95 protein-coding genes, 1 tRNA gene, 1 other RNA gene and 1 pseudogene are annotated in these 106,170 nt (G+C 55.0%); 54 read left to right on the forward strand and 44 right to left on the reverse strand.

The annotated features are described in order from the left end of the window. Positions 1 to 132 precede the first annotated feature (132 nt). Positions 133 to 1,062 (forward strand): hypothetical protein, encoded by a 930-nt coding sequence (locus LJE94_11060; GenBank protein MCG6910648.1) that lies wholly within the window; start codon positions 133 to 135, stop codon positions 1,060 to 1,062. Positions 1,063 to 1,191: 129 nt separating this feature from the next. Here the strand turns inward: LJE94_11060 and LJE94_11065 are convergent, their stop codons facing one another. Then, a complete protein-coding gene (locus LJE94_11065) occupies positions 1,192 to 1,581 on the reverse strand; it encodes a hypothetical protein (GenBank protein ID MCG6910649.1) in 390 nt (129 codons plus the stop codon). Between the two features lie 654 nt (positions 1,582 to 2,235). Between LJE94_11065 and hisB the strand changes: the two genes are divergently transcribed. The 10 genes from hisB (at position 2,236) to ispD (ending at position 13,260) form a co-directional block, all read left to right on the forward strand. Continuing rightward, positions 2,236 to 2,823 (forward strand): imidazoleglycerol-phosphate dehydratase HisB, encoded by a 588-nt coding sequence (gene hisB, locus LJE94_11070; protein ID MCG6910650.1) that lies wholly within the window; start codon positions 2,236 to 2,238, stop codon positions 2,821 to 2,823. Between the two features lie 560 nt (positions 2,824 to 3,383). After that, entirely contained in the window at positions 3,384 to 4,115 is a 732-nt protein-coding gene (gene hisA / locus LJE94_11075; protein MCG6910651.1) for a 1-(5-phosphoribosyl)-5-[(5-phosphoribosylamino)methylideneamino]imidazole-4-carboxamide isomerase, read from the forward strand. A 196-nt stretch (positions 4,116 to 4,311) separates the two neighbouring features. Continuing rightward, on the forward strand, positions 4,312 to 6,153 hold the full coding sequence (gene dnaG / locus LJE94_11080) for a DNA primase (protein MCG6910652.1): 1,842 nt from the start codon (positions 4,312 to 4,314) through the stop codon (positions 6,151 to 6,153). Between the two features lie 24 nt (positions 6,154 to 6,177). Then, positions 6,178 to 8,355, forward strand: a complete 2,178-nt coding sequence (rpoD, locus tag LJE94_11085) for an RNA polymerase sigma factor RpoD (protein ID MCG6910653.1) — start codon at positions 6,178 to 6,180, stop codon at positions 8,353 to 8,355. An 81-nt stretch (positions 8,356 to 8,436) separates the two neighbouring features. Then, a tRNA-Ile gene (locus tag LJE94_11090) sits at positions 8,437 to 8,512 on the forward strand. 326 nt (positions 8,513 to 8,838) lie between these two features. Beyond that, entirely contained in the window at positions 8,839 to 9,684 is an 846-nt protein-coding gene (locus LJE94_11095; protein ID MCG6910654.1) for a Nif3-like dinuclear metal center hexameric protein, read from the forward strand. Positions 9,685 to 9,740: 56 nt separating this feature from the next. Beyond that, positions 9,741 to 10,469 (forward strand): C4-type zinc ribbon domain-containing protein, encoded by a 729-nt coding sequence (locus LJE94_11100; GenBank protein ID MCG6910655.1) that lies wholly within the window; start codon positions 9,741 to 9,743, stop codon positions 10,467 to 10,469. A gap of 62 nt (positions 10,470 to 10,531) precedes the next feature. Then, positions 10,532 to 10,920, forward strand: an RNA gene (rnpB, locus tag LJE94_11105) — RNase P RNA component class A. 222 nt (positions 10,921 to 11,142) lie between these two features. Further along, positions 11,143 to 12,447, forward strand: coding sequence for an HPr family phosphocarrier protein (locus LJE94_11110; protein MCG6910656.1), 1,305 nt, complete (start codon positions 11,143 to 11,145; stop codon positions 12,445 to 12,447). A gap of 105 nt (positions 12,448 to 12,552) precedes the next feature. Beyond that, positions 12,553 to 13,260 (forward strand): 2-C-methyl-D-erythritol 4-phosphate cytidylyltransferase, encoded by a 708-nt coding sequence (gene ispD, locus LJE94_11115; GenBank protein MCG6910657.1) that lies wholly within the window; start codon positions 12,553 to 12,555, stop codon positions 13,258 to 13,260. A 105-nt stretch (positions 13,261 to 13,365) separates the two neighbouring features. Here ispD and LJE94_11120 read toward each other — a convergent pair whose 3' ends face one another. The 9 genes from LJE94_11120 to LJE94_11160 form a co-directional block, all read right to left on the reverse strand. Continuing rightward, positions 13,366 to 14,133: a tetratricopeptide repeat protein gene (locus LJE94_11120; protein MCG6910658.1), complete on the reverse strand. Its 768-nt coding sequence runs from the start codon at positions 14,131 to 14,133 to the stop codon at positions 13,366 to 13,368. 361 nt (positions 14,134 to 14,494) lie between these two features. Continuing rightward, on the reverse strand, positions 14,495 to 15,466 hold the full coding sequence (gene yvcK, locus LJE94_11125; protein MCG6910659.1) for a uridine diphosphate-N-acetylglucosamine-binding protein YvcK: 972 nt from the start codon (positions 15,464 to 15,466) through the stop codon (positions 14,495 to 14,497). Between the two features lie 30 nt (positions 15,467 to 15,496). Beyond that, the gene (locus LJE94_11130; protein ID MCG6910660.1) at positions 15,497 to 16,648 is read right to left on the reverse strand and encodes a SprT-like domain-containing protein; all 1,152 of its coding nucleotides are present in this window, start codon (positions 16,646 to 16,648) and stop codon (positions 15,497 to 15,499) included. Positions 16,649 to 16,660: 12 nt separating this feature from the next. Beyond that, positions 16,661 to 17,455 carry an amidohydrolase gene (locus LJE94_11135; GenBank protein ID MCG6910661.1) on the reverse strand — a complete coding sequence of 265 codons (795 nt, stop codon included), beginning with the start codon at positions 17,453 to 17,455 and terminating at the stop codon, positions 16,661 to 16,663. After that, complete coding sequence (locus tag LJE94_11140; GenBank protein MCG6910662.1) at positions 17,443 to 18,588, reverse strand: methionine aminotransferase; 1,146 nt, start codon at positions 18,586 to 18,588, stop codon at positions 17,443 to 17,445. The genes LJE94_11135 and LJE94_11140 overlap by 13 nt, the downstream gene beginning before the upstream one ends. 1 nt (position 18,589) lies before the next feature. Next, on the reverse strand, positions 18,590 to 19,603 hold the full coding sequence (locus LJE94_11145) for a WYL domain-containing protein (GenBank protein MCG6910663.1): 1,014 nt from the start codon (positions 19,601 to 19,603) through the stop codon (positions 18,590 to 18,592). 114 nt (positions 19,604 to 19,717) lie between these two features. Beyond that, on the reverse strand, positions 19,718 to 20,542 hold the full coding sequence (locus LJE94_11150) for a M15 family metallopeptidase (GenBank protein MCG6910664.1): 825 nt from the start codon (positions 20,540 to 20,542) through the stop codon (positions 19,718 to 19,720). Between the two features lie 142 nt (positions 20,543 to 20,684). Continuing rightward, positions 20,685 to 21,062 carry a PilZ domain-containing protein gene (locus LJE94_11155; GenBank protein MCG6910665.1) on the reverse strand — a complete coding sequence of 126 codons (378 nt, stop codon included), beginning with the start codon at positions 21,060 to 21,062 and terminating at the stop codon, positions 20,685 to 20,687. 122 nt (positions 21,063 to 21,184) lie between these two features. Beyond that, complete coding sequence (locus tag LJE94_11160) at positions 21,185 to 22,027, reverse strand: rhomboid family intramembrane serine protease (protein ID MCG6910666.1); 843 nt, start codon at positions 22,025 to 22,027, stop codon at positions 21,185 to 21,187. A 132-nt stretch (positions 22,028 to 22,159) separates the two neighbouring features. On the opposite strand from LJE94_11160, the gene LJE94_11165 reads away from it, so the two are divergent. Both LJE94_11165 and LJE94_11170 read left to right on the forward strand, forming a co-directional pair. After that, positions 22,160 to 22,498, forward strand: coding sequence for a divalent-cation tolerance protein CutA (locus LJE94_11165; protein ID MCG6910667.1), 339 nt, complete (start codon positions 22,160 to 22,162; stop codon positions 22,496 to 22,498). Between the two features lie 21 nt (positions 22,499 to 22,519). Beyond that, entirely contained in the window at positions 22,520 to 22,774 is a 255-nt protein-coding gene (locus LJE94_11170) for a hypothetical protein (protein MCG6910668.1), read from the forward strand. A gap of 18 nt (positions 22,775 to 22,792) precedes the next feature. Here the strand turns inward: LJE94_11170 and LJE94_11175 are convergent, their stop codons facing one another. Continuing rightward, positions 22,793 to 23,191 (reverse strand): GatB/YqeY domain-containing protein, encoded by a 399-nt coding sequence (locus LJE94_11175; protein MCG6910669.1) that lies wholly within the window; start codon positions 23,189 to 23,191, stop codon positions 22,793 to 22,795. A 228-nt stretch (positions 23,192 to 23,419) separates the two neighbouring features. On the opposite strand from LJE94_11175, the gene LJE94_11180 reads away from it, so the two are divergent. The 6 genes from LJE94_11180 to LJE94_11205 all read left to right on the forward strand — a co-directional run bounded on the left by LJE94_11180 (position 23,420) and on the right by LJE94_11205 (position 30,694). Next, the gene (locus LJE94_11180; GenBank protein MCG6910670.1) at positions 23,420 to 24,097 is read left to right on the forward strand and encodes a response regulator transcription factor; all 678 of its coding nucleotides are present in this window, start codon (positions 23,420 to 23,422) and stop codon (positions 24,095 to 24,097) included. Continuing rightward, positions 24,075 to 25,487: a HAMP domain-containing protein gene (locus LJE94_11185; GenBank protein MCG6910671.1), complete on the forward strand. Its 1,413-nt coding sequence runs from the start codon at positions 24,075 to 24,077 to the stop codon at positions 25,485 to 25,487. Before LJE94_11180 ends, LJE94_11185 begins: the two co-directional genes overlap by 23 nt. Positions 25,488 to 25,684: 197 nt before the next feature. Then, complete coding sequence (locus tag LJE94_11190) at positions 25,685 to 26,410, forward strand: FadR family transcriptional regulator (protein ID MCG6910672.1); 726 nt, start codon at positions 25,685 to 25,687, stop codon at positions 26,408 to 26,410. A 218-nt stretch (positions 26,411 to 26,628) separates the two neighbouring features. Next, positions 26,629 to 27,270: a corrinoid protein gene (locus LJE94_11195; protein MCG6910673.1), complete on the forward strand. Its 642-nt coding sequence runs from the start codon at positions 26,629 to 26,631 to the stop codon at positions 27,268 to 27,270. A 99-nt stretch (positions 27,271 to 27,369) separates the two neighbouring features. Then, the gene (locus tag LJE94_11200) at positions 27,370 to 28,806 is read left to right on the forward strand and encodes a trimethylamine methyltransferase family protein (protein MCG6910674.1); all 1,437 of its coding nucleotides are present in this window, start codon (positions 27,370 to 27,372) and stop codon (positions 28,804 to 28,806) included. Between the two features lie 457 nt (positions 28,807 to 29,263). Continuing rightward, positions 29,264 to 30,694 (forward strand): Do family serine endopeptidase, encoded by a 1,431-nt coding sequence (locus LJE94_11205; protein ID MCG6910675.1) that lies wholly within the window; start codon positions 29,264 to 29,266, stop codon positions 30,692 to 30,694. Positions 30,695 to 30,882: 188 nt separating this feature from the next. On the opposite strand, the gene LJE94_11210 is transcribed toward LJE94_11205, so the two are convergent. Further along, positions 30,883 to 31,305 carry a PaaI family thioesterase gene (locus LJE94_11210; protein ID MCG6910676.1) on the reverse strand — a complete coding sequence of 141 codons (423 nt, stop codon included), beginning with the start codon at positions 31,303 to 31,305 and terminating at the stop codon, positions 30,883 to 30,885. A 50-nt stretch (positions 31,306 to 31,355) separates the two neighbouring features. Further along, positions 31,356 to 31,523, reverse strand: a complete 168-nt coding sequence (locus tag LJE94_11215; GenBank protein ID MCG6910677.1) for a hypothetical protein — start codon at positions 31,521 to 31,523, stop codon at positions 31,356 to 31,358. Between the two features lie 157 nt (positions 31,524 to 31,680). Here LJE94_11215 and LJE94_11220 point away from each other — a divergent pair, with 157 nt between their 5' ends. The 4 genes from LJE94_11220 to LJE94_11235 all read left to right on the forward strand — a co-directional run bounded on the left by LJE94_11220 (position 31,681) and on the right by LJE94_11235 (position 38,370). Continuing rightward, complete coding sequence (locus LJE94_11220; protein MCG6910678.1) at positions 31,681 to 36,015, forward strand: acyl-CoA dehydratase activase; 4,335 nt, start codon at positions 31,681 to 31,683, stop codon at positions 36,013 to 36,015. Between the two features lie 176 nt (positions 36,016 to 36,191). Then, entirely contained in the window at positions 36,192 to 36,455 is a 264-nt protein-coding gene (locus tag LJE94_11225; GenBank protein ID MCG6910679.1) for an HU family DNA-binding protein, read from the forward strand. A gap of 364 nt (positions 36,456 to 36,819) precedes the next feature. Next, positions 36,820 to 37,746, forward strand: a complete 927-nt coding sequence (locus tag LJE94_11230; protein MCG6910680.1) for a dihydroorotate dehydrogenase — start codon at positions 36,820 to 36,822, stop codon at positions 37,744 to 37,746. 183 nt (positions 37,747 to 37,929) lie between these two features. After that, entirely contained in the window at positions 37,930 to 38,370 is a 441-nt protein-coding gene (locus tag LJE94_11235; GenBank protein ID MCG6910681.1) for a DUF2147 domain-containing protein, read from the forward strand. Positions 38,371 to 38,544: 174 nt separating this feature from the next. Here LJE94_11235 and LJE94_11240 read toward each other — a convergent pair whose 3' ends face one another. The 15 genes from LJE94_11240 to LJE94_11310 all read right to left on the reverse strand — a co-directional run bounded on the left by LJE94_11240 (position 38,545) and on the right by LJE94_11310 (position 57,310). Then, positions 38,545 to 39,021: a hypothetical protein gene (locus LJE94_11240; protein ID MCG6910682.1), complete on the reverse strand. Its 477-nt coding sequence runs from the start codon at positions 39,019 to 39,021 to the stop codon at positions 38,545 to 38,547. A gap of 44 nt (positions 39,022 to 39,065) precedes the next feature. Further along, positions 39,066 to 39,539 carry a flavin reductase family protein gene (locus LJE94_11245; protein MCG6910683.1) on the reverse strand — a complete coding sequence of 158 codons (474 nt, stop codon included), beginning with the start codon at positions 39,537 to 39,539 and terminating at the stop codon, positions 39,066 to 39,068. Beyond that, complete coding sequence (locus LJE94_11250) at positions 39,536 to 40,690, reverse strand: phosphatase PAP2 family protein (GenBank protein ID MCG6910684.1); 1,155 nt, start codon at positions 40,688 to 40,690, stop codon at positions 39,536 to 39,538. Before LJE94_11250 ends, LJE94_11245 begins: the two co-directional genes overlap by 4 nt. A 335-nt stretch (positions 40,691 to 41,025) precedes the next feature. Beyond that, positions 41,026 to 42,564 (reverse strand): 2-isopropylmalate synthase, encoded by a 1,539-nt coding sequence (locus tag LJE94_11255; protein MCG6910685.1) that lies wholly within the window; start codon positions 42,562 to 42,564, stop codon positions 41,026 to 41,028. Positions 42,565 to 42,721: 157 nt separating this feature from the next. Next, positions 42,722 to 44,335 (reverse strand): citramalate synthase, encoded by a 1,614-nt coding sequence (gene cimA, locus LJE94_11260; protein MCG6910686.1) that lies wholly within the window; start codon positions 44,333 to 44,335, stop codon positions 42,722 to 42,724. Between the two features lie 29 nt (positions 44,336 to 44,364). Next, positions 44,365 to 45,414 (reverse strand): ketol-acid reductoisomerase, encoded by a 1,050-nt coding sequence (ilvC, locus tag LJE94_11265; GenBank protein ID MCG6910687.1) that lies wholly within the window; start codon positions 45,412 to 45,414, stop codon positions 44,365 to 44,367. Positions 45,415 to 45,511: 97 nt separating this feature from the next. Continuing rightward, on the reverse strand, positions 45,512 to 46,000 hold the full coding sequence (ilvN, locus tag LJE94_11270) for an acetolactate synthase small subunit (GenBank protein ID MCG6910688.1): 489 nt from the start codon (positions 45,998 to 46,000) through the stop codon (positions 45,512 to 45,514). Positions 46,001 to 46,148: 148 nt separating this feature from the next. After that, positions 46,149 to 47,834, reverse strand: a complete 1,686-nt coding sequence (gene ilvB / locus LJE94_11275; GenBank protein MCG6910689.1) for a biosynthetic-type acetolactate synthase large subunit — start codon at positions 47,832 to 47,834, stop codon at positions 46,149 to 46,151. A 347-nt stretch (positions 47,835 to 48,181) separates the two neighbouring features. Next, positions 48,182 to 50,461, reverse strand: a complete 2,280-nt coding sequence (gene topA, locus LJE94_11280; protein ID MCG6910690.1) for a type I DNA topoisomerase — start codon at positions 50,459 to 50,461, stop codon at positions 48,182 to 48,184. A 140-nt stretch (positions 50,462 to 50,601) separates the two neighbouring features. Further along, positions 50,602 to 51,708 (reverse strand): DNA-processing protein DprA, encoded by a 1,107-nt coding sequence (gene dprA / locus LJE94_11285; GenBank protein MCG6910691.1) that lies wholly within the window; start codon positions 51,706 to 51,708, stop codon positions 50,602 to 50,604. A gap of 17 nt (positions 51,709 to 51,725) precedes the next feature. Further along, positions 51,726 to 52,760, reverse strand: a complete 1,035-nt coding sequence (secF, locus tag LJE94_11290; GenBank protein ID MCG6910692.1) for a protein translocase subunit SecF — start codon at positions 52,758 to 52,760, stop codon at positions 51,726 to 51,728. A gap of 43 nt (positions 52,761 to 52,803) precedes the next feature. Then, the gene (gene secD / locus LJE94_11295; GenBank protein MCG6910693.1) at positions 52,804 to 54,381 is read right to left on the reverse strand and encodes a protein translocase subunit SecD; all 1,578 of its coding nucleotides are present in this window, start codon (positions 54,379 to 54,381) and stop codon (positions 52,804 to 52,806) included. 209 nt (positions 54,382 to 54,590) lie between these two features. Continuing rightward, positions 54,591 to 54,953 (reverse strand): preprotein translocase subunit YajC, encoded by a 363-nt coding sequence (yajC, locus tag LJE94_11300; protein MCG6910694.1) that lies wholly within the window; start codon positions 54,951 to 54,953, stop codon positions 54,591 to 54,593. Between the two features lie 54 nt (positions 54,954 to 55,007). Beyond that, positions 55,008 to 55,703 (reverse strand): hypothetical protein, encoded by a 696-nt coding sequence (locus LJE94_11305; GenBank protein MCG6910695.1) that lies wholly within the window; start codon positions 55,701 to 55,703, stop codon positions 55,008 to 55,010. Between the two features lie 137 nt (positions 55,704 to 55,840). After that, positions 55,841 to 57,310, reverse strand: coding sequence for an Rne/Rng family ribonuclease (locus LJE94_11310; protein MCG6910696.1), 1,470 nt, complete (start codon positions 57,308 to 57,310; stop codon positions 55,841 to 55,843). A 218-nt stretch (positions 57,311 to 57,528) separates the two neighbouring features. Between LJE94_11310 and leuS the strand changes: the two genes are divergently transcribed. Both leuS and lptE read left to right on the forward strand, forming a co-directional pair. Beyond that, positions 57,529 to 60,132: a leucine--tRNA ligase gene (gene leuS / locus LJE94_11315; protein ID MCG6910697.1), complete on the forward strand. Its 2,604-nt coding sequence runs from the start codon at positions 57,529 to 57,531 to the stop codon at positions 60,130 to 60,132. A 40-nt stretch (positions 60,133 to 60,172) separates the two neighbouring features. Beyond that, entirely contained in the window at positions 60,173 to 60,811 is a 639-nt protein-coding gene (gene lptE, locus LJE94_11320; GenBank protein MCG6910698.1) for an LPS assembly lipoprotein LptE, read from the forward strand. Positions 60,812 to 60,922: 111 nt separating this feature from the next. On the opposite strand, the gene rpsT is transcribed toward lptE, so the two are convergent. Beyond that, positions 60,923 to 61,186: a 30S ribosomal protein S20 gene (gene rpsT / locus LJE94_11325; GenBank protein MCG6910699.1), complete on the reverse strand. Its 264-nt coding sequence runs from the start codon at positions 61,184 to 61,186 to the stop codon at positions 60,923 to 60,925. 181 nt (positions 61,187 to 61,367) lie between these two features. Between rpsT and murJ the strand changes: the two genes are divergently transcribed. The 4 genes from murJ (at position 61,368) to LJE94_11345 (ending at position 65,994) form a co-directional block, all read left to right on the forward strand. Continuing rightward, a complete protein-coding gene (murJ, locus tag LJE94_11330; GenBank protein MCG6910700.1) occupies positions 61,368 to 62,924 on the forward strand; it encodes a murein biosynthesis integral membrane protein MurJ in 1,557 nt (518 codons plus the stop codon). Positions 62,925 to 62,955: 31 nt separating this feature from the next. Then, positions 62,956 to 63,264 (forward strand): septum formation initiator family protein, encoded by a 309-nt coding sequence (locus LJE94_11335; protein MCG6910701.1) that lies wholly within the window; start codon positions 62,956 to 62,958, stop codon positions 63,262 to 63,264. Beyond that, positions 63,261 to 64,157: a dTDP-4-dehydrorhamnose reductase gene (gene rfbD, locus LJE94_11340; GenBank protein ID MCG6910702.1), complete on the forward strand. Its 897-nt coding sequence runs from the start codon at positions 63,261 to 63,263 to the stop codon at positions 64,155 to 64,157. Before LJE94_11335 ends, rfbD begins: the two co-directional genes overlap by 4 nt. Positions 64,158 to 64,317: 160 nt before the next feature. Next, a complete protein-coding gene (locus LJE94_11345) occupies positions 64,318 to 65,994 on the forward strand; it encodes a nucleotide sugar dehydrogenase (GenBank protein ID MCG6910703.1) in 1,677 nt (558 codons plus the stop codon). Between the two features lie 270 nt (positions 65,995 to 66,264). Here LJE94_11345 and LJE94_11350 read toward each other — a convergent pair whose 3' ends face one another. Then, positions 66,265 to 67,227 carry an alpha/beta fold hydrolase gene (locus LJE94_11350; GenBank protein MCG6910704.1) on the reverse strand — a complete coding sequence of 321 codons (963 nt, stop codon included), beginning with the start codon at positions 67,225 to 67,227 and terminating at the stop codon, positions 66,265 to 66,267. Positions 67,228 to 67,599: 372 nt separating this feature from the next. Here LJE94_11350 and LJE94_11355 point away from each other — a divergent pair, with 372 nt between their 5' ends. Beyond that, on the forward strand, positions 67,600 to 68,085 hold the full coding sequence (locus tag LJE94_11355; protein ID MCG6910705.1) for an NUDIX hydrolase: 486 nt from the start codon (positions 67,600 to 67,602) through the stop codon (positions 68,083 to 68,085). Here LJE94_11355 and LJE94_11360 read toward each other — a convergent pair. Both LJE94_11360 and LJE94_11365 read right to left on the reverse strand, forming a co-directional pair. Beyond that, on the reverse strand, positions 68,065 to 69,792 hold the full coding sequence (locus tag LJE94_11360) for a radical SAM protein (protein ID MCG6910706.1): 1,728 nt from the start codon (positions 69,790 to 69,792) through the stop codon (positions 68,065 to 68,067). The genes LJE94_11355 and LJE94_11360 overlap by 21 nt on opposite strands. Positions 69,793 to 69,817: 25 nt before the next feature. Next, positions 69,818 to 71,047: a zinc ribbon domain-containing protein gene (locus LJE94_11365; protein ID MCG6910707.1), complete on the reverse strand. Its 1,230-nt coding sequence runs from the start codon at positions 71,045 to 71,047 to the stop codon at positions 69,818 to 69,820. A gap of 320 nt (positions 71,048 to 71,367) precedes the next feature. Here LJE94_11365 and LJE94_11370 point away from each other — a divergent pair, with 320 nt between their 5' ends. Both LJE94_11370 and LJE94_11375 read left to right on the forward strand, forming a co-directional pair. Continuing rightward, positions 71,368 to 72,831: a dynamin family protein gene (locus LJE94_11370; protein ID MCG6910708.1), complete on the forward strand. Its 1,464-nt coding sequence runs from the start codon at positions 71,368 to 71,370 to the stop codon at positions 72,829 to 72,831. A gap of 188 nt (positions 72,832 to 73,019) precedes the next feature. Next, complete coding sequence (locus LJE94_11375) at positions 73,020 to 74,225, forward strand: MFS transporter (GenBank protein MCG6910709.1); 1,206 nt, start codon at positions 73,020 to 73,022, stop codon at positions 74,223 to 74,225. Positions 74,226 to 74,247: 22 nt separating this feature from the next. Here LJE94_11375 and LJE94_11380 read toward each other — a convergent pair whose 3' ends face one another. Beyond that, positions 74,248 to 74,604, reverse strand: a complete 357-nt coding sequence (locus LJE94_11380) for a hypothetical protein (GenBank protein MCG6910710.1) — start codon at positions 74,602 to 74,604, stop codon at positions 74,248 to 74,250. 206 nt (positions 74,605 to 74,810) lie between these two features. On the opposite strand from LJE94_11380, the gene LJE94_11385 reads away from it, so the two are divergent. The 21 genes and pseudogenes from LJE94_11385 (at position 74,811) to LJE94_11485 (ending at position 93,297) form a co-directional block, all read left to right on the forward strand. After that, entirely contained in the window at positions 74,811 to 75,881 is a 1,071-nt protein-coding gene (locus tag LJE94_11385) for a transglycosylase SLT domain-containing protein (protein MCG6910711.1), read from the forward strand. A 152-nt stretch (positions 75,882 to 76,033) separates the two neighbouring features. Then, on the forward strand, positions 76,034 to 76,507 hold the full coding sequence (locus LJE94_11390; protein ID MCG6910712.1) for a hypothetical protein: 474 nt from the start codon (positions 76,034 to 76,036) through the stop codon (positions 76,505 to 76,507). 12 nt (positions 76,508 to 76,519) lie between these two features. Further along, complete coding sequence (locus tag LJE94_11395; protein ID MCG6910713.1) at positions 76,520 to 77,242, forward strand: uracil-DNA glycosylase; 723 nt, start codon at positions 76,520 to 76,522, stop codon at positions 77,240 to 77,242. Positions 77,243 to 77,289: 47 nt separating this feature from the next. Then, positions 77,290 to 78,567, forward strand: coding sequence for a nodulation protein NfeD (locus tag LJE94_11400; protein MCG6910714.1), 1,278 nt, complete (start codon positions 77,290 to 77,292; stop codon positions 78,565 to 78,567). A 190-nt stretch (positions 78,568 to 78,757) separates the two neighbouring features. Continuing rightward, entirely contained in the window at positions 78,758 to 79,501 is a 744-nt protein-coding gene (locus LJE94_11405) for a slipin family protein (protein ID MCG6910715.1), read from the forward strand. Positions 79,502 to 79,650: 149 nt separating this feature from the next. Beyond that, on the forward strand, positions 79,651 to 79,971 hold the full coding sequence (locus LJE94_11410; protein MCG6910716.1) for a transcription termination factor Rho: 321 nt from the start codon (positions 79,651 to 79,653) through the stop codon (positions 79,969 to 79,971). Between the two features lie 138 nt (positions 79,972 to 80,109). Beyond that, positions 80,110 to 81,051 (forward strand): tyrosine recombinase XerC, encoded by a 942-nt coding sequence (locus LJE94_11415; protein MCG6910717.1) that lies wholly within the window; start codon positions 80,110 to 80,112, stop codon positions 81,049 to 81,051. A gap of 59 nt (positions 81,052 to 81,110) precedes the next feature. After that, positions 81,111 to 81,644 carry an ATP-dependent protease subunit HslV gene (gene hslV, locus LJE94_11420; GenBank protein MCG6910718.1) on the forward strand — a complete coding sequence of 178 codons (534 nt, stop codon included), beginning with the start codon at positions 81,111 to 81,113 and terminating at the stop codon, positions 81,642 to 81,644. Between the two features lie 17 nt (positions 81,645 to 81,661). Beyond that, on the forward strand, positions 81,662 to 83,062 hold the full coding sequence (gene hslU, locus LJE94_11425) for an ATP-dependent protease ATPase subunit HslU (protein ID MCG6910719.1): 1,401 nt from the start codon (positions 81,662 to 81,664) through the stop codon (positions 83,060 to 83,062). 149 nt (positions 83,063 to 83,211) lie between these two features. After that, entirely contained in the window at positions 83,212 to 84,090 is an 879-nt protein-coding gene (gene argB / locus LJE94_11430; protein MCG6910720.1) for an acetylglutamate kinase, read from the forward strand. Then, a complete protein-coding gene (locus LJE94_11435; protein ID MCG6910721.1) occupies positions 84,087 to 85,277 on the forward strand; it encodes an acetylornithine transaminase in 1,191 nt (396 codons plus the stop codon). The genes argB and LJE94_11435 overlap by 4 nt, the downstream gene beginning before the upstream one ends. Next, positions 85,274 to 86,503 carry an argininosuccinate synthase gene (locus tag LJE94_11440; protein ID MCG6910722.1) on the forward strand — a complete coding sequence of 410 codons (1,230 nt, stop codon included), beginning with the start codon at positions 85,274 to 85,276 and terminating at the stop codon, positions 86,501 to 86,503. Before LJE94_11435 ends, LJE94_11440 begins: the two co-directional genes overlap by 4 nt. 7 nt (positions 86,504 to 86,510) lie before the next feature. After that, positions 86,511 to 87,899: an argininosuccinate lyase gene (argH, locus tag LJE94_11445; protein MCG6910723.1), complete on the forward strand. Its 1,389-nt coding sequence runs from the start codon at positions 86,511 to 86,513 to the stop codon at positions 87,897 to 87,899. 79 nt (positions 87,900 to 87,978) lie between these two features. After that, positions 87,979 to 88,425 carry a hypothetical protein gene (locus LJE94_11450; GenBank protein MCG6910724.1) on the forward strand — a complete coding sequence of 149 codons (447 nt, stop codon included), beginning with the start codon at positions 87,979 to 87,981 and terminating at the stop codon, positions 88,423 to 88,425. Positions 88,426 to 88,582: 157 nt separating this feature from the next. Next, positions 88,583 to 89,845 carry a diaminopimelate decarboxylase gene (lysA, locus tag LJE94_11455; GenBank protein ID MCG6910725.1) on the forward strand — a complete coding sequence of 421 codons (1,263 nt, stop codon included), beginning with the start codon at positions 88,583 to 88,585 and terminating at the stop codon, positions 89,843 to 89,845. A gap of 197 nt (positions 89,846 to 90,042) precedes the next feature. Beyond that, entirely contained in the window at positions 90,043 to 90,870 is an 828-nt protein-coding gene (gene dapF / locus LJE94_11460; protein ID MCG6910726.1) for a diaminopimelate epimerase, read from the forward strand. Between the two features lie 182 nt (positions 90,871 to 91,052). Next, the gene (folK, locus tag LJE94_11465) at positions 91,053 to 91,547 is read left to right on the forward strand and encodes a 2-amino-4-hydroxy-6-hydroxymethyldihydropteridine diphosphokinase (GenBank protein MCG6910727.1); all 495 of its coding nucleotides are present in this window, start codon (positions 91,053 to 91,055) and stop codon (positions 91,545 to 91,547) included. Further along, on the forward strand, positions 91,548 to 91,811 hold the full coding sequence (locus tag LJE94_11470; GenBank protein ID MCG6910728.1) for a transcriptional regulator: 264 nt from the start codon (positions 91,548 to 91,550) through the stop codon (positions 91,809 to 91,811). Between the two features lie 94 nt (positions 91,812 to 91,905). After that, the gene (gene fsa, locus LJE94_11475; GenBank protein ID MCG6910729.1) at positions 91,906 to 92,550 is read left to right on the forward strand and encodes a fructose-6-phosphate aldolase; all 645 of its coding nucleotides are present in this window, start codon (positions 91,906 to 91,908) and stop codon (positions 92,548 to 92,550) included. Between the two features lie 71 nt (positions 92,551 to 92,621). Then, positions 92,622 to 93,191: a CDP-diacylglycerol--glycerol-3-phosphate 3-phosphatidyltransferase gene (gene pgsA, locus LJE94_11480; GenBank protein MCG6910730.1), complete on the forward strand. Its 570-nt coding sequence runs from the start codon at positions 92,622 to 92,624 to the stop codon at positions 93,189 to 93,191. Next, a pseudogene (locus LJE94_11485) lies at positions 93,190 to 93,297 on the forward strand (putative beta-lysine N-acetyltransferase). Before pgsA ends, LJE94_11485 begins: the two are co-directional and overlap by 2 nt. A gap of 171 nt (positions 93,298 to 93,468) precedes the next feature. On the opposite strand, the gene LJE94_11490 reads toward LJE94_11485, so the two are convergent. The 10 genes from LJE94_11490 to LJE94_11535 all read right to left on the reverse strand — a co-directional run bounded on the left by LJE94_11490 (position 93,469) and on the right by LJE94_11535 (position 104,009). Next, on the reverse strand, positions 93,469 to 94,560 hold the full coding sequence (locus LJE94_11490) for an ABC transporter ATP-binding protein (protein MCG6910731.1): 1,092 nt from the start codon (positions 94,558 to 94,560) through the stop codon (positions 93,469 to 93,471). 237 nt (positions 94,561 to 94,797) lie between these two features. Next, positions 94,798 to 95,958, reverse strand: a complete 1,161-nt coding sequence (locus LJE94_11495) for a substrate-binding domain-containing protein (GenBank protein MCG6910732.1) — start codon at positions 95,956 to 95,958, stop codon at positions 94,798 to 94,800. A gap of 142 nt (positions 95,959 to 96,100) precedes the next feature. Next, positions 96,101 to 96,907, reverse strand: coding sequence for an ABC transporter permease (locus tag LJE94_11500; GenBank protein ID MCG6910733.1), 807 nt, complete (start codon positions 96,905 to 96,907; stop codon positions 96,101 to 96,103). Between the two features lie 11 nt (positions 96,908 to 96,918). Beyond that, on the reverse strand, positions 96,919 to 97,779 hold the full coding sequence (locus tag LJE94_11505) for an ABC transporter permease (protein ID MCG6910734.1): 861 nt from the start codon (positions 97,777 to 97,779) through the stop codon (positions 96,919 to 96,921). A 93-nt stretch (positions 97,780 to 97,872) separates the two neighbouring features. After that, positions 97,873 to 99,144, reverse strand: a complete 1,272-nt coding sequence (locus tag LJE94_11510; GenBank protein ID MCG6910735.1) for an ArgE/DapE family deacylase — start codon at positions 99,142 to 99,144, stop codon at positions 97,873 to 97,875. 27 nt (positions 99,145 to 99,171) lie between these two features. Further along, positions 99,172 to 99,822, reverse strand: a complete 651-nt coding sequence (locus LJE94_11515) for a CoA-transferase subunit beta (protein ID MCG6910736.1) — start codon at positions 99,820 to 99,822, stop codon at positions 99,172 to 99,174. Further along, positions 99,815 to 100,525: a CoA transferase subunit A gene (locus LJE94_11520; protein MCG6910737.1), complete on the reverse strand. Its 711-nt coding sequence runs from the start codon at positions 100,523 to 100,525 to the stop codon at positions 99,815 to 99,817. Before LJE94_11520 ends, LJE94_11515 begins: the two co-directional genes overlap by 8 nt. A 16-nt stretch (positions 100,526 to 100,541) precedes the next feature. Continuing rightward, positions 100,542 to 101,882, reverse strand: coding sequence for an aminotransferase class III-fold pyridoxal phosphate-dependent enzyme (locus tag LJE94_11525; GenBank protein MCG6910738.1), 1,341 nt, complete (start codon positions 101,880 to 101,882; stop codon positions 100,542 to 100,544). 173 nt (positions 101,883 to 102,055) lie between these two features. Beyond that, positions 102,056 to 102,829 carry an IclR family transcriptional regulator gene (locus LJE94_11530; GenBank protein MCG6910739.1) on the reverse strand — a complete coding sequence of 258 codons (774 nt, stop codon included), beginning with the start codon at positions 102,827 to 102,829 and terminating at the stop codon, positions 102,056 to 102,058. Positions 102,830 to 103,049: 220 nt separating this feature from the next. Continuing rightward, a complete protein-coding gene (locus LJE94_11535) occupies positions 103,050 to 104,009 on the reverse strand; it encodes a hypothetical protein (protein MCG6910740.1) in 960 nt (319 codons plus the stop codon). Positions 104,010 to 104,312: 303 nt separating this feature from the next. Between LJE94_11535 and LJE94_11540 the strand changes: the two genes are divergently transcribed. After that, positions 104,313 to 105,494, forward strand: a complete 1,182-nt coding sequence (locus tag LJE94_11540; GenBank protein MCG6910741.1) for an MFS transporter — start codon at positions 104,313 to 104,315, stop codon at positions 105,492 to 105,494. A gap of 216 nt (positions 105,495 to 105,710) precedes the next feature. On the opposite strand, the gene LJE94_11545 is transcribed toward LJE94_11540, so the two are convergent. Then, on the reverse strand, positions 105,711 to 106,170 hold a 460-nt coding region (locus tag LJE94_11545), incomplete at its 5' end, for a MarR family transcriptional regulator (GenBank protein ID MCG6910742.1).

The following is a 106,170-nucleotide window of genomic DNA, read 5'->3' on the forward strand; positions in this document are numbered from 1 at the left end:
AGAAGGAAATCGATTGCAACCCTATGTAATAAGACACAATATGTTGATTTTCAGTATAATGGCCCGGTTGTTGCTATATTTCATGACGAACGTTTTGTATCTTGAAATGTACCACAACAAGGGGGGGATCACATGCGAAAATTCGTCATATTTATGCTGATTATGGGTTTGGTTGGTTCCGCCGGTGCGGCGGAGGTCACGTATCACTTTACCGCCAATATTGACAAATACACAGACAGCACCGGCCTGTTCGAGGAACTGGGCTACAGCGGCGACATGATCATAGAGGGTACGATCAGCTACGACCCGGAAGCCGTGGCGACATACTCTTATGTGTCTCAGGCAGGGGACAAGGGCATGGCTTTATATTATGATCAAGGCTATGTCACGTTCAGTCATCAGGTGTATGAGTGGCTGGGAGACAGCGAAAAATTATGGTACATCGAAACCTACGCATCCGGAAACCCGGATGAATCTCCCCCTCCTTATTCCTATCCCTATCACACGATAAAGATAAAGACATCCCAGGCCAGCCTGAATGAAATCGTAGGTGTTTCCGAAGTCGCACAGGTGGTCTACCTTGTATACAATGGATGGAATATGACCATGCCGGCCGAGCTGACTTTGGGTATCGATGGGAAATATTTTCTCAGCATTAAAAGGCAGATCATGTCCGAATCAGGTGTGATTGATGAGATTTCATCAGACCTGACTGCCACGATTACGTCCATCATGGATGCGGAGGAATATGCTGCTAGCAAGGAAGAGGTGGTCAACAGCGATGAAACAGATAACCCGGCGCAAAAAGCCCTGGAAAACCAGGAGAGGTGCCACAAATATACGGTGTTGAAAAAGCGGATCGAAAAAGCGATCGAGAAACTTGACGACGGCAATATTAGCAACTACAAGGCCGCCCGACGGGAGCTTGAGGTCTACCGCCGCCAGGCGGAAAAGTGGGAAAGCCAGGATAAGATCAGTGCGGAAGAATGTGAAAATCCTATAGCTTTTATTCCTAATAATATAACCGTCAGCAGTGCAGCCAAGGGGAAAAAGAAAAAATAACCAATTCCTAAAATTTAAAACGCTCAGTGCGTTACAATGCAAAGAGGGCTGGAGTAGCATCCAGCCCCTTTTGCATTGGTTCCAAGGAGGTTAAAAGATGAAAATATGGGATGTCTTACGGCCGGCCGGTCAGGCCACCGATAAAACCGGTATCGATTCCGCCTGGTTTTCCAGGTGCAGGGCATCCGCTATGTAATCGATGTTGTTTTTCAGGGCCATTTTTCTGTGAGGCCCCATGGAATCGCCTGCCGCAAACGATTCGGCCATAGTGAGGAGCAGCTTGATCCGCTGGAAAAGGATGTGATCCAGGCGCAACCGCAAGCCGTCTCCGCCTGCCCCGGCAAGGTGCGTTTTGTAGCCCTCCCACCCGGTCATGGCCTCTGAAAGCCGGGCGGCGTTGTTGATCACGGCGGCCGCCCGGTATTCGCCGAGCTGGTAATCCTTCAAGAAAGCTTTGGACATGACAACCAACAGCTGAAGGCGGGAAAAGAATATGTCCGATGCCTGCAATTTTCTCATTTTCGCTGGATGCGACCCAAGACGTTTCACGGAACGGGTTTCTCCTTTGGTTGAGGTCATACTGTTTTTTGCTGTGTCCCCTAATCTAAAGCAATAACCGGGCCAAAATGACTTATATATATTTATAAAATAATTACAAATAGTTATAAAGTTTTAAGGTTGTTTACAAAGAAAAAAGTGGAAATAGTATCATCGAGATTTGTGTAATTAATTACATAATTCCAGTGTGTGTGTATTTTATTCCAGTATTTAAGGCCTGGTCCTCCGGGTCAGGTCAGAGCCATTAGGCTTGGCCATAAACAAATACTCTGTAATACTGTAATGCTGGCGTGTTGGCGTATTGGAATATTGGTTTCGACGGCAGCCGGGCTATGGCCTTAAAAAAAGCCATTCGCTACCCATCAGCCATTAAGCCACCACGCCATTGGTTGCTCTATTGAACACGTCAACCACCCTCGGATGCGAAAAGCATGCTAGCGATACAGCCGCGCTGTATAAAACCGTGGCGCACGATTTTATAATTGTGTTGATTTCCAAGGGCGTTTGTTATATGAACAAAGGTTAAAATCAATATTTAAAACTTTTAATTTCAATGGGTTGTGCGGAAACCACGCTGGTAGAAAGTGGCCGGGTTTCCGGAAGGTGGAAGGGGCCATGGACCGTACAGCAGAAGTAGCGCGGAAAACAAATGAGACCGTCATCGACGTGAAGCTGGATGTCGACGGCCGGGGAAAGACGGAGATTTCCACCGGGATTCCCTTTTTCGACCATATGCTTACCCTTTTCGGCGTACACGGATTTTTCGATCTGTACGTTTATGCCAAGGGAGACATCGAGGTGGATTACCATCACACCGTCGAGGACGTGGGCCTCGTGCTCGGGGATGCGTTTAACCAGGCACTGGCCGACAGAAGGGGAATCAAACGCTACGGGTATGCGGTAACCCCCATGGACGAAACCCTCGCAACGGTGGCCGTCGACCTTTCCAAGCGGCCCTTTCTGGTTTACAACCTGCCCGGATCGGTGAGCCTTTCCGGCGACCCCTTCGTCGCCCTGGCCAAGGAGTTCTTCCGCGCTTTTTCGACAAGGGGGGGGATGAATCTGCACATCAATGTCGCCTACGGTGAAAACGAGCACCACATCGTCGAGGCCATTTACAAGGCGGCTGGCAGGTCCCTGGATGCCGCCTGTCAGCTCGATCCGCGGGTTGCCGGTGTGTTGTCATCCAAGGGGTCGCTTTAACAAGTAAAAAAATACGGGTCTATAACCTAAAATAAGGCACAACGATTGCCGAGGAATAATACCGCCCCGGCCGTGAAAAACTCGGTTCAAAGCGGCCGTAATCCCGAACAGGGCGATACGTTCGAAATGATATCGTCGGTATTCAGCCCGGCACAGGTATGGTGGGATATGTTCAGGTTGTTCGGCATAACGGACGCTAAAAACCTCAAACCGTTTCACGGCCGGGGCGGCATCACCCCTCGGCCGGCAGGCTTTTACCTTGTTATTGGTTATCGATCCGAAAAAATAGGGTTCAAGGATTGCAGGCGTCAAGTGACATAGAGATGAGCAGTGCGCTTTTTCCCACTTGGACCCCTATCCCTTGGCTTTATTCGAAGGTGTTTGATTTTTTTCGTGCGTTTAAATTTTCATGTTTTCGTGATGAACCGAGATAGCGAGCGCATTCCCTGCAGCTTGCTGCAGGGTAAGTGAGCGAATCATAATTGATAGCATTCCTTACGGTGAAGACTCCCCTTAAGCTTGCTGCGGGGAGTGTTCAATAGCTTGATGGGGAAAATGAAATGGACGTCATTCCTGCCGTCGATATCAAGGGCGGAAAATGCGTACGGCTGGAGCAGGGCCGCATGGATGCCGAAACCGTCTTTTCCGAGGACCCCGTGGCCATGGCGCGGCAATGGGCGGCGGCCGGTGCGAGGATCATCCATATCATCGATCTGGACGGCGCCGTCATGAAGCGTCCTAAAAATCTGGCCCTCGTCAAAGAGATTGTCGCCTCGGTGGAGACGAAGATTCAGATCGGCGGCGGTATCCGCACAAGGGACACCATAGCGATGTACCTGGAGGCCGGGGCCGAACGGGTCATAATCGGTACGGAAGCCATCCGGAACCCGTCTCTGGTGGATGAGGCCTGCCGCGAATTTCCCGGACGCATCGTCGTGGGCATCGATTCCCGCAAAGGGATGGTGGCCATCGAGGGCTGGACCGAAGACACCCGGACAAAAGCCGTGGACCTGGCCCGGCGCTTTGAAAACAGCGGCGTGGCCGCCATCAATTTTACGGATATTCACCGGGACGGCATGCAGGCGGGCCCCAATATCGACGAAACCCGCAAAATGGCCGAAGCGGTGTCTATTCCGATCATTGCTTCGGGCGGTGTCGCCACCATCGAAGACATTAAGAACCTCATGCCCCTCGAACCCCTGGGCGTAACCGGGGTGATTACCGGCAAGGCCCTTTACAGCGGGAGCCTCGATCTGAAGGAGGCCATCGCCCTGGCAACCAAGGGGGGGTGATCTTTTTTCCGAATGCGGCGGGCGAGACTTGCCGGCACCGGCAAAGGTGAGCCGGCCGGCACTGTCGCCGGTCGCCGCTCAGGCACCTTGACAATCAGGAAGCCATTGTTAATTTAACAGGTTAGACGCACGTATGCAGTGAAACCTTCCATAGCGGTTCCGACGTTCGGTCACATCACAGGCGAGGGTGCTTTTATTGGCGAATTTCATTTCCGAAGACAAGATAGAAGCGGTCAAAAATGCGGCGGACATTGTGGAAGTGGTATCGGAATATGTATCGCTGAAAAAAACCGGCCGGAATTACAGCGGCCTCTGCCCTTTCCACTCCGAGAAAACCCCCTCTTTCACCGTCAGCCCCGAAAAGCAGATCTTCCACTGTTTTGGGTGCAACACGGGCGGAAACGTTTTCAGCTTTCTGATGAAACAGGATGGGCTTTCTTTCCCCGAGGCCGTGCGATTTCTGGCAAAGCGCTACGGCATCGATCTGCCGGCGGCGAAGATGTCCGGAAGGATGCGGCAGCAGATCAGTGAGCGGGAGCAGTTGATCAGGATCAACCGCATGGCCCTTGATTTCTTCCATCGCAAACTCTGCGGGGACCGGCAAGGCCAAAAGGCGCTGGATTATCTTAAGGGGCGCGGCATTACGAAAAAGGTGGTGGATGAGTTCAAACTGGGGTACGCGCCCCGATCATGGGATGCGCTGCTCAACTTCCTCCGTGGCAGGCGGGTGCCCGTCGACATGATAGAAAAATCCGGTTTGATCATAGCGCGTAAAGACAAAACGGGTTTCTATGACCGCTTCAGGGACCGCATTATTTTTCCCATCGTCAACATGAGCATGCAGACGGTGGGGTTCGGGGGCAGGGTGATGGACGATAGCCTGCCCAAATACCTGAATTCGCCGGAAACACCGGTTTACAACAAGAGACGGCTGCTCTACGGTCTTCAGGCCGCCAGGAAAAAGTGCAGGGAAAACAATATCCTGTATATTGTGGAAGGCTATTTCGATCAGCTTGCCCTATACCAGAAAGGGATCCAGAACGTCGCGGCAACCCTGGGTACGGCGCTTACGCCTGAGCACATTCACATGATGAAGGGCTTCGTTAAACAGGCGGTGCTGATATTCGACTCGGACGAAGCCGGTGTCAAAGCCTCCGAGCGCAGCGTGGGCATGTTCATTCGTGAGGGGGTGCAGGCACGCATCGCCATGCTGCCCGAAGGACATGATCCGGATTCCTTCGTTTCCGAAAAGGGGCCCGGGGCTTTCTACAAGCTGGCGGAAAACGCCATGGAAGTGATGTCGTTTCTGATGCGGGTTGCCGAAACCAAACACGGGTTGTCGGTTAACGGAAAGTTGAGGATACTTGACGATCTGTGCCCGGCGATGGCTTCCATCACGGATGCCAACGCGCGGCAGCTCTATGCCAGGGAGCTGTCCGAGTGGCTGGGTATCGACGAGAAGGCCGTGCTCGAAAAAATCAGGAACAGCCTCGCCGCAGCCGAAAGGGAGGGGCGGCTCGCCGGGCGTCGTGCCGCGAAACTGAGAGACGACGGCGGCACCCGTTCCAGCCGCGGGGGCGAACCATCCACAAAGGTGTTTGCGAACCGGTTGGAAAGGCAGGTGGTGGCCATGATGCTTCAATATCCCGCCATGCTGTCCGAAATCGAAGCATCGGGCGTCTTGGACTATTTTATGGACGACACGCTTGCGGGTCTTGGCCGTTTTATTTTGGAACATCGACCGGAAGAAGCGAAAGGGGTGTCCAATTTAATATCAATGGTTGACGATGCTGAAAAAAGAAATATATTAGCTTCGTTATCCTTGAAGGAAGAGATGTGGAACCGGCGGGATTGCCGCAAGATTATTTCCAAATTGATCGCCAACAGCCCCAAGCGCCGTGAAATTTCCTTGAAGGAACAGATCAGCATGGCGGAAAAGGAAAACAATCCGGATCTGGTGCTCAAACTGCTCGAGGAATTGCAGAAAAAAACCATTTCAAGCAGGAATCAAATGAACGCCGTATTGCGCGAACAATGAATCCATCTCAGGAGGCCGGACTAAATGACCAAAAAAACCGAAGCGACAGCAGCTAAAACCGCTCCAGCCAAAAAGAAAACGACGGCCAAAAAGGCATCCGCCAAAAAGACAGCGGCAAAGAAAAAGACCGCCAAGGCAGCTGCCGGAAAAAAGGCGCCCAAGAAGAAGACCGTTGACAAAAAAGCTGCGCCGAAAACGGTTTCGAGCAAAAAAGAGAAAGCGACGGGAAAAGAAGCCGTCAAACCGCAAGTCCGTAAAAAGGCTACAAAGAAAAAAACCAATAAAAAGGCAGAGAAACGGTTGAAGAAGAAAAAGGAAACCACGGCAAAGGCGCCGTCGAAAAAGAAGGAAGCCGCGAAAAAAACGACCCCGGCGACAAAAAAGTCCCAAAAATCGGACAAGAAAGCAAAAGTGGAGAAAAAGACAACCAAAGCGAAAAAGGCAAAGACGCCCAAAAAAGCGTCGTCGAAGCAGTTTCCAGACAAGAAAGCGTTCAAAAAGCTGATCGGCGAAGGCAAGAAACAGGGCTTCCTGACCTATGATCAGATTTATGCTTTTCTGCCCGAGGACCAGCAAACGGCAGAACGCTTCGATGATACGATCATGCTCCTGGATGACCTGGGCATCAAGGTTGTAGACAGCGACAAGCCGGTCAAGGCGCCTCAAAAAGCCGAAGGCAAGGGAAAAAAGTCACTCACATCCGACAAGGCGCTTCCCGATTTTGGAACGGTTACCGACCCCGTTAAAATGTATCTGCGGGAAATGGGACTGGTCACCCTTCTGAGCCGTGAGGGTGAAGTGGTGATCGCTAAAAAAATCGAGGCCGGCGAGCAGGATGTCCTGAAATCCCTCCTGGAAACCAAATTAGGGGTGGCGTTTATCCTCAAACTCGGTGACCACATAAAGATGGGAGAATTGAGGCCCAAGCATGTGCTGCGGGATGTGGACGAAGGGGACAACTACATCGACGAAGTTGTGCAGATGGAAAGTTTCACCGGCACGACGGAAGAAATTGCCCGAATCCATGAGGAAAACCGCCAACTGCGGGAGAAACTGCTTCTCAACGGGCCCGCATCCAATGATCAGCGCAAGATCAGGCGGTCCATAGCCCGCAGGAACAACAAGATTTTTCAGATGCTGAAAAACTGGCGTTTCGAAGCCATCGTCGTCGACAAAATAGAAGGGGATGTCAGGAAGCTAAACGATTATTACGAGACCATGAACAAGCTGCTGGTGGCAACCTGTGACGCAGCCGGTATTTCCCTGAAAGACCTTCGCGAGCATCTGACCAACAAGACCAGCTTCGCAAAATGGGCCAAAAAGCGGATCAACCTGACCAGGGATGAGTTGGGCGTACTTTATGGCGAGTTGTCGCGCATCCTGGAGGATGTGGCCAAGACAGAGGAAGACACAAAAACCAACAGCCGCATTCTCAAACGCATTATCGCCAATGTGGATGAAGGCCGGAAAAGGGCAAAACTGGCTAAGAGCGAGCTCATCAAGGCAAATTTGCGCCTGGTGGTCAGCATTGCCAAGAAATACACCAACAGGGGGCTTCAGTTTCTCGACCTGATCCAGGAGGGCAACATCGGCCTGATGAAGGCGGTCGACAAGTTCGAGTACCGCAGGGGGTATAAATTCAGCACCTATGCCACCTGGTGGATTCGACAGGCCATCACGCGGGCCATCGCCGATCAGGCCAGGACCATTCGTATTCCCGTGCACATGATCGAGACCATCAACAAGCTCATACGGACATCGCGCTACCTGGTCCAGGAACTGGGTCGGGAACCGAAGCCGGAAGAGATTGCCGAAAAAATGGAAATTCCACTGGAGAAGGTTCGCAAGGTGCTCAAAATCGCCAGGGAACCCATCTCCCTGGAAACGCCCATAGGGGAGGAGGAGGACAGCCATCTGGGCGATTTTATCGAGGACAAGAAATTCGTTCTGCCATCGGATGCGGCCGTGAACCTGAATCTCGCGGAGCAGACGCGTAAAGTACTGGCGACACTGACGCCGCGCGAAGAGAAGGTGCTGCGGATGCGGTTCGGCATCGGTGAACGGGCGGATCACACCCTTGAGGAGGTGGGCCAGGACTTCACGGTCACCAGGGAACGCATACGCCAGATCGAAGCCAAGGCCCTGCGCAAGCTCAGGCATCCCACGCGAAGCCGCAAGCTCAAAAGTTTTATAGAAAATTGACAGCTTCTACTTGACAAGTATCGGTTCAGCAGGTAGATATGCAAATTTTACAGGTATTTGGCATGATTCTATCTGTTTTGGGGGCCCATAGCTCAGTTGGCAGAGCCACCGGCTCATAACCGGTAGGTCCCTGGTTCGAAACCAGGTGGGCCCACCAACTAAAACCCGGGTTGGGCTCGGGGTAAGCCCGGCTCAATGGGGAAAGCATAAAACGGAAGTGAGCTGAGATCAGGATGGAGATAAAGCGTTGACGAAAGCTCCGACAGTGACCGGGAAACGGCGCCGGGGAATTCCGTCCCGAGGGAGGGGGGGATGGCGCCCACGTTTTATGGAGGGGGACTTGAAAAGGACATGGGTCTCATTGGAGGCTGCGTGAGGATGGAGATTTTTCTAAACGCAGGTGGGAAGCGATTCTAGCGCGGTCGGGCAACATGACCGCGTTTTTTTATCCGCAAGGAGGACACAAACGGGGGGCGAACGAAAATGACATGGCGGGTTGGAGACATTATCGGGATTGTCGAGGAAATCGCCCCGCCTGAACTGGCGGAAGCCTGGGACAATGTCGGCCTGCAGGTCGGCAGCAGGGACTGGCCGGTGAGACGCTTGTGGGTTGCCCTGGATCCGCTGCCGCAGGTTGTCGATGCGGCCTGTGGTGCAAGCGTCGATCTTTTGATCACCCACCATCCGCTGATATTCAAACCGCTGACCTCTGTCGACTGCACCACACCCACGGGGGGGATTATTTGGACCTCTCTCGAGCATCGCATGAGCGTGTTTTCCGCGCACACCAATCTGGATGCGGTGACCCATGGCGTAAACGACACCCTGGCGAGGCGGATCGGGCTTCGCAACCTCCAGGCTCTTGTGCCGGAAGACAGAGGGGATAGCGGCGCGGCATCCGGTGCCGGTCTTGACGAACAGGCGGCTGCCCAGGGGTTGGGCAGGATCGGCGACCTGCCCCGAAAATCGACGCTTGTGTCGCTGGCTGCGGAGGTAAAGGCCGGTCTCGGCAAGGCTGGCGTTGCCATGGCCGGTGACCCCGACCTCCCCGTCGAAAAGGTGGCGCTTTGTTCGGGGAGCGGAGCCTCCCTGCTGGACCGTTTTCTGGCCTCGGATGCCCAGGTATATATTTCAGGGGACCTGCGCTATCATGATGCCCGCGAGGTCGAAAACGCGGGCAAGGGGCTGTTGGACATCGGGCACTTTGCATCGGAGCACCTGATTGTGGCGGTTCTTGCAGATCGATTGCGTAAGGCCCTTACGAATGTTGGCGCCCCCGTCACGGTAGAGGCGTGTCGGCTCGAAACGGACCCGTTCGTAATCATTTAGAGCGCCCGGCGGGGTAGCGATTTTAAAAATGACAGACAAGGAAAACGGGGAGCGCAGTGGAAGAAAACATTGATTTAAGACGACAGACAAAAATTCTTGTGAGACTTCAGGCCATCGATTCGGATAAAAAGCGGATCAAGACCATGCTGTCGGCGGTGGATGAAAAGATAGGGCACCTCGATGCCGAGCTGGAACAATCCCGGGAACTGTTGGAAAAGAGCGAGAACGAACTGGGGGCGCTGCGAAAAGAGTACCGTGACCTCGAGGCGGAACTCAGCTTGTACAATCCCAGGATCGAAAAAAGCAAAGAAAAACTCCGGGCGGTAAAAACCAACAAAGAGTATCAGTCGCTGCTAAAGGAGATAGAGGAGTTGAAAAAAAGCAGCTCTTCCATGGAAGACGGCATGCTCGATTGCCTCGAGAGGATCGAGGCTTCCGAGGCTTCGTCCAAGCGATTGGAAGCAGATTACCGGGTCCTGGAGGATCGGATAGAAGGTGAAAAAAAAAAGGTGAGCAAAGAATCAGAGACCGGCATCCGTCAACTGGGGGAACTTGAAGCGGAATGGAGCAAAGTGGCTGCCGAGTTGGAACCGGAGATACTGAAAACATTTGAAAAAGTAAAGGGCAAATCCCGCGGGGTTACCATTGCCCCCGTAATCGGCGCCGTATGCCAGGCATGCAATATGAACATTCCTCCCCAGTTGTTCAATGAACTGCAGCGCTTTGACACCCTTAAATTCTGCCCGAGCTGTCAGCGGATCATATACTGGGAAGACCTTTCGTGAACAGGCCTTCCCCGAACCCGATTTTAGAACGCTGTGCCTTGGGCCATATGCTGTTTTCGGTCGGAGCAGTCCAAACGATCGCTGGGCGGCGCCTGCCGCCTGGAGGAAAGTCCGAACACCACAGGGCAGGATGCTCCATAACGTGGAGTCGCGGCAACGTGAAGGAAAGTGCAACAGAAAGGATACCGCCCCGGCGTGCGGCGACGCATGCCGGGGTAAGGGTGAAACGGTGCGGTAAGAGCGCACCAGTTCCCCGGGTGACCGGGGAAGCTAGGTAAACCCCATCCGGTGCAAGACCAAATAGGGGAGTGCTCGAGGATGGCCCGTCCGAGCTCCCGGGTAGGTCGCAAGAGATTCCGGGCAACCGGAATCCATTAGATGAATGATCGTTGCCCTGAAAAGGGGTAACCCTTTGCGGGGAACAGAATTCGGCTTACGGACTGCTTCGACCGATTCCAACGTTTAAATTAGCCTGATGCTGTGAACTCGGCTGGCAACCGAGCGTCGCGTGCAACGTGGGAGAAACATATTTTTTCGGGTCTGTAATCCAAAATAAGGCACAACGATTGTCGGGGAATAATACCGCCCCGGCCGGCAGGCTTTTACCTTGTTATTGGTTATAGGTCCGTATTTTTTTCTGAGTTCTAATGGAATAACAAAAGGATCTGGTACTGTGGAACCCTTCACGCAAGTACTTTCATTTCTGGAAAAGGCGTGCATATTTTCTTCCGACTACCTCAGGTGCTGCACATATATATCCAACCGTGATGTGGAAAGCGATTACTTCACTAAAAAGTTGTACTCCAAACTGATCGGCACCTCTCAGGTATTGGAAGATTTTCTGGATTTTCATGGCGCGAAAAACAGCCACGAGTGGTATTTTTACAGGGAGTTGACAGCCGCGGTCCGTCACCTCAGCCTGGGCGCCTACTCCCAGAAACACATATCCAATCGCTTGGTGTTTTACGACCTTCCCGATTCCGAAGAGTTTCGCTATGACGGCTATGCGACCGTCAAGTTTTTAACGGAATCGCTCATGAAACTGGCGCCCGTCATTCTCGACGAAGCCAGGCGTCTGAATATTGTCATCCCGGAGGCCACCTTCACTCATATGGATTTTCCCGGGACCAGCACGGCGGATATACTGCCATACGATATTGACGATGAGGCCAAGGACCTTCAGGCAAAGAATATCGTTAAAATCGCCAGTGAATTTTTAAGGATTGCAAAAACATTCGGCGAACTGGAATTTTACGAACCCCTGGACCTTGAGGGCATCCTGGCAATTGTGCCGCAAAGGGTCAATGAGGTGGAAATTCGGCGTTTCGAGATGCTGGTTCACAACCTGCAGTCGTCCTTCGACACGTACGTTATTCACGGGGGGTACCGGTTCGGTAATCGCAAGCTGAAACAGCTGCGCAGCTATTTTTCGGTCGTGTTTCACCTTTTGCAGATGATCGGAAGGCTGCTGCACTTCTATGAGCGCCATCTTCACGAGGCCGGCTACAAGAACATTTATAAAAAGGGTCGTGAAAGGCTGGCAGCCCTGGTAGACCCCGAAGTTCTTCTGGACAGGACCATCAATTACGGCCTTTACTACGTGTGCCGTTTCATTGCCAAGGGAAAGGATCTTGCCAGAGAAATCTTGAACGAGAATATCGAGAGGCAGTCTATAACGGTAGGTATCCCTATCACGCTGGGATTTCACAGCCGACCGAGCCTGCTCGTGGCGAAAATCGTCCAGCATTATGGCGGAGAGGTCGAACTGTGCGTGGGCGAAGATCGTTTCGACGCCAGCAGCGTGCTGGACATTCAGTGGGCCGGGGGCAAAATCCAAAAAGAGCAGATCAACGAGGTGGTGTTCGAGGGCGACAGCCGGGCGCTGGCCGACATTCAGATCCTTGCGGGGGTGAACTACGGAGAGGATTCCATGGGCAAGGGGGTGCCCCTTCCCACGGAACTCAAATATTTGCGATAGACCTTCCGGCGAAGATATTACTCTCAAGTATAGGTTTTGCCAACCATGATAAATTGATGCGCATGCGGTCCATAAGGGGCATGGGTTCGGGGAGGCCGTCCGCCGATGGCAGTTGGTGCAGTAAAAAATTTGACCGTGTGGGCCATCATCGTGGGAGCGGGGAAGGGGACCAGGATGAAAAGTTCCACCCCCAAGCAGTTCCTAAGCCTGAAGAACCGGCCGATTGTGGGCCATACCCTGAAGGCGCTCGACGCCTGTGACGGGATCGACGCCATTTGTCTGGTGACGGCGGCCGGTGAGGTGGATTTCTGCAAAAAAGAGCTGCTACCCACCCTCGATTTATCCAAACCCGTGCAGGTGCTGACCGGGGGAAGGAGCAGGCAGGACTCTGTTTACAGGGGACTGGCGGCGGTGGCGCATACGGCCGACATCGTGGTAATCCATGACGGGGTGCGGCCATTTGTAGAGCCTGCCCAGATAGAAGCCTGTATCGTACAGGCCCGTGAAAGCGGTGCCTGCATGCTGGCCCTGCCTGTGGGCGACACCTTGAAACGAGTCAATGCCGACGGCGTGGTCGAAACAACCGTATCGCGGGAAAACGTGTGGCAGGCCCAAACGCCCCAGGTTTTCAAATACCACCTCATCAAAAAGGCCCATGACGCCGCCGCCGGTGATGGTTTTGAGGGCACCGACGACGCCTCACTGGTGGAACGTATCGGGGGAAGGGTCGCGGTTGTCAGGGGCAGTGTCAGGAATATCAAGATTACCTATCCGGAAGACCTGGCTTTGGCAGAGGCCCTGCTGGGGAGGTGATTCCCGGCTGCAAACAAGGACCCGACGCCGTTGTCGAGTTGACAAAACCGATTCTTTTGGCAGTCCTACCGCTTCGTAATTCCCTTCAGATCAAACGTTAGGAACTTAAACCGAAGGTTTCAGATTCTCGATACCCTCGATTTTTATTATCCTCTTTGCTTTTTCATGCCCCAGATCCGCGGCGGAAATAAAATCGATTCCCGACTTCGCATAATTTTGAATTTTATAATAAACCACGGCGCGATTGTAATGGGCCAGTGCATAGGTGGGGTATAGAGAAATGATGGCGGTGTATAATTCGAGCGCATCCTGATAGTGTCGCTTATGATACAACGTACAGCCCAGTTTCATCAGGCCGGTGAGATAGGTTTCATTTTTTCGCATAACGCGCACTATCTTTCTGTTGATCGCATTTGCCGTGCTATATGCATCAATTAGGCTGTTGATGTATACAAATACTAAAAAACCGCTGATAAGCGTGTTGATAAAAAAATAAACGATTCGTCTGTTTTCGTCTGTTGGAGCCAGATCCCCTGTCAGTGAAAGTGAAAAAAATAGAGCGGCGCACACCGATGCTGTCAGGAGTATATAGATGATTCCTCTTTCGATTTCTCTAAGATATACTTGACCGAAACCGGGAAATAAAATCGATAAGCCTGCAGCGAGAAGTGGTTTCTTTATCAGATGCTTATTGTCTATATTTATGTTTCTTTTAATTTTAAAGAATTTTCTGGAAAAGATGATGAGAAAAAATATAAATAGAAGCGACAGAGAAATAATAACAAAAGCCAGCATTAAAAAATAAATGCTGTCGTCCGGGCTGCCGCCATTCAACGGTTTGGGGTAGTCATATATTTTTCCGACATTCGCCATTTTTCCCACCGCACGTCTTGGATGTCAAATCCGGCGTTTCCTTAAAAAATGAATTTACGCCAGCGCTGCAAAGGCCTGAGAGCCTTAGAATTATAGTGTTTCTCAGAATAACGTTCCGTGTGCCCTAAGCGGGCGGAGGGTTTCTTTTTCAAAGCACCATATCAAACCAAGGCATACCCCGTGCCCGCCGGATTGTTGATGAAAAAATTTAGATTTTTTATAAAATCAGCTAGTGGAAACATCATCAATCCGGCAGGCCCCTACGACAGCCGTGCAGAATATTGATGATATGGTGCTTTGAAAAAGAACCTTCCCACCTCCCAATCCGATGTTGAAACGGAACATATATATGGCAAATGCTCTATCGCACAACCCTTTCCAACAGGGTGGCGAGCTTGTCGGAGTCGTGACGGACGATTCCGCCACCCGTTTCCAGCAGGTCGCCGGCATATACGCGTCGCTCTTTCCAGAAATCGAGACGCTTGTCGATTTCCACGAAGCGTGCATTCTGCTGGCTATAGCGTTGAAGGATGTCGTCGCCGGGCTTGCGCGTGTTGTAAATAAAGCCATCCAGTCTGCGCCCTATGGCGTCTTCCATGCGGGCGGCAAAATCCTGGGCGGTAAAATGGTGGGTTTCCCCGAATTTGGTCATGATGTTGACCACGAATAAGATTTTGGCCCGGGTGACCCGCAAGGCCTTTTTAACGCCGGGGACGATGAGGTTAGGGAGGATGCTGGTGAAGAGATCTCCGGGGCCGACAATGATAAAGTCGCCATCCCGAATAGCTTCCAGCACCGGAGGAAAGACCGATACCCTGTCGCTGTGATGCGGTACCAGATACACATTTCTGATGCTTTCGCGCTGGTTGTCACTGGGTATGTCGATGGCTTTCTCCCCGAAAATCCGGGAACCGTCGGTCAACTCCGCCACCAGGGTCGCCCGGTCGATGGTGACCGGCAGTATGGTTCCGCGGGCATCGAGTATCTCGGCCAGGGCATCGATGCCTGCCGGGAAACTGCCGGTATACCGGGACAGCATGGTCAACAGCATATTGCCGGCATTGTGCCCCAGGAGACGCCGGTCCCTGGTAAACCGTTTCAACAGAATACGCCGGGCCATCTCATCGTAGGGGGAAAGCGCCAGGATGCATTTGAGTACATCGCCCGGCGGCAGGGTCCCCAACTCGTCCCGCAATCTGCCCGTGCTGCCGCCGGAATCGACCATGGCCACGATGGCGGTAATATCGATGCCAGGAAGGTGACGGAGGCCCGACAGCAGGGCAAACTGCCCGCTGCCGCCACCGATGGTGACGATTTTTTTTGTGTCCGTCATAATCTGCCTGTCCTTGCAAATTATAGGTAGTCAGGCGTTGTTTTGAGCCAGCAGTTTCGTACGGGCAGGGTCCCGGGGTGCCTGCCGCCGTTCGATTCCTTTGGAGATGATCATTCTTTTACCGATCTCGAACCCGTCCTCCACGATACCGGCATCGTGATTCAGGGAGCTTCTCGAGAAACTCCTGGTGTGCGGGTATCTGTGGGCCATGTAGCCTTTAAGCAGCAGGTCGTCGTGGGTTACCAGGGCGCGGGTGTCGGCGGCTCGAGATTCCCTATAGAACTGCCTGCCACCGGACAGCTTGTTGGTAAAACCCTCGATAAGGCCCACAGCAAAATCAGACTTGCGGTATCGCCCCAGTTTTTTCCCCTGATTGTACTCACGCCACCGGGTTTCGATGTAGCGATTGACGAAAACGTGAACATAGGAAGCTATTTTAATGTTCTGAGCGGTTCCGCTGATTTCAAGAACCCTTCCCATCCGTCCCTTATCGAGCACATAGGCCGAGACCCACAACCCCTGCACGAAATAGTAATCTTGAAGCAGATTGGCCAGGTAGTAAGCTTCGCGGAAATGACGCAGCGCCGGATCGCCCACAAAAACACTCATAAAATTGCGGGATTTGCCCTGCTGCAGGCATTCGATATTGTATTTTTCCATGAGTTCGTGGGCTTTGGCCATCGCCGCTTCGGCCTCGTGGATATTTTTGCTTTCCGCCAGGGACATGAGCTTTCTAATGCGGATCACGTGGCGGTCGTGTGGGTTGCGGGGGTGTTCATGCAGCCTTGCGTGAAGCGGCCGGCAAGTTCCCGAGGCCGCCGGATTCGCCCTTAAAAGGTGGCAGGCCTTCTTGAAAAGAGGCCCGTGGGGGCTTTCTTCATGGGCACCGAGAACCTGATCCGCATACTGGTGAGCCATTTCGTGAAGAAGGATTTCCCTGGTGTCATCCCAGGGGCAGTTCAGTACATGTCGCCTGCTGAGACTTATCTCGTTTTTTAAGCGCGACCAGGACCCCAGTTGGCGGCCCATGTCCCTGAGGCTGAACAACGGTTTTTTAAAACCGTGTCGCTGCGTTTCGTCGAGCACCCACAGCGCATGTTCCCACTCCAGGGACAATCCTTGCAGGAGGCCGCGTTCCAGCGTTTCCTGCAGTTCTGCCTTGCGTGTTTTTCCGTCGTACATCGTCAAACCGGCTTACCTTTCGACTTCCCGACCAGCGGCCACCGGATCGTCCGCATCCATCCATGCCGGAAAGGATTCACGGTAGACCTCGAGAGAGGCGTGCGAAAGGCGTGCCGTGTGGATGGCGGGCTCCTGCTTTTTTTGGCAGATGATTTCACCCGCAGGACCGATAATGGAAGAACAGCCGTCATACATCCGTCCGTTGCCGTCTTTTCCTATCCGGTTTACCCCGATGACATAACTCAGGTTCTCTATGGCCCTGGCTCGCAGCAGGGTGCGCCAGTGCATGGAACGCGGCGCCGGCCAGTTGGCCACAAACACGGCGGCATCATATGCGTTGTCCACATTCCGTGTCCAGGACGGAAAACGAAGGTCGTAGCAGATGAAAGGCCGGATGCGCCAGCCCTTGAGGACAAGGGTAATGTTTTTATCACCGGCGCTGTAAATTTCATGTTCTCCGGACATGCGGAACAGGTGCTTTTTGTCGTAGACGTGCAGGGTACCGTCGGATTGAACCCAGATCAGCCGGTTGTAGAATCTACCCGCATCCCGGGCAATAAAACTTCCGGTGACGGCTGTCTTGCCTGCCAGGGCGGTTTCTCGCATCCAGGCGACGGTTTCTCCGGTCATTTCCTCCGCCAATTTTTCGGCGTTCATGCTGAACCCGGTGGTAAACATCTCCGGGAGCACGACCAGATCTGTCCGGCCAACCGATTCCTTGAAACGCCGTTCGAATAAAGCGAGGTTGGCTGCGGCATCTTCCCAGACAAGCTCGCATTGAACGATGGTAACGTCTAAATCCTGCATAGTTTTTCAGCCGCCTTTTCTAGGGTTTCATCTTTTTTGGCAAAACAAAACCGGATTACGTGATGGTCCTGCCGGTCGTTGTAGAACACGGATACCGGAATGGATGCCACCCCGTGTTCGATGGTTATCCGCCGGGAAAAATCGATGTCCGCTTCGGTTGAGATGGGTGCATAGCTCATCAATTGGAAATAAGTTCCGCTGCACGCTATCGGCGTGAAGCGCGATCCCTGCATCAACCGGAGAAACAGATCGCGCTTTTCCTGGTAGAACGCTCCCAGTTCCAAGTAGAGGCCCTGTTTGTCCAGGAAATCCGCGTAGGCGTGCTGTATCGGTGTGTTGGATGAAAACGTCAGAAACTGGTGCACGCGCTGCAGTTCCCGCGACAGGGCCTCTGGCGCCAGACAATAGCCGATTTTCCAGCCGGTGGTGTGGTAGGTTTTGCCGAAGGAGCTGACCACGAAGCTGCGCGCAGCCAGTTCGGGATACCTGGCGATGCTTTCATGGCGGGAGCCGTCGAAAATGATGTGCTCATACACCTCGTCGCTCAGGATCATGGTGTCGGTGTTTTCGAGGATCTGCTTCAGTGCGTCGATGTCCTGAGTGGTAAGGATGCTGCCGGTGGGGTTGTGGGGTGTATTCAATATCAACAGCCGTGTTTTCGGTCCGAGTGCGTCCCGGACCTCATCCCAGTCGATCCGGTAGTCCGGTGTTTTCAGTTGAATATAGCGGGGAATCCCGCCATTCAGCGTCACTATCGGTGCGTAGGCGTCGTATGCCGGCTCAAATATCAGGACTTCGTCATCCCTGTGCACGGTGGCGGCAACGGCCGCGAAAATGGCTTCGGTGGCTCCCGAGGTTACGGTAATTTCTGTCACCGGATCATAGTCGAACCCGTAGCAACCCGATACTTTACGGGCAATTTTTTCACGCAGGACGGGCAGGCCCGGCATGGGAGCATATTGATTTGCGCCTGCGTTCATGTAAGCGGTCACCCGTTCGATCAACTCCGGGGCGACGTCGAAGTCCGGAAATCCCTGAGACAGGTTGATGGCCCTGTGCTCGTTGGCCAGGGCGGTCATGACTGAAAAAATTGTAACGCCGACATCGGGGAGTTTTGAGCTGATTTTCAACATATCAATCTTGCCTATAAGCCTGACCTTGATTTGTTTCCGCCTTATACAATGTGAGCATGTTAGCTATCTCTTGCCTCATTTCGTCCTGCAGCGCCCGGGGCCTGACCACCCGTGCTTTGGCTCCCCACGTCAGCAGCCAGAATTTGATCTCTTCCGTGCCGGCCACCTCTATCTTGAAGAGGATGGAGCCGTCAGCCTGTTCTTCGATTTCCTGGCTCGCATGCCATACCTTTTCTTCGATGTATCCGGCGATGTCGGCTGAAAACCAGATGACCACCTCGACAGGCTCTCCCAGGAAAGTGCCGAAACTGGTCTGCATCAATTCATCGGCATCGAAATCGGGAGGCATCTCAAAGATGTCATCCGTATTTTCGATCGATTTGATGCGGTCGATCGCAAACAGCCGGATGCCTTTTCGCAGAAGGCAATAAGCCAGCATATAAAATGTTCCATCGAAATACCAGATCTTATAAGGAGCAACCTTACGCCGGCTCATTTTTTTGCGGTGCATGGCGTAATATTGGATAATGACGTGTGTCCGCCCGACCACAGCACGATTTACGCTGTCGATGATCTTCCCGTGCGGTCCGTAATTTTTATGTGCCTTGAAGCCGACTTTCAGGCTGTCTTCAAATTGGGCCAGATATTGAAGATACTCTGCGGGAAGGGTGGTTTTCACTTTCAGGAGCAACGACTCCAGGGCATCGTAAAAGACGGTGTCCTTGAGTGCTTTCAGCATGTCCCGGCTGAAGTAGAGGGCCATCAGTTCGGTGACGTTGAAGGGAACGGGAATGAGATGCTTGGCGGACTCCAGGAGTGACCACGTGCTTTTGTTGGCCACACGTTCGTTATAAACCGGGAAGCCCGCCACCTGCAGGGCTTCGAGGTCCCGGTACACGGTTCTGGGGTGGCATTCCAATTCGGCGGCCAGTTCACGTACGGACTTTCCCTGATTCGAGGCGATGAGCCTGCGAATGATTTTCCACTGCCTTCCCAATTGGTCTCCTCTGGCCATGATTCTTCTCCAACATCGTCAAGTTCCGGTATAACCGGCGCTGTGAGGAAGGCACTTCAAAGGGGCCTGATATGCCGTCACCGCTGATTTGCGCTGACTTTTTCTGCCACAGGGTCAGATCACCTTGATGTGCCATGGCTCGAAACGCACGCCGAGACGATTGCTTTCGGTATAGCGGAGCCGTACATAATCGAGTTTGCGGATCTTTTTGAAAACATCCGTCTGGGTGAAATGGCGGGTAAAGTTATCGCTTCCCAATCCGATACTGCCCACGTCGAAGTCACCGACACCATGAAAAGAATACCCGGGAGGGGCCAGCGACCGTGAAGCGATTGACAGGTTGCCTTTTGTTTTGACCGCTTTCCTGAAGAAAAGGTAGAACTGTTTGGCGATTCCCCTTATGCCGGAGGTCAGGATCAGCTTTTTACCGACGTCGCTGGACATTTTGTGATATGTCTTAATGGAGGTGCCCGTGAAGAGGTAGTTGCCGGTCCCGGGAACCCGGACGAAATCAGCGCCTCCGATGTCGTCGGTTATGGCCGTAAGCGGTTTTTCCCCCTTGAATCCATACAGGCGGGCGTTCTGGTGGAAGATCTTATGCATGAAGCGGATTTCGTCACGGGTGAAAGCGCCGATACTCGGATCATAGCGTGCATGGGCAAAGGCGTCTTCGATGTTCATCAGCGCAAAGTTGCCGTGCCCGGCGACAAGTTGCACACGGGCGAGGCGTTCGCTCGTCGATCGGAGCAGTGCATAATCCGCGGGGAAAAGAACGATTTGGCCCAGGCCGTTCACCCTGAAGTTGCGGCGCCCGAACGCTTCCTGCGGGCTGCCGTCGCCCCCGGGGATTACGCCCGGCGGCCGATGAGGTGTGTGCGTGCCCGCCAAAGCGGCATCGGGAAAACAATTGCAGGCGCAGGTTGCCAGCAATATCTTCAAGAAGGTTCGCCTTTTTATCATTGAACCTGGGTCCCTGGTTGCGTGACGCCGTTAAAAGAAGAGCCCTTGGACGACTGCCAGATCAATTTGGCAGCTGCCTGTCGCCGCTCAAATTAGGGAGCGGCCACAGGCCCGAATCCGATCAGGACTCTCCAATGGTATGGTGCTGTATCATGTGTTTCAGCCGGGACAGTTGATCGGCATTTAGCCGTCCGAATTTGACACCCAGCTGACGCACAGAAACGGTGCTGAGAGGGTTTTCCTTTTCAATCATGGTGTCGCGTACGGGTTGAAAGGGAATGTTTTTGATATACACTTGATGCCTGGATATGAAAATATCCAGAGCACGGGCTCCGTTGTTAATCCTCTCATTGGCCAGATATTTGAAGGCGAGTCCGCCGAAACTGATATCTCTGATTTGACCCAGCTGGTTGGCGTTGTCTCTCACGGCAGCAAAGGCGCCGTTTACCGCTTTAAACCGTTTTTGTTTTCTGCGTTCGCTGATATCTTTTCGATCCATCGGTTCCGTTGTCAAGTACATAAATGTTACTGAAATCAATGGCTATATAGACTACGATCGCTACGGGTGTCAAGGGAAATCTGTCTTATTTTCAAACACTTCCCGGAGGATTGTGCCGTGCCTCAGGAGAGGAGGTACTGCACGCCGGACAAGGTGGCTCCTAAAAGTGTGACTACCGTCAAGACCGCGGTTATGCGGGCTGTAATGAGATGCCAGCGGGTCTCTCTTTTCTTTTCCCTGTAACCTAAAAGGGCGCCGAGCAGGGCCCCGGCCAACATGCCGCCGGCATGCCCCCAGTTGTTAATGCCGGGTATCAGAAATCCGAACACGAAGAGACTGACGGCCCATCCACCGACCTGCCTGTAGACCGCCTGACCGTAAACGCCCCCCCTGTTTATTCCGAAATAAAGCGCCGCTCCGATCAGGCTGCATATGGCGGCGGAAGCCCCGATGGTCAACTGGACGCCCACCAGATAGCTGATGCCGAATCCGGCCACGCCTCCCAGGGTGTAGATGACCAGCATCCTGGACAACCCGTATTCGCGTACGATCAACGGGGCGATCTGCCACAGGGCAAGCATGTTGAAAAGGATGTGCAGGATGCCCGCGTGCAGATAGTTGGCGGAAAGGAGGGACCACCAGCGATGCATCTGGTCGATGGGGATGGTTCCCGTGGCGCCAAACAACAGCAGGCCCCGGCTGCCCGGTGAAAGCATGGAGAGGGGGTTACCGGAAAATTGGCGGCCCCCCGGCGACAACAGCAGGGAGATGGCATACATCAGAACGTTGAGGCCGATGATGGCCTTGATCAGCTTGTCGGGGTCGTTCATCACGGCGCCGAAAAAATAGCGATTTAACAACGACCGCGGTTTACGCGTCCCGCAGTAGGGGCATGTGGTATCATCGCTGCCCACCAGTCTCCGGCAGTTGGGGCACAGTACCGGCTTCCTTTTGTTGCCGTTCATTGCTAATCTCCTTTTTGTCCGGCAGAAAAAGTAAGGGCTGCCGGGCGATCTGTCAAATTGTCGCCGCCTTGTCGAGCTATTTCAACGCATCCGTGCTTGATTTGCGCGCGCGGGCTGTGGTAGACAACTGCCATGAGCGACGCGAGGATATACTTGGTGTACATGACGGCGGGTGACAGGGACGAAGCGCGTTCCATCGGCCGGGCATTGGTCGAATCCGGTCTGGCGGCCTGTGCGAATATCCTGGACCGCATGACCTCGATATATGCATGGGAAGGGACGATTCAGGAGGACAGCGAGGTGGTCGTCATTGCCAAAACGACGGCCGAGCGGTTTCCGGAATTGAAAGCCAGAGTTGAAGCAATGCACAGCTATGATTGCCCCTGCATACTGGCTGTTGACGTGATGCAGGGCCATGGGCCCTTCCTGGACTGGATTCGAGATTCAGTCGGCGGGGATATGCGATGCTGAAAAAAATCAGGGAATCGATATATGAAAGATGACAAAGGGCTATATTACCATCCCTTTCCGCAGAACAAAAGGGTGCGCATGTACGTACAGGCAACGGGCAACGACGTATTGTTTCGCATGTGGAATGCGGACGACCCTCAATTGTGGGAAGAGCACGGCTGGGTGCCGTACAAAGCCGTGAAGGAAGCTTCCGGCATGTATGACAAGAAGGACTTCGATCCCCAGAGGGCATATGACATTCATGTGGCCAGGGAATTGCTGTCGGAGGGTGCCTAGTTCACCACGGTTTCTCGGTCACAGGTTTTTCAGAATCTCCTTTACCATATTGCCGTCAGCCTGAGCGCCGAAGTGCTTCATGATGGGGCCCATGGCCTGCATTTTGCTGTTGAATTGCGAAAAATCGATGTTTCCCTTTATCCAGGCGGTAATTTCCGATTCGGCAGCCATTGGGGGAAGATAGGCGGCAATCACGTCGATAAAGGGCGAATCTTCCGATTCACCCGTTTGCTGCAGCATTTCTCTTTCCGATTTGATCAGCTTTTTCAATATGTTGATGACATCATCATCGGAAAGCGATTTTTTGTCGGACCTGCCGAATTCACCCATGGCCACGCGCAGTGCGTTCTTTTTTTCTTCATCTCTGGCCTTGATGGCTGCCGTGAGGTCCTGTTTGATTTTTTCCTGAATGGTCATATTCTTTCTCCAAATCAATTTTCATATTTGACCATGTACAACGATTGTCAACCGTCTGTTCCGATTGAAACCCGGCAAAGAGGCCTTGGGCGGCATGTTTTTCAAGCAACCACTCTATAGCGCTATTTGCAAAAAGATGTTACACATTATTGATCTTAAGATCAATCATATACACGCCTGACTTCAATTTACATCGAAGAAAAGGTAATGAAAGGGCAGTCTCGGGCTATGCGAATTTTGCTGGTGGAAGATGACCTGAAAATTGCTTCCTTCGTCAAGAAGGGGCTGGAGGCCTCCGGTTTTACGGTCGATCATGTTCCTGACGGGGAAGAAGGCCTCAATCTGGCCATGACGGAACCGTATGACACGGCCATCGTCGATCTCATGCTGCCGAAGATCGACGGGTTGACACTCATACGACAGATACGATCCGGCAGGGTGAATACGCCGGTACTGATTCTCAGTGCCCGGGATGCTATCGACGACCGCGTCAAGGGGCTGCAGACCGGCGGCGACGATTACCTCACCAAACCCTTTAGCTTCTCAGAACTTTTGGCCCGGGTTCAGGCCCTCATCCGCCGGTCGAGCCATACGGTCGAGCCCACCCTGCTCAAGGCGGCGGACCTTACGGTGGACCTTTTGTCGCGCCGGGTGGCCCGCGGGGAAGAAACAATAGAACTTCAACCCCTGGAATTCTCGCTGCTGGAGTACCTCGTCAGGAACAAGGACAAGGTCGTGTCCAAAACCATGATCATGGAGCACGTCTGGAACTACAATTTCGACCCTCAGACCAATGTCGTCGAAGCCAGAATATGCCGTCTGAGGGACAAGGTCGACAAGGGATTTGAAAGGAAACTCATCCAGACGATTCGCGGTGTAGGCTATGTTCTTAAAGAGAGCGATTGATATCCGCCGCACCCTGGCTTTCCGGCTGACACTATGGTACGCCAGCATTTTCACCTTGTCGGCCTGCATCGCCTTTCTGATCTTCTACATCATGATCACGGCGCTGTTTCAGGAGCGAACCGACCGGGACCTCCTGAAACAGGTGGGGCTTTTTACCGCCATGCTCAACGCGGAAGGCATCAATGCCGTAGAACGGCTTGCAGAGCGGGAGGCGCAGGCCTCCGGGGAGAAAAAGATCTTTTTCCGTCTGCTGTACCCGACCGGCATCTCCTTTTCATCTTCCAACATGTCTTTCTGGCGCAACATCGGCGTGAACCGGGCGTCGATTGAGGAGATCATGAGCGGCTCGGCTTATGTGTATGAAACCATTACCATTCCCGAAAAGAGACAGCAGGTGCGGATCATCTACAGCGCCATCGGGTCCGGTATCATTATGCAACTGGGGCATTCGATGGAAAACGTCACCGGCTTTTTCCAGGCCCTTCAAAAGGTGTTCATTCCAGTAGTGCTTGCCCTGATTTTCGTTTCGGCCGGCGTGGGTTGGTTCATGGCCCGCAGGGCCTTGTCCGGCGTGGGGGCGGTCACCCGCACTGCCAGAAAAATAGCCGCCGGTTCGCTGGAGGAGCGCGTTCCCGTGCAGGGCAGGGGGGATGAAATCGATCGCTTGGCCAGCACCTTCAACGCCATGCTGGACCAGATCGGGAAACTGGTTACGGGGATCAAGGAAATCAGCGACAACGTGGCCCACGATCTGAAAAGCCCCATCACGGCCATGCGTGGAACGGCCGAAGTCGCGCTGACAACCGGTAAATCCAGGGGAGATCTGGAACGAATGGGAGCGGAGGTCATCGAATCCTGTGATCGCCTCCTCGACATGATTAACACCATGCTGACCATCTCCAAGACCGAAGCCGGTGTCGGTGATCTGCACAAAAGGGAACTGGATGTCGACGCAGTCGTGCGGGAGGCCTGCGAGCTGTTCGAACCAATGGCCGCGGACCGGCGGATCGATCTCTCCTGCGATGCGGCCTCCGGGGCGCATATCATCGGGGACGTGGCCATGATTCAGCGCATGGTCGCCAACCTCCTCGACAATGCCGTCAAATACACGCAGCCGGGAGGGCGGATAGCGCTTTCCACCGGATCGAACCGGAACGGCATGGCCGTTATCTCGATTAGGGACACCGGCGTGGGCATCCCGGAGGAAAATCTGCCCCACATATTCGACCGCTTCTTCCGCGGTGATCCCAGCCGTTCAACGTTGGGGTCCGGTCTGGGCCTGAGTCTTGTCAAGGCCGTGGCCGAAGCCCATAGCGGCAGTGTGCGGGTGAACAGCGAAGTCGCTAAAGGCAGCCATTTCGAAGTGACGCTGCCTGTTATTTCCGACTGAAGGTGAATGTTTTTGTCTTATAATTGTCTGACAACCAGATAATCAGGTTGACGGGTTGTAAATTTTATGGCAAGCAAAATCAGCAGCAGGAAGCGGGCGGTATCCAATGAAAATAGCCAATTAAACATAAGTTGAGCGTTTCAAATTTTAAGCTCGACAATCGTTCGGATTCGGTTAAAGGAAGATGTGAGCACCGCATGAACTACAAGCCCATCAAACGAAAGTCCACCGTAGAACTGGTAAGGGGTGAGATCCTCAAAAGCATTGAATCCGGACAATTGAAACCCGGCGACAAACTTCCCACTGAACATCAGTTGTGCAAGATGTTCGGTGTGGGAAGGTCGACCGTCAGGGAGGCGATCTCAAACCTGTCCATTCTGGGTTATCTGCAGAGCATCCAGGGTAAAGGCTGCTATGTCCGGGAAGGACTCGACCCGGACAGTGCCACACGCATCGCACTGCACGACATACAGAGTGCGGCCAATATTATCGACCTCATTGAAATAAGAGAGATTCTGGAATGCAATGCCGTCAGGCTGGCGGCACAGAGGGCCAATGCCGAGGATGTGGCGCGGATTCAGGAAGCCTTTACAGAAATGAAGGCCGCCGGGGAAAAGTTGAATCGTTTCACGGCGCAGGATTTTAAATTTCATATCGCCCTGGCTCGTGCTTCCGGAAACCGGATCGTCGTGGAAATGATGCGGCAAATCGTGGAAAAGGTTCATCTGGAATACATCAAATTCAGGCCGGATAGCCTGTTTCAAAGGGAGGAAGCGGTGCTGACGGCGAAGCGGATAGTTGACTTTGTGCTGCACAAGGATGCGGAAAAGGCGGCCGATGCCATGCGGGCGCATTTAAACCTGGTGACCACGGAATTAAACCGCAAACTTCCCGACATCAAGTGGATAAATAGAAGCAACTGATTCTCCCCTACGGGATTTTCGGGTTCAGCGCACCTGCGGTGTCAAATGCCATCACGTATAGACCACTATTCGGTCTTCGCTCCGACAAGAGCGAAATGACATTTTCCTTGCATCTGCGGCAAACCCGAAAATCGCTCAATTTAGGTCTCCATCGACGTTGATGTCTTCGGAGCTGTTTCGTATCGATCACGGCAACCACCATGACGAAAAGGAGGAGCATGCAAATGGAAAACAACTATGAGGAAATGACCAAGGCACTGATCGAGGGGAAAGAAGACGAGGTAAAGAAAATGACCAGGGAGGCGCTGGACAAAGGGGCCGAACCCAAGTCCATACTGGACAACGGCCTTCTGGCCGGAATGGATGTGGTCGGCAAACGGTTCAAGGCGGGGGACATGTTCATTCCCGAAGTTCTGCTGTGCGCCCGGTGCATGCACGGCGCCATGGACATCCTGAAACCGTTGCTTTCAGACGGCGATGCCCTGGGTGCGGGAACCGTGGTGATCGGAACCGTGGAGGGAGACCTGCACGACATCGGCAAGAATCTGGTAGCCATGATGTTGCAGGGAGGCGGGTTCAAGGTCGTAGACCTGGGAACGAACATTACCCCCCAGGCGTTTGTTGAAGCGGTTAAGGAGCATACCCCCCAGATCGTGGGCATGTCGGCGCTATTGACGACCACCATGCCCAAGATGGAAGAGACCATCGAGGCACTCAAGGAGGCGGGCGTCAGGGACGGGGTCAAAGTGATGGCCGGCGGTGCACCGGTAACCCAGGATTTTATAGAAAAAATCGGTGCCGACGCCTATGGGGCCAATGCCGCCGCAGCATCGGAAAAGGCCAAGCAGCTCCTTAATTGAAGGTTGGGACCACGCTTGACTCTTCGAGATTCGTCTCGACAGGCCGGAAAGCTGTGACGCACCCTCATGCAATCATAATTTAAAAGAAAGGAGCGTATCATGGGCATGACCAGCGACGAACTTTATTTTAAACCGAAGCTTCGTATACTTAGTGAAGAGCAGTTGAAAAAAATTGAAATGGCTGTTTTTGAGGTTCTTGAACACGTCGGTGTGAAAATCACCCATCCGAAAGCACTGGAGATTTTTCAGGGCGCCGGCGCCAGGGTGGAAAAGGACCGCGTGAGGATTCCGGCGTGGCTGGTGGAGGACGCCATCCGCAAGACCCCCTCCCGGCTGGTACTTGGCAATCGCAGGGGAGAACGGGCGGTGGTTCTGGAAGGGGACAAGAGCTGGTTCGGCCCCAGCATCGACTGCATTGACTACTTGGATCCCGTCACCGACGAACGCATGCGCTTTACCAGCGACCACTGCCGCATAGCCGCGACTATCGTGGACTATTGCGAGAATTTCGACTGGCTAATGACCATCGGAATGGCCGCGGATCAGCCGGCGGACATTGCCGACCGTGTCGTCGCCCGCCAGGCTCTGACCTACTGCGAGAAACCGCTGGTTGTCTGCTGCAAGGACACCAACAGCATGCGGGATATCTATGAAATGGCTCTGGCGATATGCGGCGGCAAGGAAAATTTCGACAAGGCACCCATCGTGGCGCACTATTCAGAGCCCATATCACCGCTGTTATATTACGACCCGGCCGTCGATAAAATGATCTACTCGGTTGAAAATGACATTCCACTGATCAACTTTCCCTGCGTCCAATCCAGCGGGACGGCGCCGTCCACTTTTGCGGGAGCCATTATTCAGGGAGCAGCCGAATCCATCAGCGGTGCCGTCCTGGCGCAGGCCATCAAGCCCGGTGCGCCTTTTGTATTCGGTGCTTTTGTAACTGTCATGGATATGCAAACCACGGTGTTTTCCTACGGAGCCACCGAGATGAGCATCATGGTGGGTGCTTTGGCCCAGTTGGCCCAGCATTGGCGGGTCCCGTTCTTCGGAACCGCCGGGGCGACAGATGCCAAATTTCCGGATGCGCAGGCCGCTGCCGAAGCCACCCAGCAGATCATGACCGCGGCCACCGTCGGCTCGGGCCTGGTGCATGACTGCAGCAGTTGGATCGATCACGGTTCCGTGGTATCTCCGGGCTTCATGGTACTGGTCAACGAAATCGTAGGTAATATAAAGTATTTCATGAACGGGATGCCGGTAACCGAAGACAGCATGGCGCTGGACACAATAGCGTCTGTCGGCCCGGGCGGCAACTACCTGATGGAGCAGCACACGCTGGACAACTTTCGTCAGGTTCGGTACTCCACCCTGTTCGAACGCATGATTCGGCAGGAATGGGAGGCTGGTGGCTCCAAGACCTTCGAGGATCGACTGAGAGAGCACACCGAAGCGGCCATGGCCCACAAGCCGGCGCCCCTGCCGGAGGATGTCGTCAAAGAACTGGACAGCATGCAGAAGAACTGGAAGTAAACCTCATGGTTGCAACGTCGAGGTAAACGGTCCGGCCGGCCCTGACGGCCGGCCGGACGTTCCCGGGAAAAAGCGGTGGAGATTAACCCCATGGCCGCAACGCCAGGGTAACTTTCGGTGCGGTAATTGGCTTGATCCCCTACAGCAAGGCGACATTCATCATTTTAGAGTATTTGCCATATATATGTTCGATTTCAACATTGGAGTGGCAGGTGGCGGGTTTGGGAATACGGAACGGTATTCTGGCAAACACTAGCGTGTAACCCGTCGATATTTTTTAGCGGCGAAGCCGCATGTAATAAAAGATCCCTCGTGTGAACGGGTCCCCGTCGGTTCACACGAGGGATCTTTTATTACCGTTTGGTAATCTTGCCGTCATCTTCCCGTTAACTTGGTGTGTTATGGTTCAATCAAGCTAAAGGAGCGAAATGCAACCAATTTACCAGGAGGAAATACAATGTACCGAATAAACGCACACATTCCCAAACCGTTAATTTGTATTGTAGCCGGTCTATTGCTGGCATTGGCCCCGTTCTCGGTGTCCGCCGCCACCGACACCACCACCATGGTGCCGGCCAATTTCAGCAAGTTGGCCAAAGAAGCCAAACCAAGCGTGGTCAACATCAGAACCGTCACCACCGTCAAGGGGGGCGGGCGGGTGTTCCGACACTTTTTTGGCGATCAGCACGGAAAGAATCCCTTCGAAGAGTTTTGGGGGCCTAATATGGAAAGTGGCCCGTCGAGGGACTACAAGCAGCGCAGCCTGGGGTCGGGGTTCATCATCGACAAAGAGGGGTACATCGTCACCAACAACCACGTAGTGGAAAACGCCGAACAGATCAAGGTGAAACTGGCCGACGACAAGGAGTACGATGCGACCCTGGTCGGCCGCGACGTCAATACCGACCTGGCTCTGATCAAGATATCGACCCCGAATGCATTGACCCCCATCAGGATGGGCGACTCGGAGAAGGTCGATGTGGGGGACTGGGTTGTGGCTATCGGGAGCCCCTTCGGCCTGGAGCAGACCGTTACAGCCGGTATTGTAAGCGCCAAGGGGCGTACTATCGGGTCCGGCCAGTATGACGATTTCATTCAGACGGACGCCTCCATCAACCCCGGCAACAGCGGCGGACCGCTTATCAACATGACGGGTGAAGTGGTCGGCATTAACACGGCCATCGTCGCCAGCGGCCAGGGCATCGGATTTGCCATTCCAGTCAACCTGGCCAAGGGCATTATTGTCCAGTTGAAAAAGAGCGGTGAAGTGACCCGTGGATGGCTGGGTGTAGGCATTCAGAACCTGACGCCCGAGCTGGCCAAATACTACCAACTCGACGAGGACGGTGGTGTTCTGGTTACCCAGGTGTTCAAGGGGGACCCTGCCGAAAAAGGCGGTATTCGGCCCAATGACATCATTACCGCGGTAGACGGCGAACCCGTTTCTTCGGTGAGGGCGCTGTCCGGGGTGATTGCCAACACGCGCGTCGGCAAGCGCACGGCCGTAACCTTTTTGCGGGACGGCAAGAAAAAGACGGTGTACGTGGAACTGGCCAAACGCGAAGAAGATGTTCGCAAGGTAAAATCCGAACCTGAAAAGGGCGATGATCTCGGGATAGAGCTGATGGAATTGTCGCCTGAATACGTCGGCAAGCTCGGGTTTGAAGAGGGAGAGGAAGGCGTCCTCGTGGGAGGCCTAACGCCGGGCGGAAAGGCCGAGAATGCCGAAATCAAGCGCGGCGACCTGATCAAAGAGGTCAACCACGTCAAGGTGACATCGATCAAGGAGTTCCGCCAGCAGGTCGACAAGGTCGAGTCAGGGGAGTCCCTCAACCTGCTTATCCGACGCCCGCGCAGGGGGTTTGTGGTTATAACGCTGGAAAAATGATGCATTGAAAAGATAAACGTAAATAATTCTGGCCAAGAGGACCGGGTTATACATACTGGAATAAAAAAGGGCACAAGGGAGCGGTTTCCCTTGTGCCCTTTTCACTTTGAAAAAGACAACCGGACCAGGCCATGCTTTACGAGGGGTCTTTCAGCAACGGTTGACAGGTGCAAGAATAACTACCCGTTTTAAAAGAAGGGAATGGGCTTTCCCGTTCGAAAGGCCAGCGCCTGGCAGGTGGCTATCAGCTTCTCTTTTTCTTCGAATACCTTGATATCGTAAGTGGCCGTCTTTTTGGTGCGGTTGATTTCCATGGCCTCGGCGCGCAGGCGGGTCCGCCGATCCGGACTGGCAACGTAGGTGACATTGACGTTTAAGGCCACCGCGATCGTGCCGTGGGTCTGGCTGGCGGTTTCAAAAGCCTCGTCCATCAGCGAATACACGGCGCCCCCATGGGCCCGCTGGTATAGATTGCCCATGCAAGGCGGCTCATAGGTCATCTCAACCACCGACCGGCCCGTGTCGAGTGCAACGAGTTCCATGCCGAACCGCCTGGCCAGCGGTTCCTGCTCTACGGCCCGCATGATGGCATTTTTCAGCCTTTCATCCATCCTCTTTTCCGTTTGTCAACCCATTGAAAAACACCGTGGCCCCCTCTTGCTCATCTCCGGCGGTCGAGCAGGCAGATCACCATGAACGGAAGTTCGATGACAAATTCGAGAACAAAGCCGAATATGGCCGTGAAGAGAATGACAGGCAGCTTGAAGGCCGCGAAGTAAGCCCGCGAGCGGACGATCTTATCCCTGATTTGGCGCACGCTGGTTTTCATAATGGGTTTGTTGCGTTATCTTGTTCATTGCACATAACAACCGATTATTTCCATACACCGCCTGAGATTTTTATGCAACTGCCGCTGGAATTTGTATTCGGCGCTTGAAAGGTCGGGTCACATTTGATATAAATATCGTTATAATTCCAGCGGAAAAATGAGTGAGCATCTTCATATTTTAGGTATCGACATCGGATCCGTCGCCATTGCCGTTGCCGCGGTGACCCCATTGAAAAGGATCGAGAGGACCGCCTATGGGTTTCATCACGGCAATATAAGAGAGACGCTCGCCAGCCTGCTCGCCGATTTCGATCTGTCTCTCGTCCGCTGGGTTGCCGCCACGACTTCCTCGCCGTCCAGCCTAAAAACTACCTGCCGGTACGACAACCGCATCGCGACGATCACTGCGGCCCAGGCGCTGCATAAAAAGGTTGGATCCATTCTGATCGTGGGGGGAGAAAAATTTGGATTGATCCGTTTCGATGAGAACGGCCATTACACGGGATACAAAGCCAACACCTCATGCGCTGCCGGTACCGGCAGTTTTCTGGATCAGCAGGCGGAACGACTGGGCTTGGAGGACGTTGGAGAACTGGGCGCGCTCGCATTTGCCAACACCGGCAGTGTCCCCAAAATCGCTTCGCGCTGCGCGGTATTCGCCAAGACGGATTTGGTGCATGCCCAGCAGGAGGGTTACGGCCTCTCTGAAATCTGCGACGGGCTGTGCTTCGGGCTGGCCAGGAATATTGTGGATACCCTGTTTGTGGGGCAGGAACCCATCGGGCCGGTCATTTTTTCGGGTGGCGTCTCCAGAAACAGGGCGGTGGTAAGGCATGTCAGGCATCTCGTTCAGATGGAGGTGATTCCGGAAGTCACTTACCTCGGTGCGGTGGGGGCGGCCTTCAGCCTTGCCGTTGACGGCTGCCGTTTCACGAAGATCGAGTTGAATTCGGCCATGGATCTTGTGGCCGAGGGCGGGCAAAGCAAAAAATACTATTTCGACCCTCTCGAATTGAAACTATCCGATTACCCCGACTTTGACAGCCTGGAGCGCTACGATTACCACCCGTCGGGATCTTCATTTGCGCAGGACGTGGAAGTGGACGTTTACCGGGATTTTTTACCGTTCGCCGATCAAGGGGACCGCTGCAAAGCCTACCTGGGAATCGACATAGGCTCTACCAGCACGAAGGCCGTGATCTTGAGCCCGTCAAAAAGTGTGCTGGCGGGATTTTACACCAGGACGGGAGGTCGCCCGGTTGTGGCCGTGCAGAATCTGCTGGCCGCCATCGAGGAAGTGGTGATCGGCAAAGGGGTGGACCTGCACATAAGCGGTGCGGGGACAACGGGGTCGGGACGCAAATTTGTGGGCGGGATTGTCGGTGCCGATCTGATCGTCGACGAGATAACGGCCCACGCGCGTGCCGCCGTTGAAATCAACCCCGAAGTGGACACCATTCTCGAAATCGGGGGCCAGGACAGCAAATTCACTACCCTGAAAGACGGCAGCGTCACGTTTTCCATTATGAACAGGGTCTGTGCCGCAGGCACGGGGAGCTTTATCGAAGAGCAGGCCCAGAAACTCGACTGCCCGCTGACATCTTATGCAGAGCGGACGGAAGGACAGAGGTCACCGATCACCAGCGATCGATGCACCGTTTTCATGGAAAGGGACGTCAACTACTATCTTTCCGAGGGCTACACCAAGAACGAGATGCTGGCCTCGGTGCTGCATGCCATCCGGGAAAATTATCTCACCAAAGTCGCCGTGGAAAGCAGCATCGGGCAGACGATTCTGTTCCAGGGTGCCACGGCCAAAAACAGGGCCCTGGTAGCAGCGTTCGAGCAACGTCTCGAAAAACCGATCCACGTGTCTCGCTACTGCCATCTCGCCGGTGCCATGGGCGTGGCCTTGAAGCTTGCGGACAGAAGCTATGAGGGCAGCGAATTCAAAGGCCTCGATCTACACCGCAAGACGATTCCCATCAGATCGGAAGTCTGTGAGCTTTGCACGAACCACTGCAAGATTACCGCCGCCCACATAGATGGACGGACAGCGGCCTACGGTTTTTTATGCGGCCGGGATTACGATACGCGTAAATTCGTGGACAACAACACTTCGGGATTCGATTTGCTGACAGCGAGAAAAAAAGTCCTGAGGCTTCCGGAACAGGCGAAGCCGGATCCCGGGCTGAAGCGGGAAACCGTCACCGTGGGATTGCCGGCCGTGCTGCACATGGCCGACGATATGGCGTTTTGGAAATACTTTTTCGGCCGCTTGGGTATTGACACCATTACCAGTGAAACCTATGCCCACGGGGTCAAGGAAGGCAAGCATATAGCCGGTGCGGAATTTTGCGCCCCCATGGCGGCGATGCACGGGCACGTCAGCTATCTCAGGGAACGTGCGGACCGTGTCTTTCTACCCTTTTATCTGGATCACCACCCTCCCAGGGACGGCAATCGCCGGCAGTACTGCTACTATACCCAGTTCGCGCCGTCCCTGGCCAGCTTTGCCAAGGGGAGCGTTGCGGACCGGACGGACCAATGGCTGCTGACACCTCTGATTCGATACCTTTACAACCGTTTTCATGCGCGTGTCCAGCTGTACAGGATGCTGAAGTCCTTTGCCAGAGAGAGAATCGGATTTGCCAGAGTCTCTGCAGCCTATGAAGAAGCCCTCCAGTTTAAAAAACAGGCACAAGAGGCGCTGCGGCGGCTTTACAGGGATGAGACCCGGGAAAAGGGCCGGCTGCACGTCGTGCTCCTGGGAAGGCCCTACACCGTACTGCAAAAATGCATGAACAAGGGGATCCCGAACATTCTGGCTTCGATGGGTATCAAAACTTTCTATCAGGACATGCTAACGGTGACGGAGGAAACCAAAACCCTCATCGCGCCGCTTTTAAAAGAACTGCACTGGCATTACGCCGTTGAGGTGGTGAAAGCCGCCGCCTGCGTGGCCGCATCACCGGACGCCTACCCGGTTCTAGTGACCTCTTTCAAATGCACGCCGGACGCCTTTGTCGTCGAGTATTTCAAGCAGATCATGGAACGCGCGGAAAAACCATACCTCGTTCTTCAATTGGATGAACACGATTCGAATGTCGGTTACGAGACGCGCATCGAAGCGGCCATACGTTCTTTTAGAAACCACCATGCCGGAGGACGCAAAACGCCGGGTGCGGCAGTTTTTAACGCGCGTGTACGGACCAAAAGATCCCTGGACGGCAAGACGCTGATTATGCCCAATTGGGGCGATATTTCCCAGAGACTCGTGGTGGCAAACCTGAGGCGTGAGGGAATCGACGCACGCCTGCTGGAAGAACACCAGACAAGTATTCAAAGAAGCCTGCGCTACAACACGGGGCAATGCATCCCGCTGAACATTATCGGGCAGGAGTTTATCGATTACGTCGAACGACATGATCTCGACCCTTCGCGTTGCGCGCTCTGGATGATCCGTTCGGCCATTCCATGCAACCTGAAGTTGTTTCCCTTTCACATCGAATATCTGTTCAAAACCTACGGCGGGGGATTCGAGCAGGCCGAGGTTTACCCCGGCACCATGTCGTTTGCAGACATATCAAAAGGACTACCCATCGCCACTTATTTTGCCTATATGTTTGGAGGCATGGTTAAAAAATTGGGATGTGCTGTCCGCCCTTATGAGTTGAATCCGGGGGAAACCGACGCCGTCATCGAAGAGAGTTTGTGCATCCTGGAAGACGCTTTTCTGGGCAACCGGAGGAAGGAATCCGCCGTGATCCAGGTGGTGGACATGTTCCGGAGCATCGCACGGGGCGATCGCGCCGCCGTTGACTGTACCCGTCCCAAGGTCGCAATTTTCGGTGACCTCTATGCGCGTGACAACGAGCTGTTCAATCAAGGGTTGGTCCATCAGATCGAAGGCTTGGGGGGGGAGGTAGTGACGACGCCTTACAGTTCCCTGGTGAAAATGATTGCCAAACCCTACCTGCGTAAATGGTTTGTCGAGGGGAATTACCTGGAGGTACTCTCTTCCAAGGCGGTGATCACGGCGGCCACCCACATGGAAAAAAAGTACTACAAACATTTTCAGAAAGTGCTGCAGGAAACCGAGCCGGCCTACGACGATGATCCCGCACGCATTCTGGCGCAGTACAACATCCGCATCGAGAATACGGGCGAGTCCATGGAAAATATTCTGAAGATTCACTACGTGCTCAAGCAACACCCCGACGTGGCCCTGTTTGTCCAGGCCAGTCCGGCATTCTGCTGCCCATCTCTGGTCACGGAGGCCATGGCCAAGGATATTGAAAGGCAAACAGGGGTGCCGGTTGTTTCCATTACCTATGACGGGACAGGCGGCGAAAAGAACGAGCCCATTATTCCGTACCTCAACTATCTGAAAAAAGCCGCAGCTTCAGCAGAAAAAATGAAAACGTGCAGGCGCGCGGAGGAAAAAAATTCCCTCTCAGCCGGCGCTGCGGTCGATTTCGCCGAAGGGTGAACCGCTTCAGCGGGCGCATGCCCCTTACGCCTGCTCAAGGGGTCGGCAGGTGAATGTCGCGCCATGCAAAAACTCCGGTGCTTGACACAAGCGGATCATAGATATAATGTGATATGACGATGGCCATGAACCGGGCGTAATTCAATGTTCACCTTTAACCAGAAGAAGGAGGTTTTATGACAAAAGCGGAAATGATCGAAAAGATTGCAAAGGATGCAGGGGTCTCAAAGGCGGCGGCGGCCAAGGCATACGATTCATTCCTTGACGGCATCAAGGGGGGGCTCAAGACACGCGGCAGCAAGGTAACGATTGTAGGTTTTGGAACGTTCAAAAAGATTTATCGAAAAACCCGCAAGGGCCGCAATCCTCAGACAGGTGAACAGATCAAAATCAAGGGCAGAAATGCGATAACATTCAAGGCCAGCAAAAATTTAGTTTAGCATTCCCGTAAAAGACAATTAAAGGGCAGGGCGAATCTGTGTTGACATCGGCCCTGCCCTTTTTTATTCCAGTATTTAAGACTTGGTCCTGCGGGTCAGGTTAGAGCCAGAAATTAGGCTTGGCCATAAACACATACGCTGGAATACTGGAGTGTTGACGTATTGGAATATTGGTTTCTATGGCAGTCGTGCTATGGCCTTAAAAAAAAACATCCGCTACAAAATTGATAAAAATGTTGTAATCGTTTATACACTTGCGGCAGGGATGTGAAAACCAGTCGCCGTAAAAGACAGTTACCTAAACCTAGGTTGAGCGTTTCAAATTTTGGAGTCGTCTTTTGAATTTGCCTGAAAAGGACCAGTCATGAAGATCGCGCCGGATGCCATGCAGGTGGACATTGGCGGCGTCCTGCTGAACAATCCGGTGATGACGGCCTCCGGCACATTCGGCTATGCCGGGGAATTCGCTGATCTTGTGGACCTGGACCGTTTGGGCGGCATCATCGTCAAAGGGCTGTCCCTCGAGCCTTCCAGAGGAAACCCGCCGCCGCGCATCGTCGAAACCACCGGTGGAATGCTGAATGCCATTGGCCTGGAGAATGTGGGCGTGCAGGCTTTCATTGCCGAAAAACTGCCGCTTCTCAGGAAGCTGCCGGTGCCGGTATTCGCCAACATCTACGGGACGTCCGTGGAAGCGTATGCGGAACTGGCGCTCCGGTTGGAAAGCGCAGAAGGTGTCGCCGGTGTCGAGATCAATATTTCCTGTCCGAACGTCAAAGCCGGGGGCATCGCCTTCGGTTCCGACAGCCGGTCGGCTCATCGCGTGGTTCGGGCGGTCAGGGATAACACGAAACGCCACGTGATGGTGAAATTGTCGCCCAATGTCACCGACATCGTCGCAATCGCCCGCAGTGTCGAGTCGGCGGGCGCCGATTCGATTTCGTTGATCAACACCATTACGGGGATGGCCGTTGACGCCTGTACGAGACGGCCGGTGCTGGCCAATATCACCGGCGGACTTTCCGGCCCGGCCATCAAACCCGTCGCCCTCAGGATGGTGTGGCAGGTGGCCGGCCAGGTGGGCATCCCGGTCATCGGCGTGGGCGGCATCATGAATGCCCGGGACGCCGTGGAGTTTTTAATTGCCGGAGCCAGCGCCGTGCAGGTGGGCACGGCCAATTTCATCAATCCACGGGCTACCCAGGACATTGTCGAAGGTCTGGAAGATTTCCTGCAGGAAAACGGCATCGGCAGGATTGTGGATCTGATCGGGTCCCTTAGAATCGACTGAAATACAAAGCTGCGTTGAGATCAGGACAGGTATATGTCAACAGCTCTCGATTAGCAGGCGTATTTGCAATAGCGATCCTTATGGAATCATTAAAAATCGAAATAGCGGATTGCCCACGAAAGATTGGGCTCGGAGTAAACCGCAACGTGTCAGCTAACCTATCGTAGGAGAAAGGAAAATCCCATGAAGAAGATGATCTTTGTTGTTGCCTGCACCCTGTTTTTGTTGACTGGATATGCAGTGGCGGAAGAGGGCGACGCTATCCTGGGCCACTGGTATACCGACCCCGAAAAAAAGGACGCCGTCGTGGAGATCTATAAGGACAAAGACGTCTACAGCGGCAAAATCGTGTGGCTTAAAAATCCGAAAAATGACGACGGCACCGTCAAGGTCGACAAGGAAAACCCGGATGAGGCCAGGCGCAGCGATCCCCTCGTGGGCCTGAATCTGGTGAAAGGCTTTACCTACAAGGGGTACAGCAAGTGGGCGGGGGGAACCATCTATGATCCCAACAACGGCAAGACCTACAAGTGCAAAATGAAGCTGAAAGACGACGAACTCAAGGTCAGGGGATACATCGGCGTATCGCTGCTGGGGCGAACCACGATCTGGGTGCGGAAGTGACGCGGATGACCTATCGGTATTATTTTTCGGCAATCGTTGTGCCTTATTTCGGGTTATAGACCCGAAAAAAATAAAACCAAACACGAAAGCACGAAAGCACGAAAATTTTCATGGTCTTTTTCGTGTTTTTGGGCTTTCGTGTTTTCGTGATGGCTGAGCTTTATCTTTTCCGGTTTATCCGGGTTGGGCAGGAGAAAGGAAAACTGCCCGCAGGCGTTGCAGCCAGGCGCGCGATTTTATGAGTAGCAGGAACCTGGCCAGGACGTTGAAGGCCGCTTTCACATCCTCGATCTCTTGTTTCATAGCCGTGGCATCGCTGCAGAAGGTGCAGATGCACATTTCGGGCTTGGCGTTGGATGAAAAAAGACACGGACCCACGCCATTTTCAAGAAACAGGCAGTCTGCCGAATAGATGCTCTCTTTCTCGAGGCAGGCGTGCATGGTTTCCTTCAAATGCCTTTCCACGGTCAGAAGAAATACAAAGTCCTTCACACCGATAAGTTGATCCAAATGAATATTGCGGCAGCACATTCCCCCGCAGTTGAGCATGCAATGCTCTATAGCCGATGCGGCAGCGGCATTCAGCCGTTCCTCTGCATGCCGGATACGGTCACAGACGGCCTTTAGATGGCTGGACTCTCCGGCCGACATGCTTTGTATAATTCTTTTGGCTCTGTGAAAATCGTAATGGAGACTCAAACCTTACCTGTATACAACCCATCATAGTCCAGGGTGCACAAGGGCGTGCCCTCGGAATGCACCCCGGCGTCGACGACTTCTCCGAAAAAGAGGGTGTGGTTGCCGGGAGTGTGGCGCGCCTTTACCTCGAGTTCGAACCAGGCCGGGCAGTCTGTCAGAACGGGAGCTCCGGTTTTTCCATAATGCCAGGGAGTGCCCGAGAATTTTTTACCGGGGTCCGGCCCCTTGAACCGTTGCAGCATCGCCTTTTGCGAGCGGTCCAGTACGTGCAGTGCGAAGAAACCGCTTTTTTCGATCAGTCCGTGGGAATAGCGGTTGGGATGCACGGCCGCCATGATCATGGGCGGGTCGTAAGACACCTGGGCGACCCATGAGGCGATCATGCCGTTGATGATCTCATCTACACGGGCTGTCAGCACATATATGCCGTAGGTCATGCGACCGAACGCCTCGAGCCATCTCTTTTTCATTCTCCAACTCCTTCATGATATTTTTTTGGAACGACAGGATCGATTATTTTTACATCGATGGTGTTCTCCAGGGCTTTTGGCAGAAAAATGGATATTTCGTGGGTCAATTCGGTGAAATACCCTTTTTTTACCACAGTGAGACGGGCTTCCACTATCCCGTCTTCTGGCTTTTTGACGTGACTCACGAGGCGGTGGGAGGCCCCCGGCCAGGCAAACCCCTTGGCTTCCAATACGATTGCGGGCAGGCGGTTGTCGGTGAAGCGGACATCGACTTTTTCCGGGTGAACATCGGTGCTCAGGACAATCTGTCTGACCGACGGCGGCAGAACCAGCTGTAACCGGTGGTCTTCATAAAACGGTTGGTGCAGTAAAAATCCCACCGTCAGCAATATGGCTGCCGCAATCGCTACGGCCGGCAGCCACTTCCCCGCGCGTCCGGCACGACGACGCGGCCGCAGTGCCGCATGGGCGTCGGGCATCGGGATGAACGTGTCCAGCAGCAGGATCACACCGGCAACTACCGTGAATGACCAGAGGACATCGGTCGGGAAATGGGCCCCCTGAACAACACGGGCGAAGCCCAGTGCCGTTCCCATCAGCACGCCGGCGGCCGTTCCGGTGACGGCTAATTTGGGATACTGCCTGCGCAGCACGAGAAGGGAGCAGAAGATGAATCCCATCGAGCAGTGGCCGCAGGGAAAGGATTCGCCCTTTTGGGGGATGCCGGGCTGGTACACATGCCGGTACTCCCAGTTCCCGCCGAACGTATCGACGTGCCTTGGACGCGGCCTTCCCCAGTAGTTTTTGAGCACACCGTTGACAATGAGCCCCGGGCCGATGACGGTTGCCAAAAAAATGACCAGGCAGGCGCGACGGAGCTGACGTTTTCGGGGCTTACCCGCGACGATGAACCATGTTCCCAGGGCGGAGAAGGCCAGCAGCAGTCCGGGAATCTCACCGTATTGGTAAAGCCATTTCCACGGTATCCGGTTTTTCAGGTGCCAGCCGTTGTCGGGAGAGTAAAACACACCGGAGAGCTTCCGGTCGAGGTCCCAGTGGACGGCAACCCAGCTCAGCAGGACGGCGATCAGCACCAGCGCCGCTAAGGCGAGCAGGTTGTTGATGATTCTGTGGCTGTTTGATGAACCCAAGGCTTGACCCTAATCGCGCTCACATTCCCCGCGACCTGTCGCGCGCCAAGCAGCATTCGTCCTGCGGGGCTAAGGGAAAATGCACGCGAATCAAAAGAATGTCCAGTCGGTGAAAATTCCCCGCCGCCCCTCCAGGTCAGGTGGCATCCTTTCCTGTAAGAGGCAGCGGGGGGCTCTAATCCCTGCCAATATAGAATGGTTGCCAGAAAAATGTTCTGAAAATATCGGGGACGGCTTCTATTTCAAGTTTCAATCGGAACATACCTATGGCAATGGGTATAACATATTCAAATGAAGCCACCGTATGGGTTTTGCCCCGGCTTGTCAATGCTCCTTTAGAGCGACTGGGCCGCTGTTACCGGATTTTCCTTGAGGTATTCCAGGCGGTTCAAACCGTTGATATAGGCCTTGGCACTGGCGGTAATGATGTCCGGGTCCGACCCCCTGCCAAGGGCCACGAGTCCGTTTTCCCGCAGGCGTACGGTCACTTCACCCTGGGCGTCCGTTCCCCCGGTCAACGCGCTGATCGAAAAACGCAGCAGCTCGGAAGAGGTGCCGGTGAGTTTGGCGATGGTGTTGAAGGCGGAGTCCACCGGCCCGTTCCCATATCCGGCGCCCCTTACCGAACGGCCGTTGATGGAGAGCTGCACACTTGCCATGGGCATCACCGTGGTGCCGCTGGTAACGTTCATGTACTCCAGGGTGAAGATTTCACGAGTGCGAAGAATTTCTTCGGTCACCAGGGCTTCCAGGTCTTCATCCATGACGTGCTTTTTCTTGTCGGCCAGGTCTTTGAATCTTCTGAAGACCTTGTTCAACTCCTCATCGGAAAGATCGTAGCCGATTTCCTTCAGGTGGGCGTACAGCGCATGGCGTCCGGAGTGTTTGCCCAGCACCAGGCTGTTGCTGCTGAGACCGATGGCTTCCGGCACCATGATTTCGTAGGTCATTGGGTTTTTAAGCATGCCGTCCTGGTGAATGCCCGCTTCATGGGAGAAGGCATTGGCTCCCACGACGGCTTTGTTGGGTTGCACCATGATGCCGGTAATCATGCTCACTAGGCGGCTGGTGGGATAGATCAGCCTGGTATTGATACGGGTGTCCAGGGTAAACCAGTTGGGCCGGGTCCGCGTGGCCATCACGACCTCCTCGAGTGAGGTGTTCCCGGCCCTTTCGCCGATGCCGTTGATGGTCACTTCGGCCTGACGGGCGCCGGCATCGATGGCGGCCAGGGTGTTGGCGGTTGCCAGGCCCAGGTCGTTGTGGCAGTGAACGCTGAGGGTGGCCCGGTCTATGTTGGGCGTGTGTTGTTTCACATATTTCACCAATTCGGCGAACTCGTGTGGGATGGCGTACCCAACGGTGTCCGGCAGGTTTACGACGGTGGCCCCGGCGTCTATGGCCGCTTCGAACACGCGGCATACGAAGTCGCGGTCGCTGCGGGACCCGTCCTCGGCTGAAAATTCAACTTCATCGGTCAGTGTTTTGGCGAAGGACACGGCGTTGACGGCTTCTTGCAACACTTCGTCACGGCTCATCTTGAGCTTGTACTCCATATGGATGTCCGAGGTGGCGATGAAGGTGTGGATTTTGGGTCGGACCGCATGTTTGATGGCGTTCCAGGCCCGTTCGATGTCGCTGACCGAGGTCCGCGACAAGGCGGCGATTTCCGTTTTTTTCAGTTTCCCGGCGATTCTCGAGACAGCCTCGAAATCGCCTTCCGAAGCGGCGGGGAAGCCGGCTTCGATGGTGTCGACACCCAGCTTCTCAAGCTGGGTGGCCAGGCGCAATTTCTCGGCGGTGTTCATGCTGGCTCCCGGCGACTGCTCGCCGTCTCTCAATGTCGTGTCAAAGATTCTTATATATTGGGTCATTGTGTTGGCTCCTGTAGGTGTTGAGATCTCATGGAAAAGGTTCATAGCCGTGCGTTTCAAATGTATTGAACGGCGAGCATCCACCGCAGGGCTGAAGGACAGCAACCTGCGGCGTAGTTCCCTCCATAGGCGCGACGATTGTCAATGCATGTGAACGTCATGGCTTTTTCTCCTGTTCGATCGCGTGTGACAGCTTGTACTGGAAGCTGTCCGCCAGGGCCTGCCAGCTTGCTTCGATGATATCTTCGGAAACACCGATCGTGCTCCAGAGGTCTTCCCGGTCGCGGGATTCGATGAGAACCCTCACTTTGGCGGCCGTACCGACGCGGCCGTCGATGACTCGCACCTTGAAGTCCACCAGACGCATGGTATCCAGGTCTGGATAGAATCGGTCCAATGCTTTTCTGAGCGCGTTGTCGAGGGCGCTCACCGGTCCAAAGCCTTCGGCGGCGGTGATTTCGTTGCGGCCGTCAACAGAGATTTTAATGGTGGCGTGGGCCGTGCAGGGTTGATCCTTGTCTTTTTCAATGGTCACCCGGAACGATTCCAAATCGAACAGAGGTTTGAACTGACGCGTCAGCTTCTGGGTCAGAATTTTAAAAGATCCGTCGGCTACGTCGAATTGATAGCCCTCCTGTTCCAGGTCCTTGACCTTGCTCACAATTTGACGGCTGTCGAATCCGTTGCCCCCCAATTTCATGCCGAGTTCCATAGCCTTGTACTCGATGTTGCTTTTGCCGGACATGTCCGAGACCAGCACCCGGCGGCTGTTGCCGACGATTTCCGGATCCATGTGCTCGTACGCATCGGGATTTTTCATGATGGCGTTGACATGAATGCCGCCTTTATGGGCAAAGGCGCTCTTTCCTACGAAAGGGCGTGAATTCAACGGGACAATGTTGGCTGTTTCGCTTACGGCCCGGGAAACGGTAATCAGTTTCTTGAGGTTTTCAGGCGGCAAACAGGGGAGGTCCATTTTGGAACAGATAACCGGGATGACGGCTGTCAGGTCGGCGTTGCCGCAGCGCTCCCCATATCCATTGATGGTCCCATGAACCATGGAGGCGCCGCAGCGTACGGCCGCCACGGTGTTGGCCAGTGCCATGCCGCAGTCGTTGTGGGTGTGGATGCCGAACCTGATACGTGGTTTTTTCCGAGCCCCCTTGTACATTTCGTCGAGCCGCAGTTTCACGTCCGCGAAAATGGCATCAATTTCAAAGGGGAGGGTGCCGCCGTTGGTATCACACAGGACCACGAATGCTGCACCGCCTTCGAGGGCCGCCGCTAGGGTCTCGACGGCGTATGCCGCGTTCGCCTTGTACCCGTCGAAAAAGTGCTCGGCATCATAAATGACCTCTCTGCCGGCGCTTTTGAGATAGGCGATCGAATCCTGAATCATACACAGATTTTCGGCCGGGGTGTTGTTCATGATCTGCTCGATGTGCAGGTCCCAGGTTTTGCCGAAAATAGTCACCGCAGCTGTTTCGCTGTCCAGCAGAGCTTTGAGATTGGCATCCTCCTCGGGCTTCAGGCCCTGTTTGCGGGTGGCGCCGAACGCGGCCAGACGGGCATGTTGGAATTTCTCTTTTTTTGCCAGCTCAAAAAATTGGGCGTCCCTGGGATTGGAACCGGGCCAGCCGCCTTCGATGTAGTGGACGCCGAGATCGTCGAGCCGGCGGGCGATTTTGAGCTTTTCCTCGGCCGAAAAATTGATGTTCTCTCCCTGGGTGCCGTCCCTGAGCGTCGTGTCATATACCAGGATTGGGTCCATGATGCCTTTCCTTTGCTAACGGTTCTCCCTTATTTGCGGTTTTCCGGGCGCAAGGCCCTTACTGCCGCGCCTGTTTTCCACATTTCCGAATTTTTAATGGTCTCCAGTTCCATCTGGAGCTTTTCCCTGTAGTCGGGCTGGCTGTTTTTTTCCAGTGTCCGGCGGGTCTCCTGACCGGACACCACGCTTTTATAAAGCTCGTCGAACACGGGTAAAACGGCGTCGCGGAATCTGGGGGACCAGTCCAGCGCGCCACGCTGGGCGGTGGTGCTGCAGTTGGCCATCATCCAGTCCATGCCATTCTCCGCCACCAGGCGGATGAGACTCTGGGTCAATTCCTCCACGGTTTCGTTGAAGGCTTCACTGGGGCTGTGGCCGTTTTTTCGCAGCGTGGCGTACTGGGCTTCCATCACGCCGGCCAGGCATCCGATGAGCACGCCGCGTTCTCCGGTGAGATCGCTGTAGACCTCTTTCTCAAAAGAGGTGGGAAACAGATAGCCCGATCCAATGGCGATACCTGCGGCCAGGGCCCTCTCCCTTGCCCGCCCCGTATAGTCCTGGTGAACGGCAAAGCTGGAGTTGATGCCGCTGCCGTCCAGGAAGTTCATGCGCACGCTTCTTCCGGACCCCTTCGGCGCCACGAGGATGACATCGATATTTTCAGGCGGGATGATGTTGGTCTGGTCCGTGTAAACGATGCCGAACCCGTGTGAGAAATAGAGGGCGTCGCCGGCATTCAGGCCGGCCTTGACGGCCGGCCAGGTCTCCACCTGACCGGCGTCGGACAACAGAAACTGAACAAGCGTGCCTCTTCCGGCGGCTTCCTCGATGGGAAACAGCGTCTTGCCCGGTACGAACCCGTCCTCCACGGCGCGTTCCCAGGAACGCCCGCCTTCCCGCTGGCCAACGATCACCTGCAGGCCGTTGTCGCGCATGTTGAGGGCCTGCCCCGGGCCTTGAACGCCATAGCCCAGAATGGCTATGGTTTCGTCCTGCAGCACTTCGCGTGCTTTTTCCAGGGTAAACTCCTGTGAGGTGATGACCTCCTCCTTTGTTCCTCCAAAATCGATAAGTGCCATGAAATACTCCTTTAAAAGTTTGGTTGCATTCAGCTCAACGTAAAAAGGCAATTGCTTCCACGGGATATGCCCGATGGTGCGTAAGGGCGTTGATTTTTTAGTTCGGTTCCCGGAACAGTGCCACTGACCCCGTGCGCGCGATCTTCTTGATGCCCATGGGTTTCAAGAGGTTGATCAGGGCACTGAGCTTGTCGCTGCTGCCGGACACTTCGATAATGTAGTGTTCCAGGCCGATGTCCACTACCTTGCAGCGGAAGATGTCTACAATCCTCAGTATTTCCGCCCGATTTTCCGGTTTGGTCCGGACGCATATCAGGGCCATCTCCCGGTGAACCGCTTCCTTGCCGGAGAGATCGCGCAGCTTGATCACGTTGATCAGCTTTCTCAGCTGTTTTTCTATCTGCTCGATGGCCGGCAGATTGGCTTTGGTCACCAGGGTTATACGCGACACCAGGGGATCGATGGTGGGCGCCACGCAAAGGCTTTCGATGTTGTATCCCCTTCCGCTGAAAAGGCCCACGACCCTCGAAAGGACCCCGGGCTGGTTGTCGACGAGCATGGTCAGTATGTGCTTTTCCTCATTCATTATTCGAACCTCATGCCCTTCCGGCTTGATGAATTTTCTTAGCAGCAATGAGGCGTCATTGCTGCCATGCATTGTTTGAAAATAGCGGCGAAGCCGCGTTCGGTAATGGGCCAAGGGCGGATCGTCCGAACGATCCGCCCTTGGTCCATTATACGAGCAGCATTTCGGAAATGGGCGCGCCGGCCGGGACCATGGGGTAGACGCACTCCTCGGATTCCACCCTGAAGTCCATGATGACCGGGCCTTCGGCTGCAAGACCTCGGGCGAGGACCGCTTCCACCTCTGCCGGTTTTTCGGCTCTCAGACCGATGGCGCCGTAAGCTTCGGCCAGCTTCACGAAATCGGGCGCGCAGTCCATACAGGTGGCGGCATACCGCCGGCCGTAAAAAAGCTCCTGCCATTGCCGCACCATTCCGAGATAACCGTTGTTTAAAACGACGACTTTGACGGGCAGCTTGTACTGGACGGCGGTGGCCATTTCCTGAATGTTCATCTGGATGCTTCCGTCTCCGGCAATGTCGACCACGGTTCTTTCCGGATGCGCTATCTGCGCGCCGATGGCCGCAGGGAGCCCGAACCCCATACAGCCCAGGCCGCCTGACGTAATAAAATTGTTGGGGCGGTCGAAGTGATAGTACTGGGCCGCCCACATCTGATTTTGGCCGACTTCCGTTGTGATGATGGCTCGGCCTTCGGTCAGTTCGAAGAGTGTCTCAACCACGAACTGCGGTTTGATGACATCCTTTTGATCATAGTCCAGGGGATTGCTCTTTTTCCAATCGGCGATCTGGTTTATCCAGTCCGCTTTTTTTTCCGCCTGGGCACGCGTGTCCAGGTCGGACAAAAGTTCGTTCAGCCGGGACAGCGATTTTTTGCAGTCGCCGACGACGGGGATGTTGACGGCGATGTTTTTGCGGATGGACGTGGGGTCGATGTCTATGTGGACAATTTTTGCCTGGGCGGCAAAATCGTCTGTTTTACCGGTGACGCGATCGTCGAAACGTACGCCGACGCCGATTAGGAGATCGCAGAAGCTGACGGACATGTTGGCCCGGTAAGTGCCGTGCATGCCAAGCATGCCCAGCCACAAGGGATCGGTGCCCGGAAAACTGCCCAGCCCCATCAGGGAGCCCGTGACCGGTATGCCGGTGTTGCGGGCCAACGCGGTCAATTCTTCCGAAGCACCGGACAAGATGACGCCTCCGCCGGTGAAGATAACCGGTTTTTCGGCTTTCCGCACCAGGTCGGCCACCTTTTTCAACTGCTTCATGTTGGGGTGATAGGTCGGGTTGTAGGACCTCATGCGCACCCCGGGAACGGATTTATAGGTGGTTTTGGCGCTAACGACGTTTTTGGGGATATCCACCAGGACCGGACCGGGTCTGCCGGTTCTTGCCAGGTAAAAGGCTTCCCGCATGACCCTGGCGAGATCGGCGACATCGTTAACCAGGTAGTTGTGCTTGGTGCACGGTCTGGTGATGCCCACGATGTCCACCTCTTGGAAGGCATCGTTCCCAATCAGTTGGGTGGGTACCTGCCCGGTGATGACGACCAGGGGGATGGAATCGGCATAGGCCGAGGCAATGCCCGTAACCGTGTTGGTGGCACCTGGCCCCGAGGTTACCAGGCAGACGCCGACATTGCCGCTTGCCCTGGCGTAGCCGTCGGCTGCATGCACCGCCCCCTGCTCGTGCCTGACGAGGATGTGCTGAATGTCCGTTTTAACGAGTTCATCGTACATCTCGATGACCGCCCCCCCGGGAAAACCGAAAATAACCTCCACAGCTTCCTCCACCAGGGTCCGCATCAGAATTTGGCCGCCTGTTAATTCCATGATTTCTTCCTTATCCTTATTGAGCATCAAAAAAAAATCCGTTGCCGGCTTTTCAGGGCTGGCAACGGATTTTTTCGTTTTCTCGGTTATTATGTTAAGCCATTAACCACCCTGATCCTCGGCGCGGCCGATAAGGCCGGCGACGAGGCTGATAATGTTGATAAGGATGATGTTAATAAGGCTGTTTTGCATAATTTTTTTTTGATTCCTGTATGTCCGGGCACTATTGACAGGTAATGCCCTGCATGTCAAGTATTTTTTATGCCCCATACGGGGAGGTGGGGAAAACCACCCACCTTCAGGCGAAAACGTCCGATCAACCCAGAGCATGGGGTAGGCTCAGAGACTTAGACATCCTTGCGGTAGCCGCAGTCCTTTTGTCGGCAGACGTAAAAGGTCCCTTCCTTCTTGGTGGTTTTTTCCACCAGAAAGGGGGCGCCGCATACCGGGCATTTTTCATCGACAGGCTTGTCCCAGATGGCGAAGGTGCACTCGGGAAACATGCTGCAGCCGTAGAAAATCTTGCCTCTCTTGGATTGCTTTTCCACCAGGCGGCCCTGGCAGTCCGGCTCCGGACAGTCCACGCCGGTTTCCTTCCCGGGGGCAATGGCATTTACCGAGTAGGTATTCTTGCATTCCGGAAATCCACTGCAGGCCAGGAATTTACCGTAACGGCCCTGCTTGATGACCATGGGACGGCCGCATTTTTCACAAATTTTATCGGAGGCCTCATCTTCAGCGACTTCGATTGGCTGAATTCTGCCCTTTTCATCCCTCAAGTAGTCCCGGGAATACCGGCACTCCGGGTACCCGCTGCAGGCCAGAAAGTGACCGTTCCTACCGACTTTCAGGTTGAGCTCCTTGCCGCATTCAGGGCAATTCTGTCCGGTGGGCAGTCCGACGCCTTTGAGGCTGGGCATGGCTTCCTTGGCTTTTTCCAGGTCGTTCCGAAACTTGTCGTAGTACTGCTGCAGGATTTCCTGGGCGTTCATCTCGGCCGATTCTATCTGGTCCAGGTTGTCTTCCATACTGGCGGTGAAGTCGACATTGAACAGGTCCGCGAAACTGTCCACCAGAAGATCGTTGACCAGAAAGCCCAGCTCACTGGGCTGGAAATAGCGTTTGATCAGGTCCACATATCCTTTCTGGCGGATGGTTGCCAGAATTGCCGTGTAGGTGCTGGGGCGGCCGATGCCGTTTTCCTCCAGTTCCTTCACCAGCGAGGCCTCGGAGAAGCGGGGCGGCGGCTTGGTGAAGTGTTGTTTGGGATCCAGTTTGTCGAGGGTCAGCCGGTCGCCCTCGGATATTGCGGGCAGCTGCACTTTTTGCTGCTGGCTGTCTTTTTCCATTTGGTCGGTTGTGGAAAGATAGAGCGTCATGAATCCCGGGAATTTGATGGTGGAGCCGGTTGTGGAAAAGCGATAATCACCGGCGGCGACCAACAGGGTGCTCTGGTCGATGAGGGCCGGCTGCATCTGGGAGGCAACAAAGCGGTTCCATATGAGCCGGTACAGGCTAAACTGATCTTTCGTCAAAAAGGGAGCAACCTTTTCAGGGGTAAGCGCCACAGAAGTGGGCCGGATGGCTTCGTGAGCGTCCTGCGCTTTTTTACGGTTTTTAAAAAAACGGGGTTTGCCCGGGCAATATTCCGGGCCAAAACGTTCTCTGATCAGCTGCAGCGCTTCCCGGGCGGCTTCATCGGCGATGCGCGTCGAATCCGTACGCATGTAGGTGATCAACCCCACGGGTTCCCCTGCATTCAAATCGATGCCCTCGTAAAGCTGTTGCGCCAGCATCATGGTTTTTTTTGCGGAAAAGCGCAGCCTTTGGATCGATTCCTGCTGCAGTTTACTGGTAATGAAGGGCGGCTGCGGATTTCTTTTCTGGGTGCGCTTGACGATCTTTTCAACAACATAATCCGCTTGATCTAAATCCCGGATGATTTCCCGGGCTTCCTCCTGGTTGGAGATGCTGATTTGTTTGCCCTTTTTCTTAATCAGTTTGGCATCGAAGGCAGGCGGGGCGTCACCTTGCAGATGGGCGGTGATGGACCAGTATTCCCGGGGTTCGAAAGCCTGAATGGCCCGTTCCCGTTCACAGATAATCCTGAGGGCTACCGACTGCACCCGTCCGGCACTCAAGCCCCCCTTGACCTTGCGCCACAATAGGGGAGATATCTGATAGCCAACCAGACGGTCCAGGATCCGCCTGGTTTTCTGGGCCTCATATTTGTTTTGATTCAGTTCTTCGGGATGTTTAATGGCTTCGAGAATAGCTTTTTTAGTCAGTTCGTGGAACAGCACACGGTGAAATCTGCGGCCCTTTTTTTCCAGCACCTCCGCCGCATGCCAGGCGATCGCTTCACCCTCGCGATCGGGGTCCGGGGCCAGAAAGATGTCCTGGCTGTCCCCGGCGGCTTTTTTCAGGGAAGTGATCACCTTTTTTTTACCCGGAGCAACTTTGTACTGGGGCTCGAATCCGCCCTCGATATCGATGCCTAACGATTTTACCGGCAGATCCTTGATGTGGCCGACGGTGGCCGCCACATTGTAATCCTTGCCCAGATATTTTTTTATGGTACGGACCTTTGTGGGCGACTCTACGATAACCAGGGGTTTTGAACTCACGATCTATCCCTCAAAAGGTAAAGGTTCCTGTTCCGAAGGGTCATGCAATGAACACGCCCCTCGGCGATGATGTCGGTAACGACGGGTTCGGTGGAATGTCGTTTCTACCTGTTTCCAGACAACAATTTCAATGAAAATTTTTACGGTTTCAGGGAGAACAGGTTTCCCGGGCTGCGCTGGACAACGCCTTTCAACTCCAAACTCAATAAAATTCCGGTCAGTTTTCCCACTGCCACCCCTGTTTTGGCTGCCAGAACGTCGATGTGCACGGGATAGCTGTCAAGCACATCGAAAACTGTCCGTTCGTCTGCGGACAGGAAAGGAGCCTCGGGTGTCTGCTCGTCCCCGGTGGCTTTTATGTCTGTTTTCAAATCGTTAAAAAGATGCGTAAATTCTTCGGTAACATCCCTGGCCTGTTCCACCAGCTTGGCGCCCTGTTTTATCAGGGTGTGCGTGCCGGTGCTTTTAAACGAACTGACGCTTCCCGGCACCGCGAACACCTCCCGGTTCTGTTCCGCGGCGAGGCGTGCCGTTATGAGCGAACCACTGCGCAGCGTAGCCTCCACGACAACCGTTCCCAGGGACATACCGCTGATGACACGATTACGCATGGGGAAGTGGTGCCCCTCCGGATCGGCGCGCAGGGGAAATTCTGAGATCACTGCACCATGCCCGGCGATATCATGAAAGAGGCCGCGGTTTTCGGGAGGGTAGATTTTTTCCAGTCCGCTTCCCAGCACCGCCACCGTGATCCCCTTTCCGGCAAGGGCGCCACGGTGGGCTGCGGTGTCTATCCCCAAGGCCATGCCGCTGACGATGGTCATTCCCTGGGCGGCGAGGTCACGGCTCAGACGCAGGGTGGTTTGGAGGCCGTAGTCGGTGGCATTTCTGGATCCCACCATGGATATACAGTCACCGGCCCGGCCCAGATCGCCGCAGACATACAGGAAGGGCGGAGGGTCGGGAATTTCACGCAAAAGAGCGGGGTAATCCGGGTCACGGAGCGTGACGATCCGATACCCTTTTCTGGATGCGAGGTCCAGTTCGTCATGGACCCAATCAGGTGTACGGTGCCTGTGGATGCTGCGAGCCAGCCGTTGCGACATACCATCGATCCGGCAAAGATCCTCTTCCTCGGCCTGCATCGCCCTTGTTGGTGTTTCGAACCGATCCAGCAGACGTTTGAAAAGCAGGTTACCGATACCGGGGACGCTTCTTAAGACCAGCCATGGCAGAATGTTTTCCATCGGCCCGGCCTTTTGCCTTATTTTTTTCGGTTTTGCCACGCCATCAGGATGGGACTGGCCACGAAAATGGACGAATAGGTTCCCACCACCACGCCGACGGTCATGGCAAAAGCGAAATCGTGGATGATGCCGCCTCCCAGTACGAGCAGGGTGATCAGCACGATCAGCGTGGTCCCGGACGTCAGAATCGTACGTGAAAGGGTCTCGTTGATGCTGGCGTTGAGGATGAAACCCAGCCGTTGCTTGTGGTGTTTCCTCAGGTTTTCCCTGATGCGGTCGAATACGATGATGGTGTCGTTGAGCGAATAACCGATAATCGTGAGCAGCGCCGCTACAATCGGCAGCGTGAACTCCTTGCCGAACAGTGAAAAAAGACCGACCGTTATGAGCACGTCATGAATGAGGGCCACGATGGCGCCCATGGCATACTTGAGTTCCAGGAACCAGAAAAGGATCAGGGTGACGAAAAGGGCGGCCGTCATCAGAAACGGGATGCTGACTTCGAAAATGGTGAGGACGTAGACGGCGAGCATCAGGGCTCCGGCGGTTATACCGCTCAGCATCCACTTGAGTTCGAAACGCCCTGAGATGTAAATGGTGATGAAAAGAAGGGCGAAAAACATGGCCAGAAGCGCTTTTTCTCTCAGGTCCCGCCCCACCTGCGGGCCGACCATCTCGACTCTTCGTATTTGCGCCTTTTTCCCCGTGCTCTGTTGCATGGCGGCCTCGATTTTGAGCGCCAGGTTGTCGGCCACCGTTATGGAACTGTCGGTTCGGATGAGGTATTCGTTTTCATGGGCGGCACCAAACCCCTGCACGGCCGAGGTGCCTATGTCGACGGTGGCCAGCGCCGATTTGATGTCCGCAATGGACACCTGATCGTCGAATTTTACCTGGATGATGGTACCGCCCGCGAAGTCGATCCCTAATTTGAGGCCGCCGTGATAGACCAGGGAGACGATGGTGATCAAGATCATGGTCAGCGAAAAGGCGAAGGCGATCTTTCGCCGTCCGACAAAGTTGATATTGATACCCGGTTTAATGAACTGCATCTATTTTTCCTTCTCTGTTGTGCCCGGTTGGGCATGTGTTTCATCAGATACTGATCGTTTTGACCTTTCGGTTGATGAGAAAGTAGTCGAAGATGACCCGCGTCAGAATTAGCGCCGTGAACAGGCTTGCCACGACTCCCAGGCTGAGGGTTACCGCAAACCCCCTGACCGCGCCGGTACCGAATTGAAACAGCACCAACGCGGCGATGAGCGTAGTGACATTGGCATCGAGAATGGTGAGCGTGGCCCGGCTGTATCCGGCGTCGACGGCTGCACGGGGCGTTTTTCCCAGGTTCATTTCCTCTCGAATGCGTTCGAATATCAGCACGTTGGCATCCACGGCCATACCGATGGTCAAAATGATGCCGGCAATGCCGGGAAGGGTCAGCGTCGCCTGAAACCCGGCCAGCCCGCCCGCGATGATCAGGATGTTCAAGATAAGGGCGATGTCGGCGATGACACCCGATCCCTTGTAGTAGACACCCATGAACAGTACGACCAGAATACCGCCGATGCACATGGAAAGAAGCCCCTTGCGGATGGAGTCGGCACCCAGGGACGGGCCGACGGTGCGCTCTTCGATGATGTTTACGGGAGCGGGGAGGGCGCCCGCCCTCAGGACGATGGCCAGATCGTGGGCCTCTTCGGTAGTGAAATTGCCGGTGATGCGGGCCTGGCCTCCGGTGATTTTTTCCTGAATCACCGGTGCCGAGTACACCTTGTTGTCGAGGACGATGGCCAGGCGCTTCTTTACATTCTGCCCCGTAATCTGGGCAAAGATTCGGCCGCCCTTTTTATCGAACTCGATGGAGACATAAGGCTCGTTGTACCGCGAATCGATCTGGACCTTGGCGTCCGTCAGATAGGCACCGGTGAGCAACGCCCGTTTTTTTACGAGATAGGGCGTTTTGACGGTCCTGTTGGTCGACGGGTCCACCCTGCTTTGGTACAGCAGCTCCGTTCCCGGCGGGACGTTGCCCTTGAGGGCCGCACTGATATCGGCCGTCTCGTCGAGAAGTTTGAACTCCAATAGGGCTGTTTTGCCGATCAATTCCTTGGCACGCTCGGTGTCTTTGATGCCGGGCAGTTGGATGAGGATCCGCTTTTCCCCCTGGTTTCTGATGTCGGGTTCACTCACGCCAAACTGATCGATACGATTGCGGATGGTCTCGAGGGCCTGTTCGGCCGCCAGCTTCTTGATGTGCGCGGCTTCGTCGACTGGCAGGTCCAGCTGGATGGTCTGAACGCCGTCCACTTCATCGGTGGATGCCAGGCGCAATTCCTTGAATTCGGCGTCCAGCAGTTTATTGAATTCTGCGATGTTCTCCTCGCCCTGTATCCGGACGGCGATTCGATGCTTGGCGGTGAGGTCGACGCCGATGACGCGCACCCTTTTACTCCTGAGCTCCGTTCTCAGTTCATGGGCGATGCGCTCGATGGTGTTTGCAACCGCTTTGTCCGTGTCGACTTCGAGAATGAGGTGCATGCCACCCTGCAGGTCGAGCCCGAGGTTGATCTTTTTATGGGGCCATGTCCCCGGCCGAATGGTCGGCAGGATATAGACAACCGCCGCAATGGTCACCACCAGAACCGAAATAGATTTCCATGACAAGCTCTTCAATGATCTGTTCCTTTCTTACTCCTGAGGTACGGAATCGCGGATGAACCCCAGCGGGAGTCATTGCCCCCGGCTCAACCTCATGCCGCTTATTAGGATGATCCCGGAAATTGAAGATTCCCCGCTGCATGCAGCGAGGAATCGATGATCGCTGATTTCTACCTTAAATACAGTCGACTGTGTTTCTCGCTTACTCCCTCTATCGAGTGCTTCTATTTGGTTTTGGCGGAACCGGCGTCGGACTTTTCTTTTTTGTCTTTTTTGGCGGCCGGTGCCGGGGGCGGGGTAATCGACTGGGACAGCGCGTTCACATTGGCCCGGTTGACTTTGACGCGGACCTTGTCGGCGATTTCGACGGTCAGCGTCTGGTCGGAGACGCCGGTGATGCGGCCATGCAGCCCGCCGCTGGTGACGATGCGGTCGCCCTTTTTGAGATTGGCCACCATATTTCGATGCTCTTTGGTTTTTTTCTGCTGCGGGCGAATCAGAAGAAAATAGAAAATGACAAACATCAGGATGAGGGGGATGAATGCCGAAAATCCACCGGCAGCTTCTCCGCCGCCGCCCTGTGTCATTGCGTGTGCGATACTGGTAGTAAACAAGTTAGCCTCCCTTGAAAATTGTAATGGTCACTCAAGACCGGTGAGATCCCAAGTCATTTCAGCCGATCCCAAAACGCTGCTGACGGAGAGCGTCAGGGATGCGGTGTCTGCTGCACCCTCGCGGGATTCTTCCGTCTTGTTTTGTTGCACCGGAAATCTTAGCAGATAAACCGATTTCCAGGGCGTAACATACGGAAAAAAGTGCTTCAGTACGACATTGTTGCGCTCCAGTTTTCTGATTTCCACCGGAGCCCTTCGCCCGCCTGCTCCATTGGTCAGAACGATTTTCCAGATAGACTTTTTGTCCGAAAAATCGTCCCAATTTTTTTCAGGCACATAGGCGGCTAAAAAAAACTCGTCATAGGTCGCAGCGGCATCTTCCTGGTCTCTAAGGAGCTTTTCCGCCTCGGCCTCACTCAGCCTGTAAAGTTTATTGTACTCCTTTACATAGGCCTTGCGGAACGGCATCGATTTGTACGTTGCGGCTGCAATCAGCTTGCAGTCGAACCCCTTGTAGATGCGGTCCTCCTTGGTCCAGCCTTCGAACACGGCCCTGTATTCCGGATTGAACCGGCTGTCGGCCGCGTATTGTTTCGGCCGGTCTTTTTTCCCGTCCTGGCAACCGACGGTGACCGTCGTGCCGATGGCTGCCAGGCAGCCGATGATCATAAATTGCAGAACAATGACTGCAACGTATTGGATTTCTTGGGGTCGAAATTTCATGATCACTAAAAAAAACAGCTGAAAGTGGCGCTGATATACTGTAAATGATAGCCGAGGTCAAATCTTTCTTTCATTTTTTTGCTTCCAAAGGGTCGCGAAAGGGGTTGTCTGCATGCCCTCGACCTCGATCACCGGTCTCACGTTTTTAGGACGCAATCGATCTGACTGTCTCCTGGCGCCATCTTGCTGTCGCCGATGATTTTGATTGACACCTGCCGTCTCAATTCCAGGTCCAGGATCTCTTTGCGCTTGCTGTTGAGCAGATAATCGGCGACCTCGGCCGGAAGGGTGCCGGTCACCGACTCGACGGCGGGTTTGAGCGATTCGAGCTGCAGTTTTCGTAAAAAGCGGATGCCGAGCGTTTCGGTGGACGGGACGAGACCTTTACCGCTGCAGTGACGGCAGGGAAGGAAACTGCCGAATTCGATGGAAGGCCGTATGCGCTGCCGGGACATCTCCATCAGGCCGAACTTCGAAATTTTGCCCACTTTGGTTTTGGCTTTGTCCGTTTTCAGCGCGTCCTTGATGGTTCTTTCGACTTCGAGCTTGTGCTTGGCGTCCCTCATGTCGATGAAATCGATGACCACGAGGCCGCCCATGTCGCGCAGGCGCAGCTGCCGGGCGATCTCTTCCGCGGCTTCCAGGTTGGTGATGTGCGCCGTTTTTTCCACGCTGTTTTGGTGGGTGGCCTTGCCTGAGTTGACGTCGATGGAGACAAGGGCTTCGGTTTGCTGGATGACAATGGAACCACCGGATTTGAGCGTTACCCTGCTTTCGAAGATGGACGCGATCTGGTCTTCCAACTGAAATTTTGAAAAAAGCGGTTTGGCCCCCTTGTGCAGTTTGACGATTTTCGCATGCTTGCGGGATATGATGTACACGAAATTTTTAACTTCGCGGAACACATTTTCATCGTCGATCAGGATCTCGGTTACATCCGGCGTGAAATGGTCCCTTATGGAGCGCACGGCAAGGTTGCGCTCCTTGTAGAGCAGGGATGGAGCAGCGGCTTTGGTGCCTTTCGCATTGATGTTTTTCCACAATCTGAGCAGGTAGTTCAGGTCTTTGGATGCCAGTGTTTTGGTGCACTTTTCGCCGGCGGTGCGCACGATGATGCCAAAGCCTTCCGGAACCTTCAGGTTTTCCACGACTTCCTTCAGCCGCTTGCGTTCCTCCTCTCCGGCTATTTTCCGCGAAATGCCCCTCGTTTTCGAACCCGGCATCAACACCAGGTGGCGGCCGGGCAGGGAGATAAAGGTGGTTAGCATAGCGCCCTTTTTCAATATGGGGTCTTTGGTGATCTGGACCAGCACCTCCTGCCCCTTTTTAATGATATCCTTGATGGTCTTTTTCCCGGAGGGGGTTTCCTGGTAATAATCGCTGTGAATTTCGTGTCGCTGCAGAAAACCGTGCCTTTCGGCGCCGTAGTCGACAAAAGCGGCCTGGAGGCTGGGCTCGATGCGTGTGATAATGCCCTTGTAGATATTGCCGTGGCTGGCTTCCTTGGCGGCGCTGTCGATATCGAACTCCTCCAGGCGGCTGTCCTTTACCATGGCGATGCGACACTCTTCAGGGTCTACGGCGTTTATTAGAATTTTTGTGGTCATGTATTGGATTCCTTGCATTACTGTTTTTCCATAAATATGAAATTGTTATCATCAAGTCAAATGATTTTTTCGGTAGGATGAAATCGTTTTTGCACGGCAATTATTCGGCGTGCACGCCCCTTAGAGGCGGGATTCACATCTTGCTATTTGAGGGAACCTATGGCATAAAACTGCTTTCAACCGTCCTAAACGAATAGATCTGGAGGCATATACACCCGATGGAAGAAAAATACAATCCCGGTTCAATCGAGGGCAGGTGGCAGAGCGTCTGGGAAGAGGACCGCCTGTTCAAAGTTGACACCGATCAGAACCGAGAAAAATACTATCTTTTGGAAATGTTTCCCTACCCTTCGGGGAATATTCACATGGGCCACGTGCGCAACTACACGATCGGAGACGTGGTGGCGCGCTACAAAAGGATGCGGGGGTTCAATGTGCTCCATCCCATGGGTTGGGACGCCTTCGGAATGCCCGCTGAAAACGCGGCCATCGCCAACGGCAGCCACCCGGCCAAATGGACCTATGCGAACATCGCCAACATGCGTTCTCAGCTGAAAAAAATCGGCTTTTCATATGACTGGGACCGGGAGCTGGCCACCTGCCAGCCTGATTATTACCGCTGGGAGCAGTGGCTGTTTCTGAAAATGTACGAAAAGGGCCTGGCGTATCGAAAAGAATCGTATGTCAACTGGTGCGATCCCTGTCAGACGGTTCTGGCCAACGAACAGGTGGAAGCCGGGATGTGCTGGCGGTGCGGCCGGGAGGTTCGCCAGAAGAAGCTGTGGCAGTGGTTTTTCAAGATTACGGATTATGCCGAAGATTTGCTGGTCCACTGCGACAGACTCCCGGGATGGCCCGAAAAGGTCATCACCATGCAGAAGAACTGGATCGGCAAGAGCACCGGAGCGGAGATACGCTTTCCCATCGCGGGCAGGGATGGTGGGCAGCATGATGCGATATCCGTTTTCACGACCCGTCAGGACACCGTTTTCGGGGCCACCTTCATGTGCCTGGCACCCGAGCATCCACTGGTGAAAGATCTCGCGAAGGGTTCGGAGCAGGAAACGGCGGTCGATGAATTCGTGGAACGCATGTCCCGTCAGGACCGGACCGCCAAGGCCGTGGAGAGCTATGAAAAAGAAGGCGTTTTTACCGGCGCCTATTGCCTGAACCCGATGACCGGCAGAAAGATGCCCATTTATACAGCCAATTTCGCCCTCATGGCGTACGGCACCGGTGCCGTCATGAGTGTACCGGCCCACGACCAGCGTGATTTCGACTTTGCCCGCAAATACGGGCTGGAGATAATTGTTGTGGTCAACCCGGAAGGTGAGGACCTGACCGCGCAAGCGCTCGAGGAGGCCTACACCGGACCGGGGGTGATGACCAATTCCGGGGATTTCGACGGCATGCCCAACACGGAGGCAATGGACGCCATCGCCAGGCACCTGGAAGCCAATGACATGGGCCAAAAAACCGTGTCCTATCGGCTGCGCGACTGGGGTATTTCCAGACAGCGATACTGGGGGGCGCCCATCCCCATGATTCACTGCCCTACCTGTGGGGTCGTGCCGGTGCCGGAGGAGGATCTGCCCATTCTGCTGCCCGAGGATGCCAACCTGCTGGCGGGGGGCGGTTCGCCGCTGCCGGAACTAGACTATTTTGCCAGGACAACCTGCCCCACGTGCGGCTCCAAGGAGGCCCGCCGGGAAACGGACACCATGGATACCTTCGTGGAATCCTCCTGGTACTACGAACGCTACTGCAGCCCCGATTACGACGCAGGGATGTTCGATAAAAATGCCGTGGATTACTGGATGCCGGTGGATCAGTACATCGGAGGTGTGGAGCACGCCATTCTGCACCTCCTTTATTCCCGTTTTTATACCCGTGTCCTGCATGACATGGGCCTGGTCAAGTACAAGGAGCCGTTCACCAGGCTTCTGACACAAGGCATGGTTTGCAAAGAGACCGCCGCCTGTCCGGACCATGGCTTCCTGCTGCCGGAAAACATAGCGGTCGAGCAGGGAAAGCCGGTATGTGCGATCTGCGCCAAGGCCGCCGTTATCGGACGGGTGGAGAAGATGTCCAAATCCAAAAAAAACGTGATCGACCCCAATATTCTGCTGGACAAGTACGGTGCGGATACGACGCGCCTCTTTTGTCTGTTTGCCGCCCCGCCGGAAAGAGATCTGGAATGGAGCGAACAGGGGGTGGACGGCGGATTTCGTTTTTTGAACAGGGTGTGGCGGTTTGCAGCGACCTGGATGGATGCCATCAAGGACGTCGACCCTTACACGGGTGCGCCCGACGCACTGCAGGGGGACGTGAAAAACCTCTATAAAAAAACCCATGAAACCATTCAGCGGGTCACGCGGGACATCGAAGACCGCTTTCACTTCAACACCGCCATCAGCGCGGTAATGGAACTGGTCAACGCGATGTACGCGCTGGAGGAACCTGCAGAGGCACCCGAAAGGGACCGTGTGGTCAGGTTCGCCGTGGAGTCGGCCATCCTGCTCCTGTCGCCGATCGTACCGCATTTTGCCGAGGAGATCTGGGCCGCCATGGGCCATCAGACCAGCATTCTGCTGGCGGATTGGCCTTCGTTCAGGAAAGATGCCCTGGTAAAAGATGAACTGTTGATTGTGGTTCAGGTCAATGGAAAGGTCCGAAGCCGTTTCACGGCCGATGTCGGTGCCGATGACCAATTTCTGCGGCAGACCGCGCTGGCCGACGAGAGGGTATTGACGTTCATTGCCGGAAAGCCCGTCAAAAAGGTGGTGGTGGTGAAGAAGAAACTGGTCAATATCGTTGTATGACAACGCCCCTCCCCCCCGTTTGCCGGGCGGAGGCGGGTCAATGGGGTCCCGGATAAAGGAAAGAAAGACGCAGCTCGCTATGACCGATTTCGATGGGGACAAACTGCTCCGCAGGGATATGTCTGGTGCTGTGAAAAAAGCGGTGGGGGCGTGGCTTATCCCGCTCAGGATCGTATGGTTGACGGCGATTGTCTGCGGATGCGCGGCGATCGTGGCTTCCTGCGGTTACCGCTTTCCGGGGGGTGGGGGTCCGCCCAAGGGGCTGGAAACCATTTTCATCGGCCTGATTGAAAACAGGACGTCCGAAATCGGTGTGGAAATCGACCTCACCAACCAATTGAAAAATGAGTTCAGCAGAAAATACGGGGGGCAGCTGGCTCCCGAAGACCGGGCACAAGGGATTTTATCAGGAAAAATAACGGGAGTTCGTTCCTGGACGGTGGCCAGACGCGGTGCGCAGGCCTCCCTGGAGAAAAGGGTATCGGTAACGATCGACCTGACGTTGAAAAATCAGGCCGGTGAGGTGCTCTGGTTCACTCGGGGAATGACCGATTCCGAGGTTTACACCGTGGAACAGAGTGACAAGGCGTTGACGGAAAGCAACAAAAGGAAGGCCATCGAAGTGGTTTGCCTGCGGTTGGGCGAGGATGCGTATTACCGGATGACGGACGACTTCTGAGGCTGACGATGTTGCGGCTCTCGCGAATATCTACAAACCTGGAAGAAAACTCCGTCCGGTACGGGACCGGGACGGAGTCGAATACGGGGTAGCGGTTTTGTCGTAAGGCGTTTACGAGGCTGAATTCACCAGCCTGGCCAGACGGGATATTTTCCTGCCGGCGGCTCGCTTGTGAATAACGCCTTTTTTGGCGGCTTTGTCGATGGTGGATTTCGCTGCATTCAGCTTTTCAACGATCTGGTCGTTGGCTCCGTCTCCGACCGCCAGGCGCACGTCCTTGACGACATTTTTCACTCTGGTTTTGGTCGTTTTATTGCGCATCCGCTTGTTTTCTGTTTGCCGGGCGCGTTTCAACGCTGATTTATGATTGGCCAATGTTTTGAACTCCTTTCCAGATTGATTTTCGTATAAATAAATTTAAATATAGAAGCCAGAATAAGATGTCAACAGCTTTTTGTCAACGCCCCCTGTTTTCCGGCCCCTTCACCGCAAAACGCCTGGGATGCAAAAAAGGCCTCCTTTCCGGCCCGGTGTCAGTTCCCGACGGACGGCAGCGATGACGGAAAACAGGCAGGTAACCCGGGCTGCGGGAATCGTGGGGGGGGCGACGTTTTTGAGCAGGATCTTCGGATTCGTCAGGGACGTCGTCATCGCGGGCTTTTTCGGCGCGGGTATGGCATCCGACGCTTTTTTCGTGGCCTTCAGGATCCCCAATCTGCTGCGCAGGCTGTTTGCCGAAGGTTCCCTGACGGTGGCTTTCATTCCCGTTTTTTCCGAATACCTCACCCGCCAGGGGCGTGAGGAAGCCTTTCGTCTTGCCCGGTCCGCCATGCGCATGCTTTCGGCCATACTGGCGGCGGTAGCGGTGCTGGGCATCCTGCTCTCCCCGCTGATCATCAAGGTCATCGCACCGGGTTTTACGGCGCTGCCTGAAAAGTATCGGCTCTGCGTGGACCTGACGCGCCTGATGTTCCCCTACATCTTCTTCATCGGTCTGGTGGCCCTCTGCATGGGCATACTTAACGTACTGGGCCATTTTGCCGCTCCCGCACTGGCCCCGGTGTTTCTGAACCTGGCGATGATCGCATCCGTATTGCTCGTTTCCCCACGCTTGGAACAACCGGTTTTTGGACTGGCGGCCGGGGTGCTTGCCGGCGGTTTGCTGCAGCTGGCGCTGCAGCTGCCGTTTCTGGCCAAAAGCGGGCTGCGGTTCTGGCAGAAGACAAAAATCTATCACCCGGGCTTGAAACGCATCGGCCTGTTGATGCTTCCGGCCGTGTTCGGTGCGGCGGTGTATCAGATCAACATACTGATCGGAACGCTGCTTGCTTCGCTGCTGCCCGAAGGCAGCGTTTCCTATCTCTACTATGCGGACCGCTTGGTGCAGTTTCCGTTGGGGATTTTTGCCATTGCGACGGCAACCGCGGTTCTGCCCAGTTTGTCGAAGCAGGTCGCCGCGTCCGATTTCGACGGTTTGCGCGACACCTTCGGCCATGCCCTGAATTTCGTGTTTTTCATCACCATGCCGGCCATGGTCGGCATGGTGGTTTTGCGGGAACCCATCGTTCGGCTTCTGTTCCAAAGGGGAGCCTTCGACGCCGCAACCGTACGATTGACAGCCGTTGCCCTGTTGTACTATTGTGCCGGTCTTTGGGCTTTTTCCGCCGTGCGTATCGTGGTATCCGTGTTTTACGCCCTGCAGGACACCCGGACACCGGTCAAAATGGCGGTGGTCGCTATCGTCGTGAACCTGGTTGCGGGGATCGCCCTCATGCATCCGCTCAAACACGGGGGGCTGGCGCTGGCAACCTCGCTGGCATCCATGGTTAACCTGGGGCTGCTGATCTGGGCCCTGAGAGGCAGGATCGGGATGCTTGACTGGCGCGGGATGTTGTCATCGGCCCTCAGGTCCTTTGTCAATTCAGTCGTGATGGGGGGTGTCGTTTGGGGGGCGGCCCGTTTCATGCTGCCGCAGAACCAGCGTTCATCCCTTTTGCTGGGGGTCGGCGTCATTGGAGCCATCGGGGCCGGAGTGGCCGTGTATGCGATCCTGGCCTTTGTGTCCGGCAGTCCTGAACTCGGTCGGCTTGTCAGGGCGTTGCGGCGGAAATAAGATGGTTGGTCGAAGCCGGTGGTCTGCGAATATGGACAACAAACAAAAAATTCTGCTTTCACTGGCCGTTTTGGCGCTGTTTCCCATGTTGATCTTCATCCTTTTCAGCGACAAGGGGCTGTCAGATTTTTTTGCATTGAAAAGTGAAAGGGACCGCTTGCTGCAGGAGAATATGCGCCTGAAGAAGGAGAACGATGCCCTTTACCGGACCATCGAGCGGCTTCGCAACGACCCGGAGTACATTGAAAGCGTGGCCAGGAAGGAGTTGGGGATGATCGGAAAAGACGAGGTGATTCTGAAGCCGAAGCATTCCGTTGCCACGGAGGGGAAAGAAGAATGAAGGTACTGGTTACCGGATCGAAGGGGCAGGTGGGCCGTGAGCTTCAGAACAGAGGGGCGGAAAAAGGCCTGACCATGATCGGCGTCGACATCGAAGAGATCGATATAACGGATATGCGGGCCGTTGCCCGCCTGGTGGAAGCGTCGGCCCCCGACCTTGTGGTCAATGCGGCTGCCTACACGGCGGTTGACCTTGCCGAGAGCAACCGGAAGATCGCCTTTCAGGTCAATCGGGACGGCCCGGCAAATATTGCAGCCGCATGCGCCACCGCAGGCGTTCCGCTGATTCACATATCGACCGATTATGTGTACGGCGGCGACAAGGAAGGTGCCTACACAGAGGACGACCCCATGGCCCCCCTGGGGGTGTACGCCGAAAGCAAGGCCGCCGGGGACAGACAGGTTGCGGATATCCTGAGGGCGCATGTCATCGTTCGCACCGCCTGGGTTTACAGTGTCCACGGGCACAATTTCGTCAAAACCATGCTGCGCCTCGGCAGGGACCGGGAGCGGCTAACCGTTGTGGACGACCAAGAGGGCTGCCCCACGGATGCGGCCGACCTGGCTGCGGCGATTCTCGATATCGTCGGCTCTTTTCAGCGCGAAGGCGACGCTCCCTGGGGAACCTACCACTATTGCGGCGGCGGGCACACTACCTGGCATGGCTTTGCTTCCATGGTGTTCGAGATCGCCGCCCGATACGAGACCTTCAACGTCAGGAGCATCCAACCGGTTCCAACCTCCGCCTACCCCACGCCGGCGAAACGGCCCGCCAATTCCGTTCTGGACTGTTCCAAGATCAAAGCGGCGTTCGGCATCGTTCCGCCGCCGTGGGAGAAGAGCCTGGCGGGCATGCTGGACCGATTGTATCGCCGGAAGGGCGTTGCAGAATAATCTTTTTAGAGAATACGTTTCAATTTTCCTGCGAATCGAAATCGGGTGGGGGCCGTTTCGATAGCGATTTCGATTTGGTTGGTGCTGTTTGACCGGACGGTTTCCAGCGGTTTGCCGCGGTGACTTTTCATTGAGGAATACAGAGAGGAGTGACGTGAACATGCAGAAAAATACAAGCAATGAACATCTGCCGGCCGAGACGGTCAGTGTGTGTCCCTCGGGTGAATCCTTTCCCCTGCCCGACGAGGCCGCCTACCGGGAAGAGCATGAGAAGCTGAAGAAAATAGTAGCGGCTCAGCGCGAAAAGGGGCGTGAAATCGTTGTGGTAATGGGGGTCGGGTTTGTAGGGGCGGTCATGGCCGGAGTGGTGGCCGATTCCACGCGGAAGGGGACGGACGATCCGTTTTATTTTGTCATCGGCATGCAGCGGCCCTCGACCAGATCATATTGGAAGATTCCCTACCTGAACAGGGGGGTGGCTCCGGTCGAGGCCGAGGACCCCGAGGTCGCCCCTTTGATCGAACGCTGTGTCCGGCAGCGCAAAAACCTCACGGCCACCTTTTCATACGAGGCGCTTTCACTGGCCGATGTGGTGGTGGTTGACGTTCAGTGTGATTACCAGAAAGAGACCTTGGGAGATGTCCGTAAAGGGCACGCGGACATAGCGGCCCTCGAAGACAGTCTCAAGGTGATCGGCGAGAAAATCGATGCCGGATGCCTGGTTCTCATCGAAACGACGGTTCCGCCCGGAACAACCGAGTACGTGGCCTATCCGATCATTAAAAAAGCGTTTGAAAAAAGGGGAATACAGGGCACGGAACCCCTGCTGGCCCACTCCTTCGAAAGGGTCATGCCCGGCAAGAATTACGTGGCCTCCATTCGTGATTTCTGGAGGGTCTGCAGCGGGATCAACGATGTTGCCCGTGACCGCGTCAAGCAGTTTTTGTCCAATGTGCTCAACGTCGATGAATACCCCTTGACGGTTCTGGATCGTCCGATTGAGAGTGAAACCTGCAAAATTGTGGAGAATTCATACCGGGCAACGATTCTGGCCTTTCTGGATGAGTGGAGCCGCTTCGCCGAGCGGAACCAGGTGGATTTGACCAAGGTAATCAAGGCGATCAAGGTGAGACCGACCCATTCCAACATCCTTTTTCCCGGCCCCGGCATCGGGGGCTACTGCCTGCCCAAGGACGGGGGGCTGGGCGTGTGGGCCTACAACACCCTGATGGGATTCGACGATGACATCTTCAAGATTACCCCGGCAGCCATCGATATAAACGACACGCGTGCGCTGCATGTAGCGGAGCTTGTCAGGGACGCGTTGAGAAACATGGGCAAAATCGTTGCGGCGTCCAGGGTCGCGCTCCTGGGCGCTTCCTACCGGGAAGATGTCGGCGACACGCGATACAGCGGTTCGGAGCTCATCGTACGCAAGCTGACGGAGATGGGCGGGGAGGTAGTGGTTCACGATCCCTACGTCAAGCACTGGTGGGAGTTGGAAAAGCAGGACACCTACCCGGCCACGGGTAAATCGTGGTCCCGCTTTTTCCGCAACCAGGAGGATCTCGGCAGCATGCGGATGCAGGCAAACCTGCCGGAAACCCTGCAAGGGGTGGATGCGGTCGTGCTGGCGGTAAGACATCGGCACTACCTGGCGCTCACTCCTGAAAAGGTTTTGGAGATGACCGGTTGTCCGGTTGCCGTGATCGACTGCTTCGGGATTCTGGACGATGATTCCATCCGCCGCTATTTTGAATTGGGATGCGAGGTCAAGGGACTGGGGCGCGGCCACGTACAGCGCATTAAGAAGTCGCTCCTCAGCAATAAGTCTTAATTTTGCGCCCAAAAGCCGCCAAGTGATATGTAATGGAAAAAATACGGGTCTGTAACCCAAAATAGGGCACAACGATTGCCGAGGAATAATACCGCCCCGCGGCCGGCAGGCGTTTACCTTGTTATTGGTTATAGGTCCGAAAAAGTAATGCCAATCACGAAAGCGGGAAAGCACGAAAATTTTCATGGTCTTTTTCGTGTTTTTGGACGTTCGTGTCTTCGTGATAAATGAGCTTTATCTTTTCCGGTTTATCCGGGTTGGGCCGTATCTCTATGAGAAAAGGCCCAGCATGAACCGGTCGTACCAGGCGGAGCCGAGCAGGCTGTCGATAAAGCCGTTGTGCCCGCCTCTATCGTGAATGATGAGATCCACGGTTGCCGGTGTCCGAAGGCGGTAAAAATCGGCAACCGGTATGACCGGGTCGTCCGCCGCCGTGACGACCGTCGTGGGGACCGGAATCTGCGCCAGGTTCCTTTCGCGGACCCCGTAGCCTCTGAAGTAGGTGGCAGTGTCCGGGTAATCGGAGTAGCGCTCCAGCAGCGCGTCGGTCATCTCCCGTATGGACCCGAGGCGCAGGATGTCGGTGAAATCGTAGCGGTCCGGGAAAAGACGCTGCTTTCTATTCAGCGACTGTTTCCATTTTTTCATGAAATAGAAGAGCAGCAGGGGATTTCCGTCGATTCTGTCGGTGGCCTTGTCCGGGTCGAGAACCGGGCTGATGCTGACGATGTGCGCCAGACCCGGGATGGGCCTTTCCCTGCAAAGGCGGGCGATGCGCAGGGCAAAGTTACCACCCAGGGAAAACCCGGCCAGAAAAACGGGCAGACCGTTTGATAAGCGGGCGGCCTGTTCGACCGCGCGGTAAACCTCTTCCAGTCGGGTGGCGTAGAACAAGCCTTTGTTCAAGTGATGGCTGTCTCCGTGGTCCCGGTAGTTGATCCTGAAAACGGCGAAGTCGTGCCTGAAGAGATATCGGCCGCAGCTGAGCATGTAGGTTGAATTGACGCTGCCCTCCCAGCCGTGCAGCAGAATGACCAACCCCTTGGCGCGTTTTTCCGCAACGGGTGCATGCAATCCGGACAAGCGGATGCCGCTGCCCCCATCGAGGAGGTGCTCCCGGGAGGCTCCTATCATGGGATTTTTGCCCAGCCTCCTCAGGCGGGCGCTCGCCATCACGGTCTGCAGGGCAGGGTGACGGATATACACAGGCGGGTTGAAGGCTCTACTTGTCATCGCATTTGAAACGCTCAATTTACCCCAGCGTTGCAACTCGCGGGGGTTATGCTTGCATTATCGCTGCCGCGCTATATGATGGAAACGCGGCAGCCGTTGAATTGAAAAAAACGAGTCCCTGCTGTCGGCATTTTCCTCCGTTTGTCGGAACGCAGCCAAGATCCCGGCCCCTCCCAGGGGCTTTTATCCTGATGCCGGTTATCCGAGCGAAAACTAATGAAGAAGGTGTGAAGAATCAAGACAAAAATTTTGCCGCGACGCTGAAACCTTACGCCTAAAATGAAAAGACAATATTTTTTTGAATCCTACGATTGGAAACGTAATTCGGGCCTTGAGAATTTTAATTTCTGTCCGGTCTGCGGTACGGAATGCGTGAACAGGGAAGAGAGCCTGAGAATAAGGCCGACCTGTCCAAACTGCGGGTATGTTCATTACAGAAACCCGTGCCCGGGAGTGGTTGTCATTATCGAACAGGAAGACAGGATCCTTCTCGGAAAACGCGCGGCCGGCAGTTTTCAGGCCGGCAAGTGGTGCCTGCCCGGAGGATTTATCGAGTTCGATGAAGATTACGTTGCTTCGGCGGTTAGGGAGGTAAAAGAAGAGACAAACTTGGAAATTGAAGTCAACTCAATCCTGAACGTCAACTCTAATTTTCTCTCACGGGATTTCCATACACTGGTGATCACCGTGGTTGCGGACGTCAAAAAAGGCTGCCCTGAGCCGGGCGACGATATCGTAGAGCTTGGGTGGTTTCATATTAACGGCGACTTCCCGGATATGGCTTTTTCAGCCGACGAATACATTATCAGGCAATTTAGGAAACTCAGGCCAAAGGCACTATCCTTCGTTGTAGATTAATGCCCCATAGGCAGCTGCGCCGGCGTCATCTCCCATCGCCTGATAGCACCCGGCAATGTATTCACGGGCCGGCGCCCGATCCTTGAAGTCAAGCAGCAGCTCAAGCGCGCTTTCAAATTCCCCCAAGTTCATGTGGCTTATCGCCCGGCAGAGGGATAGGTCGAAGCTCTCTGGAAAATGACCCAGTCCCTCCACAAGGATCTCAATGGCCTGCTCGAACCTTTGCTCTTTTTGATACAGCATGCCCAACCCCAGAAAAGCCCTGTGGTCGGGGTGATACCCGAGGGCCTTTTTGTACAGTTTTTCGGCAATTCTCCGCGGCTTTTTTATGGCCGGTATGCCGGTATAATCGCCATGGCCGAAGGTCATGGCCAGCCTGGAGCAGAAGTCGGCATGCAGCTGGTCAAAAGAAGGGTTCCGAACAAGCGCCAGCCGGTCAACGTAACGATGCAGACGCCCGTAAAATGCCGAGCGCAAACGCCGGCCGAAATCCAGGATCATCTGCTCGGTAAGGTCGGGATCGGTTTCAAAATAGAGGATGTCCTCCACACGCTCCAGCCAGATGTCGTCGGTTACCCCGTGGCGTTTCTTGAAATCTTCATAGAGCCGGGTGCCGGGAAACAGATCCAGAATGTAAAAGATAGCGCTCAGCGGTTTGATGGCGTCGATCAGATCGATGGAAGCCTGGATGCTGGCGTCGTTTTCTCCAGGGGAGCCGTAGATAAAGTAAGCCCGGGCCATGATCCCGTACTTTTGTGTCAGGGCAAAGGCGCGTTCGACCTGTTCCGTGCGTATCTTTTTGTTCAGACGCTTTCTGATGCCGGGTTCCCCGCTTTCCACACCAAAACTTATTTGTGTGCAACCCGCCCTGCGCATCCAGCTCAGGATTTCGTCATTGATGTAATTCACGCGCGAGATGGCGGCCCAGGTGATATCGAGTCCCCTTCTGATGATTTCACGGCAGATGTCGACGACCGTTGTCGCCCGGTAGGTGAAGGTGTCATCTGAAAAATAAAAGTGATTCACGCCTTTTTGGTTGAGCCTTTCGAGCTGGTCGACAAAATAGTCCGGGGAGTGGGCACGCACCTTGTGGCCCCAGAAAAGGGGGGAGCTGCAAAAGGTGCAGTTCCCGGGGCAGCCGCGCGTGAAAGCGACGTGGCTGTAGGTGAAGTACCGGGCGGGGACCGGCAGCCGGTCCAGATCGTCGATGGGCTCCGCGGCTTCTGTACGTACGACACGGGTGCCTTGCCTGAACGCAAGCCCCTTGATTGCGGGAATACGCTCCTGGGCATTTTCATCGATCGCCTTGACCAACTGCAGGAAAGTGAGCTCGCCTTCTCCCAGAACCGCGAAGTCGATTTCAGGAAAATGGCTCAAGAGGTGACGCCATAAAAAGGTGGCGCCGATGCCGCCGAAAACGATTTTCGTGCGTGGATTCAGTTCTTTTGCTTGGCGGGCGATGTCGATCCCTCCCCAGCGGTTGGCGTGAAGAATCGAGAAGCCGATGACGTCCGGCTCGTTCTCTTTCAGGGCTGCGGCAATGCACTGCGGGGTTTTGTGGATATCGTGCCAGTTGAGAACATCGACGTCGTACCCATTTTCCCTGAGAACGGCTCCCACGTAATAGATGCCCATGGGCGGTACGCTGATTTCCTCCGCGTGGATGCGTTTCTCCAGGAAATAGGGATAGATCAGTAAAATGCGCATGGTGGGTATTATAGATTGAAACGTGCTAAATGAATCCCCACTTTTTTTTGACCATCAGGTGAAAAACTTTGATAACGACGGGAAATTGGGGTGCTTCTTCCGACGCGTCGAGGGGGACCCCCTTCACGCCCTCCACGATGGATACGATGTGGCTGTAGGGGTAGCTGTGCACCAGTTCGTTTTCCGGGACCATAATGCTGAAATGGTCCTCATTAACCTTGGCGAGAATGGCATTTTTGATTTCCGCGGGGTCGTCAACGTTGATGCCGATGGCTTCACCTTCATACTTTTTCAACAGTTCTTTCATGGTCGGCTTCGGTTGCACTGTCTCTAAGATGGTTTGGGTTCGCTGGCGGGCGTCCTCCCGTTCCTTCTGCAGGGCGTCGGCTGCCTGTTGCTCCTGTTCCAAGCGCCGGTTCTCGGCCGCTTCGAGCGCTTCCTTTTCTTTTTTCAGGGCCTCAGTCTCCTGTCTCGCGGCTGCGGCATCCTGTTTCAGGGCGTCGGCCTCCTTTTCCAGCGCGGATATTTTGTTCCGGGCATCCTGGGCCTGTTGCAGGATATCCTGCCTTTCCTGCTCCTGCTGGGATTTTTGGACGATATCCGCCTTCTCGCGCGCCTGTTTTTCATTTATCAGGGCTTGGCTTTTTGCCCGGAGATTTTCGGCTTCCGCTTCCAGTTGGGCGATACGTTTGTGTTCTTCTCCACCGGTAACTTCAGGGGGTGTTTCCAGCGGCGGTTTTTCCTCGGCTTCGGCCTTTTTCCGGCTTGCATCCCTGGCGGCTTCTTCCTGCTGCTTTTTCAGGCGTTCCGCTTTTTGAGTCTCTATGCGGGCTTTTTCCTTTTCACGACGCGCAGCTTCCTGTTTTTTTGCTTCGGCTTCGGCCCTTTCCGCGGTTTCGTCCGGTTGCGTTGCCTCTTTTGGGGGTTCCGCCTGTTTCTTGAGTTCCTCTGGGGGGACTTCTAAGTTGTCCTGTGATTCCTTGAGAATCCTTTCCTGAACTTCGAAGTACTTGGAAAAGATAATGCCGCATTTTATGCATTCCACGGCCCCATCCGCCACTGCATGCCCGCATTTGGGGCATTTCTGCAGCGGTGTCGGTTCGGGGCCTTTGGGGACCTTCTTTTCGGCTTGAGGTTTGGTTTTTTTCATTCCGCGCAGCACGAGTGCCAGGGTCACACCACATTTTTCGCATTCTTCAGACGAAGCATCGTTATCATGGCCGCATTTTGGGCACTTGACTACACTGTCATCCATTCGACCCCTCCTTTGAGACATTGCACCTGTTTTCGGAAGCATGCGGTGCAGACGCAATCGAGCCGCGTGCATTGCTTCCAATTCAGGCGTCAGGATGGTGCGCAGACTTCTTTTAGATCGGGTACCAGTTGCTCGATAACCTCATATGCGTATCATTTTCAGCCAGTAAGGTCAAGTTTCAGCAATTCCCGCCCGAACCCGCCGCTGATTATTTCCGGAAAGCCTTTTGTTGACACGAAATTGCTGCTCTGATACTTTCCACCAACGATTACCGCTGTAAAGGCATCGAATCGAACGGGAAGGCGCTGCTGGAGAATCGGATGGACCGAGAAAACTTTATCACTTCGCTCAGAACGAACCTGCTGGCCATGGTGGAAGACTACCTGACCCCCGTGGCGATAAAATACGGCTATAGCGAAGCCCCCCTGGAAACTAACATCAAATGGCGTCCCCAGGTGCTGGTTTTGGGAAACTATTCTTCAGGGAAGTCGACCCTGATCAACGATTTCCTGGGTGCCGACATTCAGGATACGGGGCAGGCCCCGACCGACGATTCCTTCACCGTAATCACCTATGACGGAACCGCTTCCTCCGAAGGAACCATACGGGTGACCGAGGAGAGGGACGGCAAGTTTTTACTGAACGACCCGGAGTATCCTTTCGAATCGCTCAAAAAACATGGCCAGCGCTTCGCTTCGCATTTTCGCCTGAAAAAGGTGAACTCACCGTTTCTGAAAAACCTGGCCGTCATCGACACCCCGGGTATGCTCGACAGCATTACCGAACGGGACCGCGGGTACAACTACCAGGAAGTGATTGGAGATTTTGCCCAGATAGCCGATCTCGTGTTGGTCCTTTTCGACCCGCACAAGGCCGGAACCGTCCGGGAAGCGCACACCAGCCTGAGGGAAACCCTCCCGACGCGCACCTTCGAGGACCGGGTTCTCTTCGTTCTCAACCGTATCGATGAGTGCGTTTCGCTAACGGATCTGCTCCACGTCTACGGAACGCTTTGCTGGAACCTCAGCCAGATGACCGGACGCAAGGATATACCGACCATTCATTTAACCTATTCAGCCGGTGCCGTGGACCTCGTAATCAATGGGAAGGAGCGGGATATCAGTTTTCTGAAACTCCTGGAAAACCAACGGGAAGCGCTGAAAAAGGCCATCCTGGAGGCGCCGCGTCATCGGCTGGATCACCTGGCCACTTTCGTGGAAACCCACGGGGAGCGGCTGGCGCACCTCCTGGAGGCACTCGTCAGCTACGGAGCTCAGTTTCGCCGCTTCAAGGTGCGTTTTACCATGACCGGGTTCGTGTCGTGTGCCATCGCCGCCGCTCTGGGACTCCTGGCCCTGGGTGCCGCACAGGTCCTCCCCCTGGGAGATCCCATTGTTATGTACGGGGTCGGCGGCGGTGCCTTTTTAGTGTTGCTGGTCGTCTGGATGACGGCATTGAAAAAAATGTTTTACCGTCGTTTCAGAAAAAAACGCATGAAGCATCTGGATGAATTGACGCCCCTGGAGAACCAGACTCGCAGGGACACCTGGGCGTCAATTCGTGCGAATGTCGCCAAATTCCTGGACAAGACCGCCGGCTTTTTCCCCTTGAGGGAGCTGCGCAGTCAATATGATTCCGTCAACCGGGTGTGCAAAAGCGGTGCCCGGGAGATCCGCGAGGCGTTGAACGAGCTGGCTTCCCTGGATCAGGACGACACCGTCGAAATGGACAAGTGGGTTGCCAGTCAGTCAAAGCTGATTCGCAAAGCAGCCGAAAAATCATAACCCCAAGCACGAAATCCGAAATCCTAAACCATATCGGGATTCAGAATTTATACGCGTAAGCGGTATCAAAACAACACCCTTCCAGGGTCAGATCAGTGCCGGGTCCTATGGGCCGGGGTATCTACTATCGACAAAAGGTCCCTTTCCCCGCACTATATGACGCCTCTATACGCCGCCAGGAACGATCCATGAGCGCCGGTTTGTCGCAACCTTCAGAAATCAGATCCCCGCGTCTTATGTGGAGCCTTGGTACGGCGATTGTCTGCAGAATACTGCTGAACACGTCCCGGCGCTTCGTCTACCCCTTCGCGCCGGCCCTGGGACGCGGCTTGGGGGTTCCGCTGACGGCGATTACTTCCCTGATAGCGCTGAATCAGGCCACCGCCGTCATCGGACTGTTTTTCGGTCCTGTGTCGGATCGTGCCGGATACCGTGTGATGATGCTCGGCAGTCTGTTGACGCTTGCTGTCGGGATGCTGGGCGCGGCATGCTTACCCTTTTACGGCGTTGTCATGCTGGCCTTTTTCATGGCAGGTTTGGGAAAATCTATTTTCGATCCCGCCATCCAGGCTTTTGTGGGGGAGCGTGTTTCCTACGAACGCAGGGGGCAGGCCGTGGGCTTTCTGGAAGTCAGCTGGGCCGGAAGCTCCCTTGTGGGCATTCCCGCGGTCGGTTTTCTGATGCAGGCTTATGGCTGGCGGGTGCCGTTTTTTGTTTTGGGGATACTCGCCCTGGCAGGGCTCGGCCTGCTCGCGTTTCTGCTTCCGAGGGACCGGCAGCGGGCTGGATGCCGGAAGGACAGGAACGGCTGGCTTGCCATGATTCAATCCCTCGTCAAAAGCAGGGAGGCCCTGGGCGCCGTCGGTTTCGCCTTTTTTTTCAACGCCGCCAACGACGTTTTTTTTGTTGTCTACGGCGCCTGGCTGGAAGCCTCCTTCAGTATCAGCATTGCCGCCCTGGGAGCGGGGACCGCCGTCATCGGTTTGGCCGAACTGTGCGGCGAAGGGCTCACGGCCTCGATTTCAGATCGCTTGGGACTGAAAAAATCGGTGCTGATCGGCGCCTGCGCCACGGTCATGAGCTATGCCCTGATCCCCTTTTTCGGAAACGGACTGACAATGGCCTTTGCGGGCATCTTTCTGATTTTTCTCGCTGCTGAGTTTTCCATTGTCACCAGTATTGCCCTTTTCACGGAAATACTGCCGGGCTCGCGGGCTACCATGATAGCGGCGGTGATGGCCGCAGCAGGGCTGGGCCGGGTTGCGGGGGCCCTTGTCGGCGGACCGGTCTGGATGGCCGGCGGAATTGCCGTCACGGGGCTGGTATCCGCGGCAATCAGCCTGGCAGCGATAGCTTCGCTTTCCGCAGGCCTGAAGGGGTGGCGTATGATGTGAATTGGCGCAATTCTATCTGCGTTCATAATATCTTTTTTTCCGATAGCAGGGACATGGAGGCCTGGCCGACACTGGTGACCTGGCTCAGGGCCCTTGAAATGTGGAAAGGCGCTTCCTGTGGAATGTTGGAACGAATCATGACCAGGGCCTTGTTGAGGTGCTTCAAGGCTTCCTCCCAGCGGTCGTCCGGCGCCATCCGCATGGCCACCTGGACTTCGTTGGCAACCATACTCAACAGCGCGCCGATGATTTGCCGGGCACCGGTTTTGTCCTGTTCGGAAATGCCGGCGTGCATTTCGATGGTTTGTGAAGACCAGATAAGGCCGGCCTTGATTTTTTCGCTCTGGGAAAAGGCGATAACCGCTGCTTTGAGGTCCATATTCAATCCTTCAATGTGGATTCATCTTGCGATAGAAACCCGGTTGAATTTATATTTTGAAATTTTCATGTCCGGTGGTAGGATAACCTCTGGCACATCTCGCTTTCCTGAGTAACACAACGGCTACGGCAGGTAAACCCCTCAATTGCAACGCTGGGGTAAACGTTTTAAGGGGAATGATGATATCGATGCACAGATGCTTGTCAATGTTCATGGTCATATGCTTTTTTTCCCCGATTTTCCAGGCCGGTGCGGCGGAGGCGGATGCGGTGCCGGTCCTCATGGATGCGATCCGGGGGATTGAATCCCTCGATTTTTGCGGTGAATCCGTACCCCTGCAGGAGCGCGATGTGAGGGAGCGTCTGGAAAAGGAGATCCTGCTGTCGGTCTGGGACAGGCCCCAGGTGATCCTATGGTTCAAACGGTATCCGCGCTACATGCCGCATATCGAGGCCGTACTGGCGGAAAACGGTTTGCCGGACGATTTCAAGTACATGGCGGTGATTGAAAGCGCGCTGCGCCCCCACGCCGGTTCCGCCAAAGGCGCCGTCGGCTTCTGGCAGTTTATGGCCGACACGGCCAGGCGCTACGGGCTCAGGGTAGACAGACGCATAGACGAGCGGCGCAATCTTTTCGCATCCACGAAAGCGGCTTCGGCCTATATAAACGATCTGCGTGTCCGAACCGGCAGTTGGACGATGGCGGCCGCCGCATACAATATGGGGGAAGAGGGCATCGAGGCCGAGATGATGATACAGGGCAGCGACAATTTCTATCACCTCTACCTTCCCCTGGAAACGCAACGGTTCATATTCCGGATTCTGGCGGCCAAGCTGATTTTGACAAGCCCGGAAAGATACGGTTTCCACCTTTCTCCCGGCGAGGCCTATCCCGTCATGCAGGTAAAGCGGGTCGATATCGAGTGCTTTGACGACATGCCCGTCGCGGTTATCGCCGAAGCGGCCGGGACGAGCTTCAAAATCATAAAAAAATTAAACCCAGAAATCAGGGGGCATTTCCTGGTATCGGGAAGCCACACAATCAGCATCCCCACGGGCGCGGACCAGGGGTTCGAAGAGCGTCTGCAGAAGGCGTACGCCGCTTATCGGGAGAACCGGGACGAGCGCGTGTACGTGGTCAAGGAGGGAGACAACCTTTCGGTGATCGCCCAAAAATTCAAAGTGCCTCTTCCGGCGCTGCTGATTTGGAACCGCATCGATTTGACGGCACCGATCCATCCGGGCGACGAGCTGATCATTCATCCAAAACACCCCTAGTGTGAACGTATGGTGCAACCCAAGTTGAGCGTTTTAAATTAGATGCGGGAATTTGACTTTTTAGCGCACGTGCATGTAAAATGGGAGCAATCTTCAAACGACGGTACGCTTTATCCGGTGATGAAGCGGCCACGGCACTCGCGGGGGCGGGCATGGCAAAAAGAGCTTTGGTATGGGCTTTGACGGTAACTCTCTGTGTAACCGTTATGGGGGGGTGCAGCGGCTTGAAACGCAGAGATGCCGCCGCCACGGGCGGCGATTTCAAGACCGCTCCCGAGGAGATTTATCTGGATTTTGACGATATCCTCATTCCGGAGAACATGAAGAGGGACAAGGAGCGCAGCTTTGTTTTCAGGATCGGCCCCCTGTCGGCCGGTGTCTTGGCGTTGAAGGGAAGGGTGCCGCCCGAGAATCTGATCGGATTTTTCGATAGCAACATGTCCAGGGACAACTGGAAAGCAGCGACTTCGTTTCGATCTCCACGATCTCTGCTGCTGTTTGAAAAAAATACGCGCTGGTGCATTATTACCATCACCGAGGATGATTTCGACCATAAAACCCGGGTAGAAATCTGGGTTTCCCCCAAGTCGGAAGAGATCGATGCAGGATTGATAAAAACGGAGTGAGCGACACCCATCATGGTCAAGCAAGTGGAGCAATGCAATCCGGGGGACGCCGCAGAACTGGCAACGACCCTCGAACATATTTCCGAAACCCTGACGTATCTGGCGTCGTCGGGTTTGAGAGGATTTGACGGCGGTGCCGACCATCTGGAAACGCTTAAAAGCTGGGGCCGCCCGCCGGCGGTTGCCGGAGATAATTTGGCGGAAATACAAAGGGAGGTGCGTTCCTGTGACCGTTGCAGCCTGTCGGAAACGCGCAAGCATACCGTATTCGGTGAGGGCGCCGACGAGGCGCGCCTGGTCTTCGTGGGTGAAGGGCCGGGCTACGAGGAAGATCAGCGGGGACGCCCCTTTGTAGGGCCGGCGGGCCGGCTGCTGACCAAGATCATCCAAGCCATGGGGCTTGCTCGCGAAGACGTCTACATCTGCAACATCATCAAGTGCCGACCGCCGGGCAACAGAAATCCGGATCCCGGCGAGATCCGCGCCTGCCTGCCTTTTCTCAAAAGACAACTGGCGATTATCCGGCCGGACTATATTTGTGCACTCGGCGCCGTGGCGGCCCGGACGCTGCTCAAAAGCGAGGTCCCTATATCGCGTATGCGGGGGCGCCTTTATCCAATGGGGAACGCGCGTATCATGCCCACGTACCATCCGGCGTATCTTTTGCGCAACCCGGACCGCAAACGCGATGTCTGGGAAGACGTACAAATTCTGATGCGCGAGATGGGGTTGTAGGAAAGCTTCAACAACACCGATTCTCGAACATCGCATATGGTGAAGCCATGAAATCCATCCGTATCATCGCCATGTTGGTTGCATTGCTGGCAATTTTCATTGGCACATGCGCCGGAGCCGGCCAGGGAGACGTTTATGTCATGCGCGTGGCCGATGCCATCAGCCCCGCGATCACCGATTTCATCATCAAAGGGATTGCGGAGGCCGACCGGGATCGGGCGGCCTGTCTGATTGTCGAACTGGACACGCCGGGCGGCCTGGTCGAGGCCACCCGCAAGATTGTCATGGCCATCTATGCCGCGCATACGCCGGTGGTGGTATTCGTGTCGCCCGGGGGTGCCAGGGCCGCTTCCGCAGGGGTCATGATAACCATGGCCGCCGACATTGCCGCCATGGCTCCGGGGACCAACATCGGCGCCGCCCACCCGGTCGGCGGTGGCGGCAGAGATATCGGCGAAACCATGTCCGAAAAGGTGACCAATGATGTGGCAGCCTTTGCCAAGAGCATTGCCGAACGGCGCAAACGCAATGTGGAGTGGGCCGAAAAAGCGGTCCGGGAGAGCGTGTCCGTGACCGAAAAAGAGGCTTTGGCGCACAACGTCATCGATGTCGTTGCCGAGGATGTGGAAGACCTCGTCCGGCAAATCGACGGCCGCGAAGTCGAGGGCAAGGGCCGGCTGAGCCTCGCAGGGGCGGAACGGAAAAACATTCACGAAACCATGCGCACCAGGATATTGAAGACCATCAGCAATCCCAACATCGCCTACATTCTGATGATGATCGGCTTGGCGGGCATCTATTTCGAACTGTCGCACCCCGGTGTCATTTTCCCGGGCGCCATCGGGGGTATAGCGCTCGTCCTGGCCTTTTTCGCTTTTCAGACTCTGCCGGTCAACTATGCGGGGATACTGCTTATTGTTTTGGCCATCGTGTTTTTCATTCTGGAGATGAAGATCGCGAGCTTCGGACTTCTGAGCGTGGCGGGGGTGGTTTCCCTCTTTCTGGGGTCCCTGATGCTGTTTGAGGGGGATGCCCAAGGGTTCGGGCTTTCCTGGAGAGTGTTTCTTCCCACGGTTTTGCTGGTTTCAGGCTTTTTTATTCTGGTTGCCGGGCTGGCCTTTCGGGCGCAGGTGGCCAAGCCTAGAACCGGCGGGAAGGGGCTGATCGGGGAAATCGGGGTCGTCAAAAAGCGTCTGGCACCCGAGGGGAAGGTTTTCGTGCACGGTGAGCTATGGTTTGCCCGGGCGCGTGAGACCATCGAGGAGGGGTCCAAGGTCCGTGTCGTCGCCGTTAAAAATCTGGTGCTGGACGTGGAGCGCGAATAATTTTCGATTCAGCCGGATTGATGGTAATCCGTATGGGTGAGCAATAAGAGGCGATCAGCTCAAAGACGGTTTTCAGACGGGATGGATGCAAAAGTACGGGTCCCCCGGAAGAGCCTAAAATCAGATGGGGTAGTGAAACTTAGACAATGTACCTTATCCGGCCAAACGCCATCATGAGAGGAGGAAAAACATGATAACGACCATAGCTATCGTCGTGTTGGTGATCTTTTTTTTATCCGTTGCCATACGCGTATTGAACGAGTACGAGCGGGGCGTCATCTTCAGACTGGGGCGTGTCATCGATGCCAAGGGACCGGGACTGATCATTTTGCTGCCAATCATCGATAAGATAGTAAAGGTGAGCCTGCGGCTGGTGGCCCTGGATGTGGATCCTCAGGATGTCATCACCCGCGACAACGTGTCGGTCAAGGTCAATGCCGTGATCTATTTTAGGGTGGTCGACGCCACCAAGGCCATCATCGAGGTAGAGAATTACAGTTACGCCATGTCCCAGCTGGCACAGACGACCATTCGAAGCGTGTGCGGCCAGGCGGAGCTGGATGAACTCCTGGCGGAGAGGGATAAGATCAATTCCGAGCTGCAGGAAATCTTGGACACGCATACCGATCCCTGGGGAATCAAGGTGACCACCGTGGAATTGAAACACATCGACCTCCCTCAGGAAATGCAGCGGGCCATGGCACGGCAGGCGGAAGCCGAGCGGGAACGGCGGGCCAAGGTCATCAATGCGGAAGGGGAATATCAGGCGGCCACCAGGCTTGCAGAAGCATCTGAAATAATAAAGAAAAATCCGATAGCTCTGCAGCTGCGATATCTTCAGACGGTAAACGAGATGTCGACCGAAAACAACTCGACAATCTTTTTCCCCATTCCCATCGATCTGTTGAGCCCTTTTTTGAAAAAGAAGGAATAAACCTGCAGGTTATATATTGACACGCGAGTAGAAAACCGCTTAATAAAAACGTTTACCTTGCAGACGGAGGCGCGCAGCCTCCGCTTGTGTTTATAATATTCCGAAAGAACGAAACACCCGGCTTGGGAAGAGAAAGGAGATAGACACATATGGCAGCCAAAGAAGAAACCGAAAAACCATTGGACAAGATGACCGTCAAGGAGCTCAAAGGGGTCGCCCTGGAAATGCCTGAAATATCCGGGGTGCACGGCATGAACAAGGGCGACCTTTTGTCGGCCATTAAAATGGCCAAGGGGATACCGGAGGAAAACAAGAAGAAAAAATCCGGGTCCATTCGTGAACTCAAACAGAAAGTCAAGGTTCTGAAGGTAAAACGTCGGGAAGCGCTGGAAGCCGACGATGCAAAAAAGGCCATGATCTACCGGCGCAAGATATCCAGGATGAAGCACAAGATGCGCAGCTACGCGTGAGCGCGTGCTCGACCGTACGCAACAAACTCGATTTTCGATATTGGGATTTAGCATTTATATGCACTAGCGGTATCCAAACAACTCCCTTCAGGGGTGAAACAACAGCGGGGGGTGGTAGAGAGGCAGGCAGTGGAGAACGTGCCCATAAAAGAATTGGTCGCTGCTTTCATAGAGTCACTGGCAACGGAGAAAGGGTATGCCGCCAACACCTGCCGGGCCTACCACAGAGATCTAGAGGCTTTTTCCCGCTATGTCGGCAAAATGCTTCGGCCTGGAGACGGCCCCGGGGGGCAGGAACCCTGCCCGGGATTGCAGCAGGTCGACGGCCTGACGATTCGGGGATACCTCGGTCACCTTCACAAACGGAACAGCAGGTCGACCATCGCCAGGAAACTGTCGGCCATCCGGTCATTTTTCAAATACGCCGTCAGGATGGGGCATCTGTCCGCCAGCCCGGCGGACTCGGTCCTGACACCGAAGCAGAACCGGCCGGTACCGTCCTATCTGCCGGTGGACGACATGTTCCGGCTGCTGGATTCCATTGCAGAGGATACCCTGCTGGGGATTAGAAACCGCGCCATTTTCGAGATCCTTTACTCCAGTGGCGTGCGTATTTCCGAATTGGCCGGTTTGAACATGGAGGATGTCGACTTCAGGGACGGGTCGCTGCGTGTAACGGGCAAGGGAAACAAGGAGCGCATCGTTCCGGTGGGAAGGAAGGCGCTGAACTCCCTCGAGGCCTACAGGAAACGGCTGGCTGCAGAAAAAGGGGCGGTTTTGAAGCGACGGAACCGTGAAAACGGCGACCCTGCTTTTCTCAATAAAAATTACGGCCGGCTGACGGCGCGTTCCATGGCCAGGATTTTAGAAAAGGTTTCCAGGGAATGCGGCATCCCCGTACCGGTGTCGCCCCATGGTTTTCGCCATTCGTTTGCCACCCACATGTTGGACGGCGGCGCCGATCTGCGGGTCGTTCAGGAGCTCCTGGGGCACAAGAGCCTTTCGACCACCCAGAAGTACACGCACGTGAGTATCGACCGGCTGATGGAAGCCTATGACAAAGCGCATCCGCGGAAATAGTGCGGCGTGCGCGAACAGTTTAAGCTAAACCTGAATTAGGCTAATATAAGGATTTGAAAATGCAGGAAATTCATGGCACGACTATCCTGGCCGTCCGTCACAAGGGGCGTGTGGCCCTGGCCGGTGACGGGCAGGTCACCATGAACAACACCGTGGTCAAGCACAAGGCCAAAAAGGTCCGGAAGATATACAACGACAGCATCATGGTCGGGTTCGCCGGGGCCACCGCCGATGCCCTCAACCTGTCGGAGCGCCTCGAGGCCAAGCTGGAGCGGTACAATGGAAACCTGACCCGCGCCGCGGTGGAGCTTGCCAGGGACTGGCGTACGGACAAATATCTCCGCCGCCTGGAAGCATTGATGATTGCCATCGATGCGCAGAACATGTTTCTCATTTCGGGGAACGGGGACGTCATCGAACCGGACGAAGGCATCATCGGCATCGGTTCGGGAGGGGTCGCCGCCCAGGCCGCGGCAACAGCCCTGATGCGGCATGCCGACCTGAGTGCGGCCCGAATCGTGGCGTCGGCCATGGAGATTGCGGCCTCGCTCTGTGTTTACACCAATGCTACGGTAACCATCGAGGAATTATAACGTTATTGGAAATGGACATGACAACCACTATGAAGCCGTCGGAGATCGTCAACGCGCTGGACAAATACATCATCGGGCAGGACAAGGCCAAAAAGTCCGTGGCCATCGCCCTGCGGAACCGCTGGCGGAGGCAGCACGTCGACGAGGACCTGCGGGATGAGATCGCGCCCAAGAACATTATCCTGATCGGCCCCACCGGGGTGGGCAAGACCGAGATCGCCCGCCGCCTTTCGAAGCTGACCGACTCGCCTTTCAGCAAGGTGGAGGCCTCGAAGTTCACCGAGGTCGGCTATGTGGGCCGGGACGTCGAGTCCATGGTCCGCGACCTGGTGGAGCTCACGGTCAATGACGTCCGCCAGCGAGAGCAGGAAGCCGTGCGGAAAAAGGCCGAGCAGAATGCCGAAGAGCGCATGCTGGATCTGCTTCTGCCCAAACCGGGGGCATCCCGCGAAGCGCTTGACCGGGACGGGGCGGCCCAGGGGGGGACGGTCGTCGTCGACGGGGTGGCCACGAGAGAGAAGCTGCGGGAAATGCTTAGAAAGGGAAGGCTGGACGACCGCTTCGTGGATCTCGATATTACCGAAAAGAGCATGCCCATGGTTGAAATTTTTTCCAATACCGGCATGGAGGAGATGGGCATCAACCTGAAGGACATGCTCGGCAATCTCATGCCCAGGAATAAAAAGCGGCGGAAGGTGCGCGTCAGGGAGGCGATGAAGACGCTGATCGAGGAGGAAGCCCAGAACCTCGTGGAGATGGACCGCGTGGTTCAACTGGCCATCGAAAAAGTCGAGGAGGCCGGTATCATCTTTCTGGACGAAATCGACAAGATCGCCGGCAAGGACAACCGCAGTGGGCCGGACGTTTCCCGGGAAGGCGTCCAGCGGGATCTTCTGCCCATCGTGGAAGGTTCGACGGTGACCACCAAGTACGGGCCGGTCAGAACCGACCACATTCTTTTCATCGGGGCCGGCGCTTTTCACACCGTCAAGCCGTCCGATCTCATTCCCGAACTCCAGGGGCGTTTTCCCATCAGGGTCGAGCTGGATTCCTTGGGCAGCGCCGAGTTCCACCGCATTCTGACCGAACCCAGGAACGCCCTGCTGCTGCAGTACATGGCGCTGTTGAGAACAGAGGGGGTGGAAATCGTGTTCGAGGACGAAGCCGTGGCCGACATCGCCTCGACAGCGGAAGAGGTCAACAACCTGACGGAGAACATCGGGGCCCGCAGGCTGCACACGCTCATGGAAAAGCTGCTTGAAGACATTCTTTTCGAAGCGCCCGATTTTGCGGGGAACCCAGACCTGTCCCACGCAACGGTTCAGGAAGGCAGGAAGATCGTCATCGGCGCCGCCTATGTGCAGGAAAAACTGAAAGACATCAAGGGCGATGAGGATTTGAGCAGGTATATTCTCTGAAAACAGGTATACGCTATAAGGGTATGCGGGGCCCCGGGTCTGCAAAACAGTTGACGGGATCAAAGTACTGATGAACATCCAACAGTGAACATAGAAAGATGAACATCGAATGAAAACGGCTTTAGGCTCTTTGCTTTACAGGCAATCATATGGACACCCCAAACGTAGCTGATATTTTGATCGAAGCGTTGCCCTACATCCGGCGTTTTTCGGGCATGACCATCGTGGTGAAGTACGGCGGACACGCCATGGTGGATGAACAGCTCAAAGAGGATTTCGCCCGGGATATAACCCTGCTGAAATTTGTCGGCCTGAACCCGGTAGTGGTGCACGGCGGCGGCCCGCAGATCAACCAGGTGCTGGACCAGATGGGCATCAGTTCGACGTTCGTCAAAGGCATGCGCCTGACGGATGAACCCACCATGGATGTCGTCGAAATGGTGCTGGGTGGAAAGGTAAACAAGTCCATCGTGGCCCAGATCAACAGCCAGGGCGGCAAGGCCGTGGGGTTGAGCGGCAAGGACGGCGGACTGATTCAGGCTGAAAAGCTGAAGATCCTGTTCCATGAGGACGAGGACAAGCCACCCGAGATCATCGATCCCGGGCTGGTGGGCGATGTGACCAGCGTCAATCCCGAAATCATCCACACCCTGACTTCCCGCGGGTTTATTCCCATCATTGCACCCGTGGGTGCCGGTTCGTCGGGGGAAACGTTCAATATCAATGCCGATGTGGTCGCCGGCAAGCTGGCAGCCGCCCTTTCCGCCGGCCGGCTGATTCTGATCACAGACGTCGACGGGCTGCTGGACGCAACCGGCAGGCTGGTGTCGACCCTGGACGGGGTACGGGCCAAACAGATGATTGCCGACAAAAGTATTTCCGGTGGGATGATCCCCAAAATGGAATGTGCGCTGGAGGCCCTGGCGCACGGCATCCAGAAAGTGCAGATGATCAATGGAAAAAGGCGCCATGCCTTGCTCCTGGAATTGTTTACGGACAGCGGTATAGGAACGGAGGTAATTCCATGAACAGCGATAAAACCATAAAAACCGCCGACAGCGTCATTGCCGCCACATACAAACGGTTCCCGTTGGTTTTCAGCAAAGGGCAGGGGGCGACCCTCTGGAATCCGGAAGGCCGTGCCTACACCGACTTCATCGCCGGTATTGCCGTCTGCAACCTGGGGCATGCCCATCCGGCGGTGGCTGAAGCGCTCGCCCGGCAGGCGGAACAGCTTCTGCATGTCTCGAACCTGTACTATACCGTCCCCCAGACCCAATTGGCCGCCTGGCTGGTGGCGCACAGTTTCGCCGACCGGGTTTTTTTCTGCAACAGCGGCGCCGAGGCCAACGAGGCCGCCATCAAGCTGTGCCGGAAATACTTCAGCGACAAGGGGCAGCCCGAGCGCTTCAGAATCATCGCCATGGAGAGGTCCTTTCACGGCAGGACCATGGCCACGCTCTCCGCGACAGGGCAGGACAAGATTAAGAAGGGGTTCGATCCGGTGCTGGAAGGATTTGATTTCGTTCCTTACAATGACATCGAGGCGTTGAAAGCCAAGCTCGGAAAAGCAACGGCGGCGGTTTTGCTGGAACCGATACAGGGTGAAGGGGGTGTAAGGTGTCCCGCCCCCGGTTATCTGGGGGCGGTTCGCGAGCTGTGCGATGCGAACGGCTGTCTGATGGTGTTGGATGAAGTTCAGACGGGCATGGGCCGAACCGGCAGACTTTTTGCGCATGAACACTACGACACGGCACCGGACGTCATGACCCTGGCAAAGGCGCTGGGAAACGGACTGCCCATCGGTGCCATGCTGGCCAGTGAAAAAGTGGCCGCCGCATTCGGGGCCGGGGCACATGCCACCACCTTTGGCGGCACGCCCATTGTTACGGCCGCTTCTCTGGCGGTAGTCACCACCATGGAGAGGGAAGGCATCGTGGAAAGGTGCAGGGAGAGGGGCCGGTACTTCAAGGCCAAGCTGGAAAGGCTGGCGGAAACGCACGGGGTCGTGGAGGACGTCCGCGGCGAAGGCTTGTTGCTGGGTATGAAACTCAATGGCGACGGGGACGCCGTTGTCAACGGGTGCATGGAGAAGGGCTTTTTGATCAATTGCATTCAGGGCAGCATATTGCGCTTTGCGCCGCCTCTCATCATTGAGGAAAGCGAGATCGACGGGCTAATTGCCTGCCTGGATGAAATTCTGGAAAGCGTGTGAGAAAGGAGAATGTCGTGTCAAAAGAGATAAACAAGGTCGTGCTGGCCTATTCCGGCGGGCTCGACACGTCGGTGATTTTAAAATGGCTTATCGAACAGTACCAATGCGAAGTCGTGACCTTTTCGGCGGATATCGGTCAGGACGACGATATGGAGCAGATCAGGAAAAATGCAGAGAAAACCGGTGCATCCAACATATATATCGATGACCTGAAAGAGGAGTTCGTCAGGGACTATGTGTTTCCGGCTTTTCGTGCCAACGCCATCTACGAGGGCCAGTACCTCCTGGGAACCTCCATCGCCCGGCCGCTCATTGCCAAACGACAGATAGAAATAGCCGCCGTCGAGAAGGCCGACGGCGTGAGCCACGGCGCCACCGGCAAGGGGAACGACCAGGTCCGTTTCGAGCTCGGCTATCTGGCTATCGACCCGCACATCAAGATCATTGCCCCCTGGCGTGAGTGGGACCTGAATTCGCGCACCGTTTTGATGGAGTTTGCCCGGAAGCACGGTATCGCGGTGCCGACAACGCACAAGAAACCCTACAGCACGGACGGCAATTTGCTGCACAAGAGCTACGAGGGTGGCGTGCTGGAGGACCCCTGGGCAAACGCGCCGGACGACATTTACACCCTGTCGGTTTCGCCGCAGGAGGCGCCGGACCAGCCCGAGGTGATCGACATCGAATTTGTGCAGGGCGATCCCGTGTCCATCAACGGGGAAAACCTGACGCCCGCCAACCTGCTCGCGTCCCTGAACCGCCTGGGGGGGAAGCACGGCATCGGCAGAATCGACATCGTCGAGAACCGCTTTGTCGGCATGAAGTCGAGAGGTGTTTATGAAACGCCCGGAGGCACTATCTTGAGGGTTGCCCACATGGCCGTGGAGTCCATCACACTGGACCGCGAGGTGATGCACCTGCGCGACGGCCTGATTCCCAAATACGCCGAACTTATCTACAACGGTTTCTGGTTTTCACCGGAGATGCGTTTACTGCAGACCATGATCGACGAAACGCAGAAGAATGTCAGCGGAACCGCCAGAGTGGAGCTTTACAAGGGCAGCTGCCGGGTTTTGGGCAGGAAGTCGGACAACTCGCTTTACCGCGAAGATTTCGCCACATTTGAGGACGACGACGTCTACAGCCAGAAGGATGCTGAGGGTTTTATCCGGTTGAATGCGTTGAGGCTTAGAATCCAGAAACTGATTGCGAATTCGAAAGGGTAGGATCAACATGGCCGAGAAACCATGGGATGGCAGGTTTTCAGAAAAAACCCACAAAATTGTCGAGGCCTTTACCGCCTCCATCGATGTGGATAAAAGGCTTTATGTTTACGACATCGAAGGCAGTATCGCCCACCTCAAGACTCTGGAAAAAGCCGGCATCATTACCGAGGAGGAAGCTTCCACGCTGATCCAGGGATTGGTGGCGATCAAGCGGGAAATCGATCACGGGCGCTTCGAATTCGATGACAGCCTGGAAGATATTCACATGCACATCGAAGCGCGGCTGTTGCAGGAGGTGGGCAAAGTCGCCCAGAAACTGCACACTGCCAGAAGCCGTAACGATCAGGTGGCTCTGGATGTGAGAATGTACCTGCGAGAGAGTGTCGCCGATTTGATCGAAAATATCACCGGTCTGAAACGGGCGCTGCTGGCTCTGGCCAAAGCCAATCTGGATGTGGTGATGCCCGGTTATACGCATCTCCAGCCGGCTCAGCCGGTTCTGTTTTCCCACCACCTCATGGCTTATTATGAGATGTTCAAACGCGACGGCCAGCGCCTGGTCGACTGCCTCGGCCGCATCAACGTCATGCCCCTGGGTACAGCCGCCCTGGCCGGCACGACCTACCCCATCGATCGCCATTTCACGGCCGAGCTTCTGAATTTTCCGGAAGTTTCCGCCAACAGCATGGACAGTGTGGCGGACCGGGATTTCATCATGGAGTTTCTTGCTGCCGCCAGTATCTGTATGGTTCATTTCAGCCGTTTGTCCGAGGAGCTGATTCTGTGGTCCTCGGCGGAGTTCGGTTTCATCGAGATCCCAGATGCCTTCGCCACCGGAAGCAGCATCATGCCCCAAAAGAAAAACCCGGATGTCCCCGAGCTGGTGCGGGGAAAAACCGGCACGGTGTTCGGAGACCTCATCAGCGTACTGACCATGGTGAAATCGCTTCCCATGGCCTACAACCGTGACCTCCAGGAAGACAAGCGCCCTCTCTTCAGGGCGGTGGACACGCTGACCGCATGCGTGGGCGTATACACGGCCATGCTGCCCCGCCTGACCGTCAAGCGTGAAGTCATGCGGGCGGCGGCATCCCGTGGCTATTTGAATGCAACCGATATGGCGGACTATCTGGTGACGAAGGGCATGCCTTTTCGGAAAGCCCACGAATGTGTGGGGCAAAGCGTCGGTTATGCCTTGGGCCAGGGCAAGGAACTGCACGAACTCACGCTGACCGAGCTGCAGCAATTTTCCTCTCTGATAACAGAGGACATTTTCGACTTTTTGTCCATCGAGACGATGATCGATCGCCGGCGCTCATTCGGCGGCACGGCCACCGAAAACGTGGCTGCGGCCATTGCAGCAGGGGAAAAGGAACTCGATGGACAAGAGCCGTGAACTTTCTCCGGCCCGAGGTGAGCGGTTCAAATTTTAAGAATGGTAAAATATTTTCAATAGATCTCACTGATCTGGGCACATGATGGTTCGGCTACAAACAATATACGGTAATACCTGGCTGGCTTTTTCTGTTTCCATCTTCTTGCTGCTGTGCGCTTGCGGCGTAAAGGCACCACCGGTTCCGCAGGCCTACCGTCCTCCGGAAGCGGTCGAGGACCTTGCGTACGCCATCAGTAAAGACGGCATCGTGGCGCTTTCGTGGAGCCTGCCGGAAACCGGGTCCAAACAGGCGGGCAAGGCGGAAAGGGTTAAGATATTCAGGGCCAGGGAATCCCTGGAGAATCCAGCGTGCGAGAACTGTCCCTTAAGATTCCGCATGATAAAAAAGCTTTCCCTTGAAAAAGACAAGCTGATATTTCGCGAGACCCTGGAGAAGGGGTACCGCTACCACTACAAGCTCGTGATCCTCGATGACGACAATCGGGAAAGCGGCGATTCCAATGTCGTCAGCTTTGAGTATCGGTAGGTGTAGGGTATGAGGTATACAGTTCACGGTATACGGTTTAAGGTTTAAGGCTCAGGGAACAGGGTTCACGCCTTACGTTTCACGTTTTACGTTTTACGATGCACGGTGCCGGAGGGCAAGCGAGTCAGTAGAAAAGAAGGCGAGCCATAGGAGAGATATGCATCATTTCCACTATAAACAGGACGAACTTTATTGTGAGAACGTTCCGGTAAAGGCGATCGCCGAGCGGGCGGGCACGCCATTCTACCTTTACAGCCATGCGACGCTGGTGAGGCACTTCAAAGCCTTTGACGGAGCCTTTGACGGTGTGCAGCGACTGGTGTGCTTTTCGGCCAAAGCCAATTCGAACATGGCCATCCTGAAGCTCTTTGCCGGCCTCGGCAGCGGGTTGGACATTGTTTCCGGCGGCGAGTTGTTCAGGGGGCTCAAGGCCGGCTTTGCACCGGACCGTGTGGTCTACTCGGGTGTGGGCAAGCGGGTGGATGAAATCGATTTTGCCCTTGAAGAGGGCATCCTGATGTTCAATGTCGAATCCCTGGAGGAGTTGACGCTCATCGATCAGCGCGCCGGCGCTCTGGGCAGAACGGCGCCCGTGGCTATTCGCGTCAATCCCGACGTGGATCCAAAAACCCATCCTTACATCTCCACGGGTTTGAAGAAGAACAAGTTTGGCATCGGCATGGAAAGCGCCATCGAGGCCTACAAAATCGCCAATGCAATGAAGCATGTCAGGGTGATGGGCATCGACTGCCACATCGGTTCCCAAATTTCTGAAGCCGGGCCGTTTGAGGACGCCCTGCAGAACCTCATGGGGCTGATGGATGTGCTGGCTTCGCTGGACATCCATATCGATTGCCTCGACATGGGGGGCGGACTCGGGATTACCTACAACGAGGAAACACCACCCGGTCCGGACGAATATGCGGAAGCCATTGTCAAAACGGCCAGGGAAAGATCCTTGAAACTGATCCTCGAGCCGGGACGGGTCATTGTGGGCAACGCGGGCATACTCGTCACCAAGGTGCTTTACCGAAAATCGGGCATGAGTAAAGAGTTTGTCATTGCCGATGCCGGCATGAACGACCTTTTGCGGCCGTCGCTGTACGGGGCTTTCCACGCCGTACGACCGGTGATGCGGGCCAACGACGGTATGATCAGAGCCGATCTTGTGGGCCCCATCTGCGAGTCGGGCGACTTCTTGGCCAGTGACCGGGAAATGGCGGACGTCGCCGCAGGCGACCTTCTGGCGGTTATGAGCGCAGGGGCTTATGCATACACCATGGCGTCCAACTACTGCTCGCGGCTGAAGGTACCCGAAGTCATGGTAAGGGAAGGGGAGTTCCACGTGGTCAGGGAACGGCAGACGTATGAGGACCTGATCAGGGGAGAGTCGCTGCCGCCGTTTTTGGACAAGGTCTAGCCGGTGGCTGGCTGGCCGAAGGCAGGGGGGCAGAAGACAAAGGCCTTGAACCGCCAAGGCGCAAAGGTCGCGAAAATTTACTGAAATCTTGATTGCCTTATTCTGCCTGAAGCACAGCACCAAACACAAAAGACCAAACACCAAACACCAAACAAAAAACACACAATCCGTAGGACAGAAAAAATAGCATGCCGAATATGAACGACACCATTCCTTTCTACAAAATGAGCGGCAGCGGAAACGATTTCATCGTTATCGACAACCGGCAGCCGAAATTCGACGAGGCCGACCTGGCGAAACTGATCATCGGCGCGTGCCGGAGAAAAATGTCCGTGGGCGCCGACGGGTTGATCCTCGTGGAGAATACCGACAAGGCCGACTTCAAGTGGCGGTTCTACAATTCCGACGGCAGCCGTGCGGAAATGTGCGGCAACGGCGCCCGCTGTGTGAGCCGTTTCGCAAACCTCACGGGAATTGCCGGGAAGAAGCTTTCCTTCCTGACAGATGTGGGGGTGGTGTCCGCAGTCGTGTCCGGAGATAAGGTCAAGATCAAGATGACCGATCCCACCGATTTAAGGGAGGAGGCCTCCCTCGAGTTGGGGGGCGTCGTTTTTGATTACCGCTTCATCAACACCGGTGTGCCCCATGCGGTGTTTGAAGTGGAGGATCTCGAGGGGCTGGATGTGGTGGCGGTTGGCAGGAAGGTTCGGCACCATCCGGCGTTTGCGCCCGATGGAACCAATGCCAATTTCATCCGCAGGAACGCAGACGGCCATCTGAGCATCCGTACTTACGAGCGCGGCGTCGAAGACGAGACCCTGGCTTGCGGCACCGGCAACGTGGCGGCTGCTCTGATCACCGCCCTCAGGCACGACAGGGAGCCCCCTGTCAAACTGCTGACGCGCAGCGGAGAGTGCCTGACCATCCATTTCGAGAGAAACGGCAATCGGTTCACCAACGTGTTCATGGAAGGAGGCGCCCGGGTTATCTACACCGGCGAACTCTGCCGGGAGGCGTGGGAGTAAGGTCTACCCCAAGGTTGCATTGAAAAAAAAGATGTTCATTGTAAAACTCAGAAAGAGCTTCCATCACGAAATCGCGAAAGGATGAAACCACGAAATAATATCATGCAGATTTCGCGCTTTTAATATTTCGTGTTTTCGTGATCCAATCTTTCTCAACTGATTAGGGACGGTGACGTTTTTTCTTGAGTACACATGCGGTTATCATATCTACCGGGTCCAACCTCGGTGACAAGGAGGGCAACTGCCGCAAGGGCATCGAGTCCCTCGCCGGCCACCCCGGCAACACTCTGGTGAAGGCGTCGCCCTTTTACCGCACGAGCCCGGTGGACTACCTCGACCAGGACTGGTTTGTCAACGCCGCCGTTAAAATCGAGACCGGCCTCGAACCCACGGATCTGCTTGCGCTCCTACAGAAGATCCAGGCCGAAGCCGGCCGCACCAAGGGCGGTATCCGCTTCGGCCCGCGTGAACTGGATCTGGATATCATCTTTTACGATCGGCTTGTCATGAAGACGCCGGCACTCGAAATCCCCCATCCGCGCATGCACAAAAGGCGCTTTGTATTGCAGCCCATTTGTGATATAGATCCGGAAATCGTGCACCCTTTGCTGAATATATCCGTGAAATCGTTACTGAATCAGCTTGAGGACATGGGGCAGGAGGTTTTTCTACTCTAAATGAAATTATTGATCATACTCTTGATCGGTTATTTAGCGTACCGGTCCCTGAAGTCCTGGATGCTGAACAGCATACAACGGCAATCCATGCAGGGGGAATCCACCGGAAGGCCTGCCGGAGAGATTGACGATGACATGGTGAAGGATCCATACTGTGGTGTGTACTTCGCAAAAAGGGACGGCGTCGTTCTGCACCATCGGGGAGAGGCGCTTCATTTTTGCAGCGAAGCGTGCCGTGATAAATTTATCGAACAACAAGATTGATTGCAATCTGTAAAACCTGGTCCCCCGGATCAGGATTCTTTACTTTTTTTTAAGATAGTTTGTAAAAACGACGCTATTTGATTGGGAGATAAGGATGAAATTTTTTATCGACACAGCCAACGTGGATGAGATCAGGGAAGCCCACGCCATGGGCATGGCGGACGGCGTTACCACCAACCCCAGCCTGATTGCCAAGGAGGGCCGCGATTTCGAAGCGGTTGTCAAGGAAATCTGTGAAATCGTGGACGGCCCCGTCAGCGCAGAGGTGATCGGCGAAAAAACCGAACAGATGCTCGAGGAAGCCAGGCACCTCGCGGGTCTGCACCAGAACATCGTGGTGAAGATACCCATGACCGTGGACGGCCTCAAGGCCACCCGGCAGCTGGCGAAGGAAGGCATAAAGACCAACGTGACCCTTATCTTTTCGCCCCTCCAGGCATTGATGGCGGCCAAGGCCGGTGCCACCTACGTGAGCCCCTTTGTGGGACGGCTGGATGACCTGTCGCACGACGGCATGCAACTGGTCGAGCAGATCGTGGAGATCTACAGCAATTATGCCTACGAGACGGAAATTATCGTGGCCAGTGTCCGCAACCCCCTCCACGTGCTGGAATCCGCCATGATGGGGGCGGACATCGCCACCGTGCCGTTCAGCGTCCTTTCCAAGTTCGCCGCCCACCCGTTGACCGACAAGGGTCTTGCGGCTTTTCTTAACGACTGGAACAAGGCAAAGAAATAAGCTCAAGATGGCGACGCTGGGGATGGGATCGTCGCACCGTTTAAATTTGAAAAAGGGAGCGGTCGGGATACATGTTATTAGGTGAAAAAATCAAGACAAAACTGAGCGAACCCAACACGCTGACCATGGGCAGGGTGGCCGCCATACCGCTGATTGTCATCCTTCTCTATTTCCCCAACCGTGTTTGCACATTTTTGGCCGCACTCCTTTTCAGCGCCGCCGCCATTACGGACTACCTGGACGGATACCTTGCCAGAACCCGGGGCCTGGTATCGACCTTTGGCAAGATCATGGACCCGGTGGCCGACAAGCTGCTGGTTTCGTCGTCATTCATCATGCTCGTTTACCACGGCTGGATTCCCGCCTGGGTGGTCTGCATCATCATCGGACGCGAATTGGCCGTGACGGGCCTCAGGAACATCATTGCCGGGCGAGGGGAGGACGTGTCGGCCTCCTGGCTGGGCAAGTACAAGACCGGCTTTCAGATTGCGGCCCTGATTCCGTTGATCATCCACTATCGTTTCATCGGCCTGGAGGTTCACGTCGTGGGCATGTTTTTTCTTTGGGGCGCCCTGGTATTCACCCTCTGGTCGGGCGCCGACTACTTCCTCAAGGCCCGGCACCTTTTCGACGATATCTGACATTGTCTTTTCAGAAAACGGTTATTCATTCGGCGGTACGCGCGGCAACAATACCAACATCGCCGGCCGCATACAGAGCATGAATGTATGGTATAAACAGCTGTAGGGTGCCTCTCAGGACTTAAAGCACCTGCAGCCGGATCGTCAAATCAGGCCATGCCGAGACACCTGGTTCCCGGCCGGGGCCGGTTTGGGTGACGCATCGCGAGCCGGTGACGGGCGGCTTCGATGAGGCGCAGGCTCCCATCGATCAACCCGGGACGGTTGACCGGATCAATCAAACGCGGTTGTCGACCTCGAGCAGGCCGCAGTGTCGCGGTGCCACAAATAGGTTGATGGCTGTGCCTTTTCGCATGGGGTTCAGTTTAGCCATACCGATGGCGTGGACCATGGTTTTGCTTTCCAGCTCCACAAAGTAGCTGATTTCCCCCCCCATGTAGCTGCGGTCCTTGATGACGCCGTTGAGGGCATTCATGTCCGGCTCGGGCGCGGCTTTACCTGCGGCCGCATCCATCACCTTGAGATTCTGGGCACGCACGACCATTTCGACGGTTTGGCCCTCAGCCCATTCACCTGGATGCGCAGCCCTTATTCGATTGCCGTCATCCAGTTCTACCTCGACCGTTTCGCCGGATTTGCCGACGACTTTTCCGACAAAGAAATTGGAGTGCCCTAAAAAATCGGCAACAAAATGATTGCTCGGGTAGTTGTACACCTCTTCGGGGCTACCTTCCTGCTGCTTGCGTCCGTCCTTCATAACGACAATTTTATCTGACATGGACAGGGCCTCGCGCTGATCGTGGGTGACAAATATAGTGGTAACGCCGATTTTCTTTTGCAGGTTGTCCAACTCCCGGCGCATCTCCTCCCGCAGGTTTTCATCCAGCGCCGACAGGGGTTCATCCATCAACAGGACATCCGGTTCGATGACGATGGCCCGGGCCAGGGCAATCCGCTGCTGCTGCCCACCCGAAAGTTGCGCCGGATAGCGCGCTTCAACACCCGGGAGCCGTACCATCTCGAGGGCACGCGTTACCTTTGCCTGCATGTCCGCCTTGGGGACCTGACGGTATTTCAAACCGAAAGCCACATTGTCCCCGATGGTTTTGTGGGGAAACAGAGCGTAATTCTGGAAAATCATGCCCAAATTGCGCTTGTGGACCGGCTTGTCGTTGATGCGCCGCCCCTTGATCAGGATGTCTCCCTCGGTGGGGTTTTCCAGCCCTGCAAGCATCCTCAGCAAGGTCGTTTTGCCGCACCCCGACGGTCCCAGGAGCGTGACCAGGGTTCCTTCGGTGATGTCCAGATCCATTTTCTCCACAGCCACCACGCTTCCAAACCGTTTGACGATGCCTTTAAATTGGACCATGATTGATTCGGCTTGTTGTTCCACGAGTATGTTTTCTCCGTAAAAAGCATCAGCCATCTGACGATTATTTTCGAATCCGCACGCTCGTTTATACGGATGCGTTCGTGAAAAAATCGCTCAATTCGATGCAGGGTTGTGTGGTTGCTGCAGGTGCAGCCCAATCGAGGATAGAGCCGCACCTGCAGCCGTTCACTTGGTTTGTCAAATCCCGGCGTCACGCTGACGACAGGGTCATTATTACGAGCCTGCCAGGATACGATCCCACTTTTCGGCCCATTCCACCTGGTGGCCGTTCCAGTAGGCCGGAGCGGCAAACGCGAATCCTTCCAGCTTTCCGGTCGGATCGAATGCCGGCAGCTTCTTGACTTCTTCCGGCATGGGGACCTTCGTCGGATCCAGGCTGGAGGGGTATTTTTGACCGACAGCCACGGCGATGGCCGCTTCGGGCGCCAGCATGTAGTTCAGGAGCTTTTGGGCAATATCCAGGTCGGTCCCCTTCATGACAAAAATACACTCCTGCCATGACATGCAGTTGTGGGGCGCCAGAAATCCAATGGGATGCCCCTGGGCCTGAAGGGCGGCGACGCGGCCGGACCAGGCAACCGTTGCGTAGATCTCCTCATTGGCCAGCAGGCTCATGAGCTCCGCTCCCGACCCCCAGTATTTTTTCATCAATTCCCGCTGCACCTTGAGCTCCGACCAGATGACATCCATGTATTTGATATCGTTGGGATCCTGTCCGGTCTTCAGGGCCGCGTACCATATGTTGGTGCGCCAGTCGGTCCAGCTGCCGAGTTTTCCCTTGAGGTCTTTATCCCACAGCAGGGCGGCACCCATCTTTTCGGCTTTTGACTTGGAAATGTGCTTTGTGTTGTAGGCGATACCGGTCTGGCCGAAATCGTACGGAACAGCCGACAGCTTGCCGTTGGTGATGGCGCGGTAGGGCTTCATCATGGCCGGCATCACGTTTTTCAGATTCGGAATCTTGCTTTCGTCCAGCACGACGTCCAGTTTCAACCCGACATAGCGGGCATAGTCGAAGACCCCGCTGAGGTGCGCCAGATTATATTCCCCTCCCGGCGGAAAGGAGGCTTTGACGCGGGTCAGATAACTGTCGGCGTCACCAAACTCGCCGTCGACCACCTTGATACCGGTGGCTTTTGTGAAGGGGGCGAAGGCATACTTGCGGAAGGCCTCCGAAACCACCCCTCCCCATCCGTCGAAACGAATGCTTTGAGCGGCGTGGGCGTCCCTAGCGAGATAACCGAACGGACCGCCTACGAGGCCGACCGCAGCCCCGGCCATACCCAGATATTTCAGGAAATGCCGCCGTGACACCTCACCATTTTTATACCGGTTGAAAATTTCGTCGATGTTGTCCTGCATGCGTTTGCTCATGATAGCCTCCTTTTTATTTTATACGCGGGTTAAAAGATAGTGGCTCTCTCTTGCCCTGTGGGCGAAGAAGATGGACGATCGGCATGCACGCGATCGCGCCATGTGGTGATTCCAGGGAATCACCGGATTTATATCCCCAGGCTTACGTAGCCTTGCTGTCACCCCTTCGCCTTGAGAATTGGCGTGAAAGATAACCGGCAAGCAGAGGAATCGATACCGTGAGCACGATCATCACGGTGCCCAACGCGTTGATTTCCGGACTGATGCTGTTGCGGAGCATACCGAAAATTTTTACCGGAACGGTCTGATTGCTGGCCGTGGCCCAGAACAGCGTGGCCGTGACATCGTCGAATGAAATCGTAAAGGAAAAAAGCATGCCTGCCAGAATGGCCGGAGCCAGCAACGGCAGGGTAACTTCTTTGAACGTCTGCAACGGGTTGGCGCCCAGGGTCTTTGCGGCTTCTTCATACTCGATTTTAATACCCACCAACCTGGCCTGAACCACCAGCAGTACATAGGGGAGCGTCAGGACCACGTGACCGATCAGTAACAGCACAAAGCTTTTGGGCTGCTGCAGCCAGCGGATGAAAAGCAGAAGCGCCACCCCGAGAACGACTTCGGGAACCATGATGGGGGTCAGCAGCAATGTGTTGATGGTGTTCTTGCCGGGAAAATTGTATCGCACAAACGCCATTGCCGCCGGGATCCCGATGGCGGTCACCACGATGGATGTCAGGGAGCCTAAAATCAGCGAATTTTTGAATGCGCCCAAAATCGTATGGTTTTGAGCCAGCTTGACATACCACCTGAAACTGAATCCCTCCATTGGGAAGGAACCGAATTGCTGGGGATTGAACGACAGGATAACGACAGCCACAATCGGGGTAAACATGAATACGTAGACCAGTATGGTATAGAGTCGTATCAAAGACCATCCTGAAATTTTCATCTACTTTTTCCTCACTTGAAACTTTTGAAAAGCTGGTTGATACCCAGGTAGCGGTTGTAAGTATATATGATGATGACCAGCAACGTCAGGAGCACAACGCTGATCGACGAGCCAAAAGGCCAATCCAGCGTGCCGACCACCCGTTTGAAAATCAGATTGGCGATCATATCGTTTCCGGGCCCGCCTAAAATCATCGGCGGAATATAGGTGCCGGCCGTCAAGACGAAAACCAAAAGACACCCGGCGCTGACCCCCGGCAGGCTCAATGGCAGCGTGACCTCCTTGAAGGCCTGCCACTCGGTGCAACCCAGGCTGCGGGCCGCCTCTAAAAGCGATTTGTCGATTCCTTCCAGGCTGACGTAGATGTTGAGGATCATGAACGGCAAAAGAAACTGAATCAGCCCCATAAGCACCGCCCCCTCGTTGTAGAGCATGCCCAGGGGCTCCTCGATAATGCCGATGCGCATGAGCACGTGATTGATCAAACCGGTGTCACCCAGAATGTTGATCCAGCTCAAAGTCCGGATGATGAAGCTGATCCAGAACGGCAGCATGATGAGCAGCAGCATCACCGGTTTCAAACGCGACTCCGTGCGAAAGAAAAAATAGGCCGGTATGTATCCCATGACCAGGCAAAGCACGACGGCTTCCAACGACACCCTGATGGTCTGGATCATAATTTTGGGGTAGAAGAAATCCGCGAAAAATTTGGCATAATTTCCAAACTGAAATGCCGGTATATCCGCCCCTGTCGGCGCCCTCAGCCAAAAGCTGTAAACCACCACAAAGCATACCGGTATAACCAGCAGCAAAAAGACGGCCGTCAGGGAAGGTGCGAGCAGTGCCCATGGTTTCCAAGTGTCTTTTTCCATGACAATGAATCCCTACAGTTTTAAGGTTGCGACAGATTCAATATTGCCGGCCGCCCCTTTCACGTTCGGGCTGCCGGCCGGCCGTTTGATCAATCAGGCTGCCAAACGGCACCAGCGCGCCAGAAACAGCGCGTACGTTTTGGCCGTATGGACGATGCTTTTGATGTCCACCCATTCGTTGGCCCCGTGATAATTCCCGCCGGAAGGCCCGAAGCAGGTGCAGTCACCGTTGCCGAAAAAGTGAAAAGCCCTCAGGTCGGTGGTGCAGGTGGCGACGTATGCTTCGGCATCCCGGCCGCTCAGGGATTTATGGCAAGCGTTCAGTGTATCGAAAGCCGGCACGTCCCGGGAGACCGTATGCCCGTCGGATCGAAAACCGTAAAACTCGACAACCGGAGAATTTTCAGCAAGCCAGGGGTCCTCCGATTGGGCCGCCTCTATGGTCGCCCTGATTTTTCCAGCCAGCTCTTCGAAGCCGGTTCCCGGAAAGTAGGAGAGCCGGCAGTGCATTTCCGATTTTGCCGGTACGGTGGACGGCCAGTTGCCACCGTTGATGATTCCAATATTCAGGTTGATGGGGTGGGGAATTCCGCGATATTCTTCGGGGATGCCCGACTGGTTCAATTCCGTTTCCAGTCTGCGCAGCGCCGTAACGATCTGGAAACTTTTTTCGATGGCGTTCGTTCCGGCGGAGGCCTCCAGCACGTGCACCGGCTTTCCCTCGACCGTCACTTTGAACCACAGCACCCCCAGTTGACTCGTCAGAATCGTCGGGCCGAAGGGTTCGGGTATCAGGACGGCGTCGGCATCGTAGCCTGCAGCCACGCACGCCAGGGCGCCGTTGCCGCAGCACTCCTCTTCGATGACCGCCTCGAGGGTGACGGGCGCCCTCAGCCCGAACCCGGCTTTTGCCACGGCGTGAACCGCGTAGGTCATGGCAGCCACCCCGGATTTCATGTCTCCGGCCCCACGACCGTATATGCGGCCGTCTCGCATGACCGGCTCGAAGGGGTCCGTGTCCCAGAAAGCGGCCGGTTCCGGATCCACGACATCCAGATGCCCGTTGAAAATGACGCTGCGGCCGCCGCTGCCGTCCGGCGGACGCACGGCCGCGACATTGTTTTTATTTTCATAGTTCCAGGGAACCGGGGCGAAACCCGGATGGTCGGCCAGTGTGGATGGGTCGATGGGAACCATCACCGGGGAAAAGGACAGTTTCTCGAGCTCGCTTTTCATCAATGCGACCGCCGAGGCCTCGTTGCCAAGGGTGCTGGGTTCTTTCACCAGACGGCAGGTGAAATCGACGATGTCGTCGGCCAGGTCCTCTACCGTCTGAACGATTGTCTTTTCTTGGTTGTCCAACATGGTCACTTCATTACCTCCATGACGCTCTTAAAATCGCGGCAGCTCTCCCTCCGGGATTTCGAGCGGCGCGTCTGTCTTGGCGACGATCTCTTCCAGGCTTGCTTCTGCGGCGATTTCGACAAGGCGCATGTGGCCGTCCACCACATCGATAACGGCAAGATCCGTGATGACGCGGTCCACACACGACCTGGCCGTCAACGGAAGCGTACAGGTTTTCAATAGCTTGGGCCGGCCTTTGCGGTCGGTGTGCAGGGTCGTGACGACCAGTCGGCGTGCTTTTTGGGCCAGTTCCATGCCGCCGCCGATGCCGGGGGTGTATTTCCCCGGTATCATCCAGTTGGCCAGGTCCCCCGCCGCCGATATTTCCAGGGAGCCTAAAAAAGCGATATCCAGACGTCCGCCTCTGATGAGGGCAAAAGAGAGGACGCTGTCGAAAAATGATGCCCCGGCATCGAGGTCGATGTACCCGCCACCGGCATCGATCAGGTTTCTGTCTGCATCCTCCGCCTTGCAATGGGCGTGCATACCCAGAATGCCGTTTTCGGAATGAATCTGCACCTGTTTTTCCCGGTCCAGAAACTTCAGGATCATGGTAGGGATGCCGATACCCAGGTTGACGACCTGACCGGCCCTTATCTCCTGTTCCGCCCGTCGGGCGATTTTTGCTTTTTTATCCAAAAATGTAATCCTCGAGTATACCGTATTCGTCTGTCAGGGTGTCTATCTCCGCCACATAATCGACAAATGCACCCGGTGTGTGGACATGGTCGGGGTCCAGTGAGCCGGCATCCACCAGGGATTCGACTTCGGCAATGACCTTGTCTGCCGCTGTGGCCATGGCCGGGTTGAAATTCCGGGCGCTTTTGGCGTACACCAGATTCCCCAGGCCGTCGCCCACGGCGGCGTGAATCAGGGCGACATCCGCCCTGAGCGCAGACTCCAGAACCCCTTTGCGGCCGTTCAGCGAAACGATCTTCTTGCCCCGGCTCAGAACCGTATCGATGCCGATGTCCGTTACGAAACCCAGCATCCCCGCACCGCCGCAGCGTATCCTTTCAGCCAGTATCCCCTGCGGGTTGAACTCGACCTCGATTTTTTTATCGTTCATCATGGCCAGGACCGAAGGGTTCAGGCCCAGATGGGAAGTGATCAGGCGGTCGACCCGGCCGGCTTCGATCAGCCTGGACACTCCCAGTTGGGGAATATTGGCCTCGTTTTTGATCAGTGTCAGATGCCGGGTGCCCTGCTCGAGCAGCACCTCGATCAGCCTGAAGGGCGTTCCCGGCACACCGAATCCGCCCACCATGATGGTATGCCCGTCCTTTACTTCCGAAACAGCGGTGTAAATGTCGACTTTTTTATCCATTTTACTATTGATCAAGCGTCCTTTTGCCGCATCATGCCACATCCAGTTTGTCCATCGTTTTTCTCAGCGCCTCCGAAAACCGCTTGAGGATCTCATCGACCTCGTCCGCCGACACGATCAGGGGCGGTGACACTAGAACATGATCACCCGCCATTCCGTTGATCGATCTGCGGGGGTAAACGATCAATCCGTTGTCAAAGGCGATGTCGGTCAGCAGTTGGGCGGCATTGGCGTCGACCGGCAGCGGCTCTTTTGTTTTCGGATCCCGCACCAGTTCCACCCCCAGCAGCAGCCCCCTGCCGCGCACCTGACCGATGATCGGTATCTCATGCGCCAGCTTGTCGAGCCCGTTTTTGAGACGGCTTCCCATGGAACGGGAATTGGCACACAGGTCCTTTTCCAGCATCAGATTCAGAACCTCGAGCCCAACGGCACATGCCATGGGGTTGCCCGCGTAGGTGTGACCGTGCTTGAACCCGCCGCTGTCCAAAACCTTTTCGACGATATCATGCCCCGCCACAATCGCACCCAGAGGGAAGTAGCCCGATGCCATGCCTTTGGACAGGGCGACGATATCGGCTTTTACATCCCAGTGTTCATAGGCGAACAACGTTCCGGTGCGACCGAAACCGGTCATGACTTCATCGAGAATCAGCATGATTCCATATTTCTTGCAGATCGCCTGAATCAGGTCAAAGTAGTCATCCGGCGGGACGAGGGCGCCGGTACTGGCGCCACCGATGGGTTCGGCGACGAAGCCGGCCACATTTTCAGGGCCTTGCTCCAGAATTGTTTTTTCCAGCTCCCTTGCACACATGAGGTCGCAGGCAGGGTAGGTGAGGTTGTAGGCGCAACGGTAGCAATAGGGCGCCGGGATTTTAGGGCATGATTTCATAAGCGGCCGGTACGGGGCCTCCAGGGGTGCATAAGCGGTCAGCGCCAGGGTACCCAGGGTGCAACCGTGGTAGGAAGGCACGCGACTTATAAAAATATGCCGGGATCCCTGATGGGTGTCGTAAAAATACTGACGGCACAGCTTTACCGCCGATTCCACGGCTTCGGATCCTCCGGAAACGAAAAATACGCGATCCAGGTGATCCGCCGATTGTTCGACCAGGGCTTTGGCGTAATCCAGAGCGGGTCTGTTTTCGAAATGAAGACGGTAGGCAAAAAACGTCTGCTGCGCCTGCCGCAGAATGGCTTCGGTTATTGCGGTCTGCCCATAACCGATATTGCAGATGACCGCTCCGGAACAGGCATCGATATAGTCTTTGCCGTCGGTGTCCCGGATCGTAACGCCTGCGGCCCGGTCCACGACAGGCAGGCGACCTTTGGCTATATAGAAATTGTAATTTGGATCTGCTTCCTGCATGACTCACCATCTTATGAAGCGTAAAGCTTTCGGATGTCGCTGTTTAGACACCCGGTTTAAAGAATTGAAACATCTGTTCCAACGAGATGCTTTTTATTGTATTTCCCGATCGGAATATTCAGGTGCTTCCCGCTACCCCGGTACTTCTGCCGAAAGAACCGGTTGGCGCCGGCTCACCGGTGAAGGCGTTCCGAGAGGGCCGCTGCCGTATCTTTGATGAGATCCCTATACTTTTCTTTTATCTCCTCGGCACTGTTTTGCAGGACTGAAAAATCAAAGGAAACCGCCCCGATACCTTTTTTTGTGGATGGATTGATCAATGGCGCACCGATGGTTATCAGGCCCGGCAGATACTCCTCTATGCACATGGCGTAGCCCTGGGCACGCGTCTTCTCGATCTCGGCCATGAGCGCCTCTTTTTCACATATCGTGTGGATCGTTTTAGCCCGCAGATCGATTCGATCCAACACCTGCTCGAGTTCATCCGCGGTCAGGGTCGACAGGAACGCTTTCCCCACGGAGGTGTTGTGCAGGCAGTTTTTAGCCACATCCGGCAAGTTATAGGTCAATGTTTCTTCCGCCTCTTTGTGGTACACCCGCATCATCGTATCATCGACGGTCAGACCGACATCGATGGTGATGTTGTACTTTTTGTAAATGGAATCCACATAATTTTTTACCAGCTGCAGATGGTCTGTCGCCCGGATGAGGTTGGAGCAGAGTGTCAACGAGCGAAAGCCGGGCCTGAGCTCTTTGGTTTTCGGGTCCTTTTCAAGATAGCCGAGATGGACAAATGTGTTTATGTAGCGATAGGTTGACGTCACGTTCAACCCCAGGACCCTTGAGATTTCGCTTTGGGTCAACACGGATGTCTCACCGTTGAAAAGAGACAGGATCTTCAGCCCTTTTTCCAAAGAGGTGGAGAAGTAGTGTCTTGAATTTGTCATCGGGTATATTTTTCACACTATAGTAAAAATGATACTATAATGAATATTTATACGTGGCACCCAATGGTTTGTCAACCAAAATTTTTCGGGCCTATAACCAATAACGAGGTAAATGCCCGCCGGCCGAGGGGCGGTACGGTTCCTCGGCAATCGTTGTACCTTATTTTGGGTTATAGACCCGAAAAATTTCAGTGCCGCAAAAGATCACAACGGCTGCAATTTATTCCGGACCACGCTTCGCTTCCAGGGGCAAGCGATGCTCATATCCGCTGCGAAATACGACGACCGATTGATATTGGCTCAATATCTGCTGGTCCAACAGTGAAAACCATTGGTAGATCAGGGGGTGAAGGGCGGTGGTGTCCAGCACCACGATGTTTTCCATGTTTAAACCGATGCCGTCCAAAAAAAACACAAAGGCCTCCAGCAGCCCGTTCTGATGTTCTTCCAGGATGCATGCGTTTAAGAGCGAGGGGTTGAAATGTTCCGGGGACTGATCACGAATAAAACCAAAAAACCATCCGGATTGATACATGCAGTGCAAGGATCCGATGAGGACCGCATGCCGCAGCCCGGGTCGATACCGGCGCCAGAAATTTTGCGCCATGGTCTGATCCCTTGGAACCGCCTGCCCAGAGGAATTGTTTTCCTTCGTGTCGACGTCCTCGATGGCATGGATCTCTATTTTTGGATTTTTAGCCCTGGCTTTTTTCAAAATTGACGTCATGTCCGCCCCCAGCAGGGGAAAATAGGCATGGCCCGCAGCAACCGTTTTATTGAGATGCCGCAACGCCTCAGGGGATGCTTCTATGAGGAGGGTGTCCAGGCTGAAGTTGGAAAAAAACGCATCGGCAAGAAATCGCCGGGTACTCTCTTCATGCAATTCACCGATGCACAGGATTTGGTAATCCGCACGCTGCAGATGGACCAGCCACTGATCCACCGAAATCAGATTTTCACTGAGATTGTCTGTCACGGCATCCCTTTCGATTTCCGGCATGCCGAAAAACGCTTTCAAAGCATCGGTCGCTAAATAATGCAGTGACGGATGCTGCACACGCTGTGGATTCAGATGACTGACGGAACGTCTGGGGTATTTTTCGACAATAATTTCGTATAGTGCGATCAGGAGCGCGATGACGGCAAAACCAATCAGCGTGCTCAGAATGATTTTTACCAAAGGCGATTTCATGCTTACCGGAATGGGTACGATACCGGTGGCGGCAACAGTCTTCCGGTCGCTATTGCAGCATTGGACCAGGCCCTTGACCAGCGGTAACCGAGTACCCCGCGTTGAGGTGTACCCCACGATTGCAATGCCGGGGTGTAGATGAAAGCGATGCCGCAAGCTTACGATGCTACCGGTTAAAACACAATGGCTTTTTTTGAGGCTTGCGGCCTTCATCCCATTTTGCATTCGAGGGGAAAAACTGCTAAGTAGCCTCGTTATTCTGTGAACCTTTAAATGGAGAACGACCGCTAAATGCCTGATACACCCGATCGTGCCGTCAAAAAGGGTGCCTTTCAGACGGCACCGGTGCTGGCCTTGTCAGCCAGCCATTTTATCCATGACGCCTACTCCAGCTTCCTGGCGCCGCTCCTGCCCCTGTTGATCGAAAAGCTTTCCATGACGTTGACCCAGGCGGGCTTTCTTACCACGGTCATGCAGCTGCCGTCCCTGCTCAATCCCTTCATCGGATCCCTGGCCGACCGCATCAGCGTACGTTATTTTATCATCCTGGCGCCGGCCATGACAGCCATCCCCATGAGCCTCATCGGTGTGGCGCCCAACTACGGCGTTCTGCTGCTGCTGATGTTCATTGCGGGGGTCAGCGTCTCCGTGTTCCATGTTCCCGCCCCTGTCATGGTTTCGAAAGTGTCGGGGGACAAGGTCGGCAGGGGGATGAGTTTTTTCATGACCGGGGGTGAGCTGGCGCGCACCATCGGTCCCATGATCGCGGTGGGGGCAGTGGCCCTGCTCGGGCTGGAGGGCTTTTACCCGGTGATGGTGGTGGGAATTCTGTCCTCGCTGTGGTTGTACCTGCGATTTCACGATGTGCCGGTGGGCGTCAAATCCTCCCGCAAGACCCCCATTGCCCAAACCTGGCGGGAAATGCAGCACATCCTGGCGCCGCTTTCCGTCATTCTGGTGGCCAGGGGGTTCATGCACGCCTCCATGACCGCCTTTTTGCCGACCTTCATTCAGGCGGAAACCGGCAACCTGTGGCTCGCCGGTTTTGCCCTGACCATTTTCGAATCAGCCGGCGTACTCGGGGTGATGACCGCCGGTTCCATCAGCGATACCCTGGGGCGCCGCAGGGTGCTCATGATATCCCTTATGGGCGCGCCCGTGAGCCTGTTTCTCTTTACCTGGACGGGGGGATGGGCCCGCGTTGCCGCTCTTCTTTTTACGGGGCTTCTGCTGCTCTCTACGACCCCGGTAATGCTGGCCATGGTTCAGGAAAACGCCAAATCGAGCCCGGCGGCCGCCAACGGCTTCTTTATGATGATGTCCTTTATCGCCCGTTCTGCCGTGGTCGTCGTGGTGGGGTACCTCGGTGACATGTACGGATTGCGGGCAACCTACTACCTCAGCGCCGCCGTCGGACTGGTGGGTGTGCCGTTTGTTTTCTTTCTCAAGCCGCGTCAGGCGACCGGCGGATAACCCTCAACGGTGGGAGAAGACTTCTCGCAAGGCGGCCCTTGGGCCAGGTCAGAGATATTTGGCTGTGCCGATAATGGGGGAGATAAAATTCCAAGCACCAAATCCGAAATTCCAAACTTGGGTTAGCGGGTTACTTGAGTTGTTTGGGTTAGCGAGTAACGTAACGCAACGAACCCAATAAACCCAATTGAGATTCAGGATTTGCACGGCTGAGCGTTAGATTTCATCCTCGCCATTGGTGATGCCGTTCGGCTGGGAGATATGGGAAGGCGGCATCGGTATCTCCAGGGTGCTGTCCTTGTTTCCCAGCATGTCCACCAGCATTTCCAACGACCACAGAATCAGGGATATTTTATCCTGGTCCAGGCCGATCAGGCGGTCCATAAACTGTTCCTGGATCGGTTTGGGGGCCCTGTTTATGAATTCGATGCCCTCGTCGGTGACTTCGACATGGACCTGCCGACGGTCCTTGCTGATGCGCACCCGCCGCACCAGCTCCCTTTTCTCGAGGCGGTCGATGACGCCCGTGACCGTGCTGTTGTTCAAAAAAACGATCTTGGTCAACGCGCCGATGGAGATGGGGCCGTGCTGGAAAACCTCGTGCAGGCAGATGAGCTGGGGGGTCGATATCTTGTAATTTTCCAGAATCATCTTGGAGTGCTTCGACATCTCCTGA

It is taken from the genome of Deltaproteobacteria bacterium (genome assembly GCA_022340465.1).
Classification (GTDB): domain Bacteria; phylum Desulfobacterota; class Desulfobacteria; order Desulfobacterales; family B30-G6; genus JAJDNW01.

What these genes read in the sequence shown, in the direction of transcription:
- LJE94_11375 (MCG6910709.1), top strand. Translation starts at nt 73,020, where the DNA reads ATGAGCGCCGGTTTGTCGCAACCTTCAGAAATCAGATCCCCGCGTCTT.
- yvcK (MCG6910659.1), bottom strand. Translation starts at nt 15,466, where the DNA reads ATGACGGACACAAAAAAAATCGTCACCATCGGTGGCGGCAGCGGGCAG.
- LJE94_11095 (MCG6910654.1), top strand. Translation starts at nt 8,839, where the DNA reads ATGACATGGCGGGTTGGAGACATTATCGGGATTGTCGAGGAAATCGCC.
- LJE94_11395 (MCG6910713.1), top strand. Translation starts at nt 76,520, where the DNA reads ATGGTCAAGCAAGTGGAGCAATGCAATCCGGGGGACGCCGCAGAACTG.
- LJE94_11255 (MCG6910685.1), bottom strand. Translation starts at nt 42,564, where the DNA reads ATGACCCAATATATAAGAATCTTTGACACGACATTGAGAGACGGCGAG.
- dapF (MCG6910726.1), top strand. Translation starts at nt 90,043, where the DNA reads ATGAACGACACCATTCCTTTCTACAAAATGAGCGGCAGCGGAAACGAT.
- LJE94_11120 (MCG6910658.1), bottom strand. Translation starts at nt 14,133, where the DNA reads ATGGCGAATGTCGGAAAAATATATGACTACCCCAAACCGTTGAATGGC.
- LJE94_11145 (MCG6910663.1), bottom strand. Translation starts at nt 19,603, where the DNA reads ATGGCCAGAGGAGACCAATTGGGAAGGCAGTGGAAAATCATTCGCAGG.
- yajC (MCG6910694.1), bottom strand. Translation starts at nt 54,953, where the DNA reads ATGACACAGGGCGGCGGCGGAGAAGCTGCCGGTGGATTTTCGGCATTC.
- LJE94_11400 (MCG6910714.1), top strand. Translation starts at nt 77,290, where the DNA reads ATGAAATCCATCCGTATCATCGCCATGTTGGTTGCATTGCTGGCAATT.
- LJE94_11345 (MCG6910703.1), top strand. Translation starts at nt 64,318, where the DNA reads ATGCAGAAAAATACAAGCAATGAACATCTGCCGGCCGAGACGGTCAGT.
- LJE94_11135 (MCG6910661.1), bottom strand. Translation starts at nt 17,455, where the DNA reads ATGCAGGATTTAGACGTTACCATCGTTCAATGCGAGCTTGTCTGGGAA.
- LJE94_11185 (MCG6910671.1), top strand. Translation starts at nt 24,075, where the DNA reads ATGTTCTTAAAGAGAGCGATTGATATCCGCCGCACCCTGGCTTTCCGG.
- LJE94_11065 (MCG6910649.1), bottom strand. Translation starts at nt 1,581, where the DNA reads ATGAGAAAATTGCAGGCATCGGACATATTCTTTTCCCGCCTTCAGCTG.
- LJE94_11200 (MCG6910674.1), top strand. Translation starts at nt 27,370, where the DNA reads ATGGGCATGACCAGCGACGAACTTTATTTTAAACCGAAGCTTCGTATA.
- LJE94_11310 (MCG6910696.1), bottom strand. Translation starts at nt 57,310, where the DNA reads ATGACCACAAAAATTCTAATAAACGCCGTAGACCCTGAAGAGTGTCGC.
- ispD (MCG6910657.1), top strand. Translation starts at nt 12,553, where the DNA reads ATGGCAGTTGGTGCAGTAAAAAATTTGACCGTGTGGGCCATCATCGTG.
- LJE94_11240 (MCG6910682.1), bottom strand. Translation starts at nt 39,021, where the DNA reads ATGTCGGCCGGAGAGTCCAGCCATCTAAAGGCCGTCTGTGACCGTATC.
- LJE94_11370 (MCG6910708.1), top strand. Translation starts at nt 71,368, where the DNA reads ATGGACCGAGAAAACTTTATCACTTCGCTCAGAACGAACCTGCTGGCC.
- murJ (MCG6910700.1), top strand. Translation starts at nt 61,368, where the DNA reads ATGACGGAAAACAGGCAGGTAACCCGGGCTGCGGGAATCGTGGGGGGG.
- LJE94_11470 (MCG6910728.1), top strand. Translation starts at nt 91,548, where the DNA reads ATGAAATTATTGATCATACTCTTGATCGGTTATTTAGCGTACCGGTCC.
- rpoD (MCG6910653.1), top strand. Translation starts at nt 6,178, where the DNA reads ATGACCAAAAAAACCGAAGCGACAGCAGCTAAAACCGCTCCAGCCAAA.
- LJE94_11155 (MCG6910665.1), bottom strand. Translation starts at nt 21,062, where the DNA reads ATGGATCGAAAAGATATCAGCGAACGCAGAAAACAAAAACGGTTTAAA.
- LJE94_11175 (MCG6910669.1), bottom strand. Translation starts at nt 23,191, where the DNA reads ATGACCATTCAGGAAAAAATCAAACAGGACCTCACGGCAGCCATCAAG.
- lptE (MCG6910698.1), top strand. Translation starts at nt 60,173, where the DNA reads ATGGGGTCCCGGATAAAGGAAAGAAAGACGCAGCTCGCTATGACCGAT.
- pgsA (MCG6910730.1), top strand. Translation starts at nt 92,622, where the DNA reads ATGTTATTAGGTGAAAAAATCAAGACAAAACTGAGCGAACCCAACACG.
- hisB (MCG6910650.1), top strand. Translation starts at nt 2,236, where the DNA reads ATGGACCGTACAGCAGAAGTAGCGCGGAAAACAAATGAGACCGTCATC.
- LJE94_11170 (MCG6910668.1), top strand. Translation starts at nt 22,520, where the DNA reads ATGAAAGATGACAAAGGGCTATATTACCATCCCTTTCCGCAGAACAAA.
- dprA (MCG6910691.1), bottom strand. Translation starts at nt 51,708, where the DNA reads ATGGAAAACATTCTGCCATGGCTGGTCTTAAGAAGCGTCCCCGGTATC.
- LJE94_11205 (MCG6910675.1), top strand. Translation starts at nt 29,264, where the DNA reads ATGTACCGAATAAACGCACACATTCCCAAACCGTTAATTTGTATTGTA.
- hisA (MCG6910651.1), top strand. Translation starts at nt 3,384, where the DNA reads ATGGACGTCATTCCTGCCGTCGATATCAAGGGCGGAAAATGCGTACGG.
- LJE94_11410 (MCG6910716.1), top strand. Translation starts at nt 79,651, where the DNA reads ATGGCAGCCAAAGAAGAAACCGAAAAACCATTGGACAAGATGACCGTC.
- LJE94_11230 (MCG6910680.1), top strand. Translation starts at nt 36,820, where the DNA reads ATGAAGATCGCGCCGGATGCCATGCAGGTGGACATTGGCGGCGTCCTG.
- cimA (MCG6910686.1), bottom strand. Translation starts at nt 44,335, where the DNA reads ATGGACCCAATCCTGGTATATGACACGACGCTCAGGGACGGCACCCAG.
- leuS (MCG6910697.1), top strand. Translation starts at nt 57,529, where the DNA reads ATGGAAGAAAAATACAATCCCGGTTCAATCGAGGGCAGGTGGCAGAGC.
- LJE94_11385 (MCG6910711.1), top strand. Translation starts at nt 74,811, where the DNA reads ATGTTCATGGTCATATGCTTTTTTTCCCCGATTTTCCAGGCCGGTGCG.
- LJE94_11380 (MCG6910710.1), bottom strand. Translation starts at nt 74,604, where the DNA reads ATGGACCTCAAAGCAGCGGTTATCGCCTTTTCCCAGAGCGAAAAAATC.
- LJE94_11245 (MCG6910683.1), bottom strand. Translation starts at nt 39,539, where the DNA reads ATGAAAAAGAGATGGCTCGAGGCGTTCGGTCGCATGACCTACGGCATA.
- LJE94_11180 (MCG6910670.1), top strand. Translation starts at nt 23,420, where the DNA reads ATGCGAATTTTGCTGGTGGAAGATGACCTGAAAATTGCTTCCTTCGTC.
- LJE94_11490 (MCG6910731.1), bottom strand. Translation starts at nt 94,560, where the DNA reads ATGGTCCAATTTAAAGGCATCGTCAAACGGTTTGGAAGCGTGGTGGCT.
- LJE94_11510 (MCG6910735.1), bottom strand. Translation starts at nt 99,144, where the DNA reads ATGTTGGACAACCAAGAAAAGACAATCGTTCAGACGGTAGAGGACCTG.
- LJE94_11530 (MCG6910739.1), bottom strand. Translation starts at nt 102,829, where the DNA reads ATGACAAATTCAAGACACTACTTCTCCACCTCTTTGGAAAAAGGGCTG.
- lysA (MCG6910725.1), top strand. Translation starts at nt 88,583, where the DNA reads ATGCATCATTTCCACTATAAACAGGACGAACTTTATTGTGAGAACGTT.
- LJE94_11235 (MCG6910681.1), top strand. Translation starts at nt 37,930, where the DNA reads ATGAAGAAGATGATCTTTGTTGTTGCCTGCACCCTGTTTTTGTTGACT.
- rfbD (MCG6910702.1), top strand. Translation starts at nt 63,261, where the DNA reads ATGAAGGTACTGGTTACCGGATCGAAGGGGCAGGTGGGCCGTGAGCTT.
- LJE94_11335 (MCG6910701.1), top strand. Translation starts at nt 62,956, where the DNA reads ATGGACAACAAACAAAAAATTCTGCTTTCACTGGCCGTTTTGGCGCTG.
- LJE94_11195 (MCG6910673.1), top strand. Translation starts at nt 26,629, where the DNA reads ATGCAAATGGAAAACAACTATGAGGAAATGACCAAGGCACTGATCGAG.
- LJE94_11450 (MCG6910724.1), top strand. Translation starts at nt 87,979, where the DNA reads ATGATGGTTCGGCTACAAACAATATACGGTAATACCTGGCTGGCTTTT.
- LJE94_11220 (MCG6910678.1), top strand. Translation starts at nt 31,681, where the DNA reads ATGAGTGAGCATCTTCATATTTTAGGTATCGACATCGGATCCGTCGCC.
- argH (MCG6910723.1), top strand. Translation starts at nt 86,511, where the DNA reads ATGGCCGAGAAACCATGGGATGGCAGGTTTTCAGAAAAAACCCACAAA.
- LJE94_11130 (MCG6910660.1), bottom strand. Translation starts at nt 16,648, where the DNA reads ATGTACGACGGAAAAACACGCAAGGCAGAACTGCAGGAAACGCTGGAA.
- LJE94_11305 (MCG6910695.1), bottom strand. Translation starts at nt 55,703, where the DNA reads ATGAAATTTCGACCCCAAGAAATCCAATACGTTGCAGTCATTGTTCTG.
- LJE94_11365 (MCG6910707.1), bottom strand. Translation starts at nt 71,047, where the DNA reads ATGGATGACAGTGTAGTCAAGTGCCCAAAATGCGGCCATGATAACGAT.
- LJE94_11500 (MCG6910733.1), bottom strand. Translation starts at nt 96,907, where the DNA reads ATGAAAATTTCAGGATGGTCTTTGATACGACTCTATACCATACTGGTC.
- ilvB (MCG6910689.1), bottom strand. Translation starts at nt 47,834, where the DNA reads ATGGAATTAACAGGCGGCCAAATTCTGATGCGGACCCTGGTGGAGGAA.
- LJE94_11060 (MCG6910648.1), top strand. Translation starts at nt 133, where the DNA reads ATGCGAAAATTCGTCATATTTATGCTGATTATGGGTTTGGTTGGTTCC.
- LJE94_11495 (MCG6910732.1), bottom strand. Translation starts at nt 95,958, where the DNA reads ATGAGCAAACGCATGCAGGACAACATCGACGAAATTTTCAACCGGTAT.
- ilvC (MCG6910687.1), bottom strand. Translation starts at nt 45,414, where the DNA reads ATGGCACTTATCGATTTTGGAGGAACAAAGGAGGAGGTCATCACCTCA.
- LJE94_11435 (MCG6910721.1), top strand. Translation starts at nt 84,087, where the DNA reads ATGAACAGCGATAAAACCATAAAAACCGCCGACAGCGTCATTGCCGCC.
- hslV (MCG6910718.1), top strand. Translation starts at nt 81,111, where the DNA reads ATGCAGGAAATTCATGGCACGACTATCCTGGCCGTCCGTCACAAGGGG.
- argB (MCG6910720.1), top strand. Translation starts at nt 83,212, where the DNA reads ATGGACACCCCAAACGTAGCTGATATTTTGATCGAAGCGTTGCCCTAC.
- LJE94_11225 (MCG6910679.1), top strand. Translation starts at nt 36,192, where the DNA reads ATGACAAAAGCGGAAATGATCGAAAAGATTGCAAAGGATGCAGGGGTC.
- hslU (MCG6910719.1), top strand. Translation starts at nt 81,662, where the DNA reads ATGACAACCACTATGAAGCCGTCGGAGATCGTCAACGCGCTGGACAAA.
- LJE94_11360 (MCG6910706.1), bottom strand. Translation starts at nt 69,792, where the DNA reads ATGCGCATTTTACTGATCTATCCCTATTTCCTGGAGAAACGCATCCAC.
- LJE94_11215 (MCG6910677.1), bottom strand. Translation starts at nt 31,523, where the DNA reads ATGAAAACCAGCGTGCGCCAAATCAGGGATAAGATCGTCCGCTCGCGG.
- ilvN (MCG6910688.1), bottom strand. Translation starts at nt 46,000, where the DNA reads ATGAATGAGGAAAAGCACATACTGACCATGCTCGTCGACAACCAGCCC.
- LJE94_11525 (MCG6910738.1), bottom strand. Translation starts at nt 101,882, where the DNA reads ATGCAGGAAGCAGATCCAAATTACAATTTCTATATAGCCAAAGGTCGC.
- LJE94_11190 (MCG6910672.1), top strand. Translation starts at nt 25,685, where the DNA reads ATGAACTACAAGCCCATCAAACGAAAGTCCACCGTAGAACTGGTAAGG.
- LJE94_11210 (MCG6910676.1), bottom strand. Translation starts at nt 31,305, where the DNA reads ATGGATGAAAGGCTGAAAAATGCCATCATGCGGGCCGTAGAGCAGGAA.
- LJE94_11505 (MCG6910734.1), bottom strand. Translation starts at nt 97,779, where the DNA reads ATGGAAAAAGACACTTGGAAACCATGGGCACTGCTCGCACCTTCCCTG.
- LJE94_11405 (MCG6910715.1), top strand. Translation starts at nt 78,758, where the DNA reads ATGATAACGACCATAGCTATCGTCGTGTTGGTGATCTTTTTTTTATCC.
- secF (MCG6910692.1), bottom strand. Translation starts at nt 52,760, where the DNA reads ATGCAGTTCATTAAACCGGGTATCAATATCAACTTTGTCGGACGGCGA.
- LJE94_11160 (MCG6910666.1), bottom strand. Translation starts at nt 22,027, where the DNA reads ATGAACGGCAACAAAAGGAAGCCGGTACTGTGCCCCAACTGCCGGAGA.
- fsa (MCG6910729.1), top strand. Translation starts at nt 91,906, where the DNA reads ATGAAATTTTTTATCGACACAGCCAACGTGGATGAGATCAGGGAAGCC.
- LJE94_11140 (MCG6910662.1), bottom strand. Translation starts at nt 18,588, where the DNA reads ATGTTGAAAATCAGCTCAAAACTCCCCGATGTCGGCGTTACAATTTTT.
- LJE94_11165 (MCG6910667.1), top strand. Translation starts at nt 22,160, where the DNA reads ATGAGCGACGCGAGGATATACTTGGTGTACATGACGGCGGGTGACAGG.
- LJE94_11540 (MCG6910741.1), top strand. Translation starts at nt 104,313, where the DNA reads ATGCCTGATACACCCGATCGTGCCGTCAAAAAGGGTGCCTTTCAGACG.
- LJE94_11390 (MCG6910712.1), top strand. Translation starts at nt 76,034, where the DNA reads ATGGCAAAAAGAGCTTTGGTATGGGCTTTGACGGTAACTCTCTGTGTA.
- LJE94_11350 (MCG6910704.1), bottom strand. Translation starts at nt 67,227, where the DNA reads ATGACAAGTAGAGCCTTCAACCCGCCTGTGTATATCCGTCACCCTGCC.